This is a genomic window from Paenibacillus sp. Y301, assembly GCF_059445505.1.
The window spans coordinates 1-115,343 of the sequence record NZ_JCAIUL010000008.1 but is presented as its reverse complement, the minus strand read 5'-3'; the positions used below and the strand labels follow the sequence as shown (position 1 = coordinate 115,343).

97 protein-coding genes and 4 pseudogenes are annotated in these 115,343 nt (G+C 40.3%); 67 read left to right on the top strand and 34 right to left on the bottom strand.

The window, feature by feature from the left end; translation table 11 throughout:
• Positions 1-79: 79 nt before the first annotated feature.
• Positions 80-1,472, bottom strand: a pseudogene (locus tag AC1D69_RS15225) (RNA-guided endonuclease InsQ/TnpB family protein).
• Between the two features lie 312 nt (positions 1,473-1,784).
• On the opposite strand from AC1D69_RS15225, the gene AC1D69_RS15220 reads away from it, so the two are divergent.
• From AC1D69_RS15220 to AC1D69_RS15190, 7 genes are all read left to right on the top strand, one after another.
• Entirely contained in the window at positions 1,785-1,973 is a 189-nt protein-coding gene (locus AC1D69_RS15220) for a DUF3934 family protein (protein WP_495456997.1), read from the top strand.
• Between the two features lie 240 nt (positions 1,974-2,213).
• Positions 2,214-3,350, top strand: a complete 1,137-nt coding sequence (locus AC1D69_RS15215) for a polysaccharide deacetylase family protein (protein ID WP_495456996.1) — start codon at positions 2,214-2,216, stop codon at positions 3,348-3,350.
• Positions 3,351-3,524: 174 nt separating this feature from the next.
• Positions 3,525-4,433, top strand: coding sequence for an FUSC family protein (locus tag AC1D69_RS15210; RefSeq protein WP_495456995.1), 909 nt, complete (start codon positions 3,525-3,527; stop codon positions 4,431-4,433).
• Positions 4,434-4,474: 41 nt separating this feature from the next.
• Positions 4,475-5,413 (top strand): DUF4261 domain-containing protein, encoded by a 939-nt coding sequence (locus tag AC1D69_RS15205; RefSeq protein ID WP_495456994.1) that lies wholly within the window; start codon positions 4,475-4,477, stop codon positions 5,411-5,413.
• A 378-nt stretch (positions 5,414-5,791) separates the two neighbouring features.
• The gene (locus AC1D69_RS15200) at positions 5,792-6,418 is read left to right on the top strand and encodes a spore coat protein (RefSeq protein ID WP_495456993.1); all 627 of its coding nucleotides are present in this window, start codon (positions 5,792-5,794) and stop codon (positions 6,416-6,418) included.
• Positions 6,419-6,768: 350 nt separating this feature from the next.
• Positions 6,769-9,372 (top strand): metallophosphoesterase, encoded by a 2,604-nt coding sequence (locus AC1D69_RS15195; RefSeq protein ID WP_495456992.1) that lies wholly within the window; start codon positions 6,769-6,771, stop codon positions 9,370-9,372.
• Positions 9,373-9,701: 329 nt separating this feature from the next.
• The gene (locus AC1D69_RS15190; protein ID WP_495456991.1) at positions 9,702-9,872 is read left to right on the top strand and encodes a hypothetical protein; all 171 of its coding nucleotides are present in this window, start codon (positions 9,702-9,704) and stop codon (positions 9,870-9,872) included.
• 264 nt (positions 9,873-10,136) lie between these two features.
• Here AC1D69_RS15190 and AC1D69_RS15185 read toward each other — a convergent pair whose 3' ends face one another.
• The 3 genes from AC1D69_RS15185 to AC1D69_RS15175 all read right to left on the bottom strand — a co-directional run bounded on the left by AC1D69_RS15185 (position 10,137) and on the right by AC1D69_RS15175 (position 12,837).
• Entirely contained in the window at positions 10,137-11,186 is a 1,050-nt protein-coding gene (locus AC1D69_RS15185; RefSeq protein WP_495456990.1) for an ABC transporter substrate-binding protein, read from the bottom strand.
• A gap of 117 nt (positions 11,187-11,303) precedes the next feature.
• A complete protein-coding gene (locus AC1D69_RS15180) occupies positions 11,304-12,065 on the bottom strand; it encodes an ABC transporter permease (RefSeq protein ID WP_495456989.1) in 762 nt (253 codons plus the stop codon).
• Complete coding sequence (locus AC1D69_RS15175; RefSeq protein WP_495456988.1) at positions 11,995-12,837, bottom strand: ABC transporter ATP-binding protein; 843 nt, start codon at positions 12,835-12,837, stop codon at positions 11,995-11,997. The genes AC1D69_RS15180 and AC1D69_RS15175 overlap by 71 nt, the downstream gene beginning before the upstream one ends.
• Before the next feature lie 236 nt (positions 12,838-13,073).
• On the opposite strand from AC1D69_RS15175, the gene AC1D69_RS15170 reads away from it, so the two are divergent.
• Positions 13,074-13,577, top strand: coding sequence for a hypothetical protein (locus tag AC1D69_RS15170; RefSeq protein WP_495456987.1), 504 nt, complete (start codon positions 13,074-13,076; stop codon positions 13,575-13,577).
• A gap of 190 nt (positions 13,578-13,767) precedes the next feature.
• Here AC1D69_RS15170 and AC1D69_RS15165 read toward each other — a convergent pair whose 3' ends face one another.
• The 5 genes from AC1D69_RS15165 to AC1D69_RS15145 all read right to left on the bottom strand — a co-directional run bounded on the left by AC1D69_RS15165 (position 13,768) and on the right by AC1D69_RS15145 (position 18,755).
• The gene (locus AC1D69_RS15165; RefSeq protein ID WP_495456986.1) at positions 13,768-14,106 is read right to left on the bottom strand and encodes a hypothetical protein; all 339 of its coding nucleotides are present in this window, start codon (positions 14,104-14,106) and stop codon (positions 13,768-13,770) included.
• On the bottom strand, positions 14,088-15,161 hold the full coding sequence (locus tag AC1D69_RS15160; RefSeq protein ID WP_495456985.1) for an anti-sigma factor C-terminal domain-containing protein: 1,074 nt from the start codon (positions 15,159-15,161) through the stop codon (positions 14,088-14,090). The genes AC1D69_RS15165 and AC1D69_RS15160 overlap by 19 nt, the downstream gene beginning before the upstream one ends.
• Complete coding sequence (locus tag AC1D69_RS15155; RefSeq protein WP_495456984.1) at positions 15,148-15,645, bottom strand: sigma-70 family RNA polymerase sigma factor; 498 nt, start codon at positions 15,643-15,645, stop codon at positions 15,148-15,150. Before AC1D69_RS15155 ends, AC1D69_RS15160 begins: the two co-directional genes overlap by 14 nt.
• Before the next feature lie 174 nt (positions 15,646-15,819).
• The gene (locus tag AC1D69_RS15150; RefSeq protein ID WP_495457125.1) at positions 15,820-17,217 is read right to left on the bottom strand and encodes an RNA-guided endonuclease InsQ/TnpB family protein; all 1,398 of its coding nucleotides are present in this window, start codon (positions 17,215-17,217) and stop codon (positions 15,820-15,822) included.
• Positions 17,218-17,489: 272 nt separating this feature from the next.
• Positions 17,490-18,755 (bottom strand): MFS transporter, encoded by a 1,266-nt coding sequence (locus tag AC1D69_RS15145; protein ID WP_495456983.1) that lies wholly within the window; start codon positions 18,753-18,755, stop codon positions 17,490-17,492.
• A gap of 163 nt (positions 18,756-18,918) precedes the next feature.
• Between AC1D69_RS15145 and AC1D69_RS15140 the strand changes: the two are divergent.
• The 16 genes and pseudogenes from AC1D69_RS15140 to AC1D69_RS15065 form a co-directional block, all read left to right on the top strand.
• Positions 18,919-19,647 (top strand): annotated as a pseudogene (locus AC1D69_RS15140) (polymorphic toxin-type HINT domain-containing protein); the annotation flags it as partial.
• 13 nt (positions 19,648-19,660) lie between these two features.
• On the top strand, positions 19,661-20,062 hold the full coding sequence (locus AC1D69_RS15135; protein ID WP_495456982.1) for a CDI toxin immunity protein: 402 nt from the start codon (positions 19,661-19,663) through the stop codon (positions 20,060-20,062).
• A 249-nt stretch (positions 20,063-20,311) separates the two neighbouring features.
• Positions 20,312-20,650, top strand: coding sequence for a hypothetical protein (locus tag AC1D69_RS15130; protein ID WP_495456981.1), 339 nt, complete (start codon positions 20,312-20,314; stop codon positions 20,648-20,650).
• Between the two features lie 164 nt (positions 20,651-20,814).
• Positions 20,815-21,090, top strand: a complete 276-nt coding sequence (locus AC1D69_RS15125; protein WP_495456980.1) for an RHS repeat domain-containing protein — start codon at positions 20,815-20,817, stop codon at positions 21,088-21,090.
• A 381-nt stretch (positions 21,091-21,471) separates the two neighbouring features.
• Positions 21,472-21,774, top strand: coding sequence for an Imm32 family immunity protein (locus AC1D69_RS15120; protein WP_495456979.1), 303 nt, complete (start codon positions 21,472-21,474; stop codon positions 21,772-21,774).
• A 137-nt stretch (positions 21,775-21,911) separates the two neighbouring features.
• Positions 21,912-22,373, top strand: coding sequence for a hypothetical protein (locus AC1D69_RS15115; RefSeq protein ID WP_495456978.1), 462 nt, complete (start codon positions 21,912-21,914; stop codon positions 22,371-22,373).
• Positions 22,374-22,388: 15 nt separating this feature from the next.
• Positions 22,389-24,392, top strand: coding sequence for a polymorphic toxin-type HINT domain-containing protein (locus tag AC1D69_RS15110; protein WP_495456977.1), 2,004 nt, complete (start codon positions 22,389-22,391; stop codon positions 24,390-24,392).
• 12 nt (positions 24,393-24,404) lie between these two features.
• Positions 24,405-24,743: a hypothetical protein gene (locus AC1D69_RS15105; RefSeq protein WP_495456976.1), complete on the top strand. Its 339-nt coding sequence runs from the start codon at positions 24,405-24,407 to the stop codon at positions 24,741-24,743.
• Positions 24,744-24,857: 114 nt separating this feature from the next.
• Positions 24,858-25,817, top strand: coding sequence for an RHS repeat-associated core domain-containing protein (locus AC1D69_RS15100; protein WP_495456975.1), 960 nt, complete (start codon positions 24,858-24,860; stop codon positions 25,815-25,817).
• Entirely contained in the window at positions 25,775-26,440 is a 666-nt protein-coding gene (locus AC1D69_RS15095; RefSeq protein ID WP_495456974.1) for a polymorphic toxin-type HINT domain-containing protein, read from the top strand. Before AC1D69_RS15100 ends, AC1D69_RS15095 begins: the two co-directional genes overlap by 43 nt.
• 21 nt (positions 26,441-26,461) lie before the next feature.
• Complete coding sequence (locus AC1D69_RS15090; RefSeq protein ID WP_495456973.1) at positions 26,462-26,851, top strand: hypothetical protein; 390 nt, start codon at positions 26,462-26,464, stop codon at positions 26,849-26,851.
• A gap of 431 nt (positions 26,852-27,282) precedes the next feature.
• Positions 27,283-27,450: a helix-turn-helix domain-containing protein gene (locus AC1D69_RS15085; RefSeq protein ID WP_495457124.1), complete on the top strand. Its 168-nt coding sequence runs from the start codon at positions 27,283-27,285 to the stop codon at positions 27,448-27,450.
• Between the two features lie 240 nt (positions 27,451-27,690).
• A complete protein-coding gene (locus tag AC1D69_RS15080; protein ID WP_495456972.1) occupies positions 27,691-28,260 on the top strand; it encodes a polymorphic toxin-type HINT domain-containing protein in 570 nt (189 codons plus the stop codon).
• Positions 28,261-28,273: 13 nt separating this feature from the next.
• The gene (locus tag AC1D69_RS15075; protein WP_495456971.1) at positions 28,274-28,672 is read left to right on the top strand and encodes a DUF4279 domain-containing protein; all 399 of its coding nucleotides are present in this window, start codon (positions 28,274-28,276) and stop codon (positions 28,670-28,672) included.
• A 151-nt stretch (positions 28,673-28,823) separates the two neighbouring features.
• The gene (locus AC1D69_RS15070) at positions 28,824-29,306 is read left to right on the top strand and encodes a hypothetical protein (protein WP_495456970.1); all 483 of its coding nucleotides are present in this window, start codon (positions 28,824-28,826) and stop codon (positions 29,304-29,306) included.
• Positions 29,307-29,446: 140 nt separating this feature from the next.
• On the top strand, positions 29,447-29,707 hold the full coding sequence (locus AC1D69_RS15065) for a CPCC family cysteine-rich protein (RefSeq protein WP_495456969.1): 261 nt from the start codon (positions 29,447-29,449) through the stop codon (positions 29,705-29,707).
• A 204-nt stretch (positions 29,708-29,911) separates the two neighbouring features.
• Here AC1D69_RS15065 and AC1D69_RS15060 read toward each other — a convergent pair whose 3' ends face one another.
• Positions 29,912-30,877, bottom strand: a complete 966-nt coding sequence (locus tag AC1D69_RS15060) for an arsenic resistance protein (RefSeq protein ID WP_495456968.1) — start codon at positions 30,875-30,877, stop codon at positions 29,912-29,914.
• A 235-nt stretch (positions 30,878-31,112) separates the two neighbouring features.
• Here AC1D69_RS15060 and thrC point away from each other — a divergent pair, with 235 nt between their 5' ends.
• Complete coding sequence (gene thrC / locus AC1D69_RS15055) at positions 31,113-32,507, top strand: threonine synthase (RefSeq protein ID WP_495456967.1); 1,395 nt, start codon at positions 31,113-31,115, stop codon at positions 32,505-32,507.
• Between the two features lie 127 nt (positions 32,508-32,634).
• On the opposite strand, the gene AC1D69_RS15050 is transcribed toward thrC, so the two are convergent.
• Complete coding sequence (locus AC1D69_RS15050; RefSeq protein WP_495456966.1) at positions 32,635-33,453, bottom strand: class I SAM-dependent methyltransferase; 819 nt, start codon at positions 33,451-33,453, stop codon at positions 32,635-32,637.
• A 258-nt stretch (positions 33,454-33,711) separates the two neighbouring features.
• Here AC1D69_RS15050 and AC1D69_RS15045 point away from each other — a divergent pair, with 258 nt between their 5' ends.
• The 3 genes from AC1D69_RS15045 to AC1D69_RS15035 all read left to right on the top strand — a co-directional run bounded on the left by AC1D69_RS15045 (position 33,712) and on the right by AC1D69_RS15035 (position 35,647).
• Complete coding sequence (locus AC1D69_RS15045) at positions 33,712-34,320, top strand: ATP-binding cassette domain-containing protein (protein WP_495456965.1); 609 nt, start codon at positions 33,712-33,714, stop codon at positions 34,318-34,320.
• A 118-nt stretch (positions 34,321-34,438) separates the two neighbouring features.
• The gene (locus AC1D69_RS15040) at positions 34,439-35,023 is read left to right on the top strand and encodes an ABC transporter permease (RefSeq protein WP_495456964.1); all 585 of its coding nucleotides are present in this window, start codon (positions 34,439-34,441) and stop codon (positions 35,021-35,023) included.
• A 150-nt stretch (positions 35,024-35,173) separates the two neighbouring features.
• On the top strand, positions 35,174-35,647 hold the full coding sequence (locus AC1D69_RS15035; RefSeq protein WP_495456963.1) for a DinB family protein: 474 nt from the start codon (positions 35,174-35,176) through the stop codon (positions 35,645-35,647).
• Between the two features lie 69 nt (positions 35,648-35,716).
• Here AC1D69_RS15035 and nrdG read toward each other — a convergent pair whose 3' ends face one another.
• Together nrdG and nrdD are read right to left on the bottom strand one after the other, a co-directional pair.
• Positions 35,717-36,241 carry an anaerobic ribonucleoside-triphosphate reductase activating protein gene (gene nrdG / locus AC1D69_RS15030; RefSeq protein ID WP_495456962.1) on the bottom strand — a complete coding sequence of 175 codons (525 nt, stop codon included), beginning with the start codon at positions 36,239-36,241 and terminating at the stop codon, positions 35,717-35,719.
• Positions 36,242-36,245: 4 nt separating this feature from the next.
• Positions 36,246-38,435 (bottom strand): anaerobic ribonucleoside-triphosphate reductase, encoded by a 2,190-nt coding sequence (gene nrdD, locus AC1D69_RS15025; protein WP_495456961.1) that lies wholly within the window; start codon positions 38,433-38,435, stop codon positions 36,246-36,248.
• Between the two features lie 252 nt (positions 38,436-38,687).
• Here nrdD and AC1D69_RS15020 point away from each other — a divergent pair, with 252 nt between their 5' ends.
• From AC1D69_RS15020 to AC1D69_RS15010, 3 genes are all read left to right on the top strand, one after another.
• Positions 38,688-39,536 carry an AraC family transcriptional regulator gene (locus AC1D69_RS15020; protein WP_495456960.1) on the top strand — a complete coding sequence of 283 codons (849 nt, stop codon included), beginning with the start codon at positions 38,688-38,690 and terminating at the stop codon, positions 39,534-39,536.
• 77 nt (positions 39,537-39,613) lie between these two features.
• Positions 39,614-40,603, top strand: coding sequence for an aldo/keto reductase (locus tag AC1D69_RS15015; protein ID WP_495456959.1), 990 nt, complete (start codon positions 39,614-39,616; stop codon positions 40,601-40,603).
• 143 nt (positions 40,604-40,746) lie between these two features.
• A complete protein-coding gene (locus AC1D69_RS15010; RefSeq protein WP_495456958.1) occupies positions 40,747-41,748 on the top strand; it encodes an asparaginase in 1,002 nt (333 codons plus the stop codon).
• Positions 41,749-42,090: 342 nt separating this feature from the next.
• Here AC1D69_RS15010 and AC1D69_RS15005 read toward each other — a convergent pair whose 3' ends face one another.
• The 5 genes from AC1D69_RS15005 to AC1D69_RS14985 form a co-directional block, all read right to left on the bottom strand.
• Positions 42,091-42,537 carry a hypothetical protein gene (locus tag AC1D69_RS15005; RefSeq protein WP_495456957.1) on the bottom strand — a complete coding sequence of 149 codons (447 nt, stop codon included), beginning with the start codon at positions 42,535-42,537 and terminating at the stop codon, positions 42,091-42,093.
• A 245-nt stretch (positions 42,538-42,782) separates the two neighbouring features.
• Positions 42,783-43,538: a MerR family transcriptional regulator gene (locus AC1D69_RS15000; RefSeq protein ID WP_495456956.1), complete on the bottom strand. Its 756-nt coding sequence runs from the start codon at positions 43,536-43,538 to the stop codon at positions 42,783-42,785.
• 134 nt (positions 43,539-43,672) lie between these two features.
• On the bottom strand, positions 43,673-44,440 hold the full coding sequence (locus AC1D69_RS14995) for a polysaccharide deacetylase family protein (RefSeq protein ID WP_495456955.1): 768 nt from the start codon (positions 44,438-44,440) through the stop codon (positions 43,673-43,675).
• An 81-nt stretch (positions 44,441-44,521) separates the two neighbouring features.
• Entirely contained in the window at positions 44,522-44,968 is a 447-nt protein-coding gene (locus AC1D69_RS14990; RefSeq protein WP_495456954.1) for a ferritin-like domain-containing protein, read from the bottom strand.
• A 65-nt stretch (positions 44,969-45,033) separates the two neighbouring features.
• Positions 45,034-45,903: a LysR family transcriptional regulator gene (locus AC1D69_RS14985; protein ID WP_495456953.1), complete on the bottom strand. Its 870-nt coding sequence runs from the start codon at positions 45,901-45,903 to the stop codon at positions 45,034-45,036.
• 144 nt (positions 45,904-46,047) lie between these two features.
• Between AC1D69_RS14985 and AC1D69_RS14980 the strand changes: the two genes are divergently transcribed.
• The 6 genes from AC1D69_RS14980 to AC1D69_RS14955 all read left to right on the top strand — a co-directional run bounded on the left by AC1D69_RS14980 (position 46,048) and on the right by AC1D69_RS14955 (position 53,125).
• A complete protein-coding gene (locus AC1D69_RS14980; protein WP_495457123.1) occupies positions 46,048-47,799 on the top strand; it encodes an ABC transporter ATP-binding protein in 1,752 nt (583 codons plus the stop codon).
• On the top strand, positions 47,796-49,535 hold the full coding sequence (locus tag AC1D69_RS14975; protein ID WP_495456952.1) for an ABC transporter ATP-binding protein: 1,740 nt from the start codon (positions 47,796-47,798) through the stop codon (positions 49,533-49,535). Before AC1D69_RS14980 ends, AC1D69_RS14975 begins: the two co-directional genes overlap by 4 nt.
• A gap of 198 nt (positions 49,536-49,733) precedes the next feature.
• Complete coding sequence (locus AC1D69_RS14970; protein WP_495456951.1) at positions 49,734-50,504, top strand: glycosyltransferase; 771 nt, start codon at positions 49,734-49,736, stop codon at positions 50,502-50,504.
• Between the two features lie 31 nt (positions 50,505-50,535).
• Entirely contained in the window at positions 50,536-51,219 is a 684-nt protein-coding gene (locus tag AC1D69_RS14965) for a glycosyltransferase family A protein (RefSeq protein ID WP_495456950.1), read from the top strand.
• Between the two features lie 31 nt (positions 51,220-51,250).
• Complete coding sequence (locus AC1D69_RS14960) at positions 51,251-52,240, top strand: polysaccharide biosynthesis protein (RefSeq protein WP_495456949.1); 990 nt, start codon at positions 51,251-51,253, stop codon at positions 52,238-52,240.
• An 18-nt stretch (positions 52,241-52,258) separates the two neighbouring features.
• A complete protein-coding gene (locus AC1D69_RS14955) occupies positions 52,259-53,125 on the top strand; it encodes a class I SAM-dependent methyltransferase (RefSeq protein WP_495456948.1) in 867 nt (288 codons plus the stop codon).
• Positions 53,126-53,158: 33 nt separating this feature from the next.
• On the opposite strand, the gene AC1D69_RS14950 is transcribed toward AC1D69_RS14955, so the two are convergent.
• On the bottom strand, positions 53,159-53,917 hold the full coding sequence (locus AC1D69_RS14950) for an SGNH/GDSL hydrolase family protein (protein ID WP_495456947.1): 759 nt from the start codon (positions 53,915-53,917) through the stop codon (positions 53,159-53,161).
• Between the two features lie 228 nt (positions 53,918-54,145).
• On the opposite strand from AC1D69_RS14950, the gene AC1D69_RS14945 reads away from it, so the two are divergent.
• The 3 genes from AC1D69_RS14945 (at position 54,146) to AC1D69_RS14935 (ending at position 56,243) form a co-directional block, all read left to right on the top strand.
• The gene (locus AC1D69_RS14945) at positions 54,146-54,673 is read left to right on the top strand and encodes a hypothetical protein (RefSeq protein ID WP_495456946.1); all 528 of its coding nucleotides are present in this window, start codon (positions 54,146-54,148) and stop codon (positions 54,671-54,673) included.
• Positions 54,674-55,114: 441 nt separating this feature from the next.
• Positions 55,115-55,873 (top strand): C40 family peptidase, encoded by a 759-nt coding sequence (locus tag AC1D69_RS14940; RefSeq protein WP_495456945.1) that lies wholly within the window; start codon positions 55,115-55,117, stop codon positions 55,871-55,873.
• A gap of 184 nt (positions 55,874-56,057) precedes the next feature.
• Complete coding sequence (locus tag AC1D69_RS14935) at positions 56,058-56,243, top strand: hypothetical protein (RefSeq protein ID WP_495456944.1); 186 nt, start codon at positions 56,058-56,060, stop codon at positions 56,241-56,243.
• Between the two features lie 69 nt (positions 56,244-56,312).
• Here AC1D69_RS14935 and AC1D69_RS14930 read toward each other — a convergent pair whose 3' ends face one another.
• The 3 genes from AC1D69_RS14930 to AC1D69_RS14920 are packed head-to-tail and all read right to left on the bottom strand — an operon-like array spanning position 56,313 to position 61,124.
• Positions 56,313-58,133, bottom strand: coding sequence for an ABC transporter ATP-binding protein (locus tag AC1D69_RS14930; protein ID WP_495456943.1), 1,821 nt, complete (start codon positions 58,131-58,133; stop codon positions 56,313-56,315).
• Complete coding sequence (locus AC1D69_RS14925) at positions 58,130-59,974, bottom strand: ABC transporter ATP-binding protein (protein ID WP_495456942.1); 1,845 nt, start codon at positions 59,972-59,974, stop codon at positions 58,130-58,132. Before AC1D69_RS14925 ends, AC1D69_RS14930 begins: the two co-directional genes overlap by 4 nt.
• A gap of 46 nt (positions 59,975-60,020) precedes the next feature.
• Positions 60,021-61,124 carry a hypothetical protein gene (locus AC1D69_RS14920; protein ID WP_495456941.1) on the bottom strand — a complete coding sequence of 368 codons (1,104 nt, stop codon included), beginning with the start codon at positions 61,122-61,124 and terminating at the stop codon, positions 60,021-60,023.
• Between the two features lie 616 nt (positions 61,125-61,740).
• Here AC1D69_RS14920 and AC1D69_RS14915 point away from each other — a divergent pair.
• The 6 genes from AC1D69_RS14915 (at position 61,741) to AC1D69_RS14890 (ending at position 73,761) form a co-directional block, all read left to right on the top strand.
• Entirely contained in the window at positions 61,741-69,327 is a 7,587-nt protein-coding gene (locus AC1D69_RS14915) for a pullulanase (protein ID WP_495456940.1), read from the top strand.
• A 137-nt stretch (positions 69,328-69,464) separates the two neighbouring features.
• Positions 69,465-69,932 (top strand): hypothetical protein, encoded by a 468-nt coding sequence (locus tag AC1D69_RS14910; protein ID WP_495456939.1) that lies wholly within the window; start codon positions 69,465-69,467, stop codon positions 69,930-69,932.
• Positions 69,933-70,238: 306 nt separating this feature from the next.
• The gene (desA, locus tag AC1D69_RS14905) at positions 70,239-71,291 is read left to right on the top strand and encodes a Delta(5) desaturase DesA (protein WP_495456938.1); all 1,053 of its coding nucleotides are present in this window, start codon (positions 70,239-70,241) and stop codon (positions 71,289-71,291) included.
• 73 nt (positions 71,292-71,364) lie between these two features.
• Positions 71,365-72,507: a histidine kinase gene (locus AC1D69_RS14900; protein WP_495456937.1), complete on the top strand. Its 1,143-nt coding sequence runs from the start codon at positions 71,365-71,367 to the stop codon at positions 72,505-72,507.
• Positions 72,504-73,103 (top strand): response regulator, encoded by a 600-nt coding sequence (locus tag AC1D69_RS14895; RefSeq protein WP_495456936.1) that lies wholly within the window; start codon positions 72,504-72,506, stop codon positions 73,101-73,103. The genes AC1D69_RS14900 and AC1D69_RS14895 overlap by 4 nt, the downstream gene beginning before the upstream one ends.
• A 211-nt stretch (positions 73,104-73,314) precedes the next feature.
• The gene (locus AC1D69_RS14890; RefSeq protein WP_495456935.1) at positions 73,315-73,761 is read left to right on the top strand and encodes a hypothetical protein; all 447 of its coding nucleotides are present in this window, start codon (positions 73,315-73,317) and stop codon (positions 73,759-73,761) included.
• A 218-nt stretch (positions 73,762-73,979) separates the two neighbouring features.
• On the opposite strand, the gene glgP is transcribed toward AC1D69_RS14890, so the two are convergent.
• Positions 73,980-75,593, bottom strand: coding sequence for an alpha-glucan family phosphorylase (glgP, locus tag AC1D69_RS14885; RefSeq protein ID WP_495456934.1), 1,614 nt, complete (start codon positions 75,591-75,593; stop codon positions 73,980-73,982).
• 357 nt (positions 75,594-75,950) lie between these two features.
• Here glgP and AC1D69_RS14880 point away from each other — a divergent pair, with 357 nt between their 5' ends.
• Together AC1D69_RS14880 and AC1D69_RS14875 are read left to right on the top strand one after the other, a co-directional pair.
• On the top strand, positions 75,951-76,946 hold the full coding sequence (locus tag AC1D69_RS14880) for a Gfo/Idh/MocA family protein (RefSeq protein WP_495457122.1): 996 nt from the start codon (positions 75,951-75,953) through the stop codon (positions 76,944-76,946).
• Positions 76,939-77,454: a hypothetical protein gene (locus AC1D69_RS14875; protein WP_495456933.1), complete on the top strand. Its 516-nt coding sequence runs from the start codon at positions 76,939-76,941 to the stop codon at positions 77,452-77,454. Before AC1D69_RS14880 ends, AC1D69_RS14875 begins: the two co-directional genes overlap by 8 nt.
• A gap of 82 nt (positions 77,455-77,536) precedes the next feature.
• On the opposite strand, the pseudogene AC1D69_RS14870 reads toward AC1D69_RS14875, so the two are convergent.
• The 3 genes and pseudogenes from AC1D69_RS14870 to mscL form a co-directional block, all read right to left on the bottom strand.
• A pseudogene (locus AC1D69_RS14870) lies at positions 77,537-78,351 on the bottom strand (alcohol dehydrogenase catalytic domain-containing protein).
• Positions 78,352-78,504: 153 nt separating this feature from the next.
• A complete protein-coding gene (locus tag AC1D69_RS14865; protein WP_495456932.1) occupies positions 78,505-78,909 on the bottom strand; it encodes a hypothetical protein in 405 nt (134 codons plus the stop codon).
• A 110-nt stretch (positions 78,910-79,019) separates the two neighbouring features.
• On the bottom strand, positions 79,020-79,412 hold the full coding sequence (mscL, locus tag AC1D69_RS14860) for a large conductance mechanosensitive channel protein MscL (protein WP_495456931.1): 393 nt from the start codon (positions 79,410-79,412) through the stop codon (positions 79,020-79,022).
• 380 nt (positions 79,413-79,792) lie between these two features.
• On the opposite strand from mscL, the gene AC1D69_RS14855 reads away from it, so the two are divergent.
• The 3 genes from AC1D69_RS14855 to AC1D69_RS14845 are packed head-to-tail and all read left to right on the top strand — an operon-like array spanning position 79,793 to position 82,089.
• The gene (locus AC1D69_RS14855; protein ID WP_495456930.1) at positions 79,793-80,554 is read left to right on the top strand and encodes a methionine ABC transporter ATP-binding protein; all 762 of its coding nucleotides are present in this window, start codon (positions 79,793-79,795) and stop codon (positions 80,552-80,554) included.
• Positions 80,547-81,209, top strand: a complete 663-nt coding sequence (locus tag AC1D69_RS14850; protein WP_495456929.1) for a methionine ABC transporter permease — start codon at positions 80,547-80,549, stop codon at positions 81,207-81,209. Before AC1D69_RS14855 ends, AC1D69_RS14850 begins: the two co-directional genes overlap by 8 nt.
• 55 nt (positions 81,210-81,264) lie before the next feature.
• Positions 81,265-82,089, top strand: coding sequence for a MetQ/NlpA family ABC transporter substrate-binding protein (locus tag AC1D69_RS14845; protein ID WP_495457121.1), 825 nt, complete (start codon positions 81,265-81,267; stop codon positions 82,087-82,089).
• A gap of 148 nt (positions 82,090-82,237) precedes the next feature.
• On the opposite strand, the gene katA is transcribed toward AC1D69_RS14845, so the two are convergent.
• From katA to AC1D69_RS14820, 5 genes are all read right to left on the bottom strand, one after another.
• Complete coding sequence (gene katA / locus AC1D69_RS14840; protein ID WP_495456928.1) at positions 82,238-83,695, bottom strand: catalase KatA; 1,458 nt, start codon at positions 83,693-83,695, stop codon at positions 82,238-82,240.
• Between the two features lie 601 nt (positions 83,696-84,296).
• Positions 84,297-85,652, bottom strand: coding sequence for a sugar porter family MFS transporter (locus AC1D69_RS14835; RefSeq protein WP_495457120.1), 1,356 nt, complete (start codon positions 85,650-85,652; stop codon positions 84,297-84,299).
• A 244-nt stretch (positions 85,653-85,896) separates the two neighbouring features.
• Complete coding sequence (locus AC1D69_RS14830; protein WP_495456927.1) at positions 85,897-87,240, bottom strand: response regulator; 1,344 nt, start codon at positions 87,238-87,240, stop codon at positions 85,897-85,899.
• Positions 87,215-88,666, bottom strand: a complete 1,452-nt coding sequence (locus AC1D69_RS14825) for a sensor histidine kinase (RefSeq protein WP_495456926.1) — start codon at positions 88,664-88,666, stop codon at positions 87,215-87,217. The genes AC1D69_RS14830 and AC1D69_RS14825 overlap by 26 nt, the downstream gene beginning before the upstream one ends.
• Positions 88,663-89,661, bottom strand: coding sequence for a substrate-binding domain-containing protein (locus AC1D69_RS14820; protein ID WP_495456925.1), 999 nt, complete (start codon positions 89,659-89,661; stop codon positions 88,663-88,665). The genes AC1D69_RS14825 and AC1D69_RS14820 overlap by 4 nt, the downstream gene beginning before the upstream one ends.
• 367 nt (positions 89,662-90,028) lie before the next feature.
• Between AC1D69_RS14820 and AC1D69_RS14815 the strand changes: the two genes are divergently transcribed.
• Positions 90,029-92,671: a bifunctional 2',3'-cyclic-nucleotide 2'-phosphodiesterase/3'-nucleotidase gene (locus tag AC1D69_RS14815; protein WP_495456924.1), complete on the top strand. Its 2,643-nt coding sequence runs from the start codon at positions 90,029-90,031 to the stop codon at positions 92,669-92,671.
• A 270-nt stretch (positions 92,672-92,941) separates the two neighbouring features.
• Here AC1D69_RS14815 and AC1D69_RS14810 read toward each other — a convergent pair whose 3' ends face one another.
• On the bottom strand, positions 92,942-93,793 hold the full coding sequence (locus AC1D69_RS14810) for a helix-turn-helix transcriptional regulator (RefSeq protein WP_495456923.1): 852 nt from the start codon (positions 93,791-93,793) through the stop codon (positions 92,942-92,944).
• 125 nt (positions 93,794-93,918) lie between these two features.
• Here AC1D69_RS14810 and AC1D69_RS14805 point away from each other — a divergent pair, with 125 nt between their 5' ends.
• The 3 genes from AC1D69_RS14805 to AC1D69_RS14795 all read left to right on the top strand — a co-directional run bounded on the left by AC1D69_RS14805 (position 93,919) and on the right by AC1D69_RS14795 (position 97,348).
• Positions 93,919-95,208 (top strand): Gfo/Idh/MocA family protein, encoded by a 1,290-nt coding sequence (locus AC1D69_RS14805; RefSeq protein ID WP_495456922.1) that lies wholly within the window; start codon positions 93,919-93,921, stop codon positions 95,206-95,208.
• Between the two features lie 137 nt (positions 95,209-95,345).
• Positions 95,346-96,344 carry a Gfo/Idh/MocA family protein gene (locus AC1D69_RS14800; protein ID WP_495456921.1) on the top strand — a complete coding sequence of 333 codons (999 nt, stop codon included), beginning with the start codon at positions 95,346-95,348 and terminating at the stop codon, positions 96,342-96,344.
• 260 nt (positions 96,345-96,604) lie between these two features.
• Complete coding sequence (locus tag AC1D69_RS14795) at positions 96,605-97,348, top strand: DsbA family protein (protein WP_495456920.1); 744 nt, start codon at positions 96,605-96,607, stop codon at positions 97,346-97,348.
• A gap of 103 nt (positions 97,349-97,451) precedes the next feature.
• Here AC1D69_RS14795 and AC1D69_RS14790 read toward each other — a convergent pair.
• Positions 97,452-97,646: pseudogene (locus AC1D69_RS14790) on the bottom strand (hypothetical protein); the annotation flags it as partial.
• Positions 97,647-98,038: 392 nt separating this feature from the next.
• On the opposite strand from AC1D69_RS14790, the gene AC1D69_RS14785 reads away from it, so the two are divergent.
• From AC1D69_RS14785 to AC1D69_RS14770, 4 genes are all read left to right on the top strand, one after another.
• The gene (locus AC1D69_RS14785; RefSeq protein ID WP_495456919.1) at positions 98,039-99,031 is read left to right on the top strand and encodes a phosphotransferase; all 993 of its coding nucleotides are present in this window, start codon (positions 98,039-98,041) and stop codon (positions 99,029-99,031) included.
• A 57-nt stretch (positions 99,032-99,088) separates the two neighbouring features.
• Entirely contained in the window at positions 99,089-99,991 is a 903-nt protein-coding gene (locus tag AC1D69_RS14780) for a phosphotransferase (protein WP_495456918.1), read from the top strand.
• Between the two features lie 84 nt (positions 99,992-100,075).
• Positions 100,076-100,315 (top strand): hypothetical protein, encoded by a 240-nt coding sequence (locus tag AC1D69_RS14775; protein ID WP_495456917.1) that lies wholly within the window; start codon positions 100,076-100,078, stop codon positions 100,313-100,315.
• A 207-nt stretch (positions 100,316-100,522) separates the two neighbouring features.
• Positions 100,523-101,863, top strand: coding sequence for an extracellular solute-binding protein (locus AC1D69_RS14770; RefSeq protein ID WP_495456916.1), 1,341 nt, complete (start codon positions 100,523-100,525; stop codon positions 101,861-101,863).
• 446 nt (positions 101,864-102,309) lie between these two features.
• Here AC1D69_RS14770 and AC1D69_RS14765 read toward each other — a convergent pair whose 3' ends face one another.
• Positions 102,310-103,092, bottom strand: a complete 783-nt coding sequence (locus AC1D69_RS14765; protein ID WP_495456915.1) for a Cof-type HAD-IIB family hydrolase — start codon at positions 103,090-103,092, stop codon at positions 102,310-102,312.
• A 265-nt stretch (positions 103,093-103,357) separates the two neighbouring features.
• Here AC1D69_RS14765 and AC1D69_RS14760 point away from each other — a divergent pair, with 265 nt between their 5' ends.
• The 8 genes from AC1D69_RS14760 (at position 103,358) to AC1D69_RS14725 (ending at position 114,936) form a co-directional block, all read left to right on the top strand.
• The gene (locus tag AC1D69_RS14760) at positions 103,358-104,674 is read left to right on the top strand and encodes an MFS transporter (protein ID WP_495456914.1); all 1,317 of its coding nucleotides are present in this window, start codon (positions 103,358-103,360) and stop codon (positions 104,672-104,674) included.
• 579 nt (positions 104,675-105,253) lie between these two features.
• Positions 105,254-106,195 carry a copper amine oxidase N-terminal domain-containing protein gene (locus AC1D69_RS14755; protein ID WP_495456913.1) on the top strand — a complete coding sequence of 314 codons (942 nt, stop codon included), beginning with the start codon at positions 105,254-105,256 and terminating at the stop codon, positions 106,193-106,195.
• A 9-nt stretch (positions 106,196-106,204) separates the two neighbouring features.
• On the top strand, positions 106,205-109,486 hold the full coding sequence (locus AC1D69_RS14750; protein ID WP_495456912.1) for a DUF5704 domain-containing protein: 3,282 nt from the start codon (positions 106,205-106,207) through the stop codon (positions 109,484-109,486).
• A 169-nt stretch (positions 109,487-109,655) separates the two neighbouring features.
• Positions 109,656-110,780 (top strand): stalk domain-containing protein, encoded by a 1,125-nt coding sequence (locus AC1D69_RS14745; protein ID WP_495456911.1) that lies wholly within the window; start codon positions 109,656-109,658, stop codon positions 110,778-110,780.
• Between the two features lie 268 nt (positions 110,781-111,048).
• Entirely contained in the window at positions 111,049-112,902 is a 1,854-nt protein-coding gene (locus AC1D69_RS14740; RefSeq protein WP_495456910.1) for an acyltransferase family protein, read from the top strand.
• 57 nt (positions 112,903-112,959) lie between these two features.
• Positions 112,960-113,466 carry an RNA polymerase sigma factor SigV gene (gene sigV / locus AC1D69_RS14735; protein WP_495457119.1) on the top strand — a complete coding sequence of 169 codons (507 nt, stop codon included), beginning with the start codon at positions 112,960-112,962 and terminating at the stop codon, positions 113,464-113,466.
• A gap of 1 nt (position 113,467) precedes the next feature.
• The gene (gene rsiV / locus AC1D69_RS14730; protein WP_495456909.1) at positions 113,468-114,346 is read left to right on the top strand and encodes an anti-sigma-V factor RsiV; all 879 of its coding nucleotides are present in this window, start codon (positions 113,468-113,470) and stop codon (positions 114,344-114,346) included.
• A 242-nt stretch (positions 114,347-114,588) separates the two neighbouring features.
• The gene (locus AC1D69_RS14725; RefSeq protein WP_495456908.1) at positions 114,589-114,936 is read left to right on the top strand and encodes a DUF805 domain-containing protein; all 348 of its coding nucleotides are present in this window, start codon (positions 114,589-114,591) and stop codon (positions 114,934-114,936) included.
• The last annotated feature ends 407 nt before the right edge of the window (positions 114,937-115,343 follow it).

Below are 115,343 nucleotides of genomic sequence, written 5' to 3'. Positions count from 1 at the left end.
AATGCTATAATGAATATTCCCGCCACGTACCAACGCTGTCGCTTTGGCTGAAGTGGGGGTTTCTGATGTATCATCCAACTTATTTCAGGATGCTTAACATCAGTGGAGTTGACACGTTGATGGTCTGGTTACCATCCAACCCCTCTATCCCATTCGCTCCTTTGGCGGATACGTTTGGGAATACGCATAATATTGGCTGCGCCATTTACATCGGCATGTACTAAGCCCTTACAATTCTTATACAGACCGCGATACATCCGTTTGCCTGAGAAGGTCCATGTCCCCTTTTCGCCATAACTCGGCAATGGGTCTAGATCTTGGAAGCTAGCTTTCGAGGTATACGCCTCTTCGGTCAGGATAACGACTATTCCCTGTTCTTCTGCCTTATACTTGATCATCTTGATGAGCATCTGATGGGGAATATGACTGAAGGACTGATTGTTTCGTCGTCCGATCCCGGGCGCTTGCTTCCATCCGTCGTTATGTCCGATGACGATCGTACCGATGTTATGCTCCACTGCCAACGTAACGATATGATGACTTACCTTGTGGAAGATGTCTTTGATCCTACGGTGGCGCTTCAAATGGAGTCGTTCTAATCGTCTGGACGTGTACGCTCCTTCGCGTAGTTCCTTGCCCTGACGAAGAATGCGGGTATAGTGCGCCTTCATCTTGTTGTAATACTGATTGATCGCTTTAACGATCTTGCCCTTCACGATGAGCGGTTTCACTCCGGTGGTCGTGACGATGGTTGCAAGATTATCGACGCCAAGATCAATGGCCAGCACGTGTTCTTGTACCGCTTCCTTCTTTTCCATAGGATAAGCGAAGATCATTTCAACCACGTATTGTCCATGGCTTGGGACGACACGCACTTGCATCAGTTGTCCGTCAGTACAGCCCAGTTTGCCGATGTTCAGTTGTAGCTTGGTCTTTGGAAACTTGAGACATTTTCGTTCCTTGATCACACAATCTTGATTGGAGAAAATGACTTCCTTCACTCTGTTCCGAGCGTACCCTGGAATATGGGGCTTGCCGTTGTACTTCTCAGGATGCTGGCGGTAGTCCTTGATACTGGCAAAGAAGGCATTCCAATTGTGGAACACCACCTTCATGATTCCCTGACTGCACTGCGTTGGGAGCGCCCGATAATCGATTTGATTCATCACTTTGAACAACGCGTCCAAGAAGTTATAATGAACAAAGGGACTCTCTTGCGTGGGTGGCTTGAATGGATGGGAACGGTTCTTATCTCTTCGTCGTTCGTTCATGACGTCGATATGGGACGCCAGCGTGTCCAGAACTTCCTGTTGCAACGGCTGAAGAGGCTCATTCTTTCCATAAGCAGTAACGATCTGTCGGATGTAAAAGTTGGTCGTGTTATACAGATTCTTGGCATCCCGACATGCTTGATCGAGGTACGCAAACAAGCGATGACCTGGTTTAATCCACACTTGATGGGTTCTGTACATTGACTTTGAATCTGACAAATCTTCACCCCCTTACAGCCACACAATGCGAATGTATGTTCTGCTTCTATTATACCTCTTAAGATATAAGAAGGGAAGAACATCTTGTGGGATTATTCAGGAGGTCGCCGATTCACCTCACCACTTATAGAAGTGGTAGTCCTCTCGGCGAAAAATAATAGAATGAACTAAAGACGAATGCTCATATTCATGATATATTCTAGAAATTATAGAGTAAGGGAGTACACACTTTGGTTCAATCGATGTCGATAGTGAAAGAAGTAACTCAACATACAGAAATAATGGAGTGATGATATGAGTAAAGCTAAAGGTGGAACAGGTAGAGGAACGGGTAGTAAAGGTTGGACTCGTTGGAACAAGACGGATAAGACCAAAATAGTCAAAAAGAATTATGGTGCGATTCGGGCAGCAGCTAAAGAAGCGGAGAACGCTAGAGCGAATAAAGGCAATGCTTCTGTTAAAAAGAAGGACCCAACCGATTAAATTTAATCCAATTGATGGTTGAAATGTAAAATCCCCATTGAAGAGTGAAATCTTTAATGGGGATTTTTTGTGCTGAATCATGCGGGTAATCGTTGATTCAAGAAATTCTATTCTCGTAAATGGTTTCCTTTAATAATGGGTAACAATTCCTTTACTCAGGAGTTACAATCTATCAATTAACGATTCGTATATCTATGATATGCTTACTAGACAAATCTATTAAAGATAGGAGTTATACTATTGTTTTTAAAAAGAATTTCATTAATGTTGTTATGTCTGTTACTTGTTGGTTTATGTACGGTGAACACCGCTCAGGCTACATCGTCTGCACCTATATTAAGGCTTAGTATTAATGATGAAGTAAGTCAAATTGATTCGGTATCTAAGAATAATACATTTTATGTTCCTTTAAGAGAGTTGTCAGAGGCATTACATTTAGAGATGTCGGGTACAGTACATATTCTGACGGTTAAGGGTACACAAGGATGGATTACGATATACAAAGAAGAGAATAAAGCTATGATGTCGGATGGAAGTAAGGTGACCGTACATCCGTTCAACCGAAATGGTAAGCTAATGATCCCGGTGCGAATAGTATCCAGTTATTTCGGATATAGTATCGCGTATGATTCACATAACAATTTACTTAGAATAAAAGATGGTACAGCTAAACTTAGTGATGCAGAGTTTGTTGCGAAGTTCTCAGCCAACTTGAAGCCAAAGGCCACAGTTACCCCAACACCAAAGCCTGCATCATATACAGGGAAAGTTGTTTATTTAACCTTTGATGACGGGCCTAGTGCGAGCACAGGAGAGTTGCTTAATATTCTTGGCAAAAATGGAGCTAAAGCAACGTTCTTTATGTTAGGAAACAATGTGCAGAAGTATCCAAGTGCCGTCAAACGGATCTCTTCCGAAGGCCATGCCATAGGATTACATGGTGTTACGCATGTGCAGGATAAGTTCTATAAATCTCCCGCAACCGCGCTGGCTGAGATGGACAAAGATAATCAGTATATTAATAAAATTACAGGTGTCAGTTCTACACTGATTCGTCCACCCTATGGCAGTAAACCATATTTCACGCAGTCCTACAGAGATAAGGTCCTTAATCAAGGTTATCATTTATGGGACTGGAACGTAGATTCTATGGATTGGAAATATAAAGAGGATACGGATTCTACTTATAAAACTGTTATGAATCAGATTCATACGTTGCAGAAGCAGAAGACGACACCGATTATTCTCATGCATGATCAAAAGACAACCTTAAAGGTCCTTCCATTGATTATTTCTTCTCTTAAAAAGGAAGGATATTCATTCAAGACCATTACGAAAGATATGAGTCCCGTTAACTTTTGGGGAGATAAACGTTAATAAGAACACAACTTGAGCTATTATGCTTGAGTTGTATTTTTTTTAAAACGGCAATGTTGTTTCTACTTATAGAGAAGATGATGCACTGGGTCATAACTATGCGCAATGTGCTTGCGGAACTTGCCTCTAGGAAGTATAATGTTTTCTTCTTAAGTAAAATTGTGGGGTGTATGTGTGCAACAAGCGATTGGTATGAGAAATATCAAAACAGCAATATCTATATTAGTGTGTCTGATTATTGCGAATGTATTAAACTTGGAATATCCGTTCTATGCTGCTATTGCGACTGTGATCTCAATGGAGAATTCGGTGACGAACTCTTTCACAGCGGGAAAGAATCGCGTGATGGGTACATTTGTAGGTGCGGGGGTAGGGTTAGCTTTTGCCTCCATTCAGCCTGGAAATGTATGGTTATGTGCACTTGGAATCATTGTCGTGATCTATCTATGTAATCTGTTGAAGTGGAACAAGTCTGTTTCTATTGGGGGTATCGTATTTCTAGCTATCATGTTAAATTTACAAGGAGCTTCGCCATTTCAGTATAGTCTTAATCGGATTACGGATACGCTGATTGGTGTGGGAGTAGCAGTGCTGGTGAATTACTTGGTATTCCCTCCAAAGTATGAGGCTAACATTCATAAAGCACGTCGATTGTTATCGAAAGAAATGGCCTATATATTGGACCAATTAATCTCGAAGGAAGAATTTAATCGGACGAAGTTAAGAGCCCAGTTGAAGACACTTGAGAGATATCTTGATATCTCGAAGGAAGAATTTCATCTAATGAAAGATGGGGATGATTCATTGGAGAATATTATAGAAGAATACGAATCCTATAAATTAATCTATGAACATCTGAAGATGATTCAGAAGTTAGAGGGAGATCATGATCTAAGTTTACATAATATGATTAGATTAGGGAATCAGAACTGTGACTTAAATGGTAAGGAAGAAGAAGTGCAACAGCTGGATCCGCTATTTATTATTTATAATTATCATATCGATCGTATTCTCAATGAATTAGAGAGTATGGGGCTACCGCTTCCTTTTGGTGCAAAGAAAAAAACGCTAGAACGTGAGTAAGATGAATGAAGAATCAGATATATATTTAAGGGGTGATTGTCATGGCAAAAGGGTTATTTTCTCAAGGCGTTACAGTGTTGTTATCACAATCCGTCTCCATTCAACAGATTAAGGAAGTGCTAGAACAGAAGTTCCAAATCACGAATGTGAATGAGACATCAGAGAATTGGGAGTTCGGCGGGCCGAGTTGTATGATCTCATATCGTCCAGAAGTGAATGGCAACATCACGGTAGACATCATGGATCGCCCATGGCCTGACCATATGGGAGACCCTAAAGAAGAGACGAAGTTATTCGGAGCTTGGTCGATGGGCCATTTCGGGCCGCATACTTATCCTGGCAATCTGGATCGGGCATCACTACAGGCTTGGGAATATCCTGATGCGAAATTAGCTATGGATTCCCATGTTGCCTGCATTCGTATTCGTACAACGTATGTTGCGGGACATGTGCATGAGGAGGCACCTATTTTACCTGAAGATTATGACGCATTCCCCGAGTTATTACAGGTAACATCTGTTGCAAGGGAATTACTTCGTCTTCCAGAAGCAATCTGCTATTTCAATCCAGGTGGGGAAAGTTTGGCTTCCGATGCGTTGATCGATGAGCTATTGGAAAGATATGAGCAGACGAATCTTGCACCGCTTGAGTTGTGGTCCAACGTCCGTATGTTTAATTTACCACAAGAGGATTGGTTAGTGATGGATACCGTGGGGATGCAGCAATTAGATGTACAGGATCAAGAAATCGTATTTAACCGGAACCTTTATGATCCTAATGAAGCTGCTGATTTCATTCGTAACATTACCAATTATGTGATGCAGCAGGGCCCAGTTATCCAAGATGGCGATACCATTGATGGTATTGGAGGCGTGAACTGGCAGGCTACTCTATGTGCGGAAGGGCTGGCTCAGCCGCCTAGAGAAGTGCTTCGTTGGTTGGCATTAGATGATATAGAGAGACCTGAAGGGCTATTGTAGTACTAGATTAGATGAGGCCACTGAAAAAAATATTAATTTAAATCAATTTCAAATTAATAAAGGCTATTCCATTCAGAATCGAATGGAATAGCCTTTATTAAAGTAGCGGTGGACCTTGCTGCGAAAGGGCATCATGTGCGTATAGTTGATCCAATGGACGTAATTATGGGTCACGCTCATGTGATTAAAGTTAGTGAGAATGGCTTGATTAGAGGAGCAACCGATCCGAGATGCGATGGTGCAGCTATTGGATGGTGAATAGAAGTGGATTTCTTGATATTCTAGAGCTTCCATTATTATGATGTATGAAATTGTGCCAGATTACTCAACCTAAGCAAGTCGGTTTTTTCGTCCAAATTAGTAGAGGGGGCATTAATAATGGAGAATCAAAGTCAGTATAATCAAATGAATAATCAATCCACAGGCATGCAGAATACGAATCGTGGAGGGCATGAACTGTTAGATATGCACGAAGTATTATCTTGTACGATCGGTGTTCTAGATCAATTCATAATCTACAAATCCTTTGTTAAGGATAACGAACTTATGACTATTATGAATCGTCAATACAATTTCATTCTTTCTCAATACAATCTAACGGTAGAATGTTACACAACAGGGCAGAAACCAAGTCAGGATACGACCATGTATACGATGCCACAAGCGGCCAACCAAATAAATTATGGACTCACGCCAAGTCAGCCGAAAAAACCAATTCAATCTGTAAATGAGATTAAAGATGCTCAGATTAGCGGCTTCATGCTTGGCGAGCTTAAATCCACGGCTTCACATATGACGATTGCAGCGTTGGAAGTAACCAATCCTGTAGTGCGTCGAGTTGTCGCTGCCCAGATCGAGAACTATATCGAAATGGCCTATGAAATATTCCTATATCAGAACAAACATGGGTACTATCAAGTACCACAGTTGGATCAAGCAGATGCTCAAGCCATGCTGCGTGCCTATGCTCCAGCGACTGGTCAACCTCAAATTCCTATGCAATAGGAGTGATCATCGAACTTAGAAGTATAGACAATATAAAAATGTAAAGTGGTATGATGATAAGCGACCAGATGTGTTGGGGCGCTTATTTTTTTTGTGAAACGGTAGAAAATACCACTAAAATTTGGTGAAATTTAAATGGGACACGCTTTCTGTAAGTTCTTATTACAGAGGGAATTCAATATATTACAAAGTGTATGTCAGCTAGGTATCAAGTTAATACGTTTTAACACCCAAAAGTTAAAGCGCTTAAACTTTATGGTGGTGCCTAGCTGGAAACATTATAAGAAGGGAGGATGAGAGGGAAACAGGGCAGGAAGGTAAACCATTATAAGACAATAAAGGAGATGCAAATGAAGATACATTGGGGAAGAAAAACAAAGCGATTTCTTTCATTATTTCTGGCAGTTACGGTGTTCATTTCATTACAATTCAACGGATTAACTTCCGCTGAGAGTAGTGTGGCTTCGACTAAACTTGCTGAATGGATTTTTGCAAATTCAGGACAAAATGGGTCATTTCCAGCAACGGGTGGAACATTTAAAAGCTCATCCAAGTTTGAGAATGTAGGTGGGTATTACGAAGATTATGATAGTAGCCAGAAAGCAATTAGTTATCAAGGCTGGAATAGTGGCAACGGTACGAAATACTGGCTAGCGACTGTATCTACTAAAGGTTATGACAACATCACTTTATCCTCACAGCAGAATTCTTCGGGTACCGGTCCACGTGATTTCAAAGTGCAGTACAGTACAGATAAGACCACATGGTCTGATATACCGAACACGACTTTAAAAATGGTTGTCTCTAGTTTCTCATGTGCAAATAATACGTGTAAATTGGTAAATGTACCTCTTCCAACCAATGCGAATAACCAGGATGTATTGTATATTCGTTGGATCGTCAATTCAAACACCAACACTAACGGCTCAACGGGTATAGGCAGTACAGGATCGAGTAGAATTAAGGGAATTAGTGTCTCAGGTAGCGCCATAACAGATGGACCTGTGGTCACGCCAACATCGCTACTTACGAAGACACCAACAGACGGTGGAACCAATGTGGCAGTGACAGCTCCGGTAACGGTGACCTTTAATAAGCCGGTCTCGATCAATTCGGGATCTAACGTCACGATTGTGGATAGTAGTAATCAAGCTTTAGGTTCTGTTACTTCAGAAATCATAAATAACGATACATTAAACATCAAACATGCTTCGTTTGTGAGTGGCAAGACGTACACTGTCAAAGTTCCTAAAGAACACATCAGTGGAAGAGATGATGCGGTAGCACTTACAAATGATATTTCGTGGAGCTTTACAATACAAAGTGCTACAAGTACTCCTTCTGTACCGAAACTCATCAACATGACTTTTAACGGTGATTCTAAGACATCCCGGGCTTTCACTTGGTATACAGATGTTATGACAAGCTCCGTTGTGCAAGTCGTAGAGGCTTCCAAAGTTCAAGGAAGTACTTTCCCTGAGAATGAAGCCTTGATATTTGCAGGTAGTGCAGATGAAATTCAGACCTATGTAACAAAGGCTAACCGGACAGCCAATACGAAAAAGAAATTTACCACGCATAAAGTGATTGCTAACAATCTAACACCTGGCACATTGTATAAATATCGTGTGGGTAGTGGATCAGCAGATAGTTGGAGTTCGATGGGATCGTTCCAGACGGACGCAGCAGGTAATACGCCCTTCCATTTTATCGTGGGATCTGATTCACAGGCTTCAAACAAGGCAGACTTTGAGCTATGGGCGGATACTTTCCGCAAAGCGGTTGAGACCATCGGTGATCCTAAGTTTCTGATTAATGCAGGAGACCTCGTAGATAATGGGGATTTGGAGGAACAATGGCAATGGATGCTAGGACTTCCACAGAATCAACTACTGAATGTACCAATCGTTCCGGTTCTAGGTGGACATGAAGTTCATGATTACGATGGAGACGAAACAACACCGAACTCTAATCTTTACAACCATTTCAACGTGCCTAAAAAGGTGATAGCCAATACCGATGATGGATCTGTCTATTCTTTCGAATATGGAGATGCCCTCTTTCTTGTGTTTAACTCGCAATATGCTGGTGAGTTAGCGAGCAATGGTCAGGATGTAGAATCGGTCGACCCACAATTTACGGCCCAAGTTGATTGGATGAAGAATGTTGTAGCGAAGAGTAATGCTAAATGGAAATTTGTTACCTTTCACAAAGGCCCTTATTCAGCAGGTGATAACGCCGGCGAATGGGAGGACGACCGAGTACAGTTTTACAAAAAAATATTAATTCCTGTATTTGATGAAATGGGAATAGACATGGTATTTGAAGCCCATGATCATATGTATATGAGATCGTACCAGATGCTTGGCGACAAAACGATTCCAATGAACCAGCTTACATTCGACGCGCAAGGAAACGCGATTAATCCAAAAGGTACGATTTATCTCATGTCTAATGCACTTGGTGATAAATTTTATGAGAAATATCCTGGTTATGATGATTACTTCGCCGTGATTAACAACCAACCTTTCAAAAAAATGTTTACAGACGTATCTCTAACAAGCGATTTGCTTGAATTTACGGCGTATACTGCAGCTAAAAGTGATGAGAAGACCGGGGATAATGGTGTGAAAGTATACGACCACTATGGGATTAAGAGAACGGACACGAAACCTGCGAAGGTAGTAGATGCTACAGTTCAGGTTAGTAGTAATAAAGCCGTTATTTCATGGAAGGCACCTGCAGCTGGGGGCGAACCTGTCAGAGGCTTTAGAATTTATGAGAAGAATGACAAAGTGAAAACGTACTGGAGTGTTTATGTGCCAGTTGTAGCAGGGCAAACGGATTATACCTTTACAGTTAGCAATATTAACGCTTCGACTAAGTATGACTTTGTCGTAAGAGCTGTTGGTACTAGAATCAATTCTGACCCAGTTGAGGTTAGCACACCTTAGAGGACTGATCTCCCAACACAACACGGTGGTAGTAAGCTATCATATTTAGGCTCAAAACTTAGTCATCATCTATAAAGGCAACCCTTCTGTGGTTGTCTTTTTTCACGTTAAACGTTTCTTCACCGTGAAAGGACGGGAGGCCAGTTAAGCTTATTAACTTCTCGGAAAAAAGAATTAAAGCCATTTTGTACCTTACCTTTGCGTCATAACAGGCATATATTGGAAGAGTGGGTTAAGGGGTAGAGTCATTTTCAAGGTCATATGGGGAAGGCTTCAATCTAAGAAAAGAGGTAATTATCAATTTGTTATATTTAAATCACGAGGAGATCGTGAAATTACATCTCCGCGATTTACAACAAGAAGCAGAACGTTGTAGAGTCGCACAGCAACTGTTAGCTACTGAGAATGAATTGTTGAAATTAAACCGAGCTCAAAATAGGGCTAGAGAAAGAGAATCGATCATCCAGCGTATTATGCATATGGGGAGAAGAATGCTCTAATTTAGACTATTGAGAGAGATAATAATGATATGCGTTCAATTTGAAGCAGTAGTCGTAGCATGTTGTAGGGAAGTCGAGCACAAACGAAATCCTGAACACAAGCCAAATCCATGAAGGTATTTCTTCCAAAGGGAAGGAATGCCTTTTTGTCGTAGACCACAAAATAGGATACAGAATAAAATAATAAATAGGCGATCTCTTCCTGGTAGAATACCGAGAAGTGATCGCCTAATGAATCATTTTTTATGAATGCTCTGATTGATACTACTTGCCGCCTTTCACTTCTTCAAGCAAAGACAGATCTAGAAATTCTTTTAAATCAAGCTCGTCGACCGTAACATCTTTAATGTAGCCCGCCTCAATTGACACCTTAGCCATCTCTTCGATAGCTTCTTGACTTACATCAGATGTCAATCTCATATGAGAGAGTGCTGCCTTAATTAGATCAATTTCTAGTCCCTTACCACTGAGTGTACTCAGACGTTTATTTATAAGTTCATAAGCTTCATCAGGGTTGGCATTAATGAATTCAATCGCTTCATTATTCGCTTTTATCGCTGCTTTTGCCAAATCTCTATGTTCACTAATGAACTTATCGCTTGCAACGAGGATAACGAGTGGATAGTCGCCGTTATTCGGAGGAATTTGATCCCAAGGAACGATAACCTTACCGATTCCTTCTTGTTCAATCTGCGTACCCCATGGTTCAGGGATCAGCGTTGCATGTACTTCATTCTGACGAAGAGCTACGAGCGTATCGGAAGGAGCGCGAGCTACAATTTGAGCACCGGAGCTATCCGTGGATACTTTGACTCCTTCTTGCTCCAGAAGCAGTCTAAGAGATAGTTCATTTGTACTCCCCTTTGTCGGGATAGCGATCGTTTTACCGACCAAATCTTGTACCGTACTTACTCCTGAATCTTTACCTGCAACTAGAACGGCGCCACCATTATCAGCGCCGGAAATGACTCGAAAGTTCTTGCTTTTAAGATATTGATTGGTAGATGGACCAGGGCCAACATAACCAAGATCAATCTGCCCCGTTGCAATTGCGGTTGAGAAGTCAGAACCATTATCAAAAGCCTGCACATCAATCTTCACATGGTCGCCCAGTTGCTTTTGAAAATAGTCTTTTTCCAATGCAATGTAACCAGCGGCGTGCGTAACGTTCTTAAAAATACCAATCTTAACCGTAACGGGATCTTTCTTCACAGCTTCCTCGGTCGAAGCCGCGCCTGTGTTTGTAGCTGGACTTTCTGATGCGGAATTATTACCTCCACAAGCTGCTAAAGTAAATACAAATATTACTGTCATAATAAGGCCTAATGTTTTTTTCATCTTCTTGCATCAACCCTTCTATACGTCTCAAATGTATTAATTCATATTAATTTAATCGGAATAATGAATAAAGTCAATTTTTATTTTTTATTCCTATTTGTCTAAGCCATAACGAACGAGTAATTTATCCTCTAGTTTCTTGAAACAGAAGTGATCTGAGATCGTTCCGAGTACTGCGATGATAATAACCACGTTAAGCATCAGTGCCGTATCACCAAGCCCTCGACCATCCTGTAGCAACTGTCCGAGACCAGCTCCATTGGCAATCAATTCTCCTGCTACGAGTGCGCGCCAAGCGAAGGCCCATGCTACTCTAACTCCTGTCATTAAATGAGGGAATGCTCCTGGGATGAGAATTTGGGTAAACATTTTCCAACTGTTTCCTGTTCCTAAGGTCTGCGCCGCACGGATATAAATGGGAGGTATATTCTTAATGCCTGTACGAGTGGCAATAGCCATTGTCCATGTAGCTCCTAAAGCCGTAATAAATATAACGGACTTATCATTAAATCCAAACCATATAATCGCGAAGGGTAGCCAAGCAATACTTGGAACAGTTTGAAGTGCAATCACGACGAATCCGATCGTGTCGTCAATAGTCTTCGATTTGGCAAACATGAGTCCGAGTAGTAGGCCTAAGGATAAGGATATTGTGAATGCGATCAATAGCCGTCTAAGAGAATTAATGATAGCTTCTAAAAGTTGTCCATGAGCAAATCCATTGTAGAAGGACTCTATTGTTTGAAACAGGGATGGAAATTTCCAACTCTCCCATCCAATGATTCTATATGCCGCCTCCCATACCACCAAAAGTGTGATCAGAAATATTGTTCTTTTTAAGACTGTAGGTGTCATCTCCCATTTCCTCCTTTACAACTTTCTCGAGTTCATCTGCCAGACATTCCATAATGGATCTTTCTACATGATGCAGTAACGAATCGGAGCTGGTTCTCGGCCTTGCGGCTTGCACAGAGAATTCTTTCTTGATGGTGCCTGGTCTTGTGGACATAACCAATACGCGATCCGACAAGGTGACAGCTTCTCTGATATTATGAGTGATGAACAATATAGTTTTTCCTGTTCTTAACCATATTTCTTCAAGTTCTTGATGAAGCACTAATCTAGTCTGTTCATCTAAAGCAGCGAAGGGTTCATCCATTAATAAGATTTGCGGGTCCATAATGAGTGCACGAGCAATAGCCGCACGCTGTTTCATACCACCTGACAGTTCATGAGGATAGCGGTCTGCGAATTTGCTTAAATGTACAGAACGGATTTGCTCGCGTGCAAGCTCATTTCGTTCCTTTTTCCCTATACCCTTCTGCTTCAAGCCAAATGCAACATTCTCAAGCACCGTCAACCAAGGAAATAAGCCGTGCTCTTGAAATACAACAACACGATCTGGCCCTGGTCCTGTAATGCCATCCCCAGCAACCTTGATAGATCCTTCATAGCTATTATCGAATCCAGCTATAAGATTAAGCACGGTTGATTTACCGCAGCCGGATGGACCGAGCAGAGATACAAATTCCCCTTTTTTAATCGTAAAGTTCACTCCGTCCAATGCTTGAAAGCTATTCCCATCACGTTGATTAAATATTTTACTGACATTGTCCACTTGGATCATCTTGATTACCCTCCCGTTCCATACGTTCAACTATGAAGAAATGTAACAATTATAAGTAATAATTTCTATAATTTACATACACTCTATTTTTATCGGAATAATTATAATTGTCAACCTATTTGGCTGACAAAAGCATCAAAAATGGATGGGATAAGAGCATGCAAACAGACCGTAATGGTCTCTATAGAACAGATATGATATAATCACAACACTATAAATAGCACGTCGGAGGTCATATGTTATCTTTTGAACAGAAACTTGAGATTCTAGAATCTTACCCTGAATTACAACGAAAGAACGTCTCGCTCGGTCGAGTGAATTTCCACTATGAGGAGAGTAAGTCGGATAAGAAGACGGTTGCCCTTCATCTCCATCCGAATGGTAATGGATTCATCTATGCAGGTCTTCTACCGGGTTATGCCCCTGATGATAGGGGATTCGTGAATATTCGAGACTATACTGCTGAGGAATTAAGGGAACTTGTAGATGCCTCCATTCGTTCTCTTTCTAGCAGTGGAGAAGTGGTTGAATCTGCAAATGACGATGACGATGTCCGTGAGAAGGGTCATGTCTACGGTTCTGAAGTGTGGATTAATGCTGATGGTGAATCGCTTACGCTTACACGTGATGAGGATCTATGGTATGTCTACACGGGAACTGTTATTGAAATGGTATTCGGAACGCTAGAAGAGGCGAAGGAATATTTGTGGGAAGAAGGATTTAATCTGTCAAAAGATTGATGCCCTAAGTCTTAATCAGTGCCTTACAGACAGCAATGAAGTATGTATGGAGTAGCGAAGGTGACGGTATGAAATGGGATTTGAATAACAGGAAATACTGTACAGAGAGAAGATTCGCAATAAATAGGCAACCGACGAAATCGTCAGCTGCCTATTTGAGTTATGAGTGAGTGTGAACAATCGGCAACATTCAAGTGTTTGTATTAGTATTTATATACCATGCTACAAAACCACTATAATAAAACCCTATTATTATCATATTGAGGCCTAATCCCCACCAAGTATAGGTTCGTGATCCCCTTCTTTTACAAATACCTATCAACCCAAGTAATAAACCTGGTATAAACACAGCTTCCGGAGGAATTAAATACATCATCTCTAGATCTTGTAGAAGTAAGCTTATATTTATAAGAGCTAATAATAGAAGTCCACAAAGAAAAGAGATCAGACCTGCTAGAGAGAATAGTTGGTTTATAACCGACTTTTTTCTGCTGTGTGGATCGTGTTTTTTTAAGAATGCCAGTTCCATATTCTCGAATCCTCCACTTTTAGAGTACGAATGATCGGGTTAGTTTCTATTTTTTTCAATTCATCAACAGGTCCGGTTACGACCATGCCATATATTTGTATGCCATGCTCCTTGATATAAGCTAATCTTTGAGGAAGAGAGAGTGAGAGTGCTCTAGACACTTTGGTAGCTAACTGTTCATTCTTAGATAATTGATTTAGAATCGATATAAATCGCTCTTCATTGGTTGTTGACTCACCTGTTGAAACAAAGAACGGAGACCAAAAATCATCGTCTGGTTGAAATGGATATCCAATAGGTGCCGTAAACACGCCATCATCATCTTTTTGAGAAGAGCCTGTATCTACAACAACCCATACAATATCAATATCGAGATTAGTTGAAATATCTTTCACTTGATCGGGTGAGATTATTTTATCAAATGATACATAGAGTTCTGCTACAGTTCCAGATGTCATGCCATTCAGTACTTCTAAATCTCTGTATTGATCGAATACCATCGGCTCATCTGGATGTAAGAATCCAGTACTCTCTGACGTATCGAATACATCAGGAACGGGTTTGTCAACTAAATGATTATATGTAACCTTAGAAACATGATCCATAAAAAAATGGACATCATATTCTCCAGTTCGTATATCTTCTTTTCCAATTCGTTTAAGGGTAGGGAAAAGAGCGTCCATTGAGAAAATTCCGATTCGTTTATCTATTGGCTGTACTGCTAATTTGGAGTTGGGCCTTGCCAACTTGGTGTTTGGTTCTGTTACATAAATAGTTTTACTAACGATATCTAATAACAGATTTTTCTCACGGCTATAATATAGACAAGAACCTAAGGTCAGAACAGGTAACACTAATAAAAGAATGGCAAGAATAATGAGGATTGTACTCACTTTGGCCTGAAATTTAGCTGTCTTTATAATTCTCCGTTCTTGAGTTTCGGTTAACTTGTGGATCGATTGATAGTCGGTCAGTGCTCGATTAAGATATTTGGAGTAATCATTGTCCTTCTCTAATGTTATGTCCTCTGAGTCATCCATCTTATGATCCTTCATTCATCAGTACCTCTCTTTGTAGTATGACTTTCAATTTTTTTCGACCACGTAACAAATGGCTCTTTAATGTATTTAGATTAAGGTTCAGTACATCAGCAGCTTCGTGGAGTTTCAACTGATGGAAGTCGCATAGTAAAATAACATGGGCTTCATGTTCAGGCAAAGCATGAATGAGTGCAAGTAACTGATCTAGTCCTTCCTTTTCCATTACACCATGTTCGGGGGTCTGCAAATCTAGTTGATCCTCCAAAGTATCTTGTAGAATGATTCTCTTTCGTTTACGTGTGTAATCAATGAATACATGGTATCCAACCTTGAACAGCCAGGGTTTAATGACTTCTATATCATTATTCTCTAAATGCAAATATGCGCGAAAAAATGTTTCTTGCACCATGTCTTCGGCTAAATAATGATCGTTTGTAAGAGAAAACAAATATCGGTATAGATCATTAACATACCGTTGGTACAGAAGCTCTAATTCCATGGTGTGCTCCTTTCACTGTAACCACGTATAGCATGTTAAAAAAGTTGCAAAAAGAGACAAATTCATGGGTGAATCGTCTAGGCATCTCCATTATTGATTATTTAATGAATACTCCCGCCACTTACCAACGCTGTCGCTTTGGCTGAAGTGGGGGTTTCTGATGTATCATCCAACTTATTTCAGGATGCTTAACATCAGTGGAGTTGACACGTTGATGGTCTGGTTACCATCCAACCCCTCTATCCCATTCGCTCCTTTGGCGGATACGTTTGGGAATACTTTTCGCATAATATTGGCTGCGCCATTTACATCGGCATGTATTAAGCCCTTACAATTCTTATACAGACCGCGATACACCCGTTTGCCTGAGAAGGTCCATGTCCCCTTTTCGCCATAACTCGGCAAGGGGTCTAGATCTAGGAAACTAGCTTTCGAGGTATACGCCTCTTCGGTCAGGATAACGACTATTCCCTGTTCTGTTGCCTTATACTTGATCATCTCGATGAGCATCTGATGGGGAATATGACTGAAGGACTGATTGTTTCGTCGTCCGATCCCGGGCGCTTGCTTCCATCCATCGTTATGCCCAATTACGATCGTACCGATGTTATGCTCCACTGCCAACGTAACGATATGATGACTTACCTTGTGGAAGATGTCTTTGATCCTACGGTGGCGCTTCAAATGGAGTCGTCCTAATCGTCTGGACGTGTACGCTCCTTCGCGTAGTTCCTTGCCCTGACGAAGAATGCAGGTATAGTACGCCTTCATCTTGTTGTAATACTGATTGATTGCTTTAACGATCTTGCCCTTCACGATGAGCGGTTTTGCTCCGGTCGTCGTGACGATGGTTGCAAGATTGTCGACGCCAAGATCAATGGCCAGCACGTGTTCTTGTACCGCTTCCTTCTTTTCCATAGGATAAGCGAAGATCATTTCAACCACGTATTGTCCATGGCTTGGAACAACACGCACTTGCATCAGTTGCCCGTCAATACAGCCCAGTTTACCGATGTTCAGTTGTAGCTTGGTCTTTGGAAACTTGAGACATTTCCGTTCTTTGATCACACAATCTTGATTGGAGAATATGACTTCCTTCACCCTGTTCCGAACGTACCCCGGAATATTAGGCTTGCCGTTGTACTTCTCAGGATGCTGGCGGTAGTCCTTGATACTGGCAAAGAAGGCATTCCAATTGTGGAACACCACCTTCATGATTCCCTGACTGCACTGCGTTGGGAGCGCCCGATAATCGATTTGATTCATCACCTTGAACAAAGCATCCAAGAAGTTATAATGAACAAAAGGACTCTCTTGCGAGGGTAGCTTGAACGGATGGGAACGGTTCTTTTCTCTTCGTCGTTCGTTCATGACGTCAATATGGGACGCCAGCGTGTCCAGAACTTCCTGTTGCAACGGCTGAAGAGGCTCATTCTTCCCAAAAGCGGTAACGATCTGTCGGATGTAAAAGTTGGTCGTGTTATACAGATTCTTGGCATCCTGACATGCTTGATCGAGGTACGCAAACAAGCGATGACCAGGCTTAACCCACACTTGATAGGTTCTGTACATTGACTTTGAATCTGACAAAGCTTCACCCCCTTACAGTCGCATGATGCGAACATACGTTCTATTTCTATTATACCTCTTAAGATATAAGAAGGGAAGAACATCTTGTGGAATTATTCAGGAGGTCGCCGATTCACCTCACTACTTATAGAAGTGGGAGTCCTCTCGGCGAAAAATGATAGAAAAAACACAGCCCTTAATCGTAATTGATTAAGGGCTGTGTTCTCTTATGTGAAGATAGCGTGAATGAGTGAGAAGTGTATCGACCGAGAACCCTAACCTTGAGCGGTGGGTGATTCTGTAGCAATAGAAGGTTTGTGCTTGAAGATTGGAACCAAGATCAGAGCGCCTATTAGCATAATCACTCCGGATACACAATAGATTTCTACGATTGGAAAGTGACTTTTGAGAACGCCTGCTAATGACATCATGATGACCATCATACCCATAAACATTGGACTGAGTACACCGTTTACACGACCAACGTAGGATTGTTCTGTCCATTGCAGAATTAACGTGTTGATTCCGATTTGAATACAAGGCATCGTGAGTCCATTTAGAAACTGAAGTGCTAATGTGAGAGGAACGCTTGTGGATAGTCCCATACCAACAATACATAAGGCACTAATGCTCATGCCAAAAGCAAGTAACATTTGTGGAGATACCTTTTTGGCTAGGGTCATAATAAGAGCACCACCAACCAGCATTGCGGCACCATTAACCATCAAGAGGAATTGTAGGAATTCTTTATCCTGACCAAGTCGCTCGGTAACTACAAACAGCCCCAGAGTCTGTATGATGCCAATAGAAAAACCAGCAATGGCAAATGTAGCTGCAAGGACCTTCAATACGGGGCTTTTCCATACATATCGAAACCCATCAGCCAGTTCTTTGCGTAAATTTAGAGCTTTAGTTTCATGAGTTGCCACCTGTACTTCATCAGGCGGGAGACGGAAGAGAATAAGAGCAGACAATAAGAACGCAACACCCATTACAGCTATGGAGATATGAATCCCGAATTGATTATATGAAAAAATACCAAGAGCGGGTCCCATAATCATAAAGATGGCCATAAGGGATTGGAACAATGCCATACCTTGCTGAAGCTGATCTGGATGGACATGTTGCTTGAATAGTTTCATGACGGATGGCTGAGAAAACTGTGAGAGTATCGCGGAGACGAAAGTGGCGAAGTAGATGGTCTCCCATGAACCGTAGAGTAACGTCATTAGGACGATAAGCACTGAAATGGAGGAAAGAAAATCACACCAGATCATGGTTCGTTTAGGTCGCCAACGGTCAGCGAACGCACCTCCGATGAAGGAGAATACAAAGATCGGTGCAAATTCAACAACAGAAATAAGTGAAATTGCCATAGGATCGTTATTTGTCTGATCGGTAACAAACATGAGAATGGCGAAGTTTCTGACCCATATTCCGATTTGCAGAAATAAATTTGAGATGAGTATGGTCTGGTAGAACCTGTTCCTGAATAAATTACCATTCATGGGCGACGCATGTGTCGCGTTTGCATTTGACATTGTTATACACTCCTATTTTATTGTCTATATGGATATTTTTCCTATATAACCATAAGTCATTGTGGGCTATTTGGGAAGAGGAAATAGGATTAAATTTTAGTTTTATTTAAGTACAAGGGCAAAAGTGGCTTATGAAAAGGTGACATGGTGGGCTTCTAAAGGGTGTAATTGCTTCACCGCGGGTACTGAGGTTCTAACAGACGAAGGGGAGAAACCTATTGAGGAAATCGAGGTAGGAGATAAGGTTCTTTCTAAGAATGAAGAAACTGGAGAACAGGCTTACAAGGAAGTAATCCAACTACATCGAAATGAGAAGGATACGACGTATAAGCTTTCCGTTGGAGACCAAATTATTGAAACTACCGATAATCATCCATTTTGGGTTGAAGGCAAAGGATGGGTACTTGCTGTAGACTTGAAGGTGGGGGATAGGCTAGTTCAAAGTAAAGGAAATTATCTAAAGATTGACAACATTGAAATTGTAAATCATGATACGAAAGTTAAAGTATACAACTTCACTGTTGCTGATTTTCATACTTACTTTGTTAGTAGCTTAGGCATTTGGGTTCATAATATTGAGTGTAAGTTGCCAAACGTCAAAACATACGAACAAGCACGAAATCAGGTGACGGAAATACTGGGAGACTTTGGTGAGGGTTCAAAAGCTTGGATTGGTGGAATGGAAAGTAGCTATGGGTATGATAAAGTAATTGGTAGAACATCAGCCGATGGTAAAAAACGTTGGAGACTTGATTGGGATTCAGAAAAAGGTATGCATATTAATATCGATGATTTTAGTAATGGTAAGGGAGACAAAGCTTACAAAGCCTATATTCCATTTGAAGGAAACGAAGCTACATTCAAGTCTTACATCGATATGTTAAATAAATAGGAAGGTGGTTAGTATGACTTTATTTGATGAATGTATTGAGGTACTCCTACCTGAAATCGAAGTACTACCCCTTAATCAACGGAATGAATACACCCGATTGATGACTGGAAATTACCCAATCTCAATGAATGGTAGAATTGACTGGGGAAAGGTAGGTGAAAAGCACAAGGTTAACACATGTAATGAAATAATTGCTGTTTTACAAAAACACTTTGATTTTGTTAGCTCTGATGTATTAATAATATGGGATGGGGCTCATTTGCCAATTGTGAAAAGTAAATTAAATAAAGTATTTGAGTATATTGATGATGTAACAGCGGTTGGTTTCGATACATGGATTTACTGTCCTGAACAAAAATATGTAATCGAGTTTTATCATGAAGGTGAAATAACAGTAGGTTATCTTAAACAGTAATAAAGTAATTCTGCTAAGACCTTGGGTATTTATCTCCAAGGTCTTTCTTTACCCCCACAACACTCAAAGCATACGGATATTGATGTGGGAGACCTTGGGGCGAGAACCTCATATTTAACCCCAACCCATTGCCGAAAGTTGCAGGAGCACCAAACCATGTAAGGGTCTATGGAAGAATGGATGAGAATGGCGCGATGGTATTTGATTACATGACCAGCGGTAAATAGTTGATGAAAGGTGGTGAGAGGAATGGATTTGAAGTCAATAGAACAGACTTTTAATCTCAGTTATGACTTTGAAAAGATGAAGGATTCTACCCAAAAAATACTTGAAGAACTTGTTTGTAAATGCTCAACCAATTTTCTGAAAGATGATGAGGCGAGTTTGCCAAATGGCTTAAGTTATTCAGATTTAAGAATACAGTATAAATATGTAAGTATATTCGTAAATAGTTTTGATAGGGAGTTCCCTTATTTTAGAATTTGTTTTGACTTGGTTCATCCAAAGACAGGGATTCAATTTTTCTACTATCATGTTGATTATAATATTGATGGTGAGTTCTCAGATGAATACTTTGGGAGATATTAAAGGATAGTTTGTATCTAATACCTGTAGATTGACCTTGGGGAATCAAATCCTTCAAGGTTTTTCTTTTACCCCAACCCATTGCCGAATGAATCGCTTTATCTTCAATCAAGTAAGATAACGCTGAACAAACCTCTACGTTATATTCGTATGATGCCTTTAGTGGGTTGAAACGCACGATTTATGCCGATCTTACAGAAGATATAGTAGATTATGACTTGGCGCATCTTACGACCACTTATAAAGATGCGAGTGGGAATAAACAAAGAGAACAGTCCGACTTATTAGGACAGATCACATTGCAAGAAGAAGGCAATAATGGTAGTTTCATACCTCTAGCGAAATGGACATATGATCTGGATGGTGATGTTCTCACTAGTCAGGATGGTAATGGACAAATTACGACATCTACGTATGATGCTCTAGGTAGATTGATCAGGTAGCAATGTAATTAAGTTTATCAACTATACGGGACAGACGACCGAATATAAGTATAATGATGATAATTTAGTAACGGGAATTACAACCCTAAGTGAAGGAATACCATACACCTACGATGCGGTAGGACGACGTACAAGTATGGTCGATGTCCAGTCCATGGGAGACACAGTATAAAATATAATCCATTGGATGGATCATTACAGACTTTACGCTACCCGGATGGTGCTCAGATCGGGTATACCTACAATAATCAAGCTCGTACAGGCTACACTTTTACAAGTGGAACGAACATCTGCTGGTAAATGGAAATCCAGAGAGTCATATCATATTGTGGTAGATAAGTATGGAAATATAATTGATAGATTTTAAAAGGAGGAAATGTTGTGAAATATGTAATTGATATAGAAAATGATGATAATGATGAATTTGAAAATCAAGCAGATAACGTTGGCGTATTGCAAGTTTTTGATAGCGAGGGAAATGACATAACAAAGCAATCGAAAGTATCGTTATTCTTAAGCAAAAATGCCCTTTTAGGCTTAGGAACTGAATTGATACGATTAGCTCATAACTATAAAGAAGGAAAACATTATCATTTAGAACCAGCTAGTAAAGATTGGATGGTTCAAACCCTAGGCATTTTTTTAACACCAAATAGTAGTAAATTCATAGTAGGATGTAGATGAAGATGTTATTGATGAATATTTTAAGGGCAGGAACAATTAATTTATCTATAATATGAATTTTTACATATAAGAAGAACTCACTATCAAGACCGAGATGGAATGGACTACTATGATAATCTTTAAAGGAGAGATTTAGTGTGGAGGCGTATCATTTTCATAATTTATATCATAAGTCCGAAGATAAAGGCAATATAGAAGTAATAAATTTACTTCATTCTTTTGTTGCAGATGGAGATGAATTGTTGTTTATGACTAATGGTATAACTCAATTTAATTCATTCTCAGTATACGAACGAGAAGTATTTAGAAATGGTGATTGGGTGCATCCATTCGATCCTCCAGGGGGCTATTATTCCAATCATATATGGTATGCTCCTAAATCAGATAAGGAAATCGAAGAAATCATTACAGAAGATTGGTACTTTACATGTATAGTTCATAAAGTAGGAAGGCCATTTTATGATAGAACATTCGTATTACACATGCACGATGAATTAGATGGTTACATCCTTTCGGTATACATTGAAGAACCAAACGTGATTGATGAAGTTCTACCTAGATTACAGATTTTTTTTGAAAATGGTCTAAAACTAGTCTAACATTTAAAAATCCACATGAGAGAGTATTCGCTCCATGTGGATTTTTATAAACCAACTGGAGGGATCAGCACCCTTGCGAGAGCCGCTTCTCAGCAAATGACATTTGAATATGAAGCTAACAGCTTATTGAAACGTCAAGCATCATCCAATAGCTTAAGTACAACCTTTAGTTACAATAGTTACGATTTATCGGGTGTGAACATTGGAGGAGTTTCATCTTCCCAGCAGTTCACCTACGACTATGATAACAACAAGAATATTATAAATCGAACACAGAACGGAACGACGGACCAGTTCACGTATGATTCTCTAAGTAGAATTGAGAGTGAACAAAGTGATGGAAAGGACAAAACGTTCACGTATGATGATCAAGGGAACCGGCTGACCATAGCAGGTGGCCAAATTTCCGGATTGAAGAATAGGAAATATACCTTTGATACATTGGATCGATTGATTGGAGTTACAGGTCAAGGTCAAGGAAAAGAAGCTATTGATGTTACCTATAGCTACAATGGAGATGGCTTATTATATGAACGTGTGACCAAGGATCAACGGATCCGCTATTATTATGATGAGGAAGGTAAGCTCCTAGCGGAAGCGACCGTTGGAGCGGATAACGCACCTCGAGTATCCTACTTCTATATTTATGATCTGGATGGCCGACTCTGGGCTCGTCAGAGTAAGACCAATGGCATGGAGTACTACCAGTTTAATGGACATGGTGATGTTGTTGGGTTAACCGATAAAGATGGTAATGAACTGAATAGCTACAGCTATGATATTTGGGGTAACCCAACGAATGAGAAAGAAGACGTTCCGAACGTATTCCGTTACTCCGGAGAATATTGGGACAGCGATACTGGACTTCAATACCTACGCGCTCGATGGTATGATCCCAATACCGCACGGTTCGTATCTAGGGATACGTATGAAGGGGAACTCACAAATCCGTTAAGTATGAATTTGTATTCGTATGTGGAGAATAATCCGTTAACAAATGTGGATCCTAGTGGACACCTGACGTTAAGTTGTGCTTTTCTATGTTTTGCATCAGGTACTGTAATCGAAACATCGAAAGGTCCGAAGGCGGTTGAAGACATTCAGGTAAACGACCGTGTATTGACAAAAGAGGAAGAGAGCGGCGAACTGAGCTATCAGCCAGTTGAGGAAACGTTTAATCGTATTACGAATGAAACGTATCATATTCATGTCAACGAAACAGAAATCGTAACCACGGCAGAGCATCCATTCTGGGTAGCAGGTATAGGTTGGATGGAGAGCCGAGGGTTGCAAGTTGGCGATAGTTTGATAGATGATGAAGGAAAGGAATACAAGATTGATCAGATTGAAATAAAAGCTGAAGAAACGACCGTCTATAACTTCCGTGTGCATAAAAACCATAACTATTTTGTAACGAATCTGAAGCTATGGACCCACAATTGCGGATACAATAATATAGGAGGACGAGTTAGTTCTGGACAAAGCATAGGTAGATCCGGTATGGGTAGTAGTGTGAAATCTTCTACTAAAGCGTCGGTCGGAAAGTCTACATCCATTAAACCAGGTACAACCATTAAGGCCTCGAAAAATTTAAATACAACACTGAGCCAAGCAAGGATTATAAAGAAGCTACCAATTAGTGCAAAACCGTCTCGTAAGAGCACGGCTAATACAGGATGGAGTATGCCTAAAGGTGGGGGAACAATAAGCAGTCGAAAATACTCAGAACATGCATTGGAGAGAATGGCTCCCAATACGCCGGAGGTAAGAGCAGAATTAACAACAAGAGCATATCAAAGAGCAAATCAGAGCGGATTGAAACCTGGAACTAAGGAGTATAATGACTTCATCAACAAACAAATTGAACCACGCGGGGTTACTCCGAGTGTAGTAGAGAATACCATCAAATATGGAACTAAGACTTCGGGAAATACACAGGGAACCTTCGTATATCAGAGTGACAAATTAAAAGTAGTCACTAATTCAAATGGAGATGTCATTACAGTTATACCACAATAGGAGGAGATTCAAATGTTTATTCAATTCAGTGAATATGACTTGTTAGAGTTATTTGAAACTGAACCAGTAGTAATTGGAGAATATGAAGCAGGGATGTGTATTTACAGTAAAATAGATGATTTTGGATTTAAACTAGTGTTGACTATATCTGTTTATGAGAATGAATGTCTAATTAGTTTAAATCACCAAAGTTATAGTGTTCCTATAGTAGAATTGAAATTGAAAGATGTCATAAAAATAACTAGAAATGATAACCGATTGATTATCTATTGTGATAATAGTAAGAAGCAACTTGAAGTATTGTTCAAACCGAATTTCTCATTTAACGAAATCATGATTTATAGTAGCTAGAAATAGTACAACAAAAAACCGCAGGAGTGCATCTCCTGCGGTTTTTTGTTGTGGGGGCTACCCATTGCCGAATGAATTCATCTTTCAACGAATAACACATATACCTTTGATACATTGGATCGATTGATTGGAGTTACAGGTCAGGGTCAAGGAAAAGAGACTGTCGATGTTACCTATAGCTACAATGGAGATGGCCTATTATATGAACGTGTGACCAAGGATCAACGGATCCGTTACTATTATGATGAGGAAGGCAAGCTCCTAGCAGAAGCTACCATTGGAGTAGATAACGCACCTCGAGTATCCTACTTCTATATTTATGATCTGGATGGCCGTCTTTGGGCTCGTCAGAGCAAAACCAATGGCATGGAGTACTACCAGTTTAATGGACATGGTGATGTCGTTGGGTTAACCGATAAAGATGGTAATGAACTGAATAGTTACAGCTATGATATTTGGGGTAACCCAACGAATGAGAAAGAAGACGTTCCGAACGTATTCCGCTACTCCGGTGAATATTGGGACAGCGATACTGGACTTCAATATCTGCGCGCTCGTTGGTATGATCCTAATACCGCACGATTTGTATCCAGAGATACGTATGAAGGAGAACTTACGAATCCGTTAAGTATGAATTTGTATTCGTATGTGGAGAATAATCCGTTAACAAATGTGGATCCTAGTGGGCATTGTGGTGTAAGTAGTTGGAGAGAGGTCGGAGATTGTGGAGTTGACTTCATACCCTATATAGGCGCAGCTAAAAGCATTCAAGAAGCAGCAACTGGGAAAAGTTTAGTGACTGGTGCGAAAATATCAACAGCAGATAGAGTTATTGGATTAGCCGGTGTAGTTCCGGCTGGGAAAATTGTAGCAAAAGCAGGTAAGGTAGCTGGAAAAGCAGTCGGAAAAGGCGCAAAAGCGGCTTATAAAAAGGTGGCAAAGTGGGCTTCTAAATGCAATTGCTTCACCACGGGTACTGAGGTTCTGACAGACGATGGGAGAAGAATATCGAAGACATTGAAGTCGGAGATATGGTTCTCGCCAAGGATGAGAACAACCCGGATGGAGAAGTAGGCTATAAGGAAGTAACTAATCTTTACCGCAACCAACGTGATGATATAATTAAGTTATATGTTGGTGAGCAGGTTATTGAGACGACCGACAACCATCCTTTCTGGGTGGAAGGTAAGGGTTGGCTGTTTGCAGATGAACTGCAAGTAGGGGATAAACTCCAGAAGGCTGATGGTAACAATCTTACGATTGATAAGGTTGAGTTCGTTAAACTTGATGAGGCTGTTACGGTTTACAACTTTACAGTTGCTGATTACCATACGTATTATGTGACGGACTTGGGTATTTGGGTGCATAATACGAACTGTATTAATCCCATTAGTTTATCGGATAAAAAGATGTATCAATTGGGTGATCATTTCGACAAATGGGGTAAAAATATGGGTTACGCTTCTAAAAAGGAATATGATGCAGCGGCTAAAGATTTTGCCAATACCTATCAGAAGAATTCAAGTGCAACAATTGTTGAAGGAACATGGAATGGTAAAGGCACATTAAATGGAACAAAGCAAAGAGCGATTACCTATGGTGGAAAAACTGTGGTAATCGATGTGAAGACAGGACAAGTAATAGATTTCCTTACTGGAACAGAGTACAAGGGAATAAATGTTGTTAAATTACAATGAGTAAGAGGTGACTTGAATATCATGATTATTAACGGTGTTAGCGTCGACTTTTTTCAACTTGGATGGGGAATGCAAGAACTAAAAGGGGAAATAAAATCTAGTTCCTTTGCTGAGGAAGAGTTAGACAATCACTATACCATAACAACAAATACCATGAAGTTTTGGGTAGATAAAAATCAAAAAAACATAACCCAAATAACGGTGTTTGGTGAATACGGAGGGAAATTCCTTGAAAAAATCGGTATAGGAAATACACTATCTGATCTGAATGATTTTGGCATTAGGTGGATAAAAGAGGATTATGTTTACAAACTGCCCGAATATCCTGGAATATGTTTTGAATTAGTGGATATTGACGATTGGGACGAGTTAGTAGCATCAATAGAGTTTATTTCAATTTATTGTTCGTAGTATTTGTTGACTTTGGGGGTTACCTCAAGGTCCTTTTTTTGACCCCACCCAGTCCCGAAAGAACTTAACCCTCATCACCCCCGTATAATATTCCTCTAATATACCTGTACGCACATAAATGCTTGAATTTTATAACCTAAGTAGCGCTTTAGCGTTACATATTACAGGTTCATTATGGTCAGATACCACCATGATTGACCTGTTTTTTGTTATCTTCGCTTTCTCACGGTTTTTTCAAAATGAATTGCAACTGTAAACTACCCTGTTCCGATAGAGAGGGTGAAGGGAAGGCGCATCTTTTAGGAAGGATAGCACGACTATTCATAGCAAGGGCGGCAAACTTATAGGTTTTTTGATTCTGTCCGCAACTGAACTGACCTTTACAGCGATTGTTACGGCGAAAGAAAAAACTCTGCTGATGAGCAGTTGACATAGAATGGGGTGCGATTCGGCTAGTCGCCCACTCGTACGAAGAAGCCTTTCCCTCTCAAGAGACTATTGCATGTAATTTAGGAATTAGTGAATCCACTGTAAAGTCGGCTATAACCTCACTGGAGGAAAAAATCTCATCAAAACAGTACGCAGAAGGGGGCAAGTAAATCGCTATAGAATTGACCAGTTAGAGGCTAACCCGTATCTAGTGCTCTCTGAGAACGTACATTTCTTCCTGAGACTTTATCAGCCAAGGTATATCAAGAAGACCCTGATTCAATCCGTCATTGCGAATATCATTAACGGCGACTCATATAAATCATATGCAAATAGATTGTATGAGGCATATCATTCGAAGCAACCGTATCTCGATATCGTAAACGAAGAGGAAAAGAATATCGAAGACATTGAAGTCTGGAGATATGGTTCTTTCCAAGGATGAGAACAACCCGGATGGAGAAGTAGGCTACAAGGAAGTAACGAATCTTTACCGTAACCAACGTGATGATATTATTAAGTTACATGTTGGGGAGCAAGTCATCGAGTCGACCGATAACCATCCGTTCTGGGTTGAAAGTAAGGGATGGCTGTTTGCAGATGAACTTCAAATAGGGGACAATCTCGAAAAGGCTGATGGAAGCAACCTTACCATTGACAAGGTAGAGTTTGTTAAACTGGATGAGCCAGTTACAGTCTATAACTTTACTGTTGCGGATTACCATACGTATTATGTAACGGACTTGGGTATTTGGGTGCATAATACGAAATGTAATTTGGATGTAGTTAGCGATAAATATCTAAAACAGAAAGGAATAGACGCTCATGAATTAAAGAAGGATGTACTCGGGAAAAAAGCAAAGATAGCGGAATATGACCTTTATGTAAATAAGGATACAGGGGAGCTTTATATTCAGCGTAAACCCAAATACAACAAGAGTGGCGAATTGCCTATTCCAACAGGTGAGAAAATAAAATAGGAGCGGTGCTGATATGGAGAATACCATTATTATGGTGGAGTTAAGCGCAATTGGCGATCACTTCATCCCAGATCAAATAACAGAGCGTTTAGCTATAAAACCAACTGAGCAGTACCGAAAAGGTAATTTCAGTAAAAGGAATGTTGAACGAAAGGAAAGTTGTTGGAGTATCAGCACAGGTTACGTCGAGACGCTATATGTATCAGATGTTCTGGCTCAACTCATTAATAAGATGTCAGGCAAAGAAACTGTGTTAATTGATTTGAAGAATGAGTTTGATTTGATATATAAAATTTTCATTATTATTAAAATTGAACAGAATCAAAAACCTGCAATATACTTGGAAAGTTCTTTTATCGAATTTGCTAATGCTATTAATGCAGAGGTAGATTTTGATTTGTATTTGCATTAAGTTGTAAAAGACCTTGAGATGGTAATCCTCAAGGTCTTTCTTTTTACCCCTACCCAGTGCCGAATGAATGGGGCGCGGTTATGTCCATAAGAACTTAACCTTCATGACTTCCGTATGATATTTCTCCGAAACAACTGTATGCACATACAAAATGCTTGAAAATATAACACATGTAGGCGTTGATTTACATAAGCGGTCACATACTACAGTAGTTATCAACTGTTGGAACGAGAAGCTAGAGGTCATCGAGTGTGAGAACAAGCCATTGGCTTTCGGTGGCTATGTCGGAGGACGAGCGGCGTTCGGAAGTTCATTCTCAGTATACGAACGAGAAGTATTTAGAAATGGCGATTGGGTGCATCCATTCGATCCTCCAGGGGGCTATTATTTCAATCAAATATGGTATGCCCCTAAATCAGATGAGGAAATTGAAGAAATCATAACAGCAGATTGGTACTTTACATGTATAGTTCATAAAGTAGGAAGACCATTTTATGATAGAACATTCGTATTACACATGCACGAAGAATTAGTTGGTTACATCCTTTCGGTACACTGTGAAGAACCAAACCTGCTTGATGGCGTTCTACCTAGATTACAGATTTTTATTAAAAATGGTTTGAAACTATTCTAAACACTTAGAAATCCACATGAGAGAGTATTGCTCCATGTGTTTTTTTAAAAACAGCTGGGGGGATCAGCACCTTTGCAGAAGCCTCTTCTCAGCAATTGACATTTGAATATGAAGTTAAAGTAAGAGAGGAAGTGTGAAATATGAAGAGACTACAGTGTCCTTGCTGTGACAAATTCACTATAGAAAGCGAAGATGAGGTTGTTGTAGATATTTGTGATGTATGTTTTTGGCAGTTTGATGCTGTGGCTCATGCTAAGCCTGACATAAGCATAGGAGCAAATCATATTTCATTATATCAAGCTAGAGAGAATTACAAACAAATCGGTGTGTACAAGCTTCAATATAAGAACTTGGTTAGAGAACCGTTAGCAAAAGAATTGCCAAAGAATAATTTAGAGTAGATACCCTCCTGACCTTGATTGGCTTATGCCATTTAAGGTTTCTCTTTCCGGTGGGGCTACCCAGTGCCGAATGACTCAATTAACCCATCTAATACCACTATAGTAATTCAAAAGTATAACCTAAAGGTCATATAGGTCAATTATGGTCAATATCCATGATTGACCTATTTTTAGTTCTATGTGTTTTTCCTAGTACAACCTAATCTATTGATCCCGCAGAACAAACCCTGGAACCAGACGGATGTAAATTAATTCCCCAACCAATTCCACAATGGTCTGCGTGACTATAACGGCGGCTGCAATCGTGGACCATTCATCCGGTAAGGCTAATGCCAACGGAAGAACAACGAGTGAGTTACGCGTTCCTGAACTGAAAATGAGTGCTCGACCTGCTCCAATATCTAAATGGAATAGCATAGCCATTAATCTTGCTATTGCTGGCATGAGGATAAGAAACACAACATAAATCGGAATGACGTGAACAATGACGTTGAAATCGGCATAGACCTTCTCAATCTGAGATGCCACGACAATGATCAGGGCAAGTGCCATGAACGGAACGGGCAACCAAGCGGTTGCTTGTAGTACAGATTGTCCCTTGGGTCTACGGTTAGCCCATACTTGTGTAAGTACGGCAAAAAATAATGGCAACACAATCAAGGTGAGGAACGCTTCTACAAACGGACCTACTTTTACAATACTAGTCGCTTCTTTTCCTATAAATAACCACAGGTATAACGGCAGTAATATCATTTGAACGACGAACAGAATCGGTGTTGCAGCTAACATTAACTTCTCATTTCCACGCCCTAGCTGTGTGAACACAATAACGTAATCGATACACGGCGTAAGTAAAACAAGGTAAACTCCAACTAGGACAGAGGGAGTCTGTGGGAATAGTTGTGTAAGTAGCCAGACGACAATGGGAACGAGTATGAAATTAGTAATGAGTAATGCGGCGATAAATTTTCTGTTCGATAGGGACTTCCTTAGGTGGAGAAAAGGAATCTGTGCAAACATGCTATACAACAGAATGGCTAGAATGGGAGAAATGGTGTAGTACAGAAAGGAACTTACGTTAGGACTTGCCATGCCTATCATAGTTCCAATGAATAGAGAGACTACATAGATCCAAATTTGTTTATTCTCAAGTTGTTCTCTTGTGATCACTTGAATGAGTAACCTCCTAATCAGATATGTAAAAGGGCGTTTTATAACCTAAAGGTTCACTATTATAATCATACAGTACTGCACTCGAAGAAAGTAATGAAATAATCCAAGAATGCGCCGCATATAGAGCTCTCCCAAAAATAAGGGATTGGCTATATTTGCAACTGAATGTATTATAGATATAACTATTAGAGGATTCTGATCACTATTTTAAATTATTCGATGGGGGATTTGTATGAAGTATATTAGCACAAGAGGCCATGTAGAGCCTCAAGGGTTCATTGATACAGTACTCATGGGGTTAGCAGATGATGGGGGATTAATGATTCCAGAGACGATCCCACAGGTATCACCAGCAATGTTGAAAGAGTGGAGTACGTTAAGTTATAAGGAGTTATTTCTTCAAATTTTCTCACTTTATATAGATGATGAGATTCCTTATGAAGATCTGAAGGAAATGGTGGATAAGAGTTACGCCAGTTTCCGTTCTCCTGAAGTAACACCTGTGAAGAAATTGAATGATTCTCTCTACATTCTTGAGTTATTTCACGGTCCCACATTTGCTTTTAAAGATGTAGCCTTGCAATTCATGGGTGAATTCTATTCTTATGTGTCCAAGAAGCAGAATAAAATCATTCATATTCTTGGAGCAACCTCAGGAGATACAGGAGCAGCCGCGATCCAAGGCGTTCGAGGAAAAGAAGGTATTAAGATTTGTATTCTGCATCCACACGAGAAAGTAAGTAAGGTGCAAGAGCTCCAAATGACTACAGTTGATGATAAGAACGTATTGAACCTTTCGGTAAAAGGTAATTTCGATGATTGTCAGAAACTCATTAAAGAGCAATTTGCAGATTTAGACTTTAAAAGCAAACATAATCTTCGTGCGATCAACTCGATTAACTTCGTTCGGATCTTAGCACAGACAGTCTACTACTTCTATGCCTATTTCCAAATTGAGCAAGGAGATCAACCGAAGAAAGTGAATGTTAGTGTTCCTTCAGGCAACTTTGGGAATATCTTCTCAGGTTTCCTAGCGAAGATGATGGGCTTGCCGATCCATAAGTTAATCATTGCAACGAATGAGAATAATATTCTTGAGCGGTTTGTGAAGACTGGTGAATATAAGCCTGGCGACTTCAAGAGTACACATAGTCCTTCGATGGATATCCAAGTGGCGAGTAACTTTGAAAGATATCTCTATTATTTCTTAGGTCAAGATGCGGAGAAAGTGTCCGCTTATATGAAGAATCTTCAGAACGCTGGAGAGATTGTGATTAGCGCAGACGATTTAGTACGCGTACAAGATGATTTCGAAGCTTATGGAGCTAGTAACGAACAATGCTTACAATTGATCAGCACATATACAGCAGAGTATGATTATTTGCTGGACCCACATACGGCTTGCGGTGTGGCAGCTTATGAAGCGTTCAATGGTGAAGATGAAATCTGTATCTCGTTCGCTACGGCTCACCCTGCTAAATTTAATGAAGCGATCGCACAATGTGATATTAAGCAGGAGTTCCCAACAGAGATCGAGCAATTGTTCTCTAAGCCACAACATCAGTTAGTTATTGATCATAATAAGGAAGCCATCGTAAGTGAACTTGAAGCTTTCTATACTAAATAAAGATAAGCGACAGGGATATCGCTGAAACACAATATAGCCTACTGACGGGATGACTTGTCAGTGGGCTATTTCTATTGGTATTTCTTTGAGTATAATGATCCTTAAAAATCTAAAAGATTCGAATGAACTATCGAATACCAAGTCGCATCCGATAACTGAATATAACCTCGCGGGTTTCTCCAGCGAATGCCTGTGAGACCTGTTTACGAAACTTTGATATTTCAGCGTGAAGTTCTTCTGCCCCCAACTTAAGGGCCGTCTGTAGCCCACCTTGGCTGAGCGCAATATTCACATATCGTTCAGCATTGCACCATTCACTATGGTGGAAGACGACTTCTCTTGAGTAGCGAAACAAACCAGAATCCTGGATGTGTTGTAAATGCTCATTTTTGCGCCATTTATGTGCACGCTGTTTCTGAGGTGCCAACTGCGCTGCCCGATCATCCGCATAGCTGATAAGTTGCTGATACTGCTCATCGACCACCCAGTCGAAGATAGGAGGCCAGTCGTAGTCATATGCAGCGAATATACCTCCAGGACGTAAGACGCGAGCGAATTCTTGTAATGTGCTATGTGGCTCCATCCAGTGGAAGGACTGGGAACAGGTCACGATATCTACACATTCGGAAGGTAATCCTAATTCATGAGATAAACCTGATCTGAATTCAAGGGTTGAAGGTTGTCCGCTTGCTACCCATTTGGACAGTGCAACTTCACGCATATCATCACTAGGTTCAAATCCGATAATGTGTTCTGCTCTATCCAGCCATATGAATGAGGACAGACCTGTACCACATCCAACATCCAGAATGGTTTGTGGTTTGGTGCGCAAATAAGTTGTGAGAATTTCAGTGACTACTGGAGGAGCGACAGGACGACTAAGATCATATAGCTCACCAAAGCCGGTAAAACGATCCACATTGTTATGACGTACCTCTTCAATCACGGGGCAAATCACTCTCCTTAACGATTATTTTGATTTTATATGGCTTCGACAATGATGTGTTTGAATCCTGTAAGAAGTAGGGATTGACATAAATCTACGGGATATATATAAATATCCTAAAATTATCCAAAATAATAATATTATTGTAGAATGAATGAATAAGAACATCTCGTTCAAAATGGAGGATAACATGTGGAAGACATGATTAAGTTATAGCATATTTTCAAGTCTTTTAATAAAAGGCAAGTGCTGCATGATGTGACATTGTCCATTGGTCAAAAGGAAACAATAGCTTTGCTCGGTTCAAACGGGTCTGGCAAAAGTACTCTATTGCGCATCATTTGTGGACTAATGACACCTTCGAGTGGAACGGTTAACAAGAAACATGGCAAAGAGATAAGAATAAGCTATGTTCCGGAACGATTCCCCAAATTACGTCTTACCCCTAAGGAATATTTGGTATCCATGGGGCGATTCCAAGGATTGAATAAAGATTTCTTAAACATTCGAGTGATGGAGTTAATCGATCAGTTCGGGTTAATAGAAGCTTCGGGTACGCGAATGAACCAATTCTCCAAAGGTATGCTTCAGAAAGTTAACATTATGCAGGCGCTCCTGACTCAACCGGATCTATTAGTATTAGATTTCAAACTTCTCTCAGATGGGGTTGCCTTTGATGTGAACTCAATAGGTAGTGTCGCGAAAATGGAGAAGGTTGAAGGGACTTACTCTATATATGTTGAACATGAATCCTCCGATGAGGTCTTATTAAAGATACTGAATGGTGGTGGATCGGTCGTGTCGGTTACTTCCACAGAACAACGGCCCAGTGAATTATTATCCGTTGATGGGGAGGAAACGAAATGAATCCAAGTTTACTAATATATTTGATTCGCAACTATAGCCGTTCCTATAGATTCATACCACCGTTATTCACCTATTTAATTTTTATAGGGTTATTTTATACCTATAGACTCAACCTGTAATGGGTAGTTTCGCAGTTACTGCGGTTGTGTCTTTCATTGTAACTGCGTGGATTAGCTACAGCTTTATGCAAACGGAAAGCTTAATTCAAGAAGAAATAACGTTGTTACACTTAAGAAGTCCCGCGAAATACTACATAGGTTTACTTTCATCAATACTTCTCATGAGTTTGTGTCAGATTATTATTTCCATGACTTATCCGATTCTAGGTGATTGTTTTGATAGACCTATTGGAAGTGAAGATATCATTGTTGGGGTGCTATCTCATCTGGGCATGTCCTTCCTTGGAGCGGCGATAGCAGTCTTCTTTCATAGCAAATTTGTCCCTCGTCCCAGTCTAGCCATAGGAGGTATTTTATTCGTTATTATTCTGTCTTTTTGCCAAGGGTCCATAACAAGCCAGTTAAGTCCTTCATTAGAATGGATCACTTGGATTCTCCCACCTGCATTTCATTCGATGAATCTGTTGATGAACTATGAGAAGTACTCTGGTGGAGAGATTGGTTGGTTGCTGGTGCTACCATTTATCTACTCACTTATCGCCTTCACGATCTTTGTGCAAGGGATGAAACGGAGATATTCATGAACGAATTTTCTTTCTTAGAAGAATTATGGTAGCTAATACGGCTTCCCCTAATCAATCTTATTGTTAGAGGAATTAGAGAGTAAGCACAGAATTGGTATAATATAAAAGAAGTAGCAAGTAATCCTATGATTTTATTAAAAGGAGCTAAAAATGATGAGAGAAGTATTTCTAATGGGTCTGATTGAAAAAGCGAGAGAAAGAGTCATTCTGCAAGTAGAACAGGTCTCGGAATCTCAACGAAATGTTGTACCTACGGGATTCAATAATAGTCTCCATTGGCAACTTGGACATATTATTACGGTTGCAGATGGACTCATACTTGGTTATGGAGGATTGGGACCTAAGATGCCAGCCTCATATTCCCAATTATTCGGTAACGGAACGAAACCAGCAGATTGGCAGGAGGAGCCACCACATTGGGATGCTCTTATCCTTCAGTTGCGCGAGCAATTACATGCCTTGCAGGATACGCTTCATGACAAACTAGATGAACCCGTAGCCGTGAAGGATAACTTCGCCAAGGCGGAGACGATTGGTGAACTCGTACAACTCAATATGTCTCATGAGAATTTACATTTAGGTATGATTACGGCAATGGTGAAAGTATTAAAGTTGAATAACTAGCATTGATGAATTGGAAAAAGGGATTTTGAGAACGAACTCAAAATCCCTTTTTATATAAGAATGTATAAGTCAAACGAATACCGTTTCTGATAAAGGAAGAAAATGCACGGCCTGCCCGTTAAGTAAACTCTCTTGTACATCAAGTACCCGTTGATTCTCGGAACCACGCCATTCTAGCTTCAGATTCCTTTGCTCTAATATAAACTTCCCATCAATAAGTACGTCGCAGTAGGAAAGTAACTCTAATCGAGACGGATCTGCGATGATCTCTTCGAAGGTATATCCTGACCAGACCCAGATATCTTTATCCATACATTCATGCTTGATTCTCTTGACGAGATTCAATAACCCCGCAACATTCTGGAAGGGCTCACCTCCCAATATAGAGAATCCAGATATTCTGACATAGTCAATATTCAGGTCACGGATAACCTGATCCTCAAAGGCTTGTGTGTAAGGTGTACCATAGTTAAAACTCCACGTAAGTGGATTGAAACATCCCTTACAATGATGCTGACATCCTGATGTGAAGAGCGAATGGCGTAGTCCTTTGCCATTAATGACATCGAATTTCTTATAATCTGCTATATTCATCGGGTCACATATGCTTTACGCGAGAGAGGACCTCTTTTTGTTTACCCGCATTAAATGGTCTTTGACTAGGTTCAGATAGATACCCACAGCAGCGTCTAATGACTGATGACGTCTTAGGATCACGATTACCGCAATTGGGACACTCGAACCCTGTGTTTGTAGCTTCAAATTCCCCTTCAAATCCGCATTCTAAACATTTGTCTGTCGGGGTATTGGTTCCAAAGTAAGGCACATTCTCATATGCATAATCCCACACGGCTTCTAATGCTTCCGGATTCTTCACAAGGGAATCGAATTCGCAATAGGTAATGAATCCACCGTTGGCGTGATGAGGGTACTCTTTCTCGAAAGCAATCTTCTCAAATGGAGTCACCTTTTTGTTCACATCCAAGTGGAAGGAATTGGTGTAGTACCCTTTATCCGTAACCCCATCAATCGCCCCGAATTGCTCCTCATCTAATTTACAGAAGCGATAACACAAGGACTCTGCCGGAGTAGAATACAGACTGAATCCATATCCCGTTTCATTCTTCCATTGTTCTGTCTTGGCACTCATATACTTCACAATGTCTAATCCTTTTTGCCGAAGCGCAAGATCATCGTACATATGTTGACCGTATAGGGCAAGAATCGTCTCGTGGATCCCAATGTATCCAAGGGAGATACTAGCTCTACCATTCTCTAGTAGATGATCAATCGTATCCTCTGGTTGGAGTCGACTGCCTGCTGCACCCTCCATATATAGAATAGGAGCTACTTTGGCTTGGACTCCCTTTAAACGTTGAATACGATACATCAGTCCTTCTTTACAGGTATCCAGCAACTCATCGAGTAGAAGATAGAACTCTTTCTCGGAGCCCTTCGCACGAATGGCAATCCGTGGGAGATTGGCTGTAACGACGCCCATATTGAATCTACCATCATGAATGGCTTGTCCATTCTCTTCGTATGCACCTAAGAAGGATCTGCATCCCATAGGGAACTTGAAGGATCCTGTAATTTCTTTCACTTTGGGCACAGAGATAATGTCTGGATACATGCGAAGAGTGCTACAGGTTAAAGCCAATTTTTTAATATCGTAGTTGGGGTCTTCAGGCTTTAGATTCACGCCTTCTTCCATACCAAAGATCAGCTTAGGGAATACAGGAGTCTTGCCGTCCTTACCTAGACCTCTAATTCGATTCTTAAGGATAGCAATCTGAATCTGTCTCTCTGCCCAAGATGTTCCTCTGCCGAATCCAAAGGTGCTGAAAGGGGTCTGTCCGTTCGCGCTTACGAGTGTATTAATCTCATACTCTAGTGATTGAAAGGCGTCGAATGTTTCTTTCTCCGTAAGTTTCTTCGCATAGTCGAAACACCTTGGATATTCAGCGTGTAACTTATGATTGTCATAAGAGATGTCTAAGGAATCAATCACGATGGAGTCTAGCATGTACAGCCACTCAAGCCCATTCTTGTAATGTTTCTTGAACGAATGACCGACGTAGGGAGCCAGAATAGTATCGATCTCATTAATCGTATTTCCACCATAAATATGACTAGCTACCTGAGCAATGATTTGTGCTGTAATGGCTGTTGCTGTGGTGATCGATTTAGGTGTTTCGATCTGAGCATTACCAAGCTTGAAGCCATTCTCTAACATCCCTTTTAGATCAATCAGCATACAATTATAGATAGGGAAATACGGGCTATAATCCTGATCATGAAAATGAAGTTGGCCACTATTATGTGCCTCAACGACTTTTTTAGGAATCATATAGGTCTGAGCGAAATCCTTCGCCATAATTCCAGCAAGTAAGTCTCTTTGCGTAGGAATGGTAGCGCCGTCTTTATTCGAATTCTCTTTCAATACTTCTTCATTCGTAAGATCGAGGAGACCTTGAACTTTCTTATCTAGACTGCCACGTTCACGTCGTTTTAGCGTCCGAATCTCCCGATACCCTATGTACTCTTCAGCAACGTCTTTTCTCGAACTATTCATGAGTGCAGACTGTACTTCATCTTGTATATGTTCAATATCAATCTTTTCGAATTTAGATATTTTATGAGTTACTTTATCTGCGATGCGTTGTGCGATATCCAGATCTATTTGCTTCTCTGTGCAATCCATAGCTTTACATATAGCATCGATAATTTTATGCTGGTTAAAGGCAACTTCCGTTCCATCTCGTTTGATAACTAACGTAATAATCAACCCTTTCTCCGTACTTGTCCCGTGAGTATATCATTCCAATTTGGGTTGACTTTGTTACATTTGTCACATCGATTCCATTCATTTTTAAAAATTAAAATTCAAAAAGATTTCGCTTGACACGTTCACATATGAACGACGCGGATCTGATGAATCTAGCATGATTTGAAGGAGAATCTTGAACATGATAGACTTCACATGTAGAAGAAATTTGATTGAATAGATGTAAAGACTATTGAAGGGTGAGTGCACAGGATGGCCATTTTTCAATTTAATCCATTTAGACCATCGGAATCTGCGTCGCATCTTCACCTTCTGTTCTGGGGCAAAGAGGATTGTGTGCCAGGACATACGGTAGGGCCGGGTGTCAGAGACGTATATAAGATTCATTTCATACATAAAGGAAAAGGAATAGTTCGCGTAGGAACAGAGACACATCTGCTAGTAGCGGGACAAGCTTTTCTGATCATTCCCAATGTGGTGTACTATTACGAAGCAGATCATGACGAACCATGGACCTATTCATGGATAGGATTTGAAGGGACAGACGTGCCAGAGATTCTAAGTCGAACCTTGGTATCTCCTGAGAGCCCTGTTTTTGCAATGGATAATAGGATGATGCCCACGTTATATGATCAATTATCAACGGTTGATCTGGAGAGTGGTGCTGTAGATTTACGATTGCAGGCTATTTTGTATGATTTCATGGCAGCATGGGTAGAAGTAACCTCAGATACATCTTCTCCTGTTTTGATATCGGGGAGGCAAGAGTCTTATGTGCATCAGACATTAGAATTCTTACATACACACTATAGTGAAGATATCTCATTGGAGGGGCATGCCGATCGTCTGGGTCTTGACCGCAAACATTTAAGTGTGATCTTCAAAAAGGTACTCGATGTACCCCCTCGTCAATATTTGCTTCATTACCGTATGAATAAGGCTTGTGAATTACTTAATATGAGAGACTTCACTGTTGGAGAGGTGGCAAGATCGGTTGGATATCAGGACCCGCTGTTATTCTCCCGAATGTTCAAGAAGGTTATCGGAGTCTCCCCGAAAAATTATCGAAATAATAGGATTCAATCAGACATTAATCCATAAATTCCGTCCTTCCTGTTATGGGATGTTATCCATCGATTGCCTATAATGAGTTGATAATACATAAGGAGTGGGTATAAGTGACTTATTTAGCAGATGATAAACGCTATGAAATGATGACATATAGAAGATGTGGCAAAAGTGGACTGAAGCTACCAGCTATTTCGCTTGGGTTGTGGCATAATTTCGGTGGGATAGATACGTATGAGAATGGACGAGCTATGATTCGAAGAGCCTTCGACCTGGGTATTACGCATTTCGATCTGGCTAACAACTATGGTCCACCCGCTGGTTCAGCAGAGGAGACTTTTGGCAGAATCTTGAGAGATGACTTTAAAGCTTATCGTGATGAGATGATTATCTCGACCAAAGCAGGTTATTACATGTGGCCTGGTCCATATGGGGAGTGGGGATCCAAGAAAAGTCTAGTTGCTAGTCTTGATCAGAGCCTAACGCGATTAGGACTCGACTATGTGGATATTTATTATCACCATAGACCAGATCAAGATACACCTCTTGAAGAAACAATGGCTGCACTCGACTTGATTGTCCGTCAGGGGAAGGCACTCTATGTAGGTCTGTCAAATTATTCACCTGAGATGACAATCGAAGCTTCTCGAATCCTGAAAAGATTAGGAACACCTTGCTTGATTCATCAGCCGCAATATTCAATGTTGGGACGCGCACCTGAACAAGGGTTGTTAGATGTGTTGCAGGAGGAAGGAATAGGTTCCATTGCATTCTCACCTTTACACAAAGGCATTCTTACGGATCGTTATTTAAATGGAATCGCAGCGGATTCCCGAGCTGCAGGACCAAGTGTCTTCTTAAATACAAGTGAATTGACGGAAGAACTATTAGCTAAAGTGGCTGAACTTAATGATATGGCTAAGGAACGAGATCAAAAGTTATCCCAAATGGCACTAGCTTGGACACTCCGGGGTGGAAAGATCACTTCTGCTCTAATCGGGGCAAGTAAGGTCAGTCAAATTGAAGATGCTGTAGGAGCAATCCATAATCTGAATTTTACGGATGAAGAACTAGTTCGTATCGATAGTATATTAGCTTAAATAAGTAAATTCTATAGGAGGAGCACTCATGACGATGTAGTCATAGGGTGTTCCTTTTTCCTACGAGAATATTTGTGATAAAATGAATTGTTGGTTCATAATGAGAGATCGGTGCATAAGAAGTAAAAAAGGAGATTATAGATATGTCTGAAGCGATCGAAGTATTTAGAGGGGAATTTATTGAAAGTTCACATCACATTCACGTAGCTGTTGTAGATCATGAAGGAAAGCTACTGTACTCATATGGAGATCCGAATCGATTGACATTTCCACGATCGGCAATGAAGCCATTTCAAGCCGTTCCACTTGTAGAGACAGGAACAGCGAAGGCATTTGGATATAGCACTGAGGAAATTTCCGTAAGCTGTGCATCCCATAGTGGAGAATCATTTCACCGTAAAGCGGTGATGAATATCCTTGGGAGAGCAGACTTGGAAGAAAGTGATTTACAATGCGGAACGCATGTCCCTAAAGATACCGCTAGTTATAAAGAGCTGATTCGAGAAGGCAGGGAGCTTACACCGATATTCAGTAATTGTTCGGGGAAACATTCCGGTATGCTAGCAACGGCAGTGCATATGAATGAAGACATACACACGTACCCGGAGATTGGGCATCCCATTCAACAGCGAATTCTTAATGTAATCGAGGAAGTCTGTCATTATCCAAAAGAAGACATTGGTATTAGTGTAGATGGTTGCGGTCTGCCCGTACATCAGATCCCACTTTATAATGCAGCGTTAGGCTTCGCGCGTCTAGCCAATCCACAGGGAACAGTATCAGAGCCAAGAGCGTCAGCACTTGAAACGATTCGAGATGCAATGATGGAGCATCCAGAGATGGTCGCTGGAACGAACCGATTCGATACGGATGTCATGAGAGCTTTCAAAGGGAACATCGTATCCAAGCTAGGAGCTGAAGGCGTACAGTGTATCGGTATTGTTGATCGTGGCATAGGTATTGCGATCAAGACAGAAGATGGTACCGAACGAGCAGCAGGTGTTGCTGCGATGGAAGTATTGAGACAGCTAGGAATTGGTGATGAGACAACAGACGAGTTGTTGAAAGATTACATTCATGCACCTGTACTCAATGCGAGAAACGTTAAAATCGGCGTTGTGAAAGCCAATTTTGGGTTGAAGTAGTTGGAAATAGTAAAACCCACCCTAAAGTTCGTGAATGAGGGTGGGGTTTTTTTGGATTATTAAGAGTAATTTGTATGATAGATAATGGAAAATAATATTAACCTTTCTTATCTTTGTTGTTTTGTATTCTTTAGGAACGATGGTTCTGTCTATGTTAGGTGACATTAATACATCGATTTCACTTATGTTCTCAACGGTAAGCATGTTAATAGCGCCATTCTTAACGTATATGATTTTTGAGAGAAAGAACAAATGGAGCTTGGTGTTATCTGAATCCTTTTCATAAAAAGAAAATAAAAGTCCCAAACCAGATCATTAGGTTTGGGACTTTGTATGGTTATCTTATGATTGCCGAGTAAGAGGCCCTCTGGTGAATATTGTGGTGGGAACAGATTTATCAGATTGAACAAGTTGAGGAATATCCCGGTCTTGCATATATTCTGCCCTCATCTTTTGTATGAGAGCTTCTCTTACATATTGTTGTCCTTCTAATCGAATAAGGAATTCCTTTCTAACTACAAACGCATGGATGACAGAAGAAAGTTCCCCTACTATAAGTAATATTATAGATATTGTTGGGATTACACCGAATTCTGGATGAGTGATTACGGCGATAATCATGAAGATAAAAGGAATAGAGTAGATTACGCCATACTTTACCCAACGTTTGTTGTTCACTGTTGTGCCAATATATAAAAAGGCAACTCCATTAAATAGAAATGTGAAGGTTAATAGAATCCACCATGAGTTCGCTATGTTCCAGAATAAACTTTTACGTGTCTTATCCAATATGAATAACCCTCCAATAACCTCTGATGTTCTGTTCAAATGAATAGACCATTGAAGTTGAACTTATATACCATAGTTTACCATACGTATATGTCTTTAGCACTACTCCATATGGGAGGATTGTCGAATTACTTTGCCCCTAATTATTTCACAATTTACTACATGAAAAGGGAGCCGAATGATCCGACTCCCAACCTAACTCTTCCCTGATTATAAACATAATTCACTAATAATTATGAACTATTTTACGTAGCATAAATAAGGATAGAGTCCCTTAGGAATGCAGCTGTGCCAGGCTGTTTCTCATCATAATATGAGGTGAATCTCTCATCATCCACGTACAATTGAGCAACCCCAGCATGAGCCTCCTTACTATAAGTATTCCAATAATAACTCAACCATTGCCGATGTAATTCCACGACTTGTTGTGCTAGTTCACTCGCCGGATCACCTATGACCATCGCTTTAGCTAGTGCATCATGGATGGAGATTTCTAATTTTTTAACATCAGCATACTGGGTCTCCGTCAAACTTTGAATCTTTTGGTTGCTGGAATCGATGTTGTCATCGCCATAGATCGCTCGAATTTCTTGACCATACTTCTGTTCATTGTCATCAATCAGCTTACGTTTGAATCCTTCAAATTTCTGTGAGTTCGTCATCGTTATTCTCCCCTCTGTCTGGGCCAATGTTGTATCCACATTAGCAATTAACTGATCCAATTGTGCGCGTCTCGCAAGTAGTTTCACACGATGTTCTCTCAGTGCATATGTTCCATCAAAGGAGGGTGAGGTTATGATTTCCTTAATCCTGTCTAAGCTAACACCCAACTCTCTGTAGAAAAGAATCTGTTGTAACCGTTCCACTTCGGGCTGACCATAGATCCGATATCCTGATGAGTTTGTTCTTGCGGGTTTAAGAAGATCAATCTGATCATAATAGCGTAAAGTTCGGGTGCTCACACCTGCCATGTGTCCTAGTTTGTGCACAGTATATTCCATGAATCCATTATCCACCTCCCTGATACCTTAAGCTTACACCTTGACGTAACGTCAAGGTCAATCCATTTATCCAAAGAAAAAAAACTGCAGTCCTCTAATCAAAGAGTAAGCTGCAGTGTCATGGTGTTGGAAGCTTAATGTGTTACTTTGATATGCTGTCCTATGTGTTCTTTATTAGTAATTAAATCGGAGACCGTTACAAAGGAATAACCTCTCTTGACTAACTCGGGCAAAATGACTTTTAATGCCTCGACGGTCTGCGTACTATTGTACACATAATCGTGCATTAATACGATATCTCCATTATCAACGTTGTTAAGTACTTTATTTACGATTTTATTTACTCCTGGCGTAGCCCAATCCTTAGTATCTTGATCCCATGACCATAGAATCGTCAACAATTGATTCTCCTTGCAAATGTTAACAGCCAATTCGCTGTAACTACCACCTGGTGGCCGAAATAGCGTTGGTTTTTGTCCAGTAGCTAGATAAATAGCATCTTGGGTTCGAGTTAATTCGTTGAGTAATTTAGTCCTAGAGATATTCTCAAAAGAAGCATGATCAAAGGAATGATTCCCGATCTCATGTCCTTCGAGAAATGCTTGTTTCACAATTTCGGGGAATTTCTCTACACGATTTCCTACGACGAAAAAAGTCGCCTTAGCCTGGTATTTTTTCAAGAGACTAAGGATTTCAGGTGTGTTGTTATGATCGGGTCCATCATCAAAGGTCAACGCGATGACTTTGTTCTCTGAAGGGACTTCCCATACGATATCACCACGTTTCTCATAATATTCTCGTCCTTTGCTCGCAGTAGAGTATGGATTAGCATATGTAGTCGTGGTGAACAGATTAGCTATCGTGATTACGAGTAATATTCGTGTCAGGTTAAAGATATTCATGGGTCCTCCGGTGATAGATCTTATATTGGAATCATGAATGTAGGGTACACCACAACATAGGCATTTATTCTTTTGTATAAGCTACTTATTTAAAGTGTAGAAATAATTATAGATACTTGCATGCTTTAACTTATCTATTATGATTCCCATAACGTTATCTTTGTGTTGTCCTTGTGGGAGCTGTGTCCATATTTCTCTGTACTTCTCTACTGCGGTTAGTTCGCCAAACAATGCGTGTTGGATACCCTCTAAAAAAGAGTTAGGTTGTTTATATTCTTCATTACTTATTCCGGTAATCTGTTCACCGGTGAGAGAAAGATATATTTGTCGGAAGATCTTCATGTGGAGCCGTTCATCGTCACGAATAGAAATAATAATGTTTCTCTGAGCATCCGAAGGAGCAGATTTGATTAATTCATCGTAGAACAACTCACGATTGGGTTCACTTTGAACGGAATATTTAATAAGCAGTAAGGCATTCTGGTAGGCGCTGTCTACACGATACCAATAAGGTAATGAATTATACAATGCATTCAAAGCCTCCCTCGGGTTCATGATATTGTAAAATATGCATCATAGCCCAATGGGGTGTTCTAATGTTGACTGAAACTTTCAATAAATTTGGTTGCCAGGGAAGAAATATATTTATCTTTGATCCAGATGGCTGCAATTTGAGTTCGTAATGCTTCATTTTGAATCTCTTTGTAGATTAGATTCTCACGATTCGCAAGGTCAATAGCAGACTTTGGAACAATGCCGATGCCGAGTCCTGCATTTGCCCATAATAGTGTTGTACGTGCATCGTCATTTTTGCAAATGATGACAGGATCAAATCCTTCCTTCAAACAGGTCTCGCGAATAAGTTGTTCAAATCTGCGGTATATGATGAGCGGCTTATCTGCTAACTGGTTCACATCTATGGTATCTATAGTGGATGCCCAATCCAACTCTGGCGTCATCACAGCGATCATAGGTTCAGACTGTGCATATCTGTATTCGAGGTTAGATGTGTTAAAAGGTGTTCTTACAATACCGACTTCTACAATTCCCTTCGATAATAGATCGATAATCATAAAGGTATTCCCTTCATGAATTTCAAATTTGATCCCCGAATAGGTCTTGTGGAATTGGGAGAAACTTTCCGTCAACAGCGTTGCACCTGATGATGAGACTGTGCCGATGGAGAGGGACCCTTTAAGGCCCTTAGCGAAATCCTTGATTTCTCTTGTCGTAGAATCCGTTAATTCTAAGATTTGTTGTGCTCTATTTCGAAGGATGATTCCGGCATCTGTAAGTTGAATACTACGAGGTTTGCGCTCCACAAGTTGTACACCCAGCTCGTCTTCCAGAAGCTTAAGCTGTTGACTCAATGGGGGTTGGGCCATTTGAAGTTTCTTAGCTGCTGAGGTGATCTGACCTTCATCAGCTATCGCCAGGAAGTATTTGAGTTGTCTAATATCCATGGAAATCCTCCAATGTGAATTTGAGATATGAATAACGTATCGGAAGGATACGAAACAAATATTTTTAATATGATAAAAGGTATGCCATAATCATAACCGTTACTACATAATAGTCAAATATTTTACTAATTCTTAGGTTAGGTGATGATTACCTTGTTTAAACTAGCTATTTATCTAAGAGCGTACAAGAAAGAGGTCATTATCGGTCCGTTCTTCAAATTGTTGGAGGCGATATTCGAGTTACTTCTTCCCACGATCGTTGCGCTTATTATCAATAAAGGAATTGGAATGCGGGATACATCGTATGTATTCAAGATGGGTGCACTCATGCTTATCCTATCCATTGTGGGATTTGGCTGTTCTATGATCTGCCAGTATTATGCAGCGCGTGCTTCACAAGGATTTGGTACGACGCTACGTAATAAAATATTTAGACATATCTCATCACTCTCGTATGCAGAGATGGATAAGTACGGTACATCGTCCTTAATTAATCGAATAACGAATGACGTTAATCAACTTCAATTGGCTGTTGCTATGCTCATTCGTCTCGTGATACGTGCACCGTTCATCTGTATTGGTGCCATTATCATGTCGATGATATTGGATGTAAGATTATCACTTATTTTAATTGTCGCTACGCCTGTATTTGGGATTATTCTGTACTTTATTATCACACGTACAGCCCCGATTTATCGCTTATACCAACAGAAGTTAGATCGAATCGCTCTCGTGTTGAGTGAGAATCTTTCCGGGGTGCGTGTTATACGTGCCTTTGCAAAAAGTAGACAGGAGAGACAACGCTTCAATGAATCCTCAGAGGATTTAACACATACGGCGATTCGTGTAGGTCGAATTTCAGCTTTATTGAACCCGATGACAACTCTTGTCGTGAACGTTGCTATTATCGCTATTCTGTGGGTTGGTGGTATCCATATTAATGAAGGTCAGCTGTCACAGGGCGAGATCATAGCTTTCATTAACTACATTACGCAAATATTATTAGCTCTGATCGTCGTATCGAACTTAGTCATTATTTTTACCAAAGCATCCTCATCAGCAGCAAGAATTAATGAAGTGTTAGCGACAACCACATCGATCCCTGACCTTGGAGATATTCGTTCGAAGAGGATCACGAATAGCACACATGTACCTGCGATCCAATTTAATAACGTATCTTTTGGGTATAACAAAACCGGGGAGTTGGCGCTTGAGAACATTTCCATCGAGATCCAGCATGGGGAAACGGTAGGTATTATTGGGAGTACGGGTTCGGGGAAATCGACCTTTGTGAATCTCATTCCTCGATTCTATGAGGCGACACAAGGCGATGTACGGATTGATGGAGTGAATGTAAAGGATTATTCATTACAGCAATTACGAAGCAAAATAGGGATGGTTCCACAGAAAGCTGTACTCTTTACGGGTACTATCGCTGATAATATTCGCTGGGGTAATGAACATGCAACGGATGAAGAAGTCGCACGAGCGGCTTCCATAGCGCAGGCAGAAGAGTTTATTGCGAAACTTCCTGAAGGATATAATACAGGTGTCTCTAGAGGTGGACGTAATCTATCGGGTGGACAGAAGCAACGGTTAACGATTGCTCGTGCTGTGGTAACACAACCACAAATCCTTATCTTAGATGATTCCTCGAGCGCGTTAGACTTTGCTACGGATGCTGCGTTAAGGCATCAATTGCGAGAAAATAGTGAACAGATGACGGTGCTAATGGTATCTCAACGAGTCAGTACTATACAGCAAGCCGATAAAATCATTGTATTTGAGGAAGGTGGCATTGCCGGCATAGGTACTCATAATGAGCTTATGATCGGCTGTGAGGTATATAAGGAAATTACTCTTTCCCAACTTTCTAGTGAGGAGTCACTCAAATGAATAATAAACAAACATGGAATAGACTCTTGAAATATGCCGGGAAATACAGAACCTATGTGATTTGGGCAGTGGTATGCGCTGTTCTGAGTGTCGTTGCAAGTCTGATCGGACCGCTTCTGATCGGTAATGCAGTCGATCAAATGATGGGTGTGGGCACTGTCCGATTCGAAGCCATTGGCAAGTTATTAGTCGTGTTAGCTGTCGTTTACGTGTTGGGAAGTCTCTTTGGATGGTTGTTAATCTATTTAACGAATCGGATTGCTTATCAGACGGTATATGAAATGCGGCGCGAACTCTTCGATAAGTTAAATATTCTTCCATTGAGTTATCATGATAATCATCCTCAGGGTGATAGCATCAGCCGATTTGTTAATGATATGGATGCCGTATCGGATGGATTACTTCAGGGATTCTCAACATTACTTACAGGTGTAATAACCATTGTTGGAGCAATTGTGTTAATGCTATATATCAGCCCGATGATGACATTAGTAGTTCTGATCTCGGCTCCGGTATCCTATTATGTGGCACGTTTTATTACGACACGTACACAACAACATTTTCGCGAACAAGCCCAAATTCTAGGTGGATTAAATGGTTATGTGGAAGAAATGATCGGTGGGCAAAAAGTGGTGCAGGCATTTCAATATGAGGAAAGATCCTATACTCAGTTCGAGAAGAAGAATGAAGAGTTATATGAAAAAGGAATGAAATCTCAATTCTATGGCTCGCTATCGAATCCTGCAACTCGTTTAGTAAACAATGTTACGTTCTCCGTTATAGCCATGATCGGTAGTGTGGCTGTCATTATGAATACGGTAACCGTAGGAGAACTCTCTAGCTTTCTAATCTTCTCTAACTTATTCGCTAAACCATTTAATGAAATTACAGGCGTGTTAACCCAACTTCAATCGGCAACCGCATCTTCCCAACGAATCTTCTCGGTTCTTGATTTGGAGGCTGAACAATCGGATGACCCGCAGGCACTTCAATTGGAACAGAGTAAAGGTACGATCATTTTTGATAAGGTGAATTTTGCCTATGATCCTGACCGTCCTTTAATTACGAACTTCAGTTTACAAGTACAACCAGGAACTCGAATTGCCATCGTGGGTCAGACGGGAGCGGGTAAGACTACATTAGTTAACTTGCTCATGCGTTTCTATGATGTGAACAGTGGGAGGATCACGATAGATGGCATTAACATCAATGAGATCACTCGCGATAGTTTGCGGCGTAATTTCGGAATGGTATTGCAGGAGACCTGGCTGTATGGCGCTAGTATACGGGATAATATCGCATACGGTAAGCAGGATGCGACGGACGAGGAAGTTGTAGCGGCAGCCAAAGCAGCGAATGCACACAGTTTCATCAAACGCTTGCCTGATGGGTATGACACATTAATTACGGGGACGGGTGGAAGCTTGTCTCAAGGTCAGGAACAACTGCTCACCATTGCACGAGTGATGTTAGTTGATCCACCGATGCTTATTCTTGATGAGGCGACAAGTAGCATTGATACACGAACCGAGATTCGTATTCAGAAAGCTTTCCAGAAGATGATCGAAGGCCGAACTAGCTTTGTGATTGCACATAGACTATCTACGATTCGTGAAGCAGATCTTATTCTATATATGAAGAACGGTGATGTTGTTGAAAGTGGCAGCCACGAGCAGTTGTTAGCGAGTGGAGGACACTACGCCGATTTATACAACAGTCAGTTTACAGCGGTATAAATAATTCAGATTTAACAAGTTAAAGGTGATGTCCAACAAGCCATAAATGATGGCTGGGACATCACCTTTTTTTAGTATGTATTCGAACAACCTATTTTTGAAATTAAGGAACATTTGGTCCATTCCATAATCAATATAGAATCATAAGATGATGAATGAAAGAGTGAATACTAGATTGGTCGGAAAGGTGGGGTAAAGGTGACCAAGAATATCGTGATCAAAATTCCTTTTAATAGTAGAGGAGCAAATGAAGTAAGTTTCACTAAGGATTGGATCGAGCGAAGATTATCGATATTCATGAACTATACCTTGAAAAGCTTAGAAGGACAAAGCTCTCAAGATTTTTTGGCGCTGGTTTTATATAATCCAATATCAGAAGATGTAGTAAAAACGGCGCTAACTAACTATCGTCCGCTCCCTCCTAATGTTAGATTTATTTCTTCTCAAAAGTTTCATGCAGAAGTTATGAAGAACGTGAAAGAGAGAGAGTTTCTGTATGAGGTCCACTTAGAAAGTGATGATATGTATCACCAATCATATATAGAGCAACTGCAAAAACACATACCTCAAAGGGATTCAATTACACTTATACCGCAATACGGATATGTGTATGATTCAATACAGCATAGATTAGGAAGGTTTTTTTTCTGGGCACCGAGTTTCGGGGCTGTGATCTATCATACGAAGGATTATTTAAAAGGAACAAGATACAGATTGGAACTAGGGTGGAGAGGAGCACTTAAATTACCTCATGAATTTATATGTGTGAAGACTCCTATTTGGATAAATCACGTTCATTCCAAAAATACGGGTATTAGTTTTGACAAAATCATGTCATGGAAAATAAGAACCTTTACGGATGCCTGCGAAATAGACCCTTGGAATGATAGTGAGAAGTCTCGGGCTCATTTTGGACCAGAGATGACAGATCAGAATGAAATAACAAAAGTCTTAGGCGAGTTTATCTGAACCACAGAAAGATAGAAAGGATGCTAAAGGTATGACAACCAGAAGAATTGTGATAGAAATTAATTTCAATAATTATGGGATGAATCCGAATCGATTAACCAAAGTGTGGATTGAAGATCGCCTTGAAATTTTTCATCAATATACGCTTAAAAGCTTAAAGAAACAGACGAATCAAAACGTTATAACTGTAGTTAAATTAGCCGAAGGATGCAAAGAAATCGTTGAAGAAGCTCTACAAAAGGCTGAAGCGTATCCTGATAATATCATCTTTGGAACAAGTCATGAATCCAAGCAGACGATTGAAGCTTATATCCAAGGATTTGATGAGTTATATGTAGCGAGGCAGGATTCAGATGACTTGTACCATGAATCTTTCATTCAGCAATTACACGATTATCAGCACCAACCAACGACGGAAGTATTAATTAATCAAGAAGGTTACATGTGGGATACCGTAGATAATAGATTCGTTCCGATTTATTTTGAATCGCCGCAATATTACACGTTCATCTATACCACGAAGGATTATTTAGATGGGAAAAGATATGTCCTGCCAGGTGGTCATGGTTATGCGATCAAATTACCTCATGAAATACTGCAGCATCGCAATTTCGTGAATATCGTTCATCCTTCAATTACGTCAAAGAAAAGAGTCCCAAAAAGGGACGGATTTAACCCGGAAGATATGAACAGGATATTAGATGAATTTATGTGAATGATCTATTTTAATCTAGGAGGCGTTTCTTGTGTATAAGAATAAAACAATTCTGATTACGGGAGGTACGGGGTCTTGGGGACAAGAATTAACCCGAAAGTTATTACCCTATCAACCCAAAGAGATTCGTATTTTCTCTCGTAATGAATTCTCTCAAGTATCGATGGGTAGAACGTTTAATCATCATTCTAGAATGAAATATATGATCGGGGACGTTAGAGATTTCGATGCCGTCAATGAAGCGTGCCAACATGTTGATTATGTCTTTCATCTAGCTGCATTGAAACACGTACCTATATGTGAAGATTATCCACAAGAAGCGATTAAGACCAATGTGCTAGGCACCGAGAATATCATCCGGGCAAGTATCATACACAAAGTGAAAAAGGTCGTGGATGTCTCAACGGATAAGGCTGTAGATCCCATTAATCTGTACGGCATGACCAAAGCGATTGGTGAGAAATTGATGGTGAGAGCTAACCATCTCAGTGATTATACTCGTTTTGTGTGTATTAGAGGCGGTAACGTATTGGGGACGAATGGAAGTGTGGTACCTCTGTTTAAGCAACAAATTCTAGAAACGCAAGAGGTAACACTTACGCACAAAGACATGACTCGGTTCTTCTTAACAGTCTCAGAAGCGATTGATCTATTGTTACAAGCATCAACGGCTGCCATAGGTGGAGAAACGTTCGTTATGAAAATGAAGGCGTGTCGGATCACGGATCTAGCAGATGTCCTAGGTCAACAGTTGTTGAATAAATCTATCGGGCATAAGGAAGTTGGCATCCGTCCAGGAGAGAAGCTGCATGAGATTCTTATTTCAATAGCAGAATCACCTTATACGTATCAATTTAACGATCAATATTATGTCATTCTTCCTTCGAATCATTCTGCTGAACTCTATAAAAAATACCGAGGTCTTCCTCAGGTTTCCTTTCAAAAATACCAATCAGATGATGATCTCATGAACCATGAAGACATTACAAATTTGTTGAAATATGGTGGAGTTTTAGATTGAAGAAAAGAGAGGTTCATCATGCCTAATCATGATCAAGTGAATTTGCGTTATTATGGATTAATCAATACGGAGGCATCGCATAAAGCTACACACTTTAGAGTCCACTGGATATGTAAACATGTTACAGGACAAAAAGTGCTAGATATCGGGTGTAGCCAAGGGATCACCTCTATTCTGCTCGGAAGAGAAGGCTTCGACGTGACAGGGATAGATCTGGAAGAGACGAGTATTCATTACGCAAATGAAGAGTTGAAGAAAGAATCGATGCTTGTTCAAGATAAAGTAAAGTTCTATCTACACGATGCCTCTTTGACAGATAAAAGTATTGGGAAATTTGACACCGTTATTCTAGGAGAAGTACTCGAGCATTTCTCTCATCCCCACAAAATCTTAAAGTCAGTTCATTCTTCCCTTCAGGATAAAGGAATCGTTCTTATCACTGTTCCCTTTGGTTTTCACCCCTTTCACGACCATAAGCAATCTTTTTATATCGGTAATTTATCGTATCTTCTAGATCTTTATTTTGATGAAATCAAGCTAGAGGTTCATCACAAATATATATGTTACGTTGGACGGAAAAGAGGGCGAATTAAATCGATTATAGGAAGTCAATATACACCAAAGCAACTTAAAAGGTGGATGAATCTAAATGAAGAATGCTTTCTACTGATCGAGAAGAAGAATGAAGAATTGTTATTAGAACGCAAACAACGCTTGGAAGTCAAAAATAATCAAATTAAAGAATTGAATAAGCAAATAGAGCAGATGAATAAACAGATAGAATGGTGTACATTACAACTTATGAGAACAGTGAATGACAATGAACTACCTACACTGCAAGAAGATAATAATAGTAAGGAGCAGCTCAAGTCCGACAAGGAATGAGCTGCTCTCTTTTTAGGTCGTTATTGTGTAATTCTAATGATCTGTCGCCAAATTGCTAGAATTCAGTAAGGTACTAAAATCGTTGTTTCTAATAAATTCTAAGATTTTGTCAGAAATGATCTGATGGCCATCTTTATTGGGATGAATACCATCAATACAAATGAACTTTGTGAAATCAGGATGTTGCAAGAATGCGCTTCTCACATCGATGATTCTAGTCTTTGTACTCTCGGCTACTTTAATGATCGTTGAGTTATACCGTTCCTGCCACCAATAAATCTTGGTCACACTCCCCAACCATTGCATAATGTTCGTTTCTGAGACGGGGTTATTCTGGCTCACCCATTTGAAATAATTCTCTGCGTTTAGTGGAGGGAGATTCATCAATACAGGCGTAATTTGCTGGCTTTTTAAGAAATCTATCGTTTCTCTAAGCATCTTCTCAAATAAATTGAAATCTGTCTTAGGATTATGTTCTGCATTAGGATCTTCTGCAATTTCATTCCAATGGAAATCACAATCGTTGCCACCATACTCGATCAGAACAATGTCAGGTCGATCTTTCAATACATCTTTTTTAAGATTGTTAAGTCCTTTGAAAAGCGTATTTCCAAACCTCGCTGTGTTACGGACGGCTCCTTTTAATTTATTCTGAAGGAGAGATACATAATTATCTTCTAGAATGGTATATTTACTTCTCGTTTCATCATAGATAACTCCTTTGGATATGGAGTCTCCTGTAATCATATACTTGGTTTCGTTCGTAGATAACTGTTCAATATTCTTACTCATACGATACACCTCATCATTCCAAAGGAAACTAGACCCTTTGTTTGAGTGTAATACAGGTTGAGCAACAAGTAAATGGAAGGTTATTGAGTCCAGCAACGGATAAGAGGTTTGAGTATTAATGAAATTAAATAATAAAAAATAAAATAAGAAAACTTTGTGAAAAAAATAACTTAAATATTAAAGTTGTGTTAAAATGAAAATGTAATCAGATATGAGGGGGAAATCATAATGAAAAAGTTTATGAGTTTGGGATTGGTATTGGCGTTTGTACTACTGGCTGCTTGTGGTAACAATAATGAACCAGCTGCACAAGAACTGGCAAAAGAGGCAACTACGGATGCGGTAACATCAGCTTCAGTTGTTAATACAGAAGAAGCATTCTTGAATGCAATTAGTAAAGATGGAACATGGATTATAGCTGTTCTTAATGATATGAAGATTGATAAGGATCTAGTATTAGAAGGCGAATTTACTAATAAAGATGCTGCAGCGCGTAAGATTGCTCTTTATGCACAAGATGCAGATCACAAGAAAACAGCTACTTATACACTAACTGCTCCAAAGTTAACTGTTAAAAGTGAAAACGCTAAAATTCAAGGTGGAACATTTGTTGGTGATGTTTATGTAGAAGCTAATGGTTTCACAATTGCTGATGCTAAGGTTGAAGGTAATGTATATTTCGCTAATGAAGATTTCAAATCAACATTTGATGTATCTAAAGAAGGTGTTGTAACTGGAGTAACTGAAGTGAAATAAACATTCTATTATATTGGTTTAGAGAAAAGTCCTTAGGATAACCTAAGGACTTTTTTATGCTTTATTCTATGTTTTTAATAATAATTGGTTTAAATTTGATCTTTTTAGGTCTAAATAGGGTGGGAATTACTGGGTTGAAATTGACGATTTGACTTTCCGTTGTAGGTCCAAATACCTAAGTGTGTAGAAATGGATGTTTTTCTTGTGGAAAAGGAGAGAATGACTGGTATAACAGTGGTTACAATAATTTAATATAATAGTTACAGAATTTTAACTTTATTAATAACTGGAATATTTTAGTTTTTACCTATAACGTTACCAGTTCTTTGTACCTGATTCTCAGAATGTAAATTGAGACCAAAGACCGATTATCTGTTATGTGTGAAGCGTTCTACAATGGGACAAGTATGCAGGAACATAAGCATCTTAGGAGGTAACAACATGATGATTAGTAAAAAAGTGATAACTGCATCACTTACAGCAGTAATGTTATTCGGAGGCTTGTCCACGACAGTCTTTGAGGATAAAGTTGAGGCTGCTTCAACGACTTCACAAGTAACATGGGGAGTGAATTTACGTAAAGCTCCATCGAGTACATCGGCCATTATTCGCATGATCTCTAAAGGTGAGAAAGTTACAGTTGTGAGTAAATCGGGAACAGCATGGCTTAAAGTTAAAGATGCGAAGGGAAACAGTGGTTATATTTCATCCTCATCTAAATATACGAAGAGTGTTTCGGGAAATACGAATAATAATAGCACAGCTAGTAGTAAAGTTGAGAAAATGATTGCAGCAGGTAAGAAGTATTTGGGAACGCCTTATGAGTACGGTTCAAGCCGTTCGAATACCTCTACATTTGATTGTTCTGACTTCGTACGTCAGGCATTCATTGATGGTCTTGGCATAAAGTTACCAGCAGATTCAAGAGCTCAAGGGGATTACGTGAAGGCTAAGGGGAATGTGAAGACAGACTGGACCAAGTTGAAGCGTGGAGATCTGATGTACTTTATGTCCTATAAAGGAACGAATGCGTCAGCCTATTCGAATAAATCTAATGCAACTATTACACATACAGGGATTTACTTAGGAAATGGAGAAATCCTTCATACTTATTCTAAGGAATCAGGTGGTGTAACAACTAGCAAGATTAGTGGTACACATTGGGAGAAACGTTTCCTATTCGGTGGAAGTGCATTGTAATTTATATATAGATTATGATTATCCAGACAAAAGACCCCTTTCGAGACGAATTGAAAGGGGTCTTTTGTCTAATGATATTCCCATGATCATGTTGGATAATCCAACATATCATTAAGAATGAATAATGATATACTGCTTGATAAGAACTAATTTCAACGCGGAGTTTTTCATAAGGAGAATATTGATGATTAGAAAAAGGTGTACGCTAGATACAGATTTTCAAAGATCGATGACTTTTCAAAGAAATGTCGAAGTGTGGATTAAAGAAGAACTAGCGATCGTTGGCAGAGTAGAGTCTTTTACAGCGGAAGTCGTTCGCATTGAGGGCAATGACTATGTCAGAGAATCAAGTGAGTTTATGATGGTCTAATAGAAATCAATGAAATATAGCCATGAAGAAACGGTAGATCTAGGTGATTTCTGGGTCTACCGTTTTTTTTTAAGAAGAAATCGTAGACGCTACTTCATCAATTGCTTCAGCTTCCTCCGCTCTAAACTGAATGTTGTATAATTCGGCATACAATCCGTTCATCGCAATCAAATGTTCATGAGAGCCTTCTTCAACAAATCTACCTTGATCTAACACGATAATTCTAGAAGCATCTCTCACCGTTGATAGTCTATGTGCAATGACCAATGTTGTTCGATCCTTCATCAGTAAATCAAGAGATTGCTGAACAATTCGTTCAGATTCGTTATCCAATGCGGAAGTTGCCTCATCCAACAGAAGAAGTGGTGCGTTACGAAGAAAAGCTCTCGCAATAGCAATACGTTGTCTTTGCCCACCTGATAAAGTCGAACCGTGTTCACCTAACAACGTGTCGTACCCTGCTGGCATTTTTGCAATGAACTCCTCTGCACCTGCAAGTCTGGCGGCTTCTTGGATTTCTTCTTCAGTCGCATAATCTGAGCCGAAGGCGATGTTGTCTCGTATGCTTCCTGAGAATAAATACGGAGTCTGAGGTACATACGTAATCATGGCGCGAGCTTCGTCAAGTTGATCATGAACCGATTTTCCATAAATAGAGATTGTACCGGAGTTAGGTTCATATAACCCACAACATAATCGTACAAGCATCGTCTTTCCTGAACCACTGGGTCCCACAACTGCAATGGTTTCTCCCGGGGAGATATGCATATGAATTCCGTCGAATAGCATGGATTCACTTCCAATTCCATCAAGCGAATGATGTCTGTAATGAACATTCTGTATAGATAACGCAGCGATTCCTTTAGAAACTGCCGGAGATGTGGGAGGTAATGGGTCCGTGTCCCCTTCGTCTGGCATTTCGAATATGGAGAATACACGATCAGCTGCACCTAAAGCTTCTTGCACACCACCCCATGTCTGAGACATGTGAACAAATGGCCATTGAACTCGACTCATCAGAATGACAAATGCTAATACTTCACCGGCTGTCGTTCCACCTCTCACAGCAGACAAAGCAATTAGACTAGCACATCCGATCATGACGATATTATTGATAAATGCGGAGGTTTGCCATAATAGTCCGTTCAGAAGATTCTTTCGTCGTTGTAACCGATTCAATGCCTCGCGTTCCTTCACATAGCGGTTAAGGAGAGTCTCTTCTAGGCCGAATGCGCGGACAACTTTCATCCCCTGTAATGTCTCTTGCAATAACCCACGTAGTTCGGCTTCCTTCTTATAAATCTCAGTAGATAATTTGCGTAGCTTACGATCAAAGAAGCGACCTGAAAGGAATACAACGGGTCCGGAGCCAAGCGCTAAAAGTGCAATCCATACGTCCATCTGGGCCAAATATAGAAAAGAAATAAAACAAAGAAGGAGATTGTACCCTAGATCGTATACTATGCTATTTACCATACCAATCGCCATGCCTGCATCCTTATTGTTACGTGAAGCCAAATCGCCTGAATGTAATGATTGAACATTGCGGAAAGGAATACGGTGACTTTTGTCAAAAAGTCTGGCACGTATATCCCAAGACATCCGACTCTGCACAACGAATCGCAAGTAATGTTGTAACATCAGACAACAGATAATGACGGCACAGACCGCAGCGCAAACAGCAGTTATACGAAACAGAGAGCTCATATTCGAGTTATTGATTGTATCAATGAATACCTGTTGAATGACTGCGAACCCAATATCCATAACGAGCCTAGCGGATAAAAGGAGGATGGCAGCCATAAATGCGATCTTGTAGGGAATAGAATATGGGATCAATCTACGTAGTACATACCCTAATGAATGATTCGTGGAATTCTTAAACTTCATGGTTCAACCTCCATAACCTCAGTAGAGACGTTCTCTTGCTTGAAGGTGGTCTCCACCATAGCGCGATACTTACCATCTAAATTCATTAATTCATGGTGAGATCCCTCTTCAACGATAGAACCGGACTCCATATAATAAATACGATCTGCATCTCTAATGGTGGACAATCTATGCGCGATCACTACGGTAGTTCGACCATACATAAGCACCTTGAGAGCTTGTTGAACAATTTCTTCATTATGGCTGTCAAGTGCTGCTGTAGGTTCATCGAGAAGCAAGAGCTTCGGCATCCGGACAAAGGCCCTTGCAATGGATAGACGCTGCCGCTCTCCGCCAGATAATGTGAGTCCGCGTTCACCGATGACAGTCTCATATTGTTGGGGAGTTGCCATGATGAATTCGTGAATACCTGCATTTTGTGCGGCCTTAATTATGTCTTCATGTAGGGCCTTGGGACTTCCCCAAGCGATATTCTCATACAACGTTCCAGAGAAAAGGTAGGGTTCTTGGGAAACGTAGGCGATGTCATGACGCCATACCCGCGGATGGATGTTACGTAACAACATATCACCACACCGTATGTTGCCTTCACGGGGTTCATATACAGCAAGGAGTAGATTGATGAGCGTGCTTTTGCCACTACCACTAGGCCCTGCAAATGCTGTCACTTTTCCAGGTTCGATTGTAATGGAGATGTTAGTCAATACCGGTTCATCGCTGTAGCGGAAGCTCACTTGTTCGAATGAGATCGCGTGGAATCCACCTACAGCCAAATGGGAATTAGCTGTTGATTTATCGGTGGAATCTTCATCAAGAACAGATTCAAGATCTCTACCTTCTTCTTTTAAATCGAGTATTTCAAACAAACGGTTACCCTGTGCCAAGGAAGCTTGAAATTCGGTCCATAGATTGGCAAGGCGTGACACGGGGTTCGTGATTTGCTCGAAACAGATAAGAAATGCTGCGACGGCGCCTACATCTAGTCGACCATCCATAACGAGGTACCCACCATAGGAGAGTACGTACAGCAAGCCAAAGAGTATAACGGCAAGAGGCATATTATATCCCACAGCTTCTATTCGAGAGACAGGTATATGAATGTTGAAATATTGCTTCACGCGTTGTGCAAATTGATCACGTAGCTTTGGAACAAGGGAGAAGGATCGCACAACCTCAGCACCTTGGATCGTATCTTGAATGAATACTTGCTGGGCTGTTTCTACTTGTTGTCTTCGCTCATGCATAGATCGCAGACGTGAAGTGAATGGAATCATCACTAGAGGAACTAAGGAGCAAATGATGAGGACTCCTAAGGTTAATACATACTGAAGGGACAATAGATAGGTTAGTAGGAAGGCGATCTGCATGAGGTTACTTAGTAACTCAATTGTTTTTTGATTGATGCCTTGTTGTGCAGCGGGAGCAGAATCATTCATACGACTGATGAGATCGGCAGAATGATAGTGGTCTAGATCCTTCATTTGAACTTTTAATAACTTAGACAATACAGATGCCTGGAGCTTAGCTGTTGATTTGAACTCGAGTTGGCCTGTTAATAGGGTATTGAGAAAGTTTCCGGCTGCTTCCACAATAAAGATCACACAGCCAAAGATGAGCGCAGACATCAATCCTGACATATCCTGGTGCGTGGCAGCGTTAATGATACGGCGTAATGCTTCAGCCACGGCAACATTCGCAAGTGAGACGACCGCCGCAATTAGGCACAATACAATATACCAACCTAAGTAAGGTTTGCCTAACTTCATGAGGCGTTTCAACGTGCTAGAAGCGACTGCTGTCGCTTCGTTACTTATAACCTCTTCTTTCGTAGTCCGACTCAAGTTACATCCTCCCAATGATTCAGCAGTTTATGTAGCTCATGGTTGTTTAGTAATCTTTCTCTAACATCACCCTAGTTGTAATAGCTAGTAATTCTTGAAGTTTATCCATATTAAGATGGTAATACATTCGATGGTCCTCTCTTTTCATTTCGAGTAGACCAAGGAAGAGTAAGAAGCCGGCATGATAATTGACTGCGGCTGGAGTAATGCCCATTTTTGTAGCTAATTCCTGTCCATAATAGGGGCGTTCACGTAGATGTAATAAGAAGTCTAAACGCTTTTTGTCAGAAAATGCTTTTAAGAACAACGCTGTCTTCTCTCGATCTGCTGCAGGTCCGAATACACGGTCGTTATGTATACCAAAAATGACCCATCCGATCCAAGAGGTTCCGTTATTTAGGAGTAAGGAGTGGCTACCTACTTGTGATATGAAACTGATATGAAAGACTGTAGGGACGTCATAAGTAGCAGGCTCAGTTTTGATCAGTTCACGTATGAATCGCTCGGGATTGGCATGAAATAGTTCCTTATAGACGAGTGTTGCTCGTTCAGACTCTTCTCTAAATCGATCTTTCCAGGGCGCAAAAGCATCGTGATAGAACATCCGTACAAGTTGCATATACCGTAGTTTTGTCTCTTCTGGATGAGCTAGACATTCGAGCAAGGGATCGTGAGCTTTGACAAGCTCTGGTTGGGGTTTCGTTTTTTTGACGAGTTCAGAGAGCAAGCCAAGGTCCATCTTAATCACTTCCCAATCCATGCCTTGTAGGAGATCATCCATTTGGTCGTGATATACGCCGTATACCATTTCGGATACGACTTTCTCTGCAGGTCTTTGTTCTAGAATCGTAATCCACTCTTCTGCTGACTGAGGTTCTGATGAGATACAGATCGATTCATAGAAACCGAAATCAAGTCCTTTGTGTAAAAAATGATACTGGGAAAAAAACTGTAGCTCCCGAAGGACATGAGGTGATAATCGTGCTCGTGCTTCATCATGAAAGGACTCAGCTAGAGGATCCGTCTCAATCCTGTAATCCTCCGCAAGGGCGACCATTTGCTCCTCGCAAGCGAGCATACCCATGGAAACTACGAATTCGAGAGCTTCGTTGTAGGCAAAGCGGATATTTTTTTTTAATAGTTCTTTCATTATATCCTCCTAGGAACAGGTTTTAATATTTCGTTAAATATTTAGATGGAATGTATAAGTTTTAGTATCTATTTAATGTTAAAATAAACCATTAGGTAGTAATTGTAAATAGGAAAATAAAAATAATACAGAGTAAATAAAAAGTAGCGAAGATGGCGGAATTGTCCTGAAGAAGCGGTAGCGTTCGCCTTTATCCTTTGATTTCAACCGCTCAAGCAATATACAATCAAGAAATCAGAGGATAACAGCGATCGGAAGGACAATCCGTCATCGTAGCGGCATCCTACGAGAATGTTTGTAATTAACTGGATATAAAATATTTATTTCTATTCACCTAACAGAAGAAATTAGCGAAATTTAGTAGTTTTTGTAGAAGTCTATGTATTCAAAATTATAAATTGACGGGTTCATGAAAGCGGTATACTATATACATGCAAACGATTTCATTTATTTGGAAATTATACTAGTTATGGAATAGCTGAAATGTTTACTCAAGGTGCTAACTATCATGAATCGTACGGCTTCATCAGCTAAAGTTTAATAAAGGGGGGATACTGCCTTTTGGTGCAAGCGCTTGCACAATTTGTTGAATTTTAAATGAAGGAGTGTATTTTAAATGAAGTTTGCTTATAGAAGGAAGAAAATGTGGTCTATCTTCATGACTCTCATTCTTATCATTTCGAGTATCGGATTATATCCCTTACAGATTGAAGCCGCTGCTCCGAGCAAGGTCGTATTAGTTGGTAATTTACAGGTTGCCTTGGGAGCCACTAGTGACTGGGACCCAGCCGCCGCAGCAACTGAAATGATTAACGTAGGTAATGGATTTTATCAGTTTACAGGTACTTTACCCGCTGGCACTTATGAATACAAAGTAGCTATGGATGGGAAGTGGGATGTTAGTTATGGATTTGATAACTATTCCAACACAGCTGGGGTTAATGCTGGAGGAAACATCAGTATTATTCTAAAGCAAGATACAGCAGTGACATTCTACTACAACGGTAACACCCACAGAATTGCAGATTCTACCTACTATACTCCTCTTATAACCAATCAAGATAAACTTCCTAGAATTATTGGTGATTTACAGACTGAAATGGGTGATGCTGGCGATTGGTCTGCTACAGATGCCCAAGCTATTATGTACGATAATACATTTAATCATATTTACTCCGTAACCAAGGCAGTCTATGCAGGAGATTATGAGTTTCAAGTAATTCTTGGGACAGACCTTACCACCGATCCAATGTATCCTACTAGCAAAGAACAACTAAGTCTTGCTAAAGATACGGATGTAACCTTTCATTTCAACGCGATTGATCATAGTGTGACAACAGACTATTCTAAACCTGTAGACAATATAGATCCGACAGATCTAATACCGGCAGATCACCTACGGGTTCACTATAATAGAACGGACGGCAATTATGCGAATCTTGGATTATGGTTATGGGGTGATGTTACATCACCATCAAGCGGGTGGGCACTAGGAGCAACGCCATTCCCGGCTGGACAGGTAGACAGTTATGGTGCTTTTGTAGATATTCCACTCACTAGTACAGCCAAAAGCATTGGCGCGATCGTTGTAAACCGTGTAAGCGGGGACAAAGATGGTGGCGACAAGAAAATTTCAATAACGACGTCTCAGATGAATGAAGTATGGATGAAAGAGGGCTCAGATCAGGTAACTCCGTATGAACCTGTGGATATTCCTACTAATACGGTTCGTGTACATTATCAAAGAGCAGACAATAACTATAGTCCCTATGGAGTATGGAATTGGGAAGACGTAGCGAGTCCTTCTGGAGGATGGCCTACAGGTGCAATTCCTTTCCCAGCAGGTCAAGTTGATAAATATGGGGCTTATGTCGATATCCCGCTCATTAATAATGCTAAGAAAATGGGGTTTTTCGTAGTAAATCGTACCTTGGGTGATGCAGATAAAGAGGAGAACAGGAACTTTAATCTGTTAGACCGATATAATCAGTTATGGATTAAACAAGGCGATAATATGGTATACGTTTCTCCTTTTGGTGAGGTACCTACGGGTCTTGTGTCCGCAGAGATCTTATCTGAAAGTAAATTACTTGTAAATTTCATGATGACAGATGGATTGGAAGAAGGAGCATTGAAAAGTGGGCTGAAGATAACGGACAAGAACGGGGATGCCGTAACAGTCAATAACGTTCAGATCACTAGTTCAACAGCAATCGAAGTAAATACAACTCCATTCTTAATGGAGAATGCTCCGTTAAGTATCACTTATTCAGGAATTACCGTAACCGCTCTCACGGGGTGGAGAATGATCGATGAAATGTACAACTATCAGGGTGATGATCTCGGAGCAACCTATCAGGCAGGAAGTGTAACTTTAAAACTATGGGCACCTAAGGCAAGTTCTGTCGTTGCGAACGTATATAACAAAGTTGATTCTACGCAATTGATAGGAAGCGTTAACTTAGCTAAGGAGGAAAAGGGTGTATGGTCCGCCAAGGTTGCCCCAAGTGATCTGGTAGGAGCTCATGTAACCGACCTCAAAGGCTATTTCTATCAATATGAAGTGACGAATAATGGGGATACGAATCAGGTACTTGATCCATATGCTAAATCCATGGCCGAATTCAGTGTGGATACGAAGGGAGTTAAGGGTCCGGATGGAGATGCTGTAGGAAAAGCGGCGATCGTGGACTTAAGTAGAACGGATCCAGTAGATTTTGACTATGCGGATATTAAAGGGTATGAGAAAAGAGAAGATGCTATCATCTGGGAAATCCATGTGCGAGACTTCACTTCAGATCCAACGATTGAGAATGATCTAAACAATGCAACATGGGGATCTTTTGATGCTTTCAAAAACAAACTTGATTATCTCCAATCCCTTGGAGTTACACACATTCAATTACTTCCTGTAATGGCATGGTATTACGGGGATGAAAGTGCGATGAAACAAAGAGAATTGGATTACTCAGCACAAGATAATGAATACAATTGGGGCTATGACCCACACAACTACTTCTCACCGGATGGCGCTTACTCAGAAGACCCTACAGACCCGGAACTGAGAATAAAAGAGTTAAAAGCGATGATCGATGCCATTCATGAAGCCGGTATGGGCGTAGTGTTAGATGTCGTATATACTCATATGGCTCAAGCAAGTCTTTTGAATGATATTGTTCCTAATTATTATGCCTTCCAAGATGCGAATGGTAACAATATTGGAGGGTTCGGAAATAATCTAGCAACAAGCCATAAGATGGCAGAGAAATTGATGGTAGACTCTGTTAAATATTGGTTCGATGAATACAAAATAGATGGCATGCGCTGGGATATGATGGGTGATGCCACCTATGATGCAGTACAGAATGCCTATGATGCAGCAGAGGCAATCAATCCTAACGCCTTATTTATCGGTGAAGGTTGGAAAACGTTCGGTGGAGCAGCATCAGATCCTTCGTTGGCAGGAAAAGGCGCGGATCAGGACTGGATGGATAAAACCGACAGTGTAGGTGTTTTCTCAGACGAGATCAGAAATGAATTGAAATCGGGATTTGGCAGTGAAGGTGAGCCAAGATTTATTACTGGTGGTGCACGGGATATCAAGACAATCTTTAACAACATCAAAGCACAGCCAAGTAATACACCAGCTGATGATCCTGGCGATATGGTGTCATATATTGAGGCACATGACAATCTACCTTTATATGATGTCATTGCACAATCTATTAAAAAGGATCCTTCTATACCTGCAAATGATGAGGAAATTCTTAAACGTGTGAGACTTGGGAATATGATGGTATTAACATCTCAAGGGACAGCCTTTTTCCATGCGGGTCAAGAATACGGACGTACGAAACAATGGAAGGCACCAGGGAAGCCAGAACAGAAATATCATGAATTAGCAGATGACACAGGCCATGTATTTGGGTATTTTGTACATGATTCCTATGATTCATCCGATGCTATTAACATGTTTGATTGGAACAAGGCCACAAACGAAGCGCAATACCCTGAGAATAATATGACAAGAGAATATACAGCAGGATTGATAGCATTAAGGAAATCGACCGATGCTTTCAGATTAGGGGATAAGTCTTTAGTAGATACCAACGTCACCTTGATCTCAGCACCGGAAGTTAACGCAAGTGACAGTATCATCGCCTACAAGAATAAAGCAACAGATGGAACAGGCAATTATTATGTATTTGTGAATGCAGATAACAAGTCAAGAACGCTGACGCTTAGTGAAGATTTAACAACAGGTAAGGTAATCGTAGATAACGATGAGGCAGGGATCGAAGCGGTTACTACCCAATCGGGATTTTCACTTACGGGAAATACGATCACCCTTGAACCGTTAACATCCGTCATTATCAAACAAGATGCTGCAGCGGCGGTATTGAGTTCATTAGAACTGGACAAAGCGAACTACTCGCTAGAAGTAGGCAAGACGCATCAGACAGCAGCTTATGCGAAATACGATGATAATAGCAAGAGAACGATAACTAACACAGCTACTTACGCTTCAAGTAATAGCCAAGTGGTTACCGTGACTACCAAAGGTTTAGTGAAAGCAGTCGCTAAAGGGACAGCAACGATTACAGTTACTTATGGTGGGATATCATCCCAAGTTACAGTCACTGTTACTGCAACTGAAGGTAAACGTTATGTCCAATTGAACTATATCCGTCCAGATCGTGATTATACGGATTGGAATCTATGGGTATGGAATACGGGCGTGAAGAATGATCAGATTGATTTTGAAAAAGTGGAGAACGGTGTGGCGAGTGTGATGATTGAAATTGCACCTCAAGCTACAAGCGTCGGATTCGTTCTTCGTAAAGGGACAGATTGGAACACGGGCAAGCAAGATATTCAGGATGATCGTCTTATTTCGGTGACACCTGGAGATATGTTTACCAAAGTGAATGTGACGAGTATGGTCAAAGAACTTGATATTCTGCCAAGCATCAGAGGACCTATTCTGAATGATGGAAACATTACGTTTATGTACAGAGACGATGAACTATTTGAAAGTGGTCAAATGACGAAGATCACAAATACAAAGGTGAAGATTAACGGTATTGAATACGATATGACTTACGATCCAATGAAGGAATGGTTTAGTTATACTTTGACTGATGTCGTTGAGGGTACTTATGAGTACTCTTTCTTGGTAACGAAGGATGGCAAAACGAACGAAATTACGGATCCGCATAATACTATAAATGGCAAATCGGTTGTGGAATATCATATTCCGGTTGTAACGATTCTCTCGACAGTTAACCCGCCTTCACTTACGTCTAACACAAGTGCAGTGCTGAAGTTAAATGTATCATCAGATGTAGTGATAACTTATAAGGAAGCTTTTATGGATCTTTCGTTATTGGGTGGACCTTCTCAAGTTAAACTTGATACGGAACTGATGGAGCAGACGATTACCGTGAAGGATTCTATTACTGCGGGAATCAAAGAAATACCAATCACCTTAGTCGATCCATTCGGAAATAAACATAAGCATCTTGCAAAGGTAGAGGTCAAAGCGAGAACGTCTAATGGAGAACTCGATTTCGATTGGGATGAGGCCCGAATCTATTTCGCGCTAACGGACCGATTCCAGGATGGTGATTCAACAAATAATCAGGATGTTGATAAGAGTCATCTAGAAGCTTACCATGGTGGTGATTTTAGAGGTCTGATCGACAAGCTAGATTATATGCAGCAGTTAGGTATTAACACATTGTGGATTACCCCTATTGTTGACAACATTGACTTCAATAAGGGGCTTGATTTCAACAGTAAACAGTATGGTTATCATGGCTATTGGGCTAAAGACTTTACGAAGATTGATGAACATCTTGGCGATATAGAAACGTTCAAAGAGCTCATTGATACAGCTCATGATAAAGGGATTAAGATTATGGTAGACGTCGTATTAAATCATACGGGCTATGGTCTTAAAGCGGATGATAGTCGTCCTGGTATCACGCAGGATGATAAGGATCGTTTCGCCAACATGCTGAGAACAGATGGCATAACATCGGATGAAGATCCAATGAAGGGAGAACTCGCTCAACTTCCTGATTTTAAAACAGAGGATCCAGTTGTTCGCCAACAATTAATTGATTGGCAGGCAGGCTGGTTGAATCGTGCACAAACAGAACGTGGAGATACAATTGATTATTTCCGGGTAGATACCGTGAAACATGTGGATGAGACAACATGGAAAGCGTTCAAGAATGCATTGACTACGATTGATCCGGAATTCAAAATGATCGGTGAATACTACGGTGCAAGCGTAGAAAGTGACGGAGGAAATCTCCAAAGTGGCCAAATGGACAGTCTTCTTGATTTCAGTTTCAATGAGAATGCAAGAGACTTTGCAAACGGAAAGATTGAATCGGTAGAAGCTTATCTTGCTAATCGAGAAGCACGAATGGATAACACGAGAACGATGGGGCAGTTCCTAAGCAGTCATGATGAGAACGGGTTCTTGAACGATTACGTAGGTGGAGACAAAGGCAAGCTGAAGATCGCTGCTGCGCTTCAAATCACCTCTAAAGGACAGCCTGTCATTTATTATGGTGAAGAATTAGGACGTTCGGGTAACAATGCAGTAGATATGAGTAAAGGACAATTCAGTGAGAATCGTGCAGATATGCCGTGGGATCAGTTAGATGCGGAGAAACCATTGCATGATCATTACCAGAAGTTGCTGAACATCCGCGCTAAGTATTCCAAATTGTTCTCCAAGGGAACACGGACTTCCATTGTTGCTTCTAACGAACAAGGATATATGGCATTCAATAAAAATCTGAATAGTGAGAATATCGTCACAGTCATCAATACAAAGACAACGGCGCAGAACGTTATTCTTCCTGTACCGTTTAAAGCTGGAAGCCAAGTCAAAGACGAGTACAGTGGAGTAGTCTACAACGTAACGAACGATAATAAAGTAAGTTTCAGTCTTCCAGGAATGAATGAAGGTGGAACCGTTATTCTTGCAACTATTGCATCAGTGACTCCACCAGTAACGACTCCACCAAGTGAACCTGGAGCGGGTAGTAATTCTGGAAATAATACGGGTGCTAGTAATCAAATAACACAGAGGAACGTCAGTGAGGAGTTACTAAAGAATGCGAAAGGGACAGTAACCATTGATCTTGGAGACAAAGAGAATGGGGTTCTTCTACCGTTGAAGTCTGCGGAGTTAGTAGGATCTAATCCAATCGTAATCCACAAAGGAGATTTCACAGTTGAAATTCCTTCATCGTTATTGAAGGCCATTCAACAATCAATCTCCGCTGATCAATCGGAGGGTGCGATCATTTCGTTCAAACTGGATGAAGTGGAACAATCCGTAGCACAATCTCTTATTGGTCAATCAGATAGTTCGAACACCAAGGTGAAACTAGCAAGTAAGATGTACCATTTCAGTCTGTCCGTCAAAACAAAGGATGGGAAAGAAGTGAAGATCGATCGGTTCCTAACCCCGATCACGTTAATCTTCAACGTGGATCCATCCGTAGATGCAAAACTTCTAGGTGGGTATTTTATTGGGGATAACGGTAAATTGGAATACGTCGGTGGATATTGGGACAACAGCAAGTTAAAAATAGATGTGTATCATTTCAGCAAGTATGCGGTAGTAGAATACAGTAAATCGTTTGCAGATATGAACGGTCACTGGGCACAAGCAGCAGTCAAGGAACTAGCAGCCAAACATGTTGTCGAAGGTACGACGGATAGTACGTTTAGTCCAGCACAACGCTTGACTCGAGCTCAGTTTGCAGCGATGCTTGTTCGCGCTCTGGGCATAGAAGATCAAGGTAGTGTATCTTTCAAGGACGTTGATCAGAACGCTTGGTATGCTTCAGCAATTTCCTCTGCGTACCATAATGGTCTAGTGAAGGGTAAGACTGAGTCTACATTCGCACCGTTAGAGACCATCACACGTGAAGAAATGGCTGTGATGATCGTACGTGCTTATAAGCTGAATAACGCTGAAACATCGATCCCTAATGATGTGACAGCTACCTACAGCGATGAACAACAGATTAGTACATGGGCCCTTGAACAGGTCCGAGCAGCAACATCACTTGGGTTGATGAACGGACAAAGTAAGAACACATTCGTGCCTAAAAAAGATACAAGTCGCGCGGAAAGTGCTCAAGCCATTGTGAACTTACTCAACAAAATGTAGTGAAACACGCAAAAACCTCCTTATGCTCAATGTTGAGCTAGGGAGGTTTTTCTATATTAAAAAGTGTAACTTTCTCCGTATATAAACGTTTTATATATTATTCCACAAAATACAAGCTACTTGGAGGTTTATCATTAATGAAAAAACAACTCGTTTCACTACTAATGTCTTCTGTACTAATGTTATCTATCGCCACTGTAGTCTCAGCTGATAGTGCCATGGTTTCGGCAAATAATGTCGATTATAAATCCAATAAAGGAAATGAAATGATTGTTCCTTATGCACTCAAAGATATACTAACTTGGAATTTAAATGGGGATACAACGGACCCAGTAACCTCTTATTCTGTAACAATTGGATATCCAAATATTAAACTGTATGCAAAAAATAGAGGAACTCAACCATTTAGAGTGGAAGTTATGCACAACAGTAAGAAAACGGTTATTTTTAATACAAAAGTTCCAGTAGGTCAAATAGTAGAAGTTTTAAATAATGATTTTATGCCACTCGTTCCTTCAGGCACTTATACAGTGACTATTTATGGTGGAAGAGCTCAACCCAAAGGACAAGTTGTTCTTAAAAGTTCTGACACTAGATGGCCTTAAAAAATCCAATGAAATACGAAATCGTAGAACTGTAGGAATAAATGAATAGCAAACAAGTAAAGATTAGAAAAGGACCTTCAACACCTGAAGGTCTTTTAGTTTATTTCGCAATACATACAAGTATTTTATCCACCTAAGTTAAATGGAATCCGCAATAAGCTCATTTAGAACATGACGTTTGTCATACTCATGAGTTGACGTTTATGACTACAACGATGGTGATCTATATCATATACTAAATGGAGTAAACTACGCTGACATTGTAATACGTTAATAGAAAGCGTATATCTGAGGAGGAAACAAGTCATGACCGAGGCCAAACAAGTTAACTTACGGAAAAAGGTCGCCCCTTACGAAAAAACCGAAATGAAATCGAGTGTTAGACAGCTTATAAATACATTAGGACCATTAGTAGTACTCTGGTATGCAGCCTATCTAAGTCTTTCCGTTTCTTATTGGCTGACCCTAATATTAGCGATCGTCACATCTGGGTTTGTAATCAGAACTTTTATCATTTGCCATGATTGTACACATCAATCTTTCTTTAAAAGTAAACTAGCTAATAAAATCGTTGGAACGATTACAGGGATCGTTGCGTTAGTTCCATACGAACAGTGGAAATATAGCCATTCCATGCATCATGCAACAAGTAGTAATCTAGATAAACGGGGTACAGGAGATATGTGGCTTCTGACCGTGGATGAATATATAGAGGCTTCTAAGTGGCGTCGGTTGGCATATCGCTTCTATCGTAATCCATTAGTCATGTTTGGATTGGGACCGATTAGTGTATTCTTGGTTCAATATCGCTTCAACCGTAAAGGAGCAAAACGCAAGGAACGCATCAATACTTACGTCGTGAATATTTCTATTGTAGTGATCTATTCCCTATTGATCTGGGCTACAGGTTGGCAAGCGTTTGTGATGATTCAAGGTCCAGTTTTCTTCGTAGCCGGATGTCTTGGCATTTGGTTGTTCTATGTCCAACATCAGTTCGAGGATTCTTATTTTGAGAACGAAGATGAATGGGATTATGTAAAAGCCGCAGTAGACGGAAGTTCATATTACAAACTTCCTAAAGTCCTTCAATGGTTCACAGGTAATATTGGGTTCCATCACGTTCACCATTTGAGTCCGAAGGTGCCGAACTATCATTTGGAAGAGGCGCACAATGCAACACCCCCTCTTCAACATGCGACTACGATCACACTAAGTACGAGTTTGAAATCACTTCATTTCCGCTTATGGGATGAGAACAATAAGACCTTCATTAGCTTTGGTGAGATGAAGCGTCGTCTTCATATGAATTCTGTAGCAGAGAAATTAAATGTTCCTCGGCCTAATCTACAAGAAAAATAATGAAATATGGTAAACTATATAGATTAGAATCTAATCCAACGTAATTGGCATACAAAAAGAGGGTGTGAAGACCATGCTGAAATGGTATCAAATTTTTCATAAAAATACTGGACTTAGTCCTTATGTGTGGGTCGTCTTTTGCATCCTCCCTTTTTACTTTATATTTCGTGCATCGTCTCCATATCATGTAGCTTCAGGGATCGTTATGATTATTGCGTTCATGGGATGTTATGTGTTGTCTTTTATAACTAAAGGGTGGCAGGTATACTTCTGGACGAGCATACAGATTATCATCTCTATAGGCATGACCATTGTATTTGGTTATGTTTATTTTGCTATCTTCTTAGCCCTTTTTATCGGTAACATTCAGAATAAAGCGGGATTTATAACGCTGTATTGTATTCATCTTGTCACGACATTTATAAGTATCAATTATGGATTTGTTGCTCAGATTCCCTTATTTATTACGCAGTTCCCGTTTATTGTGATGTGTCTGATTGGGGTTATTTTATTACCTGTCAATACATATAACCGGAACAAAAGTGATAAGCTTCAGGGCCAGCTTGAGGATGCGAACAAGCGAATTTCAGAGTTGGTCAAGTTAGAGGAGCGTCAGCGAATTGCACGTGATCTACACGATACGTTGGGTCAGAAGCTGTCCCTTATTGGATTGAAGAGTGATCTAGCTAGTAAATTAATGACCAAAGATATCACGCGGGCCCAAGAAGAGATAAATGACGTTCGTCAAACAGCCAGAAGTGCATTAAAGGAAGTCAGGGAATTGGTTACTGAAATGCGAGGGACAAGAGTAGAAGATGAAATGTATCGAGTTAGTCAGATTTTAAAAGCGGCTGAAATTGAATGCAACATTGAAGGTGATCCTCAGTTGAAGAACACCTCATTGCTTACGGAAAATGTGCTAAGTATGTGTCTCAAGGAAGCGGTCACGAATGTAGTGAAGCACAGCGAGGCTTCCTCTTGTACGATTTACCTGGAGTCATCCCTAACGAATCTCTCCATTCGAGTGCAGGATAATGGGATTGGTATTGCTACGGATGATTTGAAGAGATCCTATAGTGGTAACGGACTGAAGGGTATGATGGAAAGGCTTGAATTCGTAAATGGGACACTTGAGATTCAATCGGACGAGGGAACAACACTTATCATTACAGTACCAAACGTTGTGAAGAAACCAGAAAAGGAGATGGAGGTATGATTCGTATAGTCATTGCCGAAGATCAGCGTATGCTGTTGGGGGCACTTGCGTCTCTGCTTGATTTGGAAGAAGATATGACGGTTGTAGGAAGAGCAAGTAACGGTGTCGAAGCAATAGCTATGGTTCACCTTCATCAACCGGACATATGCATCATGGACATTGAGATGCCAGCGAAGAGTGGATTGGATGCAGCTGAGGAACTCAAAGAGCTCAACTGCAAGGTGATCATCCTAACGACGTTTGCTAGACCTGGATATTTCGAGCGTGCGCTCAAAGCGGGTGTCAGTAGCTATATGTTAAAAGACAGCCCAAGCGAAGAGCTTGCAAGTTGCATTCGCAGTGTCATGGCGGGACGACGTATTTATGCGCCGGAGCTTGTAGATGATGCGTATGGTCAGGAAAGTCCACTGACGGAGCGAGAGAAGGAAGTTCTCCAATTGATTGCTGATGGCAAAAATACAAGAGAAATTTCAAATCAATTGTTTATTACGACTGGAACGGTTCGCAACTACATTTCCGTTATTCTTGATAAACTTGGCGTAAGTAATCGAATTGAAGCCATCACACAATTCAAGGAAAAAGGATGGTTTAAATAAAAAAAAGGAACCCACAGCAACGGGCTGTGGGTTCTATATTTATATATACTAAAAGGGGTAACTTCATTGTACCTTGACTACATTAATGCCAGATGAAAATTAGATTGCAGGTATATTACAATTAGTTGACTTTATATTACTTGATATCTGATATTATTAAAAAAGCGGGAATTGTTCATATATCTATAAATAGAAAAGGTAGGCGAACTTCATGGTGGAAAGAAAGAAAACGATGTTGATGTTACCTGTCATTGGGGCGGTAATAGCTGCAATCATTGGGGGTGCGATCTGGGCAACGATCGCGATCCTAACTGAATATGAATTAGGAATTATAGCATGGGCAATTGGTGGACTGACAGGATATACGGTAGCTGTATTAGCGAAGAAACAGACTACCCGGGCACATCAGATTATTGCAGTCATTGCTTGCTTAGCCGGGATAATACTTGGGAAGTATATTATTATCAGTTACATATTAAATGATGGATTTAAAGGGATTATGAATAGTCAGACTTTCCACTTTTTTAACTACAATTTTACGGGATTATTTAATGGAATGGATGTTGTAATTATCTTGTTCGCCATCGTGACGGCATGGAAGTTACCTAGTAAAATGAATCAACAGAAACATGTTCAACCACGAAAGTCTTTATTCTAATGCATGATCGCTTCATTTTTCCATCGCATATTTCCTTTTTTGAATGTGACTATTATGTTAAATGAACTATGTATTTTCACGATAATTCGACAATTTAACTGAAAATCCCTTTTATTTTCAGAAAAGATAGATATCTTTTAACAATTTAGAATTACATAAGAAAAAAAGCCGTTCAATCTCAAACATGAGATGACCGGCTTATCGCGTTTAACGATTTCCTATTTAATGTACATGAGGTTAAAGTATTGCTCTAACATACGTTTACTTGCGAACTCGTGACGAGTAGTTTCAATGCTCTGCTTCATCATTTCGACCCACTTTGGACGGTTCTCGTAGTACGTAGGTAACACTTTGTTAAGTAAAGTGTCGTATAGAGCCTCCGTATCATGACGGTCTAATAGCTCGAAATCTGTCGTCTCAAAGCCATCACCAATTTGCCATCCATTGACTCCATCAATACAAGCCTCTGGCCACCAACCATCCAGAATTGAGCAATTCAATACACCATTCATTGACGCCTTCATGCCGGAAGTTCCACTTGCTTCAAGTGGTCTGCGAGGGTTGTTGAGCCAAATATCAGATCCACGAGTTAACATTGCTCCAATAGTCATATCATAATTCTCTAAGAATACGACACTCTTCGGATATTTCTTCATCATGGAGACTAGATTACTAACAATTTTTTTGCCGTTATCGTCTAAAGGATGAGCTTTGCCAGAGAACACGATTTGTACTTTACCTGATTTTAGATAAGGCTCAATGATTTCAGGAGTAGAGAAGATCAGATCACTTCGTTTGTAAGGTGCTGCTCTACGAGAGAATCCGATGAGCAGATTATTTACATCTAATTGAATACCAGAGCGATCTTGGATGAAATCAATTAATTCTTGTTTAAGATCCATATGGGTTGCCCACAAATCGCCATCATCTTCAAAGGCACGAGTAATACGTTCATCAACCCACGTTGGTGTGTGAATAGCATTCGTAATCGCAATAATTGGGGAACGTCCGGAAACTTCCTTCCACATTTTGTTGGAGGTATCCGCATGAAGTTCTGCTACGCCATTAGAAATGCGTGATAGACGTAAGCCAGCGACAGTCATGTTAAAAGGATTGCCACCAATACGCTCCATTTGGTCGCGAGTCAAGCCATTGAAAGCCGACATATATTCAAGACGCTCTAATGGATGTGTCTCATTACCTTCTTTAATCGGAGTGTGTGTAGTAAATACGACTTCTTCCTTTGTTGCTTTCCATGCTTCTTCGAACGTATCTCCCGTACACATCTTCTCGCGAATTAATTCGGTAGCAGCAAGAGCTGCATGCCCCTCATTGAAATGGTAGACGTCAATTGGGATTTCCAACGCACGCATGGCCTTTACTCCACCTATACCTAGAACGATTTCCTGGGCAATACGTTCTTCGCCGAACCAACCATATAGCTGACCGGTAATCCAAGCATCATTGTTCTCAGGAATATCTGTATCAAGTAAGTACAGAGGGTTATTTCCGAAATGTTCTGTTTTCCAGACTTTACAGATGACATCAATGTTTCTGACTTTAACAGTTACTTTTACACCCGTATCTTCTAGAAAGTCGTAAACGTAGTTATGGTAAGTATCGTAAGGGTTTCCGTCCGCATCAATCCTTTGGTCTGTATAACCCTGTTTCCATTTCACACCGATTGCGACAATCGGCATTTGAATATCTTTTGCACCCTTGATGTAGTCACCGGCTAGAATTCCTAGACCACCAGCATACATTTTGAAATCGGAATGAAGTCCATACTCCATGCTAAAGTAAGCTACTGTCGGTAATGTATTCTCATTCATTTGACAAGCCCCCTAATCATCTCTCATTGTGGTTAATCCATTAGCAATATGATGTAGTACTTCTCTCGATGCAAACGTTTGCTTCATAATCGATTTCAAATAAACATGTAAGCGATTACGCCCATATATTAGCATACTTATCCATGGAAAATCTATGCATATAAGATAAAATGACCTATTTTCACAAAAAATTCATGGAAATCGGTAGTGGTGACCTTATTTTGATGGGACAAACGTTTGCATTTCTTTCTCTATAGGGGAGCAATTGCACAATGTTAGCTTAAATATTGGACATGAAGATAGGAGAATGAGAGAATGATATTACAAAGATCACATGAGGGATGGGGAGATAAAATTATGATACGATTTGGTATTATTGGAACTAACTGGATAACTGAACGTTTCATCCTTGCAGCATTGGAGACAGAGGAATTTGCTCTTACGGCGGTGTACTCGAGAACAGAAGATAAAGGCAACACGTTTGCTGCTCAATATAATCATCCTAAGGTATTCACGAATATAGAAGAAATGGCTTCAAGTGATCTAATTGATGCTGTGTATATTGCTAGTCCGAATTCATTTCATGCGCAACAAGCAATTCTATGTATGAATCATGGGAAGCACGTCCTATGTGAGAAGCCTATGGCCTCTAATGCTACTGAGATGAAAGAAATGATTAAGGTTGCTAGGGAGAACGACGTGCTACTAATGGAAGCTTTGAAATCGACGTTAATGCCGAATTTCAAGATCATGAAGGACAATTTGTATAAAATAGGACAGGTTCGGCGTTATTTTGCAGGATATTGTCAGTATTCATCACGTTATGATGCGTTTAAACAAGGTACGATTCTGAATGCTTTTAATCCAATATATTCGAACGGTTCATTAATGGATTTAGGTATTTATTGTCTCTATCCGATGGTGACCTTATTCGGTAAGCCAGATGAAGTTCGTGCTGTGGGTGTGATGTTATCTTCAGGTGTTGATGGTGAAGGAAGTATGGTCATGAAATATAACGATATGGATGCAGTTGTTATGCATTCTAAGATTACAGATTCCTATTTACCTGCTGAGATCCATGGTGAGAACGGAACGATGGTGATTGATAAAATTAGTCAGCCGTACGATGTGAAAATTCATTATAGAGATGGCACGATTGAAGATCTAACTCGACCGCAACTCCATGAATCCATGTACTATGAAATTCAGGAGTTTATTGGATTGCTAGCGAGAGGGCAACGAGATGGATCCATCAATTCTCATGCGAATTCATTAGCCGTAGCCGAGGTTATGGAAGAAGCTAGACGTCAGATTGGTCTTCAATATCCAGCGGATCGTCATTCAGATGTATGATCCTACCGTTTACGACAATTTAAAGGTCTCTTTTGAGAATACGTTATACGATTTGGATAATCTGGATGGTACCATTCAGATGGTCAATCGGTTGGACCGGATGGAAATGTCGGTTATGTCGAGGGAATTCGTTATCCAGTTCGTATTGGCGGAATATACAGATATAACAGCTGAGATTTCTTTAGAGGTATCACTCCAGGATCTAGCTGCTGAAATCCTAGAGTTACCAGGTGAGGAACCGGGTTGCACGTTGCGTCTACGATTCTATATGCCAATTCGTAATGTGGAGACACAGTGTGTTCAGGTTAATCAGGCCCTCCTAGAGATCTGGAAATCGCCGACAACACCGACACAAACGTTAAGTTATGTATATGGTCAAGATCCCTCAGGCTATATGAATACCATTGAGGTAAGATTTGAGCGTAAAATAAATGAGGATCAGATGGGAGATATCCCTGAGGTTGTGGATCATGTCATTCAGACACTACGCAATTTAAAAGATATTTAAAATACGTGATTTCCCTTGAATAGATCATAGGTGAGTTATCTAATCAAGGGAGAATCATATTTTCCCTAACGTGAGAGTTTATTTAAGGTTTCAGGATAACCTTGATGCAATCATCTTCATGCTCATAGAACATTTTATAAGCATCACGGTGCTTGTCCCATCTTCAGGGTGATATTTCTTTCAAACATACTTCCTAGAGGGAACATGTTATAGACAGAACCATAGACTCCAGTAAGTTGAATGGTGTAAGCGATAAGGAACATGATCAACCGCAATAACTCTTGATGCACCCTTCATCCAAGCGAATTTTTGCGCCATTAACCCAACAGGGCCACAACCTAGAACCGTCACCGTATCTCCGGGTTTCATACCCGAATGCTCTACACTCCAGTAAGCTGTGGGAAGAACGTCAGACATAAATAATAGGGCCTCATCTTCAAGTTCGCATGACTCTGGAATAACAAAAGGCATGAAATTTCCATAGGGCACATGTAAATATTCGGCCTGTCCTCCAGGATAGTTACCATAACGATCTGTGAATCCAAAGTATCCACCCGTATCTACCTTAGGATTTCGATTAGAGTTGTTACATTGGCTTTCTAAATCGTGCTGACAGTAATAACAATGCCCACATGAAATGTTAAAAGGAAGTACGACACGATCGCCTTTCTTCACCTTCGTGACCTCAGATCCGACTTCTTCAACGATTCCCATCGGTTCATGACCAATCACGTAGTCCTTATCGGCAGGTAGTGCACCAAGATAAATATGGAGATCAGAACCGCAGATGGCTGTTGATGTGATACGAACAATGATATCGTCTTTATTCTGTAAAGTAGGATCTTGGACTTCCTTAACTTGTATATCTTTCGCTCCCTGATATGTAACGGCTCTCATGATCATTCTCCTTTCTATAGGTATCTATTGAATTATGCCCCAGGGTAAAGATCACCATTCCCATGAATTAAAGCTTAAATAATCAAAAAAATCTGGAATCGCTTGTTAGCTATCCCAGAACTTTTGATCTTACATTTAGTTTTCTTTAAACCATTAGCATTTTTTGGTGCTCTGTTGTTGTCTAGTAATGACTAGAACTTCACAAGGAAGAACACCGGTACGTTGAATTTCGAGAACTTGGCTTTCTGTCAATCTAGTACCTACGAGAATAAATGATGAAGTCACATTGTTGAAGTTCGTTGTACTTAAGTTAGCTACATTCGTTCTTCCAGTGTAGATCCGGTATGAACCTTTGAAGTTATTTCGAGAGAAAAGAACTAAGGTTACATTTTGTGGAACCATGGTGTTGTTAACTTTAAAACTAGTGAGTAGATTGTTGAATCGTAAGGCTCCTAGATTCTTTACGGCTACTCCTCCGTTTCTAAAAACAATGTTTCTCCCTGTATAGTTGGCTCCTGCAAACAGGGAGAGTCGAAGATTGTCATTATTGATTGGCATTGCTATCACTCCTTATATGAGATGATAACAATATATGAAAGTATTATAGATTTGGAGTAGACTTTTGAGACGAAATTGAGTTTGCTTTTCTGTTAGCTGAGGGTTGAATGCTAGTTATCCATTCCTTGTCGTTGTTGTTTCAACAAGTCACGGATTTCAGTAAGTAATCGTTCTTCGTTAGAAGGAGCTGGTGGCTCAGAAGCCTTAATTTCTTCCTTGCGTTTAAATCTACTTAACACTTTAATAAATAAGAAGATAGAGAACGCAATAATGACGAAATCAATAACGGTCTGTATGAATAAACCATATTTCAGAACGGCATCACCTAGAGGATATTGCAGACCTGAGAAGTCTAGTCCCCCAAGAAGTATCCCAATTAAGGGCATCAGTAAGTCATCGACCAAAGAAGAAACAATTTTTCCGAATGCAGCTCCTATGATAACTGCAACAGCAAGATCCATGACATTTCCCTTAAGCGCGAAATCTTTAAATTCTTTTAACAAATGTAGGTCACACCCTTATTCTATTAATATTTTATTAAATTATAACAATGTTGAGGATGGGTTACAATAACGGAGTGTGTAAGAGATCGTATTGACCAAGACGAACAACTTCAAAGGTTTATTGCAAGATAATAAGAGGGGAATCCGATTGTAATCATTAATTATATGAAATATATCACGTAGAAATTGTGGTATACTAGGTGAAGATTGTCATTTTCTAGAATGATGATAATCTTGATAGCCAAATGTGGATACGACGCTCGCTTAGACGATATGTCTTGTGGGCATTATTTTTGTTTGTCTAGGACTTACATAGGTTACTATATATTCGTTCATGATGTGAATGAATAAGCTATCCCTACAAAAGGAGGATACTCTTGATGATTTCTTTGCATCAAGTGAGCAAAACATTTGTTACATCAAATAGTCATTTTCAAGCCATAGATTCTGTATCGCTTCAAGTGGGAGCAGGAGAAATATATGGCATCATCGGCAGTAGTGGAGCAGGGAAATCCACGCTCTTGCGAATGATGAATTTACTGGAAAGACCTGACGAAGGTACGGTGATCGTAGATGGTCAGGAACTGACAGCGATGACCGATAAGCAGCTTCGTGAAGCACGTAGATCGATGGGGATGATCTTTCAATCTTTCAATCTGGTTAATAATCGGACGGTAAGTGGGAATGTCGCGATTCCTCTCGAAATGACTGGATTACCGAAGAAGGAGCGCTTAGAAAGAGTTCGAGAATACTTGGACTTTGTCGGATTACTGGATAAGTCAGATGAATATCCATCCCGTCTAAGTGGGGGCCAGAAACAACGGGTAGCCATCGCTAGAGCGCTAGTCACTCGCCCGAAGGTACTGTTGTGCGATGAGCCGACATCCTCTCTAGATCCGCAAACGACGGCAGGAATTCTGGATGTTCTGAAACATATCAACTGTAATTTCGGAGTTACCGTCGTAATTGTAACCCATGAAATGGATGTAGTTACGAATATGTGCTCTACGGTATCGTTGATGGAGAACGGTGGTTTGGTCCGAACGTTCACGGCGGAGCTAGGGCATGGTATTTCACCCGATGATATTCTGAGCATGACTGAGGCACAAACAGGGAATAAAGTGAGGGAGACTCATGTTTGACTACATCATGCAATTTCAGTCTGAGATATGGCACGCGATTGGTGAGACTTTTGTCATGGTTGGAATTTCGATTGCTGCAGCCATATTATTAGGACTTCCAGTAGGGACATTATTATACTTGTGCAGAAAAGGTCAGTTGTATGAGAATCGTGTCTTGTTCGCTATTATGAATATTGTAGTTAATATTGTCCGATCGTTCCCTTTTCTACTACTTGTAGTGTTCCTCATTCCGTTTACGCGATTTGTTGTAGGAACAGCGTTAGGAACACTTGCAGCTTCTGTACCCTTATCCATTATGGCGATTGCTTATTATTCCAGATTAGTGGAACAGTCACTCTTGGAGGTTCCCAAAGGTGTTATAGAAGCAGCTACCTCAATGGGAGCATCGACGTTACAGGTCATCGTCAAGTTTCTGTACGTTGAAGCACGTTCAGGTCTCATGCTGGGATTAACCACATCTACGATTAGTTTCATCTCGTATTCAACGGTGATGGGAATCGTAGGTGGGGGTGGAATTGGAGATTTCGCGATCCGGTATGGATATCAAAGGTTTGAGACAGAGATTATGATATTTACGATCATTATTATGATTATTCTGGTGCAAGCGATACAGTATACGGGTAGCTTTATTTCTAGAGTGTTAGATAAAAGATAATACAGAGTTAAAATAGACAATGGGGGTTTTTGAGTTGATTAGAAATAAATCATTTATGTTGATTGCGGTTGTTGTATTGATGTTAGTTGTGGCTGGATGTGGGAATAAGAACAACAATGACCAGAATCAGGCTGAGGATAAGGCTCAGACTCAAGAAGAAGTAACGTTGAAAGTGGCTACACTTATTCCACCAATGACAGAGGTATTGGATATTGTAAAACCTATGTTAAAAGAAGATGGCATTAATCTTGAAATCGTCGTGCTGTCAGATAACGTTCAACCGAACAATGCCTTAGCTAATAAGGAAGTTGACGCTAACTTTTTTCAGCATGTTCCTTATATGAATCAATACAATGAAGCCAATAAGAGTGAGTTAGTGCCTGTACAACCCATCTATAATGCTATCTATGGTGCATACTCCAAGAAATATAAGAAGATAGAAGAGCTGCCTGAAGGAGCAACGATTGCGATGGCAAATGACCCTTCAAATATCGGACGTTCCCTTGTAATGTTTGAAAAAGGTGGTCTGATCAAGTTAAAAGAAGGTGTAGGTATTAATGCAACACAAGCAGACATTATTGAGAATAAGAAGAATTTCAAATTTCAAGAGGTAGATTTGTTGATGTTGGCTCGTACGTTAGATGATGTGGATCTTGTTGCCATGACGCCAGCCTATGCTAAGCCACTAAACTTGACGCCTAAGAAAGATGCTTTGATTACAGAAGGCGATGATTCTGACTTCGTGATTACGTTAGTAGCTCGTAAAGATAATGTAGATTCAGCACCGATTCAGAAGCTCGCTGAGAGAATGACAAGTCCTGAAGTGAAAAAGTTCTTTGAAGACAATTATGCTGAAATTGCTGTACCTGCATTTAAATAGTTGAAGTTGTAAGGCATAGAGCACGGATCTTCGGATCGGTGCTTTTTTTGTTTTTATTTAAAAGGATTAGAAAAAAAGAGTGCCCCTTGTCATTTCATCAATGACTTTCAGGACACTCCCTTAATTACAACCTATTCATCTAAGATTCTTAAGCCTGTGGCACCGACAATCCTAGTCCTTCGGCTACACGTTGCCCGAATTCAGGATCAGCTTTTAACAAGTGACCGATTTGGCGAATCTTGATTTCATCCTTATCTACAGGCATCATAGCACCAACATAGTTCCGAACAAGACGCGTACGTTCATCTTCGCTCATTAGACGGTACAAGTCACCGGCTTGTGTATAATGATCATCTTGATCATAAGCTACGCTGGCTGCTTGCCCAGATACTTCGAATTCAGCTGGTTTATGTTGAGGTACTTCTGTAGCCCCACCATAGCTATTGGGTTCATAATATACAGCACTTCCACCATTGTTATCAGGACGCATTTGTCCATCACGTTGATTGTTGTTTACTTTGGCAGCATAAGGGCAGTTGATTGGCAACGCATTATGGTTGGCACCAACACGATAACGATGTGCATCTCCGTAAGCGAACAAACGGCCTTGTAGCATTTTATCTGGAGAAGCTTCGATGCCAGGCACAAATGATCCAGGAGTGAACGTTGCTTGCTCCACTTCAGCGAAATAGTTCTCAGGATTGCGATCTAGTACCATCCGACCCACTTCGATCAGAGGGTAGTCTTTCTGGGACCACACTTTAGTAACATCAAATGGATCGAAGCGATACGTATCAGCATCTTCTAATGGCATAATCTGAACATGCAGATTCCAGACTGGGAAATCTCCTTGGTCTATGGCATTAAATAAATCTTCTGTATGATAATCAGGATTCTCACCTGCAAGTTTAGCAGCTAGATCGACATCAAGATTCTGAATACCTTGTGCTGTTTTGAAATGATATTTCACCCATACCGCTTGACCTTCAGTATTAACCCACTTATAAGTATGACTACCGAATCCATGCATATGTCTTAGTGTTGCAGGAATACCTCGATCGGACATGAGAATGGTGACTTGGTGTAATGATTCCGGTGATAAAGACCAGAAATCCCATACCGCATTTGGACTCTTCAAATGAGTCTGTGGATGACGTTTCTGTGTGTGAATGAAATCAGGGAATTTAATCGCATCACGGATGAAGAATACCGGTGTGTTGTTTCCTACTAAGTCATAGTTACCTTCTTCTGTGTAGAACTTGAGAGCGAATCCGCGTGGGTCACGAACAGTGTCAGCAGACCCAAGTTCACCAGCGACCGTGGAGAAGCGAGCGAACATAGGTGTACGTTTGCCTACGGTATTAAGAAAGGCAGCTTTAGTATATTGAGATAAGTCATTGGTCACTTCGAAATAACCATGAGCTCCGGCACCCTTAGCATGAACGACACGTTCTGGAACACGTTCCCGATTGAAATGAGCCAATTTCTCTAGGAGATGAACATCTTGAATTAATACCGGACCACGAGGCCCTGCGGTCATAGAATTCTGGTTGTCTCCGACAGGAGCACCCCAACTGGTAGTAAGATTGTTGTTATTGTTAGTCATAATAATGAAATCACCTCATAAAATAATTTGTATAAGTATATGATAACAACTTTTAAAATATAATCAATACTTATTTATAATTATTATAAATAAGCGGTCTATATGTAGTTTTAGGTTCATCCTAAAACCCAGCATGCAACAGTAACCGCAACAGCAACAGCAACAGCAACAGTAACGGCAACAGCAACAAGAGCAACAGCCACCGTCACCGTCACAGGAACAGCAACTCAATCAAGTTCCACAAACTCACGTAATTATGGAGCATTCACAATAGGTCGGCCCCACACGTTCTGTTAACAATGATTGAAGCACTAATCTTACTCGTGATCGGTTACTGGTCGAATTACCTGGAATAACTCCTGTTAATAATCTAATAATCCACTATTTAACTATGCAACTGGAAATTCTACCGTTAATTCATTCGATTCTCGGCTATTGTTGCTTAAATGCTCGAACTAGATGGAGAATAACGTATCTTCGTATCGTCGTAGCAACCTATCATCATACCGTCGTAGCGGTACCAAACACCGCGGTTTCTCTAAGATGTTGAGTCTAGTCATACCGGATCCATACGATATAAAAAAAGAAAACCGAACGGCTCTTAAAGAGTCGTTCGGTTGTTTGGTGCAGACCATAATGATTCGATTTCTTCCAGCGTCTTGCCCTTTGTCTCGGGAATCACACGCCAAGTGAAAAGGAAGGCAATCAAGGACATGCCGCCGAAAATCCAGAATGTAATTCCAGGTCCAATGGAATCAAGCATCGGTGGAAAGGATTGCGATACGATATAATCAGCCACCCATAATGCCATGGAAGCAATGGCTGTAGCTTTACCACGAATTCGGTTCGGGAAGATCTCCGACATGATTACCCATACGACAGGCCCAAGCGATACGGCAAAGGAAGCGACGTAGAGTAATATGAAGATGAGAACCAAAGGTCCTGAGGTATGACCTGTTTGAAAAGCAGCACCTATAACAATGAGACAGATCATCATCGAAGCTGATCCAACTAATAGCAGTGCTTTACGTCCGACTTTATCAATAAGCCATATGGCCAGAATCGTGAATAGGAAATTGACTAACCCGACAAGAATCGTCTGAGTTAATGCAGCATTTGTACCTGCGCCCGTTGCCTTAAATATCTCCGGTGCGTAATACATGACCGCATTAATTCCTGTTACTTGTTGTAAGACTGCAATCACAACACCTACAATGAGTGCAATACGTAATCCTGGTTTGAACAATTGACGAATAGAGCCACTTTCTTGCTCGAAAGATTTCTTGATATCGATAACTTCTTTTTTCGCTAATTCTTCCCCATGAATACGTAATAGAGCAGGTAACGCTTCAGCGGGTCTTCCTTGTTTAATGAGCCATCTAGGGCTTTCAGGAACGAAGAAGAGGAGAACAAGAAATAGTAATCCTGGAATAGCGCCTACACCGAACATCCAACGCCAAGCCGTAGTGATCCCCCAAGCCGCATCCCCAGAATTTGAGATCCATAAATTAATGAAATAGGTTAAAAAGATACCTGTTACGGTAGCGAGTTGGTTCAACGCGACTAGACGACCGCGATATTTAGCAGGAGCTATTTCAGCATTATACAGTGGGCATAAGGTAGATGTAATCCCTATACCAAGGCCGCCTATAATACGAGCTACTACATAAAGAGAGAACGTATCGGCTAATCCTGAAGCAATAGAACTGATTATAAAAAGGATTGCAGCAGTCATCAGAATTTTTTTGCGACCGAATTTGTCACCTAACATGCCTGATGATGCGGCTCCTACAATACAGCCGATAATTAGACTGGACACAGCCCAACCGACTTGTAACTGACTTAATTGAAAGTGTTGCTCCATGAAACCAATGGCTCCTGAGACAACAGCTGTATCGAATCCAAATAATAATCCACCAAGAGCGGATACAATGGACACTAGAATCACAAATTTCATGCTAATGTGTTCATGGTCTTTCTCTATCGTACTTTCCAAAGGTGTTGACCCCTCTCATTATCCACTAAAAACGATCTCATTGTATCATAGATAACCAAAGTGAAAGGGGGCAAATACCTTCACTTATCTGTGTTCTTACCGCATTTAATTCATACAGCGTATTTATAGTCTTATGACGATGCTGAATTAGCACATTTATGTCTTGGAAACACAAAAAAGTCCATGTCGTAGACATGGACATTACTCAAGATTTCTTCTGATTCCGGAATTCACTTGCGGTTATTCCAGTTACCCTTTTGAATACACGACTGAAATAATTCGGATCGTTATAACCTACTTTGTAGCATACTTCCTTGAGACTTAGACTCTCAGAGCTCATTAGGAGTTTAGCCTTATCGATTCGTAACTTCGTGACATAATCAATGAAATTACTTCCTATTTGTTGTTTGAATATTTTACTGAAATAGTGTGCGTTAAGATGGACGAAGTCTGCCACTTCTTCAAGAGATAAATCCTCTGTATATCTGTCCTGTATATACGCCTGTGCCCGATCGAGGACGGTTATCGTTTGTTGTTCACGTTCCTCTCGAATCTGGTGCAACGCAGATATAACATAGGATTTATGACCTGATTCGGAGATGGAAGAATGGCTCTCCGACTCGGTTGAGTGTATATCCCTTTGCTTCAATTCCTCAAAGTGACAGATATTACTATTGTGTTCGTCATAGGTAGATGCAAATACTGCTTCAAAATAAGACTTGCGAAACCCTTCCGCTCCGCTATGAAGCGTTCCTATCCCGATGGATACGTCGTATTGGAGTTGCTTTTTCGTCAATATGGCGAGTTTCTCTCCATAACGTTTGGATTCTTCCTTCCATAGATCTTCAGGAATGGTAGGGTCCTTTTCTATGAAAATAGCCATGTGACGTTCAATTAATGAACTAACGATACAACTCGATTTATTCGTCTTTGCGAAACTTCGAATGGTATCATATATTTTCTGTTTGTTTTGTTGATGAATATGCTCTGGGAATGCGATCACAATCGCACAGCCTCGATGAAGAGGAAAGTCGAGCCACTCGGATAACTGTTCAGCATCCGTATCTAATGTCTGGTCGACCATAAACATTAAAGAAAGTTCATTCTCAACTAACGGGAGTAGCTGGGATACTTTATGTCTAAGTTCTAGTTCGTCCGTACGTCGTTTCTTCTCTAGGGTTAGCTCGGAGACAAGTTCTTCAAGCACGCTAATCACTTGATCTCGTTTGGCTGGTTTGAGAAGATACTCTTTCACACCAAGCGTCAGAGCTTCTTTAGCATAGGCAAAGTAATCGTAAGCTGTGACTAGGACGAACTTCGTATCGGGTAGTTTTCCTTTAATTTCTCGTATGGCAGTTAAGCCCTGGATGCCTGGCATATTAATATCCATCATCACGATATGTGGCCGATGTTCTTCCGCTCGTTCAATAGCTGTTCGGCCATTATCCGCATGAATGATCTGAAATGTATCTGGCATCATGCGCTGAATGATCCATTCTAGTCCTTCACGTTCCAATGCTTCGTCATCCGCGATCAATATCCGATACATGCTGGGATTCTTCCTCTTTTCTAGTGGGAATTAGGATGGTAACCGTTGTTCCATATCCTAGTGTGCTATCTATGTTCACCAGATCATGTCGTCCGTAGAATAACTGCAGACGTTTGAACACATTTCGTGTACCCAGACCGGTGGAATGTTCTTTCTCAGTACTTGCTTCCATGCGAAGTAAGGATTGTCTTGTTGCTTCGCTCATCCCGCACCCATTATCCGTTATGGTAATGCGTACCCCTTCAGGCACTTTACCTATTTCGAGACGAATGAGGGCATCCTGTTCCATCTCTTGGATTCCGTGTATGAAAGCATTCTCGACTAAGGGTTGAAGCGTTAATGAAGGAATAGATTCTTGTAACGTTGTTTCATCAATATCTAACTCGAATGAAACGCGGTCTCGAAAACGTGCTTGTTGAATCGTGAAATATTCTTGGACCATGGCTAACTCATCTTGGAGTGTGACGGGTTGGTCTAGATTTCGCAAATTATATCGTAGCAGATTCGACATGGACACAATCAGATCGCTTGTCTTCTCAGCGCCTTCAATCAAGGCCAATCGGGAGAGAACATTTAACGTGTTGAAAAGAAAGTGTGGGTTCATCTGATTCTGTAGAGCTTGTAACTCCAATTCTTTCACAAGTTTCTCTTGTTGGATGTTCTCTTTATCTTTCTCTATAAATACCAATAGATCACTCGTCATTTGTTCGAAAGCACCGGATAGAATTCCTAGCTCGTCATTGGAACGTGGCACAAGAGGTTGGACGTGAAGATTACCTTTGGCAATTCTTCTAGCCATACCTACGAGTTGGCTGACCGGGATCGTGATGCTTCGAGAGATCCAGTATGCGAGCACGATACTAATGAGTGTATTAATAACAAATAGGGTTGAACCCAAGTGATTCAGGCGGTTATTTTCTTGTTCAATTTCTTGATATATGCTTTGGTAGAAGCTAATCTCTGAATCGACAAGCCGTCCTGCTCCTTCACGGATGAAGCTTGTCGTCTCCTCTGCATCCGCATAATGGGCAAGTGCCGTACGCGTGATATGATCTTCATCTGCTGTAATGGCGTCTGCTGTCTGCTCCATTAGTGTCTCTAACATATGGACATAACTTATCATATCCGAAGGTGCGAGAGAGGGGCTTGTGATATTCGAGAGTTGATCATGTATATTCTGTAAGTTCTTCTGTTCTTGTTGGAGTTCAACCTGGCTACCCTCTTCAGTATGGATCAAATGGTGATAAAGCAACCTAAGATTACGATCTGCTGTCTGAGAAGATTGTTTATACAGCAAGATTCGTTCCATCATGATGTCGTAGCTTTGTTGAACGGTTTTTCCACTTTGGAACAGAAAGTAGGTGACTACATTGACGAGTAGTACGAGCAAGGGAATAAATAGAAGTAGTTTTTTTCGAATCGTCATGGGCACGAGACCTCTTTAGGAATACCAGGTGAAGGACGGTCTAATATTGTAATCGCTGTGAAATGGTGTTGTTGTACAGTCTTGTTCTGAAAATAGTCATGGATTAACGATATTGCATCGTATCCCATGCGATTCGGCTGCTGTACAATGGTCGATTCAATCTTACACTGCGCGATCCCTTTCTGCGTCTCGTCTAAATCGTCAAAAGCAAAGATATGAATATCTTGTAGCTTCGCACGTTGTGTGGCATCTAAGATACCTAATCCATCGAGAGAGCTGAGACCGACCATATAGCGTACTTCAGGATGATTAGTCAGAATAGTCTCTGCTTGGTCTGCCGCTTGAAGACGAGAAATATTAGAGGATCTCACATCAACAATCGTAAATCTGTCAACTTCATTAATGACGGAGCGGAACCCCTCTAGGCGTTGTTGCTGATTGTCTGCTGACTCGTTGCCAATCAATACACCAATGCTTGCTTGTCTTCCTGTCGCTTGAACGACAAGGTCCCCCATCCTTTTCCCTGCCTCGAAGTTATCTGTCCCTACATAAGACAACCTGGAACTGTTAGGTTCATCCGTATCGATCGTGATTACGGGAATACCTTGATTCGTAGCGGTCATAATTAATGAACGATATATGGGATCATGGATACCTTGAATTAGAATGGCATCGGCTTTGGTAGCGATGGCTTTCTTGAATAGTGTGATTTGTTCATCTGGATGGATTCGAAATGGCCCACTGTACTCCAGATTGATATGGTATTGCTCAGCGGCTTCTCGCGCTCCTTCTTCAATAGAACGCCAGTAAGGATTGTCCAATTCCTGAGAGATTAACACGACGTGCCGACGGAGCGGATCAGCATTCTTCGATGTAGATCCCAAGGGTTCAATCATGTCACGAATACGAAGCATAGAGAACAAGAAACTAAGCATCAATGTAACAAATATGGTAAATAGGATCACTATACTAAGATTCCATTTCCTGTTAGACATGCTGCAACTCCTTAGATTCTTCTTAGTATGGACATTATACAAGAAACATGAGGTAAACCCAAAAGTGAACTTATCCCAGGTTTTCCCTATATAGACCAAATGATTGGAGATAAGATTTATATAGCATTCTTCAATGCGAATTTTAGTAGATTTATACATGAATATTGGAAGATTGAAAGAGAGATTAGAGGGTTTTTTAGCGAAAAAAACAACAAAATGTCGGTTTGAAGCAATTTTTAAAATTTAAAATAAAAAGCCTAGCGTATATCGTTAAATAAATGTGTATTTTTTCCTGAATCTACTCTATTATAGTATTGTAACTCTAAAAAAGTTATAAAATATTACATTGAAGGGAATGAAATGCTTCATGGAAATGAGTTTCAAGAGCAAGTTTCATAAAGTTATGGCATCGTCGTTGACATTAAGTTTGCTTCTTTTACCTGTCGGAGGCGTTTATGCTTCAGCAGCTGCATCAGACGATTCGTCTCTTAAATTGAGAATTATGGAGACAACAGACATTCATACGAACATCATGTCTTATGATTATTATAAAAGTGCTGTTGCACCAACAGTAGGGCTTGCTAGAACGGCAACTGTCGTAAAAGAGGCTCGGGTAGAGAATCCTAACACATTCTTAGTAGATAATGGTGACTTAATTCAAGGAACACCACTTGGGACTTACAAAGCACTTGTAGAACCTATCAAAAAAGGTGAAGTTCATACCGTATATAAAGCTATGAATCTTATGGGATATGATGTAGCAACATTCGGTAATCATGAGTTTAACTACGGTCTAGATTACTTAGATAATGCAATCAAACAAGCTAACTTTCCTTATATTAATGCTAACGTATATATAGACGACAAAGATAAGAATCCAGACAACGATGTAAATCGTTACGAGCCTTACAAGATTATGACTAAGACATTCAAAGATGAAGCGGGTAAAGAACAAACATTAAAAATAGGTGTTCTAGGTCTAGTAACTCCTCAAATTACAGAATGGGATAAGGTAAACCTTGAGGGCAAAGTTATTACTAAGGATATCGTAGCTACAGCTGTGAAATTCGTTCCTGAGATGAGAGCAAAAGGTGCAGATATTGTTATCGTTATGTCTCACACTGGGTTCAATGGTAGTGCACAAGCCAATGTAAATGCAGAAGATGCTGTTCTTCCTTTAAGTAAGGTCCCAGGAATCGATGCCATTACATTCTCTCATACTCATAAAGTATTCCCTGCTGCGAACGAAAAAGCTTTGGATAATCTATTCAAAGATAGCACTGGAAAATTGTTACCAGGTGTAGATAATGCCAAGGGAACAATTAATGGTGTCGCTGCCGTTCAAGCGGGCTATGGTGGTGCTAACCTAGGTCTTATTGATCTGTCTTTAGAGAAAAAAGATGGTAAATGGTCTGTGAAATCTACACAATCATCGACAAAAGCTATTTATGATGCTGTTGCTAAGAAATCGACAGTAGAACCTGATCAAGCGATTGTTGCTGCAGTAACTGCAGATCATGAAGCAACCATTAAATACGCAAACAGTCCAATCGGTACAACAACTTCAGCGATTCACAGTTACTTCGCTCTTGTACAGGATGATCCGTCCGTACAGATCGTAACTAATGCTCAAAAAGCATATGTAAGTGACTATATTAAGAAGAACCTTCCTAAATATGTAGATACTCCGATTCTGTCTGTTGGAGCTCCGTTCAAAGCAGGACGTAATGGAGTAGAAGAGTACACAGATATTGCAAAAGGTCCATTAGCTATTAAGAGCGCTGGAGATCTTTATTTGTACGATAATACACTTAAAGCGATCCTTGTGAAGGGATCCGTTGTTAAAGAATGGTTGGAAATGTCAGCAGGTAAATTCAATCAGATCGATCCTACAAGTAAAGAAGAACAAGAGTTATTAGATTCTTCTTTCGCAGTGTTTAACTTCGACATTATTGATGGTGTAACCTATCAAGTAGATGTAACTAAACCAGCGAAGTACAAAGCAGATGGAACTATGAATGATGAGAAATCAAGCCGTATCGTTAATCTTCAATATAACGGTAAAGCTGTGACTGCCGATCAAGAGTTTGTAGTTATTACTAACAACTATCGTGCAAGCGGTGGTGGTAACTTCCCAGGCGTGAAAGGTAGCACTTATATTATTGATAGCCCAGATGAGAATCGCCAAATTCTGATGGATTATATCTCAGCAAACAAAGAAATTAATCCTTCAATTGATAACAACTGGTCCATTGCTCCGATTACAGGTGAAGTGAACGTTACATTTACTTCTTCGCCAAAAGCGGAATCCTATGCTAAGTTAACAGACAATATCAAGTATTTGAACAAAACAGATGATAAAGGATTCGGAGTATTCTCCATTGATTTAAGCAAGACAAGTATTACACCAACACAACCAACAACACCAGAAGTAACACCAACACAACCAACAACACCAGTAGTTCAAGTACAATTTAAAGATGTACCTTCGGATCATTGGGCTTATGAGTATATCAGTGATCTAGCAACGAAGAAGATTGCTGCTGGTAAAACGGTAGATACATTTGCTCCTAGTGCAACTGTTACTCGTGCTGAATTTGCAAGCTTACTTGTAAAAGCACTTGGTCTAAAAGCTACAGGTGCAGCAACATTTAAAGATGTACCTGCAAGTAGTTGGTATGCATCGTCAGTGAATGCTGCATTTGAGAATGGATTAATTAAGGGTATAAGTGCTGATAAATTCGAGCCAACACAAAATATCACACGTGAACAAATGGCTGTCATGGCTAAACGTGCGTTAGATCTTAAGTCTGGCAAGACTGTACAAGCGACTACATTAACTAGTTTTACAGATAACAGTGAGATTACTGAATCTGCTAAAGCAGACATTAGTGTTCTTGTAGAGCTTGGAATCATGAAGGGTCACGATAGTGGCGCATTCGCACCTAAAGGAATCTCAACACGTGCAGAAGCTGCTAAAGTCATCGATCTTATTATTACATTGAAATAATAAGAGTAACGCATTGGATAGAATTCATGTCAATGAATAGCAAGAATTTTTTCTAAGCAAGGCGTTCAAGTATCTTAAGATACGTTGAACGCCTTGCTTTTTTACGTGAATGTAAGGAAGCACAACGCGTCCGAGCCTTATTTCATGAAATGTATTTAAAAGAGCCTGTACATTGCAGCCTGAGTTTGCGGAGTGTTTGACTTGATCGTCGAGATCTGAGATGCAGATTCAGATTCAGATGTTAGGTCTTTAAATTGCTGAGGGCCACACTCACGTCCTCCCCTTCCGATACTCCCTTGGTGACACATGAGACACCTTCTTAAAGGTTTTGCCGAAATGCGAGAAGTTATCGAAGCCACATTGCATAGCGATTTCAGAAATGGGTAATGTTGACTCTCGGAGAAGTCTCTGAGCTTCTGTTATTCGGGTTAAGTTTATGTAGCTGCTATAGGTGAATCCGGTGGTTTCTTTAAAGATACGGCTCAGATAAAATGGGCTGATGTAGAAATGTTGTGCAACATCAGATAAGGATAGTGGATCCGCTAGATGATCATTCAGATATCGAGCAATGTCCGCTATTTTGCGGCGAATGGGAGTCTCATTCTCATGTGTGAGGTACTTATTATGCTGACTCTGTCGATGAGCATGAAGTAGTAATTCAACCATTTGATGCCGAAATAAGAGAGAGCTGCTGGGTTGTAACTGAGTTAACTCGCGCTTCATCTTTTCAATGGTATCTGTTACATAACGACTCTCGTATAGGGGGAGTCGGAGAACGGGAATATCCCACTTAAAGGGTTCATCTAGAATATGAATCCATTCGGGATATAGCTGTTCTAGAACGCTGCGATGCAAATAAATGACGATGCGTTCATGATCAGGAATGCCCACATCAGATGTTTTGTGAACAGCATGGCGGTCGATAAATACGAGATCTCCAGCTACAATACGATAGCTTCGATCTTTAATGAAATAGAATCGTTCTCCTGATATTAAGTAATAGAGCTCATAATGATCATGGATATGATCATCATGCATGGTAAAGTGTCCGACTCTACGATCGTATTCAATTTCTATCGCTTGATTGGGGTCACGGAACGTTAAATGGTAAGGCAGGTTCAATACAATCACCTCTAATTAAATTATAGCAAGAATTGCGGGGTATTAGAAATATTAGTCATATTTTGAGGAGTAAACCGTGCTTGATTGCGCTATTCTTGATGTAATACAAAGAGGAGGCGGTTACATTGAGTCACAAGAAACGGTATGTATTGGTAGGTACTGGAGGAAGAGCGGAATTCTTCTATGCTGCATTAGCACAACATTATCATGAGACTTCAGAGTTGGTCGCCTTTTGCGATACGAATCAGACTCGTATGGACTATGCGAATCGATTGTTGAAGGAGAAGTATGATTATCCTGAGGTTCACACGTATACTGCAGATCAGTTCGTTCTGATGATTCATACAGAGCAACCCGATGCGGTTATTGTAACTAGCGTAGATCGTACTCATCACACCTATATTATTCGGGCAATGGAGCTTGGTTGTGATGTGGTAACGGAGAAACCTATGACCGTTGATGAAGAGAAGTGCCAGGAGATTCTAGACACGGTCAAAGAGACAGGACGGAATGTGCGAGTAACATTTAACTATCGTTATGCGCCACATCATACGAAGCTGAAGGAATTAATTATGGATGATGTGATTGGAAATATTCATTCTGTGCATTTCGAGTGGTTGCTTAATACGCAACATGGAGCAGATTATTTCCGTCGCTGGCATCGCGATAAACGTAATAGTGGAGGATTACTTGTTCACAAGTCAACGCATCATTTCGATCTTGTGAATTTCTGGATCGGATCTCAACCTGAGACGGTGTTTGCCTTCGGAGATTTGATGTTCTACGGTAAAGAAAATGCTGAGAAACGTGGCGTAACGAAGTTCTATGAACGAGCTACGGGTAATGAGATAGCTAAGGATGATCCATTTGCTCTTCAACTAGATGATAATGAACATTTAAAGGCCATGTATTTGGATGCAGAACATGAAGATGGATATCGTCGTGACCAAAGTGTGTTCGGGGATGGGATTAGTATTGAGGATACAATGGGTGTGTTAGTTCGTTATAAGAATAAGGCGATTCTGACCTATTCACTTGTTGCTTATCAGCCTTGGGAAGGATACCGGATTGTTTTTAATGGGAGCAAAGGGCGCATGGAGGTAAATGTCGTTGAGAAATCTTATGTAAACTCCGGTGGAGATAAAGCATTAGAGGGTGCTTTGCAAGGTAAGTCAATCCGCGTATTTCCGATGTTCGATGAACCTTTTGACGTTGAAGTAGAAGAGAAGGAAGGTGGACACGGAGGGGGAGATCCGGTATTACTTAATGATATTTTCGGGAATCCAGAGCCAGATAAGTTCAATCGTGCTGCCAATCATATGGATGGTGCGAGGTCGATCTTAACTGGAATTGCCGCTAACCAAGCGATCCGTACCGGACTTCCTGTTCGAGTAGATAGCTTAGTGAAGTTCTAAAATAGTCTAAAACAGAGGAGAAGCCACCTATACTAGGGGGCTTCTTTTGGCTTCCTCCATTTGGTAGAATGTAGTCATTACGTTATGATAGATAGAATGCACTAAAGCTATATTACTAGAACCCAAGGAGGAACATCATGGTAGAAGCAAACAGTCAAAAGGTTAAATGGGGCATCTTAGGTACAGGTTGGATCGCTGATCAGTTCGCTAAAGATCTAGCTCATGTAAGTAATGGTGAATGTTTAGCTGTTGGGTCGCGAACCGTTGAAAGCGCTAATACTTTTGCTGAACGATACAGTATCCCACGGGTTTATGGAAGTTATGATGAATTAGTTCATGATCCAGAGGTAGATGTGATATACGTGGCTACGCCACATCCTTTTCACAGAGAGAATGTCATGCAATGTCTACGGGCGGGTAAAGCCGTTCTATGTGAGAAGCCTTTTACAGTTAATAGTGGTGAGTTAGAAGAGATCGTAAGTTATGCGAAGGAACACAAGGTATTCCTAATGGAGGCCATGTGGACACGCTTCTTACCTCCAATCGTCAAGGTGAGAGAGTGGTTAAAGGAACAACGCATTGGGGACGTAAGGCTAGTGAATGCTGAGTTTGGTTTCCGTACGGGATGGGAGCCAGAGTCCAGACTACTTAATCCGGCTCTAGGTGGAGGAGCACTGCTCGACGCAGGCATCTATCCTGTCTCTTTCGCTTCTATGATATTTGGAGCTGAGCCTAAGACGGTATCTAGCTTTGCGCATATCGGCGAGACAGGTGTAGACGAAGAGTTCTCCATGTTATTATCCTATGAATCTGGACAAAGAGCGATGTTGAATGGAGCAGTTCGCTTGGACCTCCCGAATGATGCCTTTATCCATGGAACAGAAGGATATATCCACATTCCACACTTTTTGAACGCACAATCAGCCACACTGTATGTGGGTGGAGAAGAAGTGGAGAAGTTCACGGATGATCGTGAATGTACAGGGTATGCTTTTGAAGCAGAGGAAGTGGGCAGATGCCTACTTGAAGGTCTTACAGAGAGTCCAACTATTACACTGGATGAATCTCGTAACATTATGAAACTACTTGATCAGGTCCGCAGTCAATGGGGCTTGAAATATCCGTTTGAGAAATAAATATCATAGGATCCTACATGAGACATTTGAACCTTTATTAAAGGGTTTGAATGTCTTTTTTTGTTTAGTTATTTCCAATTGTGACTATTTATACTGAAGGGAAGGCGACTTGTCTGATATAATCCTATCCTATTATATGAAATGCATGACTTCAGAAGGATACAGAGAGCTTCGTAGAATTCATTAGGAATGGGGGGACTCTGATTAGAAATTAGATGATAGCTGTAAGTTCAAATACCAATAATGAAAGAGGGGATAATATGAAGAAAACGAACTTTAAATCCAAATCTCGATATAAACCGAAGTCCAAATCGAAGTCTAAATATATCATAATCATCGGAGTTGTTGTGTTTATTGCCTTAGTGGCCCTGATTGCTATACTTAACAAATCTCAGAATTCCTCAGCATTGGAAGATTTGCCGAACTATACGGAAATCCGTGGAGAGATGAATCTGGATGGTATTGACTACAGTAAGCAACCACATTTGGGCAAAGGAGATACAGGAATCCAAGTCATAGAATTTGCTGATTTCAAATGTCCTGCTTGTAAAGAATGGGACGCAACCTATTTCGAGAAGTTAAAGGCAGAATTCGTGGATACGAACAAAATAGATCTCTACTTCATGAACTACGCCTTCCTTGACCGGGATTCTATTCTAGCGGCTACTGCAGGAGAAAGTATTGGCAAACAGAATAACGATGCATTCTGGCAGTATAAGAAATTGTTGTTCCAGAACCAAAAGGATGAGACTCAAATCTGGGCAACGGAGAAATTCCTGCTTCAATTTGTAAAGGACAATATCACAGGCATCGATTATGATCTATTCAAGAAGGATCTACAGAATCATACAGATGCTCTAGCTGCCAAAGAAGATTTTAAAATCAGCGCATCGTTAGGTGTAAATGGAACGCCTAAATTTATGGTGAACGGTAAGCTTCTCCCTAGTTCCTCTTATGAAGAATTAGTAGCTGCGATTGAAGATGAAATCTCTAGTGGAAAGTAAATAGGTTACTATGAATTACAATTTGAAAGGCACTTGCTGTAAGCGGCGAGGCCACAGAAAAACCTGAATCTGTAAAAGTGGATAAATAGATAAAGGCGAATTCTCACTCCATTTCGAGTAAGAATTCGCCTTTATTTATGTATATTCTCATGCTTTTTACTTTAATAGCGTATATTCTTTTGAGATTGACTGCGAATATAGCCATCGCCCCTTGCATTTCCATGCCTATGAGAACTGAAGAAGATGCCAGATCATACCCGTGTCGGTGTTTTAATTCGCTATTTTTAGGAGGCGCCTTCTAAAAGATGCCTTTATAAAATTAAATAACATTAGAGGAGCGTAGCGAAGGGGGGATTTGAAACTGTAGGAGCGATAGTGACCGCCTTTGTCTCCGGATTTCATCCGCTAACAGCGGCCGGAAGTTCAAATATTCCTCGTAGCTACAACGGACTCCTTAGATGCATAGGTCTCAAATTAGTAGGGACTTCTTCGGTGGCCTAGTAAACAGCAGGTGTCTTTTTTGCGTTGGATTTTATGGTTGAGAAAGTATTAAACATTGTTGGTGTTGGATGACACGGCTTAATTAATGGCAAATGAATTAATTATTCATATAAATTAGACACTTCACACGAGGTTCGAGAATAAACTGCCAATAAGTTTCATTATTGAACCGAGACGGGGGAGCATGACGTGCCGAATCGATACCAGAAGAGTAAGTTTAGGGCCATCACGAAGCAATATGGATTGGACCTTATACGTATTAAAACGCATGATTCTCTATACAAAAAAAATGCCGTGTATTGTGCCACAACAAACAAAGGTAAATTCCTCGTGAAAGCACTAAATACCAGAAGTATGGGTAAGGATTTACCGAAAAAAGAATTCTTCTCGTATGTTCGAAAGTTAAAGGAATCACATTATCCTTATGCTCCACAGTGGTTGAAAACGGGATCAGGCAAGTTCTTGGTTGGTTGGCATGGAAGACCCTATTATATGACTGAATGGGTTACGGGCCGAGCCCTTAATCGTGAACCTGAGGACTATGTATCGCTGGGAAAAGCGCTTGGTCATCTCCACAAACTCCGCAGAATTCATCGTACTCCAACACCGCTCTATACGCAGCAGAGAATAAAAACATTCAAAGCTCAAAGTCATCTTTTTCAACAGCATTTGAATTACATTCGCAATAAGAATAACGAATCGAGTCGATGGCTCGAGAAACATGGTGAGCGTTGTGTCCAATTGTCGAATGAAGCATGGGGAATCCTTCAAGATGCTAAAGTAAAACGCCTTCTTGCAAGAGAAAAGAGACATCCCACCTTGGTCCATGGTGACGTTACCATTCCTAATATCGTGATTCATCACAGGGGATTGTTTCTTATTGATTGGGATTGTCTGAGAACGGAGTCTATGTACTATGAAGTTGCGAAGACACTTGCCAACACAACAGCTTTCAAACCAACACTAATAGACGGTTTCTTGCAGGGCTATGAAGCGATTAGACCACTAAAGTCATCTGAACGTCTACTAATTAGTGCTCTGTTTAGGTTCCCACGGGAAGCATGGAATGTGGCGCGTAAGACGGCTACAGGTAGAAGCTACCATGAACTTGACATACTTGATGAAACATGGAGTGACCGCTTGAATGCCATAAATCATCTTGATGAATGGGCTAAGAGGTAGCCATTACCTTTCAAGGATTCGGATAATCAAAATTTGATGTAAGACGGGTGATCAAGGATGGGTCTAAGATCTGAACTCGAGAAGCATTATGGTATTCATATTTTAAAAATGGCTAGAATTCGCGATGTATACAAAATAGCAACACGAAGTCATGGTCTTCTATGTTTGAAGAGTTATGAGATCCTAGAAGAAGAGATGCAATTCATTACACAGGTCTTCACACACTTACTCCAAAGGGATTTCAACTATGGCCCTAAGGTGCTATTAACGGTTGACCATTCTTATTGTCTTGTAATCAATGGTGTGTATTACATGCTTACGAATTGGGTGAAAGGGGAACATCCGCAATTTACAAAAAAGGAACATTTCAAGAAAGGTATTCGAAGACTGGCAACATTTCATTCCATTGCCCAGGGATTCAACGCCCCACATATTCCAGCTAATCGGATTAGATACACTCAGTTGAAGAAGCATATTAAATCTGATTGTAATTACCTTGTAGATTATCCCAAGCTGAAACATATGATGTCGATTTGCGAAGAAGCATTGGATCATGTTGATAATCCAAGTGTTATTCAAGGGATCGAACGGGAACAAGAGGCGATGGCTTTTATACATGGCGATTACAATTATCCGAATCTGATGTTAGACACAACGAAAAAGATGCATATGATTGATTTCGATAATACATCGTTACATGTGCGTATGGAGGACTTTGCTCATATTTTACATCGAAATGTGGCTTGGAAGGGAAAGGATATGTTGCGTTGGATACAATACTATGATAAATATCGCCCTTTAAGTAAAGAAGACCTACATGTATTGTATACGTTATTGCTTGTTCCTTATCCTATAATTAGGGCACTTAAGCAGAGCAAGCGGTATAACCGACAGCATATCATGCTTCCCTCCAGCCAGAAGATCAAAGAATATAAGCATGAGTTAAAACAGATGTTATAAGTGGCTTGATATTCGTCCACACCAATTAATTGATGTTGGCATTAAATACAACGTATCAATTAATTAGTGATGGAGGTCTTTTAAATGAGTGATTCTGATTTCAAAGAAAAGCATTCTGGGTTTGAAAAGGAAAATCGTAAATTTAAAAAACATTCTAGAGAAAGCCGTAACCATTTCATGGAAGTGAAAGATAAGAAATTATCGGAGGGCTTAATCACACTCGTTCATAGTCTTAAAGGAATGAATTCAAAGTTGAATCGAATCAATAAAAAGGTATGCCGGATAGAAAAATGTTGCAAACGTCAAAACAGACACAAACACTAAAACTTGTTAAAGATCCTCCTCATCTCCTCATCTTGATTATTCAGGTGGGGGATCTTTTTTTTGAAATATAAGCTACTTATGAGGTGACAAAAAATTCAAATGACATGACAGGAGATGATACCAGTGGTATTCTCTTAAGTATACATAGGGTAAGCGCTATCATAGTGATTATATTTGCGATGCGATAAGGGAAGAGGGGACGAACGGATGTATAGAAAGAGAATCACTTCAGGTTGGATGATCATACTTGTGATGATGGTTGTATTAGCTGGATGTGATGGGTCGATTGGTAACACATTGAAAGAAGGAAATAGCACAGCAACACCAACAGATAGTAATGACCAGAAGATTACATTGAAAATGATGCATTTATGGTCGGCGGCAAATTCTGCTCAACAGAATAAGTTAGTGAATGAGATCATTGGCCTATACCAGACAGATCATCCTAACGTGACCATTAAGCAAGAAGTTCTGGAGAATGAACCATATAAGAATAAATTAAAAGTATTATCCGCGTCCAATGAGTTACCGGATGTGGGTATTACTTGGGCCGCAGGGTTTATGGAACCTTATGTAAAGGGAGGGTTGTTTGCAAACTTAGACGATATTCTAGGTGGGGAACAACTGAAGGATAAATTCGTTGCAGGTACAACGGAGGCGTATGCCGTAGACAATAAGACGTATGCTCTTCCCATTGAGTTGAGTATATCGCCGATCTACTATAACAAAGCTATTTTTGCAAAATATAACCTTCAAGTCCCTACAACATATGATGAATTCAAACAAGTTGTAAAAATGTTAGCAGATCGTGGTGTCGCACCCATCGCGTTGGGTAACAAGGATCGCTGGACAGGCTCATTGTGGTATATGTATCTAGCTGATCGAATTGCTGGTAATGAGACGTTGAAGAATGCTATTAATGGTTCGGGTTCGTTTGATGATCCAGGTCTCATACAAGCAGCTGCGGAGATTCAGATGTTAGTGGACATGAATGCTTTTAATAAAGGATTTAACGGACTATCTCATGATGAAGCTAAGTCGGAGTTCATGAATAATAAAGCGGCTATGTATTTAATGGGATCCTGGGAATTACCTAACTATACGACAAGTCCTGATACTCCGCAGAATTTCAAAGATAACATTGGATTCTTTAAATTCCCTACTGTAGAAGGGGGAAAAGGGGATATTAACAGCTGGGTAGGAGGTCCAGGAGTAGGACTATTCGTAGCTGAGAATTCGAAGGTGAAAGACGAAGCTAAAGCTTTCGTAGAATATTTTGTCTCCAAGTGGGGAGAGCAATCCGTCTCAAGTGCAGGCATTATTCCAGCAACGAAGGTGGATACAACCAAAGGGTCCTTACCCGCATTATATAAAGATCTATTTAATGAATTGAATAGTGCTAGTAGCATTACACTATATACGGATGTTCAAATGAAGCCGAACGCGGCACAAGTACATTTGGATATGATTCAGGCATTATTCGGTAAGGTCGTGACTCCTGAAGAATTTGCGAAGAAACATATAGAAGCAATTCGGAAAGGAAATTAATTAGGTAGTTTGGATCAAGGTTTACGAGAGTGTCTAGTTCATTAGTGAAAAAGGGTGAAGGAAGAATAAATAATACAAGAATAAGAGAAGTACGACGCTGTATATGATAATTTTTGTTTTCGTTGGTTTTTGGTAAATGTCATAACATGGGGTTATAACAATCATTACAACTGCGATTAAAAAGGATAACCGACTTGGGAAAGCTATGAAAAAAATCATGCTAAGAAAGTTAATCATTTTGATGATTGTTTCGAACTTCCAACTTTTCATGCTATATCTCCTTAAATATTAGTTTATTATCTACTTAAGTAAACGCAAGGTTACGGTGTGAAGTTTAAAAAAGATGCTATGAGTGGAAACAGTCGTGTGTATGGAACAGCATACTTTCATAAAAGAAAGGCTACCTAATCTGTCCAAAAGATAGATTAGGTAGCCTATTTGTTTGCCTAACTTAATAGTCCCAGCATTTGCAAGGCATGTAATATGCCATCTTCATCGACGGCCTTGGTCACGTATTTCGCAGCATTCTTAGCTTCAGGGATCGCATTTCCCATCGCTACGCTATTTGGAATCATAGATAACATTTCGATATCATTTAATGCATCTCCGAAAGCATATTGGTATTCAGGAGCAATACCAAGCTTGTCGGTAATATGACGGATTCCCTTAGCTTTGGAGCCTCCTGCTGGAACAACATCCACAGCATTCAGATGCCAACGTACGAAATCAAAGGCATGGAATACATTCTCATAGAAGGATTCTTCCTCTGGTCGACACATCAATAGCGACTGGTAGATATCTCTACCTTTGTAATACAAGGGATCGTGAATAGGGACGATTTGGCTTTTAAACGTGTTGATGGTCTTCGCCACATATTCATCGTCTGGAACGTTAGCTCGCATATTCTCATGGTCCATATAGACGATTGCGTGTTCATTGGATAGGGCTACTTGAGTCAGATCACTCAAACTCTCACTGTTCATCGGGTTGCTATAGATGGCTTCTCCTCGTAGAACTACGTACTGACCATTAAAGCTAACATAGGTATCAATATCGAGTTGTTTACGAAGATCTTCGAACATAAAGGGTGCTCGTCCGGTAGCGATAGCTACTTCATGTCCTTGTTCCTTCAGGGAGAAGATGGCTTGTTCCGCAGTCTTGGGGAGTTCCTTGTTATGATCCAGAAGGGTACCGTCAATATCGAAAAAAATAATGCTCTTATTATGCATATAGCTACACCTAATTTCCACAATATTAGTTACATTCACGCTAGTATTCTCCATTATACCAAAGAATAGGCCTGAATTAAGTGATGATGCTCATGACATCGAATATTTACGAATAATCTATATAAAAAGGAAAAAAATGATATTTTTATATACCAATTTATAGAATTAGTGATAATATGTTATGAAGAAATAGAATGTTTCGCGTTAGAGGGGTGGAGCAATAAAGTAAGCGGGAGATTATTGAACATCAGGAGAGGAAGATTCTATGATTAAGCGATCTTTTTATTTATTATGGGGAACACAGACGGTATCGAATACAGCTGATATTATCTATCTAATGGGATTGATCTCATTTGTATTTGGTAGTACGCATTCCCTCATCTTTACAAGCTTCGTTCCATTGTTCCGCATGTCGTCCAAAATACTTAGTGGGTTAATGGCTCCCCTAGTCATTTCACGTTACAAGCTCACGCGTATTTTATTTGTCTCACAGGTAGGACAATTTATTCTGTTCACAAGTCTGTTATGTTATCTATGGCTCGTTCCAGCCAATCGGTCCTATGTGATTATATTCCTTATTGTATTTGGAATGTCATTCTTGGATGGGTGGACGAATCCAGCTCGAAATGCACTCGTGCCAAGACTAGCTTCAGAAGAAGGGTTAATGAGAGCAAACGGTTTAATCTCTGTTAGTGATCAGGTTGTTAGATGTGGTGGTTGGGCGCTTAGTGGAGTGATCGTGGCTATCCTAGGTCCAATACCTACGCTAACTATAGCTTCCGTCTGTTATGGTATTGCTATGGTACTAACAGCTTTTATCCGTGATACAACTGTAGATGGTAGAAAGAGTAGCATTCATAGAAAAAGTATGAAACAAGTGCCAACAGATGGTTCGACCATCGTAGCCGAATCTTCTTTACATAAAGAATCACGCTGGAGCAACCTTACTGAGGGATGGATCCTTCTTGGGCGTAATCGTCGCTTACGTTCACTCGCCATTATTGATGTGTTTGACACGTTGGGAGGAACAGCTTGGATTAGCGTATTCCTTCTTGCCTTTATTCAACAAGTACTCCATCGTGATGAGAGCTGGTGGGGGATTATGAATGGATCTTTTTTTGCAGGATCTATAGTGGGTGGATTATTTGTAGTAACCTTAGTGAAGAAGTTGCAAAAGCGAAGTTATCTAATCATGCTCCTAGGGTTGTCCGTATACGTCTTGTTGACGGTCCTATTCGCTTTCACAACACAGCCGTTAGTTGCCTTGATCCTTCTTACGTTATCTGGATTTCCTGTACAAGTAGCGGGTGTGATCCGACATACATTGATTCAAGAGAGCGTAGATTCAACTCAATTACCGAAGGTTTTTGCCGCTTGGGATGTCGTGGTTAATCTAACCTTTATGAGCTCCATGGTGGTATTAGCTTGGTTCGCTGACACATTCGGTATGGTTAATTTATATCTTCTAGCAGCAGCACTTACCACGATTTCAGTTATTATTGCTGTGTTTTACCGCAAAGCATTCAAGGCACCTGAAGTCGTTCAACAAGATCCAATAGGGTTAAGTAATCAGGTGAGCTGAGATTGTTATTATATAGAAATATAACATTAGCAGATATATACATTTGTGTATAGACCTGATGCGAGGTTTGAAGTATATTAAAATAGAATAACGATAGCAACGCAATAGTTCCCCTTGAAGCACAAGGCGGATTTCCTCTTTAGGGAAATTCGTCTTTTTTGTTGTCTAATATTATCGGAAGATAGGTAAATATATATTTACTTGTTAGGAATATTATACCAATTTATTTCAGAAGTATGATAGAATGGCTTTGATTTTCGTTTAGTGCAGATTGGGAGGCAGCGGCGCTGATCTATTTTCACGTGAGCGTAGCTGAAATAAATGTAAGGATGTGAGGCTTGGATAATGTTCTTGTAACAAAGAGGGATGAGAGGAAATTATGAGGAGGATTGACCCGCCGAGGGTTATCAAAAATAGTATGTTCCAAATTTCGCCCAAAATCCTACGAGTTATCTACAAAAAGGGTATAAGGTTAATTCTATTTCAACCAGAGTTTGAAACTTGAAATTACTTGCTAGATATCGTTTTTCCACTATATCTTTTATGAAATTTAACTAAAATTTTTAGGAGGTATAAATAATGAAAAAATTAATGACAGTCTTAATGTGTGGTGCTATTGGTGTAAGTTCAATGATGTTTTCCACAAACCCTGTATCTGCGGCATCTAAAGTAACTCTTACTGAAGTAAACCATGATTCTATTGAAGTTCTTCTCAATGCTAGGAAGATTAAGTTCCCTGATGCAAAGCCGTACTCACAAGATAATCGCGTAATGGTGCCAATACGCTTTGTAAGTGAAGCATTGGGAGCAGACGTGAAGTGGGATGGAGGCAAAGAAGTATCGATTGTAAAGAAGGCCAAAAATATAAAATTAACCATTGGATCAAGTGTTGCTTCGATAGATGGCAACGAGGTAACCTTCGATACTACGATGAAGATTAGCCAAAAGCGTACTTATGTACCTCTACGTTTTGTGAGTGAAGCATTAGGAGAAGCGGTGTCGTGGGAAGGTAATTGGGTATGGATCGGATCGAAAGATGTATTAACACCGGAAGAAGTAGGGATTAATACTGAAGAAATTACTAAATTCAAGAAGTTGATAGGTAGTAGGGATTTCTTGATTGACGACAGATCACTTGCAAGAGTAATTACAGTAGATCAATTACCATTAAGGATTAATAATGTTGTAATTTATGACGTGTGGAAAGTTAGACAAACTCCAGGAGACTACGAGGGCGTTAAAGTTCGTTATTCAGGAACGACTACCAATGCTACAGATATTTATATTTATTACTTAACAGATGATAATAAAGGTGCGCGGGTTAGGAACGACGTCGAAGGATTTATGATTAAAAATGCTGATGGATCAGTCACTAGAACTTACGCATCAGCTAATGAGAAAGATTTAGACTATCTCGGTGATTCCAACTATAAGAATTTTAGAATTAACAAAGCTAATTATATTGGATTTAGTGGTTTTAGTGTTGATTATTTGTTATTACTTGAAAATCCTCTGAAATAGGAGATTACTATGACATTTCGTATGTATTTATTGATTTGTGGCAGTTTATCCATGTTATTAATAATTAGTGTATTAAACACTTTAACAGTATCTGCTGCGGGGACATTAAAAACCACGCAAGATTTAAATGATAAAAATAAATACTATTTTGTTGCAAATTACTATCATGATATATGGAGAAATAGCGCAATGCAATGGACTTCCGATGGAAGTCCTAATCAATGGAAAGACATACCTTTCCCCTATTCATTTGAGTTTCCTGGAAGGAAGATTAAATCTGTAACAGTTAGAGCTTTCGATCCTACTGAAAGAATACCCGTTGCAATTACAAGTTCAAGTTCACGAATAAATGGTGCAACGCAAGTATATGAAAATTCGAGATATGGACTAACTTGGGATTCAGCATATAGACAAGTTAGTACAGATTACACTTCAATTAACCCTAACGCTCCAAATTTTGTTGGAAAAGGTACTGAAACAGCTAGTTTTAATGTGAATGTTCACGGTCTTTTAAATTCCCTAGACTATGAAAATATTACTCATACTGGTGGTCCGAACCTTGATCCAAACGTACAAGGGCGTAGGTATTACTTCCCGAGCTTACTCATAATTGAACTTGAACCCGAAGGTGGTTCGGCTGAAATACGCCACTACACCACAACAGGTCAAAGCCTAAATGGTGTAGCTGGTTTCACAGATAAAACAAAGGATTTAATCGTAGGTACGAATTACTCCTTCACACATACGTCAGGAACAGTAGACTACGTATATAAGGGATATAAGAAAAGTACAGTAGCTACCCCTTCAGGTGGTGGTATCGTTACCGGAGATCCACCGGCGCTGAATCCATATGACGGAAGCTTTCCAGTGTATTATATCAATTACTACTATGAGACTAATGTTCCACCACCACCTGATGCCGAATGCACTATCCCCGCACCCGGACAATCCGTATCCGGAAAGTACATGGATCCTGTAGTAACAGCAAGAATTCGAGCAGATGCTCGTGGAAGTGAGCAATTTGATGTGTTGCAAGGAATACCGACATCCGAGAGCCTGTATGGTAATGTGTCTGCAAGAAATTATCTGTATCAAGATGAGTTTGTTCAAATGACGGGTAAATGTACGTTTTCAGTTAATGTAACGAAGGAATACACACTGAAGTGGGACCCAGGACAACCAAGTACAGATGCACTGGGTAAGCCAATAACTATACCCGATCCTCAAAGTGAGACCGAGAGTAAAACTTATCAGTACAAAATAGAGCGTCCATACTCCTATTGGACAATTAAAAATTTAGAAGTCTACAAAATAGATCAGGCTAGTCTAGTGAACTATGCGCTCCCCAATTCGGGTATCGTCATTCAACCTAACGGTTATACAGCACCATACTATTCGGCATCAACCAATGGTAATTATTATCCTCCAGCACCCCCTGATGAAGTACAAGCAACCGGACAAACAGTAAGTGGAGGGAAAACAAAACCTAACGTTCCAGATGATCAATCTAGTCTTAAATCAAGTGCAGACAAAGTAGTAGAGAAAGTAGAAGTGGAAAATGATTATTTCGAATTTAACGGACAAAAGATTCTGAACAATTCACGAGTGAAGGAAACCGGACCAACACCAGGGCAAATTCCAGCACCACAAATGATTGGTCAAAATGTTTTGTATAGTCCCAATCATATGATTAGTAGCAGCAAGGTGAATAAAAAGGATACTTTGAGCAGCGGAGTCATTCATTACGGACTTATGCCAGGCAATATTAATGGAGGCTCAAATCAACAATTTGCAATCAACGGGATTAACACAGTAACGGTACACACACCCGTCGTGAATTATTCATCGGTAACAGATGATTGGGCGCATAACCAGAAGACGACACCCAACCCTAATCGTGCCGCATTTATATTAGATCGACCTTTTACCGTTCGTATTCCCACAAGTGGACAGCACGTGAATTTTCCAGGGTATGGCAACCGAGATTATAGCAAATACATAATGACCAAGCAGGTCTATTTTCCATTCGATGTATACAATGATAACAAATCGTTATTTATTCCTAAAAAAACGTGGATAGATGTTCCGATCAATCAGCTCAATACGACATTTTTTTTACCTGTATGGGTAGATGAAGGGGACTATACCGTCTATTTCAGGACGATTGCCGAGAATTCACCAACACAGTTAGTGACTCAGCCAGACGCGAACTTAAATCTAGTGAATCATGTGGCTACGGATGAAGTTTCGGTTGAAGTAATCGGACGAATCTATGACTTCCATGTAACGGACATTGCCGATTATCACTGGGAGACCGTCTTCCGTGTGAAGCAGGGGGATTTCACACCACTCGGAGTTTCTTATTGGGTAGGTACAAATTCTATCGATGGAGCTCCCCGAGGAAATCTATCTCCATACCTGCTTCCAATCGCTCCCGGTAGCCATCCACAACAAGGTTATAAGAATGTTAGTGTGAAGACGGGATACCATTTCAAATTCGATCTGAAGACAAAAGGGAATATGTTCAATTTGCAAGATGGAATCGACATCACACCCAGTTTTTACTTCGTAAGTAAGGATGGGAAGACACGTCAAATCGTGGATCTCTACTATAATAGTGGCTCGAAGACGATGATTAAAATTGGATCACCGCAGGATACCGTAAAGAGGTACGTCATCCTGAATGAACGCCTGCGGAATGTTCCGCAGCAAGAACTCATAAATACAGCATCTTATCGGTATAACCATGATGCGTTAGCGCAGAAGGAAGGTAGTAGTAGTCAATTTCGTGAGAAATATATCAATACGTTGACCAAGGAGAAAACTTGGGTTGGATCGTATAGTGCGCTTACGCTTCCATCGAATATTCGTACCCTCATTGGACCTACTGCAAATATACCCAATGGGGTGGATCAGGAAAAAGCGAATGCATCGATTCAGCATTGGTATGGGGAATACAGTATACCAGCAGATGTATACGCGGTAAAGAAGGGGACGAACGTAGCTGAATACGCTCGGACGAAGGGGCTAGATGATCATTCATCCATATTCCTAAAGAACGGTTATATTGTCGTTAACTTTGATATGGAGACGTTACAGAATGGAGATGTCACTCACCCGCATTTACAATATATCCATGCTCCACTTATGAATCAGTGGCAGATGGAAGGATTCAATAGAACGTATACCGACCCCAAAGGAAATAGATTCACACTTCAAGATGGGGATGTTGTATTCTATCATGCGAACGTTTCTAGCCGAGACGATTTCGACTCACAAGTTCCTCATTAATCATGTGAGGCTCAAGATCGCTATTAGAATGTTGAGCCTACATTTTTTTCAATAAATGTAGTTTTAAAATTTCTTTCCAGCATTTAAAACTTTTCGAGACACATTAAACGTCTATCTGATAAGTGCGGTGAAGACACACTTTAATAATTCAGATGGAGAGTGACATATCATGAAAAAGAATCCTTTTAACGTGTTGAAACTTGGTGTAGTTGGGTGTATAGCGTTGGCTGGGGTAAGTACTAGTCTATCAGGAATCGTATCCGCTGATGCAGTTGACCAGACGCTTAAGACTAATATAAGTGCTCCAATAACGGCCGTACCTATTTCTGCTACGATTAAGAAAACGGGAATTCAAGTGAAAGAAGTTGTTCTTACAGCAAAAACTAAGAATCTAGATACTAATATTAAAGTGCCACAGATCGAGGGAATGTTGGATACGAAATATCAGGATCAGATGAACAATAGCATTCTATCTCATGCACAGGAAGACCTAGTATTGTGGGAAAAGGATGCAGATGAAGCGGCAGCAGCGTTTAAAAAGGAAGGTTTGGAGTATCATCCCTATGGGCTATCGGTCGTGTATAATTTAAAAGAAAATGGATCAGGTAATCCTGCAGGTATGATATCACTTGTGGTTACAACGCAAGGAGAAACAGGTGGAACGGGTATGCCGCGAGTAGATACATATAATGTATTCAATAAGGAACAAGCTCAGCGGATAACCTTGTCGGATGTGTTGGGGAATGACTTCAAGGAAAAAGTGAATGCAGGTGTACTTGCGAAGATCAAAGCGACTCCAGAGAACTATTTCGAAGAGTATTTTAAAGGGATCAGCGAAGACCAGGGATTCTATATTGAGAATGGTGAGGTTGTCGTTGTATTTCCCAAATATAGCATCGCACCAGGATCATCTGGAAATCCAGAATTCCACTTCAGTATTGCGGATAATCTGAATACAAATCCGAAGCCTGTAGTACCATCGCCAGAAGTAAGCCCACAGCTTAATTTAAATACGATAGCTACGTTCAAGAATGCTAATGGGATTTCTATGGTGTCACTACGAGATGTAGCCAAAGGTTTGGGTTATGACATACAGTGGAATCAAGCGACACGCTCTGCGGAATTGAAAAAAGGTGCACAATGGACCAATGTTACCGTGGGTAAAGATTCATATTTCTTTGCCACAATGGCGCCAGTCTCTTTGGGCACAGTCCCTACAATAAAAAATAATTCGTTATACGTACCTGTTCATTTTATTACTGATATTCTACATGCAGAAGTTAAGAACGGTTAAGTGAGATTACAATGTAATCATCAAACTAATAAATAATAATGTAGAGGATAAATGTTCGATATACGACCATTTATTCTCTTTTTTTGTTTCTATTCCAGAATAATTCCATGTTCTAGAATGCCGATATGTACTCATAGATCAAATGTATATCACGATTTCGAAACGATGCGTAGGGATTCCTAATATTACCACAAGTCATTCAGAACTTTATAAAACAATTGCACGTCTTGCCTATGTAAGACACATCATGACGAAGGAATGAACTACCATGAATGAAATCAAGAATACATATCGGAACCGAATTAATTCTTCTAACAGACGTTATATGCCCGGGCTTGATGGGCTTCGAGCGCTATCTGTCCTCGCCGTTATCGCGTATCATCTAGGCTTGAGTTGGGCACCTGGAGGACTGTTGGGTGTCGGGATATTCTTCGTTCTATCGGGATATCTCATTACGGATCAAATCGTCTCAAGATGGCAAATTGACAGAAGAATTAACCTTAAAGATTTCTGGATAAGACGAGCGCGTCGGTTATTGCCAGCGATGTTCGCCATGCTTGCGTTTACTGCCCTGTGGCTTATGATGTTCGATCGATCCCGATTGGCAGCATTACAAGGTGACTTTCTATCTGTGATGTTGTACTTCAACAACTGGTGGCTTATTTTTCACAACGTATCCTATTTTGAGAGCTTTGGACCTGCTTCTCCAATAGGACACTTGTGGTCACTCGCCATCGAAGAACAGTTCTACATGATATGGCCGTTGGTTATTATTGCAGGGTTACGAATGGCACCACAGAGAGGTAAACTTATTGTGATGACTCTTGCAGGAGCATTCATCTCTGCTCTTGCTATGTCGCTGATCTACCAACCGGGTATTGACCCAAGCCGAGTCTATTATGGTACGGACACTAGAGCCTTTGCACTACTGATTGGAGCCGCCCTGGCTATCGCATGCCCTAGTCAGAGCATGACTCGTGATATTACACGAAGATCTCGTAACATCCTTGATTTGAGTGGTGTAATCGGACTAATTATCATCATCCTAATGATCTGGCGAACGAATGAGTATGGAGAATTTCTTTATTATGGCGGTTTACTTCTTCTGTCGATCCTTTCGGCCTTGGTCATCGCTGTACTGGCACATCCAGCTAGCCGTTTAGCTAAGTTCATGGGATGCAAGCCTTTGCGTTGGATCGGTGTACGTTCCTATAGCATTTACATATGGCATTATCCAGTCATCATTCTAACGAATCCTACCGTGGATACGGGTGGGTTCGACGGTGTCCGTGTACTTCTTCAGCTGGGAGCTAGTATCTTGTTAGCAGCACTATCTTGGAAGTACATCGAAGAACCGATTCGCCATGGTTTGTTAAGAAGGATGTGGAAGGAGTATACCGCTCGCGTACATGTACGTATTCGACCTGTCTTTATGATCATTGCGGGTATATTAACTGTATTGTTCATAACCATCAATGTCTTTGACGAGAAGGCATCAGTGGATGCGAGGGCGGAACATATTACGATTAATGATACGAATGCCTTGGAGGAGACACAACTCGTGATCAGCCCTATACCTGAGGTACCACAAACAGAAACAATGGATCCATCGAAGAAACCAGAAACTCAGGTGAATATGAACAATGAAGGTAAGGGCGTTACAGCCATTGGCGACTCTGTCATCCTTGACGCTGCGCCTTATCTACAAGATTTACTACCAGGCATTGTAGTCGATGGTAAAGTCGGTAGACAGATGTCACAAGCACAGGAAGTTGTAGATAAACTTAGAGGAAATGGTAAACTGGGCAGTCGAGTGATTATTAATCTAGGAACGAACGGGTCTTTCAACTCCAAACAATTACGACAATTACTTGTCTCATTAGAAGATAGTCAGCAAATCGTACTCGTGAATACTCGTGTTCCGAGGAAATGGGAAGGTACGGTCAACTCGTTACTTAAGAAAGTAGCTGCAGAGTTCCCCAATACAACCGTTATAGACTGGCATGCAGCAACCGAAGGGAAGAATGCTTATTTCTATGACGATGGTGTCCATCTCAGACGGGAGGGTGCTAAGTTCTATGCATCGCTTGTAGCTAACGCCATCCAAGAAGAGAAGCCATGAGGTCATAAAATGATTGATTATAAGATTATGCACTATATAAGAGAAGGGTTTACGATCATGATCAAGAGGAATATAGAGAAGTTACTTACGCGTTGTATAACTGATAACAAAGAGAACATATACCGTTTGGCTTACAGCTATGTGAAGAATAAAGAAGACGCGTTAGATATCGTTCAGGAATCGATTTATAAAGCCCTCACATCCCTAGACTTACTTAAGGATCCTGAGGCCGTCAAGAGTTGGTTATTCAGAATTGTCGTGAATACCTCGTTGGATTTTCTGAGAAAACATAAACGAGTCCAAGTAGTCGATGATGAAGATCTCGAGTTTTACAGCACTGGTGTGGAAGACGTGTATCCAGATATGGACTTAGAGAGAACGCTTGAAGAGCTACCGCTAAAGTATCGGAGTGTCATCGTACTTCGATATTTCGAAGATATGAAGATCGAGGAAGTGGCTGAGATTTTAAATGAGAATGTAAATACGGTGAAAACAAGGCTATATCAAGCACTAAAGATGCTACGAGTCACCATGCAGGATGAATCATTAAAGGAGATCAATTAAGATGGATAACAACATAAACAAATTAATAGAGGATTATAAACAAGTGCCTATTCCTGATGAATTGGATATCATCGTAGGCAATGCGTTAAATAAACGAAAGAACAAAAGGATTCGTTACAAGTGGATATCTGGTGTTAGTGCGGCAGCTATATTTTTCATAATTGGGATTAATGCTAATGCTAACATTGCTAATGCCTTTTCTTCCATTCCTGGCGTGGACAGTATTGTTAAGGTTCTGACATTTAGAGAATATAAAATAGATGAACAAACTTATAATGCAGATATGAAGGTTCCTATGATTACTAACCTAGATAATAAAGAGTTAGAATCAGCTCTGAATGAGAAATATCTTGAAGAGAATAAACAGCTATATGATGAATTTGAGAAAGAAATGGGAGCTATGAAGAAATCAGGAGAGGGTCATTTAGGGATCGATACAGGATACGAAGTTAAAACAGATAACGATGAGATACTTGCTATTGCCCGATATGTCGTAAATACCGTAGCATCTTCGTCAACCACGGTGAAGCACGATACGATAGACAAGAAGAATCAGATCTTATTGAGTCTGCCAATGTTATTTAAAGATGATCGATACATTAGCATCATAAGCGAGAATATTAAAGAACAGATGAGGGCAGAAATGAAGACAGATGAGAATCAGATCTACTGGATTGCAACGGAAGAGGAACCAGATGTTCCGATCGATGAGTTCGATAGTATTGCTAATGATCAAGATTTCTATATCAATGATCAAGGGAAATTAGTTATTTCTTTTAACAAATATGATGTTGCTCCAGGGTATATGGGTGGTCCAGAATTCGTCATTCCAACAGAGGTTATATCAGATGTTCTAGTCAGTCATACGTACATTAAGTGAATGAAGTGAAAATTTACGAGTCTATTAGATTTCATAGACCACAGCAAATCTGGATGCAATAGTATCCAGATTTGTTTTATTTACAGGTTTAATTTGGCTGGAATCCATTTCGAATGCATTCATTATTATTCTTAATATTCAATAATATTGATTTTAACCAAATATTATGAATCGATCTTGCCGATATAGACTAAGGCAATAAATATATTTATCGTAAGTGAAGTTAGTTAAGGGGCAGCAGCATGAGTTGGTATTTAAAGGTATTAAAGAATTATGTGGGTTTTCAGGGGAGAGCGCGGCGAAAGGAATACTGGCTATACTGCCTTTTTACTTTCATAGTCACCATGATGCTTCTAATCGTGGATATCATTACAGGTCAAGACGGAGTATTAACACTAATATATTACGTAGCCACAATATTACCAACGCTAGCTGTTGTATTTCGTAGGCTGCATGATACGGGAAGAAGTGGATGGTGGTACTTTTTGAGTATGATCCCTCTAGTTGGAGGTATTATTGTACTTGTGTTTTTGTGTCAAGATAGTGTAGATGATAATAAATATGGACCTAATCCAAAATACTTTGGTTAAGTTAGGTACCTGCATTTGTAGCAACTAGACCATTGAGCGGTCAACGAGTGATCCGTTGCAAATATTAATATAGGTACGACCTCGAAATTAGTACTTGATGATACGGAAGGTGAGCTTGCCGCAATGTAAGGTGAGATTGATAGCTATAGATGACGATAACAGGATATTTTCCTGCTAATGTGACTAGTGCACGCTCGGGAGGATAATTTAGAAGGAATTTCTCCATCTAAAGGTAGACTTTACTAGGTGATTTGTGGCTAATGGATAGAATTAAGGGGAAATTGGACCACCGTCAAGAAAGTAGACACTCCGTTAAGAAATTTATTATGCATTCTTCTTCTTTTGAAAGAGCGCAGCAAAGCGAACCGGCGATAAATAACCAAGTTTACTGTGGATACGTTTACGGT

Excerpts from the sequence above, each read along its gene's own strand:
- AC1D69_RS15155 (WP_495456984.1), bottom strand. The coding sequence starts at position 15,645 with ATGGAATTAGAGCTTCTGTACCAACGGTATGTTAATGATCTATACCGA.
- AC1D69_RS14910 (WP_495456939.1), top strand. The coding sequence starts at position 69,465 with ATGAAAAAACAACTCGTTTCACTACTAATGTCTTCTGTACTAATGTTA.
- AC1D69_RS14855 (WP_495456930.1), top strand. The coding sequence starts at position 79,793 with ATGATTTCTTTGCATCAAGTGAGCAAAACATTTGTTACATCAAATAGT.
- AC1D69_RS14940 (WP_495456945.1), top strand. The coding sequence starts at position 55,115 with ATGATGATTAGTAAAAAAGTGATAACTGCATCACTTACAGCAGTAATG.
- AC1D69_RS15175 (WP_495456988.1), bottom strand. The coding sequence starts at position 12,837 with ATGATCCAAGTGGACAATGTCAGTAAAATATTTAATCAACGTGATGGG.
- AC1D69_RS14845 (WP_495457121.1), top strand. The coding sequence starts at position 81,265 with ATGTTGATTGCGGTTGTTGTATTGATGTTAGTTGTGGCTGGATGTGGG.
- AC1D69_RS15135 (WP_495456982.1), top strand. The coding sequence starts at position 19,661 with ATGACTTTATTTGATGAATGTATTGAGGTACTCCTACCTGAAATCGAA.
- AC1D69_RS15110 (WP_495456977.1), top strand. The coding sequence starts at position 22,389 with ATGAGAGAGTATTCGCTCCATGTGGATTTTTATAAACCAACTGGAGGG.
- AC1D69_RS15090 (WP_495456973.1), top strand. The coding sequence starts at position 26,462 with ATGATTATTAACGGTGTTAGCGTCGACTTTTTTCAACTTGGATGGGGA.
- thrC (WP_495456967.1), top strand. The coding sequence starts at position 31,113 with ATGAAGTATATTAGCACAAGAGGCCATGTAGAGCCTCAAGGGTTCATT.
- desA (WP_495456938.1), top strand. The coding sequence starts at position 70,239 with ATGACCGAGGCCAAACAAGTTAACTTACGGAAAAAGGTCGCCCCTTAC.
- AC1D69_RS14800 (WP_495456921.1), top strand. The coding sequence starts at position 95,346 with ATGGTAGAAGCAAACAGTCAAAAGGTTAAATGGGGCATCTTAGGTACA.
- AC1D69_RS14955 (WP_495456948.1), top strand. The coding sequence starts at position 52,259 with ATGCCTAATCATGATCAAGTGAATTTGCGTTATTATGGATTAATCAAT.
- AC1D69_RS14915 (WP_495456940.1), top strand. The coding sequence starts at position 61,741 with ATGAAGTTTGCTTATAGAAGGAAGAAAATGTGGTCTATCTTCATGACT.
- AC1D69_RS14835 (WP_495457120.1), bottom strand. The coding sequence starts at position 85,652 with ATGAAATTTGTGATTCTAGTGTCCATTGTATCCGCTCTTGGTGGATTA.
- AC1D69_RS14775 (WP_495456917.1), top strand. The coding sequence starts at position 100,076 with ATGAGTGATTCTGATTTCAAAGAAAAGCATTCTGGGTTTGAAAAGGAA.
- AC1D69_RS14820 (WP_495456925.1), bottom strand. The coding sequence starts at position 89,661 with ATGTCTAACAGGAAATGGAATCTTAGTATAGTGATCCTATTTACCATA.
- AC1D69_RS15180 (WP_495456989.1), bottom strand. The coding sequence starts at position 12,065 with ATGACACCTACAGTCTTAAAAAGAACAATATTTCTGATCACACTTTTG.
- AC1D69_RS14875 (WP_495456933.1), top strand. The coding sequence starts at position 76,939 with ATGTATGATCCTACCGTTTACGACAATTTAAAGGTCTCTTTTGAGAAT.
- sigV (WP_495457119.1), top strand. The coding sequence starts at position 112,960 with ATGATCAAGAGGAATATAGAGAAGTTACTTACGCGTTGTATAACTGAT.
- AC1D69_RS14770 (WP_495456916.1), top strand. The coding sequence starts at position 100,523 with ATGTATAGAAAGAGAATCACTTCAGGTTGGATGATCATACTTGTGATG.
- AC1D69_RS15065 (WP_495456969.1), top strand. The coding sequence starts at position 29,447 with ATGAAGAGACTACAGTGTCCTTGCTGTGACAAATTCACTATAGAAAGC.
- AC1D69_RS14825 (WP_495456926.1), bottom strand. The coding sequence starts at position 88,666 with ATGACGATTCGAAAAAAACTACTTCTATTTATTCCCTTGCTCGTACTA.
- AC1D69_RS14745 (WP_495456911.1), top strand. The coding sequence starts at position 109,656 with ATGAAAAAGAATCCTTTTAACGTGTTGAAACTTGGTGTAGTTGGGTGT.
- AC1D69_RS15130 (WP_495456981.1), top strand. The coding sequence starts at position 20,312 with ATGGATTTGAAGTCAATAGAACAGACTTTTAATCTCAGTTATGACTTT.
- AC1D69_RS14740 (WP_495456910.1), top strand. The coding sequence starts at position 111,049 with ATGAATGAAATCAAGAATACATATCGGAACCGAATTAATTCTTCTAAC.
- AC1D69_RS14750 (WP_495456912.1), top strand. The coding sequence starts at position 106,205 with ATGACATTTCGTATGTATTTATTGATTTGTGGCAGTTTATCCATGTTA.
- nrdG (WP_495456962.1), bottom strand. The coding sequence starts at position 36,241 with ATGAATATAGCAGATTATAAGAAATTCGATGTCATTAATGGCAAAGGA.
- AC1D69_RS14935 (WP_495456944.1), top strand. The coding sequence starts at position 56,058 with ATGATTAGAAAAAGGTGTACGCTAGATACAGATTTTCAAAGATCGATG.
- AC1D69_RS14920 (WP_495456941.1), bottom strand. The coding sequence starts at position 61,124 with ATGAAAGAACTATTAAAAAAAAATATCCGCTTTGCCTACAACGAAGCT.
- AC1D69_RS15105 (WP_495456976.1), top strand. The coding sequence starts at position 24,405 with ATGTTTATTCAATTCAGTGAATATGACTTGTTAGAGTTATTTGAAACT.
- AC1D69_RS14795 (WP_495456920.1), top strand. The coding sequence starts at position 96,605 with ATGAAGAAAACGAACTTTAAATCCAAATCTCGATATAAACCGAAGTCC.
- glgP (WP_495456934.1), bottom strand. The coding sequence starts at position 75,593 with ATGAATGAGAATACATTACCGACAGTAGCTTACTTTAGCATGGAGTAT.
- AC1D69_RS15010 (WP_495456958.1), top strand. The coding sequence starts at position 40,747 with ATGTCTGAAGCGATCGAAGTATTTAGAGGGGAATTTATTGAAAGTTCA.
- AC1D69_RS15075 (WP_495456971.1), top strand. The coding sequence starts at position 28,274 with ATGGAGAATACCATTATTATGGTGGAGTTAAGCGCAATTGGCGATCAC.
- AC1D69_RS14965 (WP_495456950.1), top strand. The coding sequence starts at position 50,536 with ATGACAACCAGAAGAATTGTGATAGAAATTAATTTCAATAATTATGGG.
- AC1D69_RS14950 (WP_495456947.1), bottom strand. The coding sequence starts at position 53,917 with ATGAGTAAGAATATTGAACAGTTATCTACGAACGAAACCAAGTATATG.
- AC1D69_RS15000 (WP_495456956.1), bottom strand. The coding sequence starts at position 43,538 with ATGGAATATACTGTGCACAAACTAGGACACATGGCAGGTGTGAGCACC.
- AC1D69_RS15035 (WP_495456963.1), top strand. The coding sequence starts at position 35,174 with ATGATGAGAGAAGTATTTCTAATGGGTCTGATTGAAAAAGCGAGAGAA.
- AC1D69_RS14890 (WP_495456935.1), top strand. The coding sequence starts at position 73,315 with ATGGTGGAAAGAAAGAAAACGATGTTGATGTTACCTGTCATTGGGGCG.
- AC1D69_RS15040 (WP_495456964.1), top strand. The coding sequence starts at position 34,439 with ATGGGTAGTTTCGCAGTTACTGCGGTTGTGTCTTTCATTGTAACTGCG.
- AC1D69_RS15195 (WP_495456992.1), top strand. The coding sequence starts at position 6,769 with ATGAAGATACATTGGGGAAGAAAAACAAAGCGATTTCTTTCATTATTT.
- AC1D69_RS14850 (WP_495456929.1), top strand. The coding sequence starts at position 80,547 with ATGTTTGACTACATCATGCAATTTCAGTCTGAGATATGGCACGCGATT.
- AC1D69_RS14780 (WP_495456918.1), top strand. The coding sequence starts at position 99,089 with ATGGGTCTAAGATCTGAACTCGAGAAGCATTATGGTATTCATATTTTA.
- AC1D69_RS15145 (WP_495456983.1), bottom strand. The coding sequence starts at position 18,755 with ATGTCAAATGCAAACGCGACACATGCGTCGCCCATGAATGGTAATTTA.
- AC1D69_RS14930 (WP_495456943.1), bottom strand. The coding sequence starts at position 58,133 with ATGAAGTTTAAGAATTCCACGAATCATTCATTAGGGTATGTACTACGT.
- katA (WP_495456928.1), bottom strand. The coding sequence starts at position 83,695 with ATGACTAACAATAACAACAATCTTACTACCAGTTGGGGTGCTCCTGTC.
- AC1D69_RS14725 (WP_495456908.1), top strand. The coding sequence starts at position 114,589 with ATGAGTTGGTATTTAAAGGTATTAAAGAATTATGTGGGTTTTCAGGGG.
- AC1D69_RS15205 (WP_495456994.1), top strand. The coding sequence starts at position 4,475 with ATGGCAAAAGGGTTATTTTCTCAAGGCGTTACAGTGTTGTTATCACAA.
- rsiV (WP_495456909.1), top strand. The coding sequence starts at position 113,468 with ATGGATAACAACATAAACAAATTAATAGAGGATTATAAACAAGTGCCT.
- AC1D69_RS15070 (WP_495456970.1), top strand. The coding sequence starts at position 28,824 with ATGCTTGAAAATATAACACATGTAGGCGTTGATTTACATAAGCGGTCA.
- AC1D69_RS15200 (WP_495456993.1), top strand. The coding sequence starts at position 5,792 with ATGGAGAATCAAAGTCAGTATAATCAAATGAATAATCAATCCACAGGC.
- AC1D69_RS14765 (WP_495456915.1), bottom strand. The coding sequence starts at position 103,092 with ATGCATAATAAGAGCATTATTTTTTTCGATATTGACGGTACCCTTCTG.
- AC1D69_RS15185 (WP_495456990.1), bottom strand. The coding sequence starts at position 11,186 with ATGACAGTAATATTTGTATTTACTTTAGCAGCTTGTGGAGGTAATAAT.
- AC1D69_RS15020 (WP_495456960.1), top strand. The coding sequence starts at position 38,688 with ATGGCCATTTTTCAATTTAATCCATTTAGACCATCGGAATCTGCGTCG.
- AC1D69_RS15160 (WP_495456985.1), bottom strand. The coding sequence starts at position 15,161 with ATGAAGGATCATAAGATGGATGACTCAGAGGACATAACATTAGAGAAG.
- AC1D69_RS14945 (WP_495456946.1), top strand. The coding sequence starts at position 54,146 with ATGAAAAAGTTTATGAGTTTGGGATTGGTATTGGCGTTTGTACTACTG.
- AC1D69_RS14815 (WP_495456924.1), top strand. The coding sequence starts at position 90,029 with ATGGAAATGAGTTTCAAGAGCAAGTTTCATAAAGTTATGGCATCGTCG.
- AC1D69_RS14995 (WP_495456955.1), bottom strand. The coding sequence starts at position 44,440 with ATGAATATCTTTAACCTGACACGAATATTACTCGTAATCACGATAGCT.
- AC1D69_RS14985 (WP_495456953.1), bottom strand. The coding sequence starts at position 45,903 with ATGGATATTAGACAACTCAAATACTTCCTGGCGATAGCTGATGAAGGT.
- AC1D69_RS14865 (WP_495456932.1), bottom strand. The coding sequence starts at position 78,909 with ATGCCAATCAATAATGACAATCTTCGACTCTCCCTGTTTGCAGGAGCC.
- AC1D69_RS14895 (WP_495456936.1), top strand. The coding sequence starts at position 72,504 with ATGATTCGTATAGTCATTGCCGAAGATCAGCGTATGCTGTTGGGGGCA.
- AC1D69_RS15150 (WP_495457125.1), bottom strand. The coding sequence starts at position 17,217 with ATGTACAGAACCTATCAAGTGTGGGTTAAGCCTGGTCATCGCTTGTTT.
- AC1D69_RS14755 (WP_495456913.1), top strand. The coding sequence starts at position 105,254 with ATGAAAAAATTAATGACAGTCTTAATGTGTGGTGCTATTGGTGTAAGT.
- AC1D69_RS15170 (WP_495456987.1), top strand. The coding sequence starts at position 13,074 with ATGTTATCTTTTGAACAGAAACTTGAGATTCTAGAATCTTACCCTGAA.
- AC1D69_RS15220 (WP_495456997.1), top strand. The coding sequence starts at position 1,785 with ATGAGTAAAGCTAAAGGTGGAACAGGTAGAGGAACGGGTAGTAAAGGT.
- AC1D69_RS15095 (WP_495456974.1), top strand. The coding sequence starts at position 25,775 with ATGGTTCTCGCCAAGGATGAGAACAACCCGGATGGAGAAGTAGGCTAT.
- AC1D69_RS14760 (WP_495456914.1), top strand. The coding sequence starts at position 103,358 with ATGATTAAGCGATCTTTTTATTTATTATGGGGAACACAGACGGTATCG.
- AC1D69_RS14975 (WP_495456952.1), top strand. The coding sequence starts at position 47,796 with ATGAATAATAAACAAACATGGAATAGACTCTTGAAATATGCCGGGAAA.
- AC1D69_RS14980 (WP_495457123.1), top strand. The coding sequence starts at position 46,048 with ATGATTACCTTGTTTAAACTAGCTATTTATCTAAGAGCGTACAAGAAA.
- AC1D69_RS14880 (WP_495457122.1), top strand. The coding sequence starts at position 75,951 with ATGATACGATTTGGTATTATTGGAACTAACTGGATAACTGAACGTTTC.
- AC1D69_RS14830 (WP_495456927.1), bottom strand. The coding sequence starts at position 87,240 with ATGTATCGGATATTGATCGCGGATGACGAAGCATTGGAACGTGAAGGA.
- AC1D69_RS14900 (WP_495456937.1), top strand. The coding sequence starts at position 71,365 with ATGCTGAAATGGTATCAAATTTTTCATAAAAATACTGGACTTAGTCCT.
- AC1D69_RS15165 (WP_495456986.1), bottom strand. The coding sequence starts at position 14,106 with ATGGAACTGGCATTCTTAAAAAAACACGATCCACACAGCAGAAAAAAG.